Below are 112,495 nucleotides of genomic sequence, written 5' to 3'. Positions count from 1 at the left end.
ATGCGGGCGCCCGTCATCTGGTGCTGGCCGCCGGAAGCCGGGAGCGCCTCGCCGACCTCGACTACGACTTCGCCCGGCTCGAAGCGCTGATGCACCGGCTCGACCTGACCACGGTCCAGCTGGTGTGGCGCGAGTCGGCGACCGTCTTCCACGTCCGCGACCCGTTCCCGGTGGGCGGCGTGGTCGAGGACCCGGCGACGGGTGCGGCGGCGGCCGCCTTCGGCGCGTACCTGCGCGAGCTGGCGCTCGTCCCGGACGCCGCGGTCCTCACCCTCCACCAGGGCCAGGACATGGGCCGCCCCGGCACGCTCGCGGTCGAACTGCGCGCGGGCGACGCGCGGGTGCGGGTGAGCGGCACGGGAACACGTATCCCCGCGGCGGAGTGAGCAACCGGCCGAGGCCGGACTGCTGACGTCACCGAGGGGTGTGCCGGGCGTGGGCGGCGCCGAAGCCCCTCGCGGGGCGTCGGGAGCCCACTCCCTGTCGTGGGGGAGGTCGCTACGGCCTCCCCCACGGTGGGGAGGGGAGCAGCGAGCGGCGTCGTGCGGCTTCGATGGCAAGGCGGAGGAAGGAGTCGACGCGAAGGGGGCCCCTCCCATGCCCTTAAGGCCATGGGGGAGTCGGTGACTGACGACAACGCCGCAAGCGGAGTCGCAGGGCGTGGGGAGCCCACTCCCTGTCGTGGGGGAGGCCGTAAGATACTGGCAGTCCGGTTTCCCCTTTCAGTCAGACCCCTGTGGCGCCGACCACGCCATGACAGAGAGACTCGTAGCTGATGGCCCAGCAGGCGCGCGCGATCCAGACTCGACGGTCGATCCTGGTGGCGGCCGCCGCCGTGTTCGACGAGCGTGGCTACAGCAGCGCCACCATCAGCGAGATCCTCGCCCGGGCGGGGGTGACCAAGGGCGCACTGTACTTCCACTTCAACTCGAAGGAAGAGCTGGCGCTCGGCGTGATGGACGTCCAGCTGGACAGTTTCCCGCTGCCGCCGCGGCCGACGAAGCTTCAGGAGCTGGTGGACCAGGGGATGATTCTCGCCCACCGGCTCCGCCACGAACCCTTGGTGAGGGCAAGTGTCGGGCTGGCGATGGACCAGGCGGTCGAGGGTCTCGACCGGGGCACACCGTTCCGGGCCTGGATCGACCGGCTCGAACATCTGCTGAGCGCTGCCAGGAGCCAGGGCGAGCTGCTGCCGCACGTGCATCCGCGTGAGACCGCCGAGCTGCTGGCGGGCGCCTTCTCCGGAATCCAGGTGATGTCCCAGGTCCTGTGCCGACGTGAGGACTTGGGGCGCCGGATCTCCGTACTGCTGCATTACGTCCTGCCGAGCATCTCGACGCCCGCCGTGCTGGCCACGCTCGACATGGCCGAGGATCGCGGCGGGCGGCTGCTCTCACAGCTGGAATCCGTGCCGAGCCAGGCCGACGCCACCGGCTGAATGTCCGGAGCCGCACCGTCCGGCCCGGAATCGTACCGGGCGGTCTGCGAGACTCCCCCGGTTCTCCAGTGCCGGACGTCCGGTCCGGGAGCTGGAGCGCACACGAGGACAAGCACCGGTGTCCGGACCTGGCAGGCTACACCGTGTGAACGCCGACACGAACGGCCGCCCGGACGGTACGGACACCGACGATGCGGACCGGTCCCCCTGGGACACCATCGACCACCTCCGCAGCTGGCTGGACGCGGGAACCGGCATCCGCCCCGAGCAGGATCTCCTGCTGCGGATGCTGAAACTCTCGGAGGAGGTCGGCGAGGTCGCCCAGGCCGTCATCGGGACCATCGGCCAGAACCCGCGCAAGGGCCTCACCCATTCCTGGCAGGACGTGGAGGCGGAACTCTGCGACGTCATCGTGACGGCGATGGTCGCCCTCCGTACCCTCACCCCCGAGGCGCCCCAGGTCTTCGCGGGGCATCTGCGCCGGATCGCGGCACGGGTGCCCTCGCCGGAGCGGACCGGCGAGACGGACGGCGCCCCCGGTTCCTGACGGCCGCTCCGCTACCGGGCAGCGGCATCCGTCCCGTGGCGGGGCAGCGACCGAAAGCTGAACATCGAGCGACTACGATCGCGGGCACCGCAGCGAGCTCAGGAGTGCTGACCTTGTCCGAACCGCGCATCGGCGTATCCATCGTGACCATGGGCGACCGCCCGCAGCAGGTCGAGGCGTTGTTGGCCTCGGTGGCCATGCAGGACGTGCTGCCGGCCCGTCTCGTCGTCGTGGGCAACGGCTCACCGCTCCCGGACTTCACCGGCTTCCCCGGCCTGTCGGGCCTCGCCGGCGGCGTGACCACGATCGAGCTGGACGAGAACCTCGGCTGCCCCGGCGGCCGTAACGTCGCCATCGCGGCACTGGCTGAACTCGGGGACGTGGATGTCGTCGTCGAGCTGGACGACGACGGTCTGCTCGTCGACACCGGTGTGCTGCGCAAGGTCCAGGAGCTGTACGCCGCCGACCCGCGGCTCGGCATCATCGGGTTCCGTATCGCCGACGAACACGGCGAGACGCAGCGCCGCCACGTCCCGCGCCTGCGCGCCACGGACCCGATGCGGCGCGGCCCCGTCACGGCGTTCCTCGGCGGTGGCCACGCCCTCTCCATGAAGATGCTCGCGGAAACGGGCCCCTGGCCGGCGGAGTTCTTCTTCACTCACGAGGAGACTGACCTCTCCTGGCGGGCGCTTGACGCAGGCTGGAAGATCCTGTACGAGCCCGATCTGCTGCTCCAGCACCCCAAGACGTCCCCGGCCCGGCACTCGGTCTACTACCGGATGACGGCCCGCAACCGCGTCTGGCTGGCTCGTCGCAATCTTCCGCTCCCGCTGGTCCCCGCCTATCTGGGCACCTGGACCCTCCTCACCGTGGTCCGGACCCGCTCGGCCACAGGACTGCGCGCCTGGGCCGCCGGCTTCGCCGAGGGGGTCCGCACCCCGTGCGGGCGTCGGCAGCCGATGCGGTGGCGCACGGTGTGGCGAATGACGATGCTGGGGCGGCCACCGATCATCTGACCCGGACGTGCCGACCAGCGCCCGGTTCGCACGGCGCCCGCCGGCCGGCTCGCTCAGGCCAGTCGCAGATCGCTGTAGGGCACGCTGTCACCCGGCAGCACATAGCGGTCGACTTCGACGAATCCGTGCGTGTGCGCGAACCGCAGCCCGTCCGCGTTGGTCGCCAGGACAACCGTCTCGATGACGTCCGCGCCCAGCTTTCGCGCCTGTTCCAGCCCTCGTGCGTAGAGTTGCGCACCGATCCCCTGCCGCCGGTGGGCGGGGAGCACCCAGGCGATGACGGTGGCCACCGATGCGTCGCTCGTGGGCGGCCGCACCGTCGAACAGCCCACGAGAGCATCTCCGCGATAGGCCACCTCCAACCGGTGGCGCCGGACACGCTCACGCACCTCGTCGAGAGACAACACCGCCGTGGGAATGGTGGTGTTGTGAACGTGCTGCCAGTCCTGAAGGGTGGCTTCGGCGTCCACCTGTTCGAAGCGAAGATCACTCATCGCAGCAGGAAGCCGTGCGCGCGGTGGGACGTCAACCGTCGGTATCCCAGTCGCGGCCGCCGGGAGCTCTGTTGCGGTTTCCTACCAGGAGGACGTGGGGCTGGTGGTGACCTGCCACTGATCGAGGATGCCGTCCCAGTCATGCATCGGTGCGGAGTTCATGGTGGTGTGAGAAGCCTGCTGGTCCCACGTCGTCTCCTGGTGCGACGAGCGATGCTGGGTGGGGTAGTACCACTGCCGGGGCTGGGTCACGCTGGGCGCCTCGGCGCCGTCGACGCGGCGGTGGCGGCCGGAACGGTCCAGCGGTTGCGCGCCATGGGTGAGGCGGCCCTGCGCCTCCAGGTACCGGGTGCGGGCGACGAGGCGGGGGAGATCGAGACCGAGCTCGCCTGCCAGTACGGAGAGGTCGGCCCCGGTGCTCCACGCACCGACCAGAACCGCGTCCACGGCCGACGACGACACCATTCCTTGGACCGCCTCGTCGGCAGCGTCCGGGGCCTGAGGGGGGCATGCAGGTGGGGCCGGAGCCTCATGGGACACCGGCGTTTCCTCCAGTTCCGGGTACTCCTGGCACCTGTCCACGTCCTCGGGAGACAGCTCGTGCGCATCGGCGGCGTGGTGGTCCAGGAGTGCCTTGGCGATGGCCCGGGCATCGTCCTTTCCCACGGTGCGGCGAGCCATGCGCACTTCGCGTTCATGGAGCCCAAGGAGATCCGCGACGGTCCCGTCGCTCCCCAGCGTCACCGCGAACGCAGCCAGCGTCCGCATACGGTTCGCCTGTTGCTCGTCGAGGGTGCTCTGCGCATCGCGCACGTCCTCGTCATTCCTGAAATACGCCCGCGCCAGTACCGCGTGACGCTCCCACAGCTCCCTCGGTTCCATGTCGGGACCAACGTCCCTCCACAGGATTTGAAGCGACTTTCGACCGAAAGGCACCAAGAAAGGTGAAACTCCATCTAATCTTGCCGTGTCGGACGGTAGTTACCCAAATGGCGGCTGATCGTTACCACCGTCATGAACGCACCCACTTCCGCGACCGCCATCGGCAGGGGCTCGGCGGCATCCATTCCGCACCCCTCGCAGGCCCCACGCCCTTCTCATGCCCGGCCGCGTCCGAGGCCCCAGCTGGATGTGGCTCACGGAGCGCGCGCATCACGCGAGCAGCTCTCCCGGGCGTTCATGCCGGGTCAGTCTTATGCAGAGACGGCAAGTGACACACCGCTGTACGCCGAACTGGTGGCGAGCTGGTCGGCACGCGCCGCCACGGTGCCCGGCATCCCCGACTCCGAATGGCAGCGCCTGACCTCCTATCAGTCCTTCCTCTGTGAAGTCGAGTCGGTCCTCAGGGACCTCCGCCCCCACCGCGCCCCGGACACGCTGTGCAGCCCTGCCGGCCCATCGGCCTACCCCATGGTCCTGAAGCAGACCCATGACGCCGCCGACAGTCACCCACATACGAGCTGAAGCCGAGGGTCACACAGCCGCAGCCCAGGTGCGACCGTCAGACGCCCGCCGCTCGGGCCGCCCGATACACCTCGGCCGCCACGTCGGCCAGTTCGGCGGCGTCTCGCGTCGTTCCCTGGAGGTCCAGCAGGATCTCCGTCACGCCCACTGCCGCATGGGCCGCCAGGTCCTCCACGATCTGGGCCACGCTGCCGTGGAAGGGCTGCCGGTCCGCGCCCTCGAGCGGCTTGGCGCTGTATCTCGCATTGGCACGGGCACACACCTCGATCGGCCTCTGCCTGCCACGCTCGGCCGCCAGGTCCTGTACCCGCCGCCACTGTTCGGCCAGTTCCGAGGTACCCATGGCCACAGGCATCCAGCCGTCCGCCCGGTCCACCAGCCGGCGGGTGGCGCGTGGGCTGTTGGCCGGCAGATAGACCGGGATGGGGCGCACGGGCTTGGGGCCGACCTCGGCCGGTGCGATGGTGGTCAGCTCGCCCCGGTACGAGACCGGGTCCGGGCCCCAGACGGCCGCGCAGACGTCCAGCAGTTCGTCCAGGACCGTGCCGCGCTTCTCGAAGGGGGCGACCGAGGCGGCCGCGTACTCGTCGAGTGACCAGCCGGTTCCGAGGCCCGCGATCACCCGGCCGCCGCTCGCGACGTCGAGCGAGGCGAGCGATCGGGCCAGCTGGAACGGTACGTGGAGCGGTGCGACCAGGACGCTGGTGCCGAGCCGGGCCCGGTCGGTGGCCGCGGCGGCGAGTGTGAGGGTGACCAGCGGGTCGGCGACGCTGCGGTACTGGTCGGGCCACGGCAGCCCCGGTACCCCGTACAGCCCCTGGGTGGCCGGCTCCGGAAAGAGCACGCGCTCGAAGACCCACAGGCTCTCGTACCCGACGTCCTCCGCCGCGCGTGCCACCGTGGCCACGTCGCGACCGATGTCGTACTGCTTCATCTGAGGAAGACCGAGACCGAGCGAGACCGGCATGCGTGCACTCCTTCGCGAGGACGGCGAGACGACTACCGTATGTCATCCGTCGATTGGCCTGAGGTCAACAAGGCGGATGAGGGCGGGTGATTGTGCGCTGACGGGTGGTCGACGGATGGCTTCCAGGTCGTGCTGCAGGCCCTTCGGCCGGAGCACACAGCCGACGCCCGCGGCGTCGATGGTGTCGGCGTGCCGGACCCCGGTCGCCCTGCGGGAAGGCAGGCGGCGGTGTTCAGCCCCTGTTGTCGCCGGCTGCGGCGGAGAACCTGTTGTTCCAGGTGGCCTTGGCGCCCGAGTCACCGATGCGGTAGACCTGCACGACCGCGCCGACTGCCACGGCCAGACACAGCACCACCGATGTCGCCCGCAGGGGAATACTCACCCCTGCCGATGAACCCCTGCCGCCACCGAACGAGGTGGTAGCTGTGTACGCGCGCCAGTAGAACCACCACAGGGCTGCGCTCAGCACGAACAGGCCCACGGCCCACGGCAGGAGCCCGTCGCCCAGATCCGCGTGCCTTGCCGCCAAGGCGTTCTGCGCGATGCGCTTCTCCAGCCACTCGCCGGCGCTTGTTGTCAGAGGCACCGAGACCAGGGTGACGAGGGCCAGGAGGGGCAGGGCCAGGCCGAATCGGCGCATGATGGGGGGCCAGGCGGCGCAGACCACGAGAGCCAGTGCGGTGAGTGGCACGAAGACCACGACGAGGTGGACCAGCAGTGCGTGTGCGGGGATGCCGTTGATCAGGGCGGGTTCCACAGATCTGCTCCTTCGAGTGCGCTGCTGGGCGCACAGGACACGCGGTGTACATCCAGGGACACGTAGGGAAGTGCCTCACACCCCGCTCGGGACGTTCCGGAGCGGGGCGCGAGGCGAGCGGCCTAAGAGGCCGAGCAGCGTCTAAGCAGGGTTCCCCGGCCGTCAGGTTCGCCGGGCCGTCGGCCGTCTTCGCGTCATGCCCCCATACGTAGCGTTACTCAACGTGGTCAGATGGGTGACAGACCGCCATGTGCTCCAATCGCCGCCGCAACGGACCTCCTCTGGCGGTATGGACCTGGGGACTGTTCTCCCTGCCGCGTCTCCCCCGCTCATCTGCCCTGCCGCCGCACAGCAGCTCGGCCCTGCCGATGGCGGACCGTACGATGTCGGCCGTCTGTCCGGCCGACGATGTGTCCGGCGCCTCTCGGTCGAGGACGAGCTGGAGCGGGGGTGTCGGCCGGCGTCCCATCGAGGTGAAACCGCCGAGCCCTGGACAATGACCGCGTGCGTCGCCTCGTGCAGGTTGCCCCGAAGCGGTGTACGGGACGACTCTGGAGGAGGCATCGTCTGCGGCTCGGAGAACTCGCCGTCAGGCTGTGCATCCGGAGACTACGGAGAGGTGCCGGCCGTGGACGGTCGGGAACCTGTGGGGAAGCGGCCCGGCGCGCGTGGCCACCGGGCTGTGCCACACACCGCGGACATGCGGGTGGAGGCGTGGTCGCCGACGGCCGAGGGCTGCATCGGCGAGGCGGTGCGCGCGGTGGTGGAGGGTTTCGCCGACACGTCCGGGGCCGCAGTCGCCGGGGAACGCGAATACGCGGTCACGGGGGAGTCCGACGAGGACCTGCTGGTGGCCGTCCTGGAGGAGGTCGTCTACCGGATGGATGCCGACGGTGAGATCCCGCTCGATGTGGAGGTGGGGCCGATCCGGTCGGCGAAGGGCAGCCGGGAGCTGTCGGTCCTTTTCCGGATGGCAGACGTCGGCGCCGCCGTGCCGATCGGTGCCGTACCCAAGGCCGTTTCGCTGCACGACCTGCAACTGCGCGGCGGCCCCGGCGGCTGGACCTGCCGGGTGACCCTCGACGTCTGAGCTGAGTGCAGGGCGGGAAAGGGAACGGAATCATGGCGCTCACGGTGGCACTGGCCGGCGACACCATGCTCGGGCGCGGCGTCGCCGAGGGGCTGCGCCGCTCGCCGGTGCCGGAGACGCTCGTCTCCGCAGGGGTCAGGGAGGCGATCGCGGAAGCGGATCTGTTCGTGCTCAACCTGGAGTGCTGTGTCTCCGACCGCGGGCACCGCTGGCCCGACCCGCGGAAGGCCTTCTTCTTCCGTGCTCCCTCCGCCGCCGCGAAGGTGCTGGCCGAACTGAGGGTGAACTGTGTGACGCTCGCCAACAACCATGCTCTCGACTACGGGTTCGACGCCATGGCCGACACCGTCACCCTGCTGGCCCAGGCGGGCGTCCACGCGGTCGGTGCCGGGGCGAACGCAGGCGCGGCCCGGGAGTTCGCGGTGCTGGAGGCGGGCGGAGTGCGGCTGGCCGTGGTGGGCGCCACCGACCACCCGGAGGAGTTCGCGGCCGGGGAGGACAGTCCCGGTGTCGCCTGGGCCGATCTCCACGCGGGCGTACCCGGCTGGCTGACGGAGTCGGTGGCCCGGGCCGCTGCGGCAGCGGATGTCGTGCTGGTGACCCCGCACTGGGGTCCCAACATGACCTCCCGGCCGCCGCGCCATGTGTCGACCGCGGCCCCGGAGCTGCTGGCGGCGGGAGCGACGCTGGTCGCCGGGCACTCCGCCCATGTCTTCCACGGGATCGCCGACCGGATCCTCTACGACCTGGGTGACTTCGTCGACGACTACGCCGTCGACCCGGTCCTGCGCAACGACCTCGGGCTCCTCTTCCTGGTGACCCTGGACGGCCCGGATGCCGCACATCTGGTTCCCGCGCAGGTGGAGGCGGTACCGCTGGCCCTGGACTACTGCCACACCCGCTTGGCGCTCGGCGAGGACCGGGAGTGGATCCGCGAGCGGTTCACCACCGCCTGCGCCGAGTTCGGTACCGCCGTCGCCGATCGGGCCGGACGGCTGACGGTCGACTGGAGGTGAGGGACGTGGAGATCGCACTGGTGGAGAAGGACCAGTACCGCTTCCGGATCGAGCAGCGGGAGCCGATGCGCGTACCCGGGGTGGTGTTCGCCTCGCGGGCTCTGCTGCCGCAGGCGGCGGGGGACAAAGCGCTGGAGCAGGTGGCGAACGTGGCGACGCTGCCCGGCATCGTCCGCGCCTCCTTCGCCATGCCCGACGTCCACTGGGGCTACGGCTTCCCGATCGGCGGGGTGGCCGCCACCGACATCTCCCACGGCGGGGTCATCTCGCCCGGCGGCGTCGGGTTCGACATCTCCTGCGGCGTACGGCTGCTGGCCGCCGGCATCGACCGCGAGGCGCTCGGCCACGACCGGATGCGGCGGCTGATGGACATCCTCGACCGCACCATCCCGCGCGGCATGGGACGCGGCGGCCTGTGGAAGCTGTCGGGGGCCGGGGAGATGGACGAGCTGCTGGTCGGCGGCGCTCGCTACGCGGTCGAGCGCGGCCACGGTGTGCCACGCGACCTCGCGCGCTGCGAGGACTACGGCGTCCTGGACGGCGCGGCCCCGGGACAGGTGAGCAAGCGCGCCGTCGAGCGCGGCCTCCACCAGGTGGGAAGCCTCGGCTCGGGCAACCACTTCCTGGAGGTCCAGGCGGTCGACCAGGTCTACGACCGGGCCACCGCGGCGGCCTTCGGGCTGCGGGTGGGTCAGGTGTGCGTCATGATCCACTGCGGCTCGCGCGGCCTGGGACACCAGGTGTGCACCGACCACGTGCGCGTGATGGACCAGGAACTGCACCGGTCACACATCCAGGTACCGGATCGGCAGCTGGCCTGCACACCGGTCGACTCGCCGCGGGGCCGCGCCTACCTGGGGGCGATGGCGGCGGCCGCCAACTACGGCCGGGCCAACCGCCAGCTGCTGTCCGAAGCCGCCCGCCATGCCTTCGCCACGGCTGCGAACGTCGGTCTGGAGCTGGTCTACGACATCTCGCACAACACCGCCAAGCTCGAAACGCACGAAGTGGACGGTGTGGCACGTCCCCTGTGCGTCCACCGCAAGGGCGCCACGCGGGCGCTGCCGCCCGGCGACCCGAGCCTGCCCGAGGACCTCGTCGGGGCGGGCCAGCCGGTACTGGTCCCCGGGACGATGGGCACCGCCTCGTACGTGATGGTCGGCCTGCCGGGCAACGACGCCTTCCATTCCGCCTGCCACGGCGCCGGCCGGGTCTGGAGCCGCCACCACGCGCTGCGCATGGTCCGCGGGGAGCGGCTTCGCGACGAGCTGGAGGCCCGGGGCATCGCCGTGCGCCCCTCCTCGTGGCGTGGTCTCGCCGAGGAGGCGCCGGATGCGTACAAGGACGTCGACGCGGTCGCCGCCGTCACCGAGGGCGCGGGACTCGCCCGGCTGATCGCCCGCCTGGTGCCGCTGGGCGTCGTCAAGGGATGAGCCGACACGGAGCGGAAGGGAGGGGCGCGGTTTCAGAGCACGTCGGGAAGCCGGACGCTGCCTCTCACTCTCCGTAGTAGAGCCGGTCGGGATCCACCAGGACCACCTCGCCGCGCGCCTCGGCCTCGCGCAGGTGCGGGCTGAACCCGGCCGCGCTGTAGCAGGCCGGCCGAGCCCGGCTCACGTCCTCGCCGCGGTCGGCGAGTTCGGCCAGGATCTGGAACTGCTCGTGCAGGTGGTGCATGTCCATTGCCTCGTCCCAACACGCCCTGCCGACCGAGAGCAGGACCCCCGCACGGCCGTGGACCTCGCCGCGGACCACCACATCGACGTCGACCGGCCGGTGCCCCGGGGCCTCTGGAAGCGACCCGGAGGAGGCGGTGACGGGTCGGAGGCCGAAGGTGTCCCGGGATGCGAAACCGGTCACCCAGTCCCGGCACACCTGGGCGAAATGCGGCCGGACCACCGCGGATTCGAAGACGGACCGCGCCGACTTCCAGACCTCTGCGGGGCCCTGCTGCCCCAGCGCGATGCGGTTGGGGCGTATGACGGCGTGGTCGAAGGCGAGCAGCGGCTCGGTGATGCGGTAGCGGGTCACGCCCGGCCGGAAGGCATCGGGCACGCCCTCGACGAGGCCGCAGTCATGCAGTACGGAGAGGAGGTGGGGCACCTCGGTGGCGGGGCGGTCCAGCCAGTCGGCGATCGCGCCGGGCGTCGAGCAGCCCTCGGCGATGGCGGCCAGGGTGGAGTGGCACAGGCCGCGGTCCCAGCCGTCGGGCTCCTGCTCGATGATGTGTCCGGCCTTCCACAACAGCGGAAGACGGGGGTTGAGGACGGTCCGGCACACCCAAGCGTCGAAATCGTCGGGGCCGGCCGGGATGTCCTCGCCGGCCGGGTCGTACCGGAAGGCGGTGCTTGCGCCGACGACCGCGTGGACCTGGAGGGCGAGGCGCGGATCGTCGATGCTCCAGAGCCGCGCGCCCTGCCGGAAGTCCAGGGGCAGGAACTTCAGGTGAAAGTCTGCCGAGGCCGAGTCAGTGCCGAGCAGTCGGCGCATCATCGGCATGGCGCTGCCGCACAGCAGCAGCCGCACCCGGTTGGGCCGGCCCGCCTCGCGCAGTCGGCGGCAGACACTGCTGACGGCGGAGGGCAGTGCGGGGCTCTGCCGGACGAGTTCGGGGAAGCCGTCGATGACGACGGGCAGCGGATGCTCGCTCGCGAGGGTCGCGAAGGCGTCGAGCGCGTCCGCCCAGCAGCTCCAGCGGGTCGGGCAGGTGGCACCGGTGTGACGGGCGAACTGGTCGCCGAGCCGCCGGAGGGACTCCGCTTCCGCCACGTCCTGGGCTCCGAAGTAGAAGCCACCGGTCGCCGAGGCCAGTTGCTGGAGCAGGAAACTCTTGCCCTGCCGACGGGGCCCGGTGACGATGGCGACCGTGGGCCCGGGCCGGGGATCGCGGGCGAAGGCGACGAGCGCGTCCCATTCGGCCTCACGGTCGAAGAGCTCCTTCGGCCGGGCAGCGGTGGCGGTGACGGATCGCACGGGTTGTCCCCTCGTTCGGCGGCAGCCTTCAGAGCCAGTAGACCTCCGGGGTGGCCGCCACGCCTCTCAACGAGCGGGACCGGGCAGTGTATGTCAGTGGTGCGGTGTGCAGGCCGATGATGCCGCGCACACGGTGGTCCGGTGTCGACGTGGGTGTCCGAGGGCGCAGCGAAGGGGCCGGGTGGACAGCGACGACGCCGTCCACCGGGCGGCACGGGCCCGCGACGGTGGACGGTCCGGGACCGACGCGAACGGGATGTCGACGACCTGCCCCGTCCGACGGCCGGCACCCCACCGAGGTACCGGCCGCATCATCCGTTCATCCGAATTCATCGGGTGCGGAGGGATGCCTCCCTGGCGCGCCGGGGCGGCGGTCACGGTGGGCTCCGGTGGTGAAGCCGTTCGGCGCTCGCGCCTGCGCGGAACGCGAGTAGCGTGGGGCGTGAGGCAGGGCCGCCAAGAAGTCGGCTGCCCTCCACGAGCGTGCCGCGGGCGGAGCAGCGACGGCGGCCGACCGGCACTGCCGGAGCAGTCGATGGGATCGGCTGACATCAGACCCCTCCGCACCTCTCGTGGTCGGTGGCGAACCGAAGGGACCGGCTCGACGGACGCACGCGTCCCGGACGGGCCGCACCCCTCACCGGCGACGTGACTGCGACGGCCCGTAGGAGCCGCGAGCGTGCCGCGTCGCCGACGAGGAGCGACCGTGAGCGGCACGTTTCCCGCCCCGGGAATCCCGGGCGCAGGTGCCCGCGCGGGGAGTCGCGGCCGGGTTCTGCCGCATCGAGGAGGCTGGACCATGCACTTCGCTGACCGCCCTGACGCGGGGCGGCGACTGGCCGGACTGCTGACGCACCTCGCGGGCGAGGACATCGTCGTCCTCGGGCTTCCCCGTGGTGGCGTGCTGGTGGCGGCGAAGGTCGCCGAGGCCCTCGGAGCGCCGCTGGACATCATCGTGGTGCGCAAGCTCGGCGTGCCCTTCCAGCCGGAGCTGGGCATGGGAGCCATCGGTGAGGACGGCGTGCGCGTCGTCAACGAGGAGGTGATGCATGCGACGCGAACGACCGAGGAGGAACTGGCCGCTGTGGAGGAGCGGGAGCGTGCAGAGCTGGACAGGCGTGCCCTTCGCTACCGGGGCAGCCGACCGCGTACCGGGGTCAGGGGCCGGACGGTGGTCGTCGTCGACGACGGCGTCGCCACCGGGTCGACCGCCCGGGCCGCCTGCCTGATCGCGCGCGGCCAGGGAGCGGCCCGCGTGGTGCTCGCCGTCCCTGTGGCACCGGCGGGCTGGACCGCCAAGATGCAGGACGCCGCCGATGAGCTGGTGTGCCCGAGCACCCCGGTCGGCTTCCTCGGGATCGGGCAGTTCTACGAGGACTTCGCGCAGACCACCGACTCCGAGGTCATCGCCTGCCTCGAGCGGGCGGCAGAGCGGCCGTCAGGGCGCGGTCCGCTGGGCTCGGCCGCGCAGGATGCAGCACGATCCGCCGCTCCGCCCGTCGCGGATCCGGACGTCGTCGTGCACGCCGGACCGGTCCGGCTCGCCGGGCAGTTGGCCGTCCCCGAAGGGGCCACGGGCCTCGTGGTGTTCGCTCACGGCAGCGGCAGCAGCCGGCACAGCCCGCGCAACCGCTCCGTCTCGGACTCGCTGAACAAGGTCGGCCTGGCCACGCTGTTGTTCGACCTCCTCACGGCAGAGGAAGAACTGGACCGGGCCAACGTCTTCGACACCACCCTGCTGGGCCGCCGCCTGACCGACACCACCCGTTGGCTCCTCGAACAGCCCGAGGCCCAAGGCCTCGCGGTGGGCTACTTCGGCGCCAGTACCGGCGCGGCCGCCGCGTTGTGGTCGGCGGCGGAGCCGGGCTCCCCGGCCGTGGCGGTCGTCTCCCGCGGCGGCAGGCCCGATCTGGCCGGGCCCCGCCTGCCGGCGGTGACTGCGCCCACGCTGCTCATCGTCGGAGGCGAGGACGAGGTGGTGCTGGACCTCAACCGCCAGGCTCAGGCACAGCTGCGCTGCGAGAGCCAGCTCGCCGTGGTCCCCGGCGCCACTCACCTGTTCGAGGAGCCCGGTGCTCTCGCAGAGGTGGCGGACCTGGCAACAGAGTGGTTCACCGGCCACCTGGGTCGTCGCGCAGAACCGGGAGGTTGAGCGTCGGCGCGGCCGCCGCCGCGCTGCGGCGTAGCCGCGTACGCCCGCGGGTCCGTGTCGAAACGGGCGCGGCAGGGCGAATCCATCGGCCCGGACGGCACCTACGCGGTGGGCGTCACCCGGAGGTGGCCCGCCTGGACCTGGTCCTTCCGCTGGCCGTACGGCGGTCCATACGACGTCGCCTGACGGATGCCATGTACGTGACGACGGACACGGCGACGATGCCGACGGTGATGCCCAGCGTCAACTGATCGACGGTCGCTATCCGGGTCATCGCGTACGCGATGCCCGCGAGCACCGCGACCGCCCCCAAGCCCCTGAGCGTGTTCATCTCTCCCTGACCTGCTTCCTTGACCTGCTCCTGCGGCTTGCTGACACCCAGCACCGCCACGTGCGTTGCCGCACCCGCTCCCCGCGCGAGGACGCGGGTCTGCTTGCTCCCGGACGGAAATTCCGGCTCATTTCCACGCGGACACGCGGGTCACGTAGGACTTCACGATGGACGCGATGAGCCAGTACGCCCGTACGACCGTGTACACCAGCTCCGGAATCAGCAGCGCTTCGACGAGCATCGCCTTCCAGCCGAGGTTCCGGACGCGGAGCGCGGGATAGACGATCCAGAAGGCGAAGACCGCCCACAGGATGGGCTGATGGGAGAACCCGTGCACGGCGAGCAGGACAAGCTGCTTCGCACCCCAGCCCAGGATGTAGGTGAAGCCTATGAGACCCATGATCATGGTGGCGATGGAGTGCCAGGTGAACTTCGTCCAGCCACGGCGACGCAGGGTGTCCACGGTCCCGCGGCTCCACCGTTCACGCTGCTGAATCAGCTCGCGCAGCGTGGGCATGAGGTCGGTGTAGGCGATGCACATGTGGTTGGCGGTCACCTTCCAGCCGGACTCCTTGAGGGCCAGCGTGGTCTCGTAGTCCTCGACCAGGTTCCGGTGATCCTCCCAGAAGACCTCGCCCCGCCAGTCGATCAGCCCCTGCAGCGCCTCGGCCCGATAGAAGGAGCCAGCCCCGGACATGGTGTGCACATCCCGGCGGTATCGCGTGTTGGCGGCCCGGCCGTACTCGATGATCTGCATGCCCAGGAGATAACGCTGCCAGGGGTTGCGCCACAGGTCGGTGCGGCCGAAGCAGGCCGCGCTGACACCACCGAGTTCCGGGTCGGACGCGATGACGTTGGCGGCGCGCTCGATGAACCTCGGGTGCAGTTCGGTGTCGGCGTCCATGACGAGAACGTGCCGCACCCGGTTGTTCAGCCGCCCGCCGACGGCCTCCCTGAGCCAGCGGAGACCGAAGTTGAGGGCGCCCGCCTTCTTGTGGGGGTTGTTTTCGAAGGTCAGGACGACCGTCGGCGGTGTGTGCTCGTCGTCGGCGAACCGGCGCGCGAACTCCTCGGTGCGGTCGGTCGAGTTATTGACCACCACGATGATGAGCGCGGGCCGGCGGGTCTGCGCCGCCAGGGACTCCAGGGACATGAGGACCCCGACCTCCTCGTTCCGCGCCGGAACGAGGACGACGGTCTCGTAAACCGTCTCTGTGGGCACCTCGACATGCGAGACGCGACTTCTTCGATGTCTGCTGCGCGATGCGCTCCGCGTTTCGACGCGCGCGCTCGACGCCGTTGTACCGACCACTGCAAGCCCCCACCCGATTCTTCACACAACGCCCCTACGTTGTGTTCATGAGGTGAATCTCTGACCAGGCACAGCGCGCGCGTAATTGAACTGCAAACGAACACAGTGCACCCTCACTTACGCACTGGAGTGGAACGATTCGGATATTGGGACCGATAGCACACGACAGGCGACACCGCACGACGGTGGCGAAAACCTCACCACTGGCGTGAGGGTGACCGCACTGTCGAGCGCTGAGGGGCGGGTGTGCCTACGATGCGCGGGTGTTCAGCCATAGAGTCAGCCCTATATGCGCTGCGCGGCGTACCGTTCCGGCCGCCCGCCCCTGTCCGTCCGGGAAGCTCTCGTGAGCCGCCCACGCCGCAGTTCCGCCAGTCGAAAACGGAGCGCGCTCATCGTCATACTCTGCGCATGCGTCGTCGCCGCGGGCGGGGTCCTGCTCCATTCCCTGTGGAGGTCCTCGAACACCGAGCCTCCGGTGCTCACGGTCCGCTATCGGACCGACGCCCCGGCCACGGCCAGCGTGGCCACACCATGGCTGGAAGTCGTCAACACATCCGGGAAGACCGTGAACCTGGCAGACGTGACGCTGCGGTACTACTACACGGCGGACGGCGACTCTCCGTACGGCTCCAACTGCGTCCAGACCTCCATCGGTTGTTCCCACGTCACCCAGAAGACAGGCGTGGCCGAGGACCCCGCGGAGAACGCCGACCACTATCTCCAGATCGGCTTCACCCCTGCAACGGGCAGCCTGGCCCCCGGCAGGAGCAGCGAGGGCATCGGACTCCAGCTCTACCGTGTCGACCACAAGAAGCTGAACCAGGCGAACGACCGCTCGTTCAACGCCGGGGACGCCACGTACTCACCGTCGAAACTGGTGACCGCCTACGTCCGCGGCGCACTCGTCTGGGGCGAGGAGCCGAACGGCGACACGTCCGCGTCCGGGCAGGTCACGTCCTCCGCCGCGCCGGATCCGGCAGCGGCCGCACCGCCCAAGGCAGTCCTCTTCGACGACTTCGCCTACACGGGTCCCCACGACCCCGCGCTCTCCGCCAACGGCTGGACGGTCCGCAGCGGCGAGGGCGGCCCGGGGATCAAGGACACCTGGTCGACAGACGGCGTCAGCTTCCCCGCCGGGGAGGACGGCAAGGGGGGCCAGGCCCTCCAGCTGCGAGCCCGCACGGACGGGACCGAGCAGGGCACCCGGCAGTCGGAGTTCCACACCACTCGGCCGGCCTTCTTCACCGGCACCCTCGTCGCCCGGGTCCACTTCAGCGACGAGCCGACGAGCGGCACGGACGGCGACCACATAGCCGAGTCCCTCTTCACCATCTCCCCCGACCACGCGTCGTCGAAGTACAGCGAACTCGACTACGAGTACATGCCGGGCGGCGGCTGGGGCAGGCTGGGCCCCCGGCTCGACACCACCAGCTGGCGCAGCAGCGAACGGGGAGACCGCGTCACCAGCTCGCACACGACGAAGCTCAGCGGCTGGCACACCATGGTGATCACCGCGGTCGACGGGACCACCACCTACTCACTGGACGGCAAAGACCTGTTCACCAGCGGCAGCCGCTACTTCCCGCGCGAGCGCATGACCATCAACGTCAGCGCCTGGTTCATCGACCTGCCCTTCAAGGGCGCGTCACGGACCTGGGACATGCGGGTCGACTGGCTCTACTACGAGTCCGGCAAGGCCGTCTCCCCGAAGGCCGCCGAGAAGGCGGTGTCCGACTTCACCACTGCCGGAACCCACTACATCAACACCCTGCCCAAACCCTGACCAACACAGGGCGCCCACACCGGGCCTCGCATCTGGGCTGCCCGGGGCACGACCGCCGGGAGTGCCCCCGGGCCCGAAGAGTCTGTCCGTGAACAGCCGGATTTCGGTCGAGCCGTTCGGTGCGGAGCTGGTACGCCAGTTCCGCACCACGCTCGATGCCCGCGACGCCGATGCTGGAAGTGCCCGAACCCAGGGACCACATGGTCGAGATCACCGACGAACACCAGGGCCGCAGCGGGGACTTCATGGCCCGCTTCATGCAGGACTGGGTGAACGGCGCGTCCGTGCGGCCGCTGGCCGCCGACCACTTCAAGAAGGCGGACGCGTCCGACGACCTGAAGGCGATCACCAAGCGCTGCCGGCGGTTGTTCGGCGACATGGCGCCCACTCCCGCACGGGAAAACAGTCCCCCACGCAAGCCGTATGACCTGCCCAGACCCCCAGCCGGCAGACGAGTCGGGCTGTACGCCGGGTTCTGTCACCCGGTCGCCTCGCGGCGGCCGGGGAGACGGCCATCCATCTAGGACCGGCATTGCTGCCGGTCTCGTGCGGTCTACCCGCGAACTCGGGCGGGCAGCCCTCGGACGTTCGCGCAGGGCCGTCCTGAGACGGCCCCTCTTGACCTTGCTCCGGGTGGGGTTTACCTAGCCGCCTGAGTCGCCTCAGGCGCTGGTGGTCTCTTACACCACCGTTTCACCCTTACCGAGGACCGAAGTCCCCGGCGGTTTGTTTTCTGTGGCACTGTCCCGCGGGTCACCCCGGGTGGCCGTTAGCCACCACCCTGCCCTGTGGAGCCCGGACGTTCCTCGGGAGGATCCGAAAATCCCCACGCGGCCGTCCGCCCGGCTCGTCTGCCGTGTCGACCATGCTACCCGCCGGACGGGACGGCTCAGACGAATGCCTCGGTCTCCAGGTCGAAGGCGAAGGGCGCGGGGAGACTGAGTGTCTTGCCGAACGGGATCGTGCAATGCTGACGGTAGTCGTCCCCTTCCGGCTCGCTGAACAGCGTCACCGAGGACTCCTCGCGGTCGACCAGGAGGTAGAGCGGGATGGGGCCGCGGGCATAGCAGGGGCGCTTGTCCGTGCGGTCGGCCTGGCGGGGCTTGGTCGAGGTGACCTCGACGACGAGGGCCACTCCCTCGCACGGCATCCAGGGTTCGGCTCCCCGGTACAGCCGCAGCTCGGTGGGGGCGAAGGTGCCGTCGGGGATGACGTGGTTCCTGGGGCAGCGTCCGCCGCTATTCAGCTTCAGACCCTTGTTCCCGGAGAAGTCCATGTCGGTCCGGGCGAGCCTGATCACCTGCCTCAGAATCAGGCTGATGCAGTCCTCGTGGTCCCCGTCTGGCGGCGGCGTCACGACAATCTCCCCCTCGATCAGCTCGGCCCGGAATCCCTCCGGCGTATCCAGCGCCAGGAAGCCCTCCAGCAGGACGTCCGCCTGCGTGAGCGGTTCGTGCGGCATGGCAGTCACGTCACGCCCCTCTCTCGGTCGCTCGCCAGATTGGGGCATCGATGCATCCGCCGTCCGTGAGATGGGAGTGCTTCCCTCGATCGTGGCACAGGAGGAAGCGGAGCTGTCAGATGCGGACGGGTGGGGTGCGCGCTTGACCCTGCCGCAGGTTCCATGCGGATGATCCAGGTGCCGCCGTCGCCGCTCTCACGCGGGGGCGAACAGTACCTTCGCCGCCCCCGGGTCCGCCTGGGTGAGGCGGACCCGGAGCCGTTCGCCCAGGGGGAGCTTCGTCGTGCCGCCGTCGATGCGGGCCACGACCGCGGGGTGCTCGATGTGGACCGTGCCGATGGTGGGTTCCCGGTCCTGTACGTCGACCACATATGCGTCGAAGACCTCACCCACCCGGTCGCTGAGGAGTGCCGCCTCGACCAGGTCGACGCACTCGCGTTCCACCGTGTTGGCGCGGCGGGCTCCTTCGGCCATTTCCTTCGGGAGGCCGGGGAGCGCGGCCGTCACCCACTCGGGCGGCTCCTGGTCCGCGACTGCCGCGACGCACAGTTCGGCCGCGTACCGGTCGACGAGGCGGCGCAGCGGCGCGGTGCAGTGCGTGTAGAGGTCGGCCACGGCGGCGTGGACGGCGGGGGTGGGGAGTTCACCGTGGTCGAAGACCGTGTAGCCGGCGCCGCGCAGCAGGGTGGTGCACTCCTGCAGGAATGCGGCATGGCTCGCCCTTTTCGGGTCGAGCGACCGGACGACCTGGGCGTACGGCACGTGGTGCGGCCAGTCGATGTGCAGCGCCTCGGCCGAGCGGCGCAGCCGGGCGACGGCGCCGTCCGGGGCGACCGGGAGCGTACGCAGGATGCCGGTGCCCGCCTCGGTCATCAGATGGGCGGCGGTCATCCCGGTGAGGAGGGAGATCTGGGCGTTCCAGCCGTAGGCGGGCAGCGGGGCCCGGTACTCCAGGCCGTATGCGCCGTCACGCTGGACGATCTCCTGCTCGGGCACGTCGAGCGAAATCCCGCCTCGGTCGACCTCCTGCTCCTCGCGGAGCCGGCCGATGTCCTTCAGCAGGGCCAGGGATTCCTCGGCGGTGCCCGCGTCGATCTGCCGCTGGACGCCCGCGTAGTCCAGCTTGGCCCGGCTGCGGACCAGGGCCCGGCGTACGTCGGTGGCGCCCGCGCGGCCCTCCGCGTCGAGGTCGATCCGCCAGAGCAGGGCGGGGCGGGTCTGCCCGGGGAGGAGGCTTGCTGCGCCCTCGGAGAGCGGGGCGGGGTGCAGCGGCACCTTGCCGTCGGGGAAATAGAGGGTCGTCATCCGGCGGTGGGCCTCGGTGTCGAGTGCGCCGCCGGGGCGGACGAAGGCGGCGACGTCAGCGATGGCGTAGTGGACCCGGAAGCCGTGCGCGCGGCGTTCGAGGTGCATCGCCTGATCGAGGTCGGTGGAGGTGGGCGGGTCGATGGTGAAGAGGGGGAGGTCGGTCGCGTCCTGGTGTCCGGTCAGGACGAGAGACTTCGCCACCTGCGCCGCCTCCGCGAGGACCTCGCGCGAAAAATCGGCGGGCAGTCCGAGCGTGGTGCGCAGTTCGCGCAGGGCCGCCCGCAGCGGGGTGTCGGCTGCGCCGGTCATGTGGAGATGGCGGCGGGGCATGGACCGAGCGTATGGCGGAGCGGGGCGACCGGCATCCCGGGTGCGGGCAGCCCTGCGGTCCGGGGCGGGTGGTCGTGCGGTCCGGGACGAGTGGTCCTGCGGTCCGGGTGCCGGGCGCCTGCGGTCCGGGTGCCGGGACGGGCGGTCCGGGCGTCCCCTTACGCTGGCAGGCGGGCCTTGGGCAGTCGTGGGGCCGCTTCCCTGTTCGTACGAAGGAGAACCGCCGTGCTCGTGCTGTTGCCGCCCTCCGAAGGAAAGGCCGCCTCGGGTCGCGGAGCACCCCTGAAGCCGGAGTCGCTGTCGCTGCCGGGGCTCGCCGAGGCCCGGGCCGCGGTCCTCGACGAGCTGGTCGAGCTGTGCGTGGCGGACGAGGAGAAGGCCCGCGAGGTGCTCGGTCTCAGCGAGGGGCTGCGCGGCGAGATCGCGAAGAACGTCGAGCTGCGGACGGCGGGGACGCGGCCCGCCGGGGAGATCTACACCGGGGTGCTGTACGACGCTCTGGACCTGGCGTCCCTGAACACGGCGGCCCGGCGGCGGGCCGGGAAGTCGCTGCTGGTCTTCTCCGGGCTGTGGGGCGCGGTGCGGGTGGGCGACCGAATTCCGTCGTACCGCTGCTCGATGGGGGTGAAGCTGCCGGAGCTCGGCGCCTTGGGCGCGTACTGGCGGGCGCCGATGGCCGAGGTGATGCCGGAGGCGGCCGGGGACGGGCTCGTGCTGGATCTGCGGTCGTCGGCGTACACGGCGGCGTGGAAGCCGAAGGGTGCGGTGGCGGAGCGTACGGCGAGCGTGCGGGTGCTGCACTCCCAGATGGTGGACGGGGTGGAGAAGCGGTCGGTGGTCAGCCACTTCAACAAGGCGACGAAGGGGCGGATGGTCCGCGACCTGTTGCAGTCGGGGGACCGGCCGAAGGGGCCTGCGGAGCTGGTGGAAGCGTTGCGGGAGCTGGGGTACGTGGTGGAGGCGGAGGCTCCGGTGCGGGCGGGGCGGCCGTGGGCGCTCGATGTGGTCGTGACGGAGATCCACTGACACCGAACACGCATCGTTGCAGCATGTGCAACGCTCGTTGCCGATTGTGCGGTGCGCACAGAGGATGAGGCCATGCCCTCCTCCTCTGTGCTGGACCTTGCCCCCGTAGTTCCACCGGAGGTGCGACTTCCTACCGGAGGTGCGATGTGTCGTTCAGCAGTCGCAGTGACGCGTTGCCGTCCGTGTAATACGCCACGGCGGACAGCGACGCCGCCGAGAGTTCCATGCGGAACAGAGACTCCGGCGGGGCGCCCAGGGCCAGGCGGACCAGGGTCTTGATCGGGGTCACGTGCGTGACCAGGAGCACCGTGCGTCCCGCGTAGCGGGTGGTCAGGCGGTCGCGGGTGGACGAGACCCGGCGGGCCACCTCGGCAAAGCTCTCGCCACCGCCCGTGGGGGGCGTCCTCGTGGAGGCAAGCCAGGCGTCCAGGTCGGCGCCGTACCGTTCACGGACCTCGGCGAACGTCAGGCCTTCCCAGGCACCGAAGTCCGTCTCGCGCAGGCCTTCCTCGGTCTCGACGGTCAGGCCCAGGCGCGCGGCCACCGTCGCCGCCGTTTCGCGGCAGCGGCGCAGGGGCGAGCTGACGATCCCCTGGATGGTGCCGCGGGCCGCGAGGTACTCGGCCACGCGCTCCGCCTGGTGGCGGCCGGCCGCCGAGAGTTCGGGGTCGGTGCCACCACTGCCGGAGAACCGTTTCTCGGGGGTGAGGGCCGTCTCGCCGTGACGGAGCAGGACGAACGTCGCGGGCGCACCCAGGTCGGGGGCGGCACCCCAGCCGACCTGTGGAGTGGCCGCGGGTTCACGGCGGGTGGACAGCGCCGCCCGTGCCTTCGCGGCTCCTGCCGCCGCGTCCCCGGGAGGACCGGAGACCGGAGGCAGGTCGAGTGCGGCCGTCGACGCCGACGGCTCCCACTGCTTGCCTCGCCGGCCCGCGTCCATCGCCTCGTTGGCGAGCCGGTCCGCGTGCTTGTTCTTCTCGCGCGGGATCCACTCGTACGTGACGGCGGACGCCGGAAGGATCCGGGCCGCCTCCGCCGCGAGCGGCTTCATGTCGGGGTGCTTGATCTTCCAGCGGCCCGACATCTGTTCCACGACCAGCTTGGAGTCCATCCGGACGCGCACCAGCAGCGCACCGTCCGGCACCAGCGCCTTCGCGGCCTTCAGGCCCGCGATGAGGCCCTTGTACTCGGCCACGTTGTTCGTCGCGATGCCGATGTACTCGGCGGCCTCGGCGAGCGTCTCCCCCGTGACCGGGTCGATGACGACCGCGCCGTACCCGGCGGGCCCCGGGTTGCCCCGGGAGCCTCCGTCGGCCTCGATGACGAACTGACGCGGCTCCGTCATTACAGGCCCGATTCCGCCGTACGGACCAGGATGCGGCGGCAGTTCTCGCAGCGCAGCACCGTGTCCGGGGACGCCGCCTTCACCTCGTTGATCTCGGTGATGTTCAGCTCCAGCCGGCAGCCCTCGCAACGGCGCTGGTAGAGCCGGGCGGCGCCGACCCCGCCCGACTGGGCGCGGAGCTTGTCGTACAGCTTGAGGAGGTCGGCCGGTACGGAGGCGGCGACGAGCTCGCGCTCCTTCGTGACGGTCGCGGCCTCCTCGTCGAGCTCCCGCGTCGCGGCGTCCCGGCGGGCAGTCGCGTCGTCGACCTTGGCCTGGACGGCGGAGACCCGTGCGGTCAGCTCGGTGACGCGCTCCTGTGCGGACTCGCGGCGCTCCATGACCTCGAGGACGACGTCCTCCAGGTCACCCTGGCGCTTCGCCAGCGAGGTGATCTCGTGCTGCAGGCTCTCCAGGTCCTTCGGCGAGGTGACCGCGCCGGAGTCCAGGCGCTGCTGGTCGCGGACGGCGCGCTGGCGCACCAGGTCGACGTCCTGCTCCGCCTTGGTCTGCTCGCGGGCGGTGTCGCTCTCCTCGGTCTGTGAGGCGACCAGCAGGTCACGCAGCTGTGCGAGGTCGGCGGTGAGCGAGTCGATCTCGGCGTGCTCGGGCAGCGACTTGCGCTTGTGGGCAAGCTGCGACAGCCGTACGTCGAGGGCCTGGACGTCGAGAAGTCGGATCTGGTCGGCGGGCGCGGCGTTCAGTTGGGGGCTCCAGAAGAGTGGTGGGTGGTCCAGGGGTCGGTGACCTGCTTCGAGACATGGACCCGCAGGTCCCATCCGTGGCGGTCGGAAATCGCGTCGAGCTGCGCCGCGGCCTGCTCGCACCAAGGCCATTCGGTGGCCCAGTGTGCGGCGTCGATCAGGCCGATCGGAGACTGCTGAACGGCCTCGGACGCCGGGTGGTGGCGCAGATCGGCGGTGAGGAAGGCGTCGACGCCCGCGGCGCGCACGGCGTCGAAGAGGCCGTCGCCGGAGCCGCCGCTGACCGCGACGGTACGCACGAGTGCGTCCGGGTCGCCAGCCATGCGGATGCCCTGCGCGGTGGCGGGCAGCCGCGCGGCAGCGCGGGCCGCGAAGTCGCGGAGGGTCTCGGGGTGGTCGAGTTCGCAGATCCGGCCGAGGCCTCGATGGCCCTTGGAGTCGGTCGGATCGGGTACGAGGGGGCCGGTGACCCGCAGATCGAGGGCGCCGGCGAGGGCGTCGGAGACCCCTGGGTCGGCGGTGTCGGCGTTGGTGTGCGCGACGTGCAGGGCGATGTCGTGCTTGATGAGGGTGTGCACGACCCGGCCCTTGAAGGTGTCGGCCGCGACCGTCGTCGTACCCCGCAGGTAGAGGGGATGGTGGGTGACGATCAGCTGGGCTCCGAGTCCGACCGCCTCGTCGGCGACCTCCTGGACCGGGTCCACGGCGAAGAGCACGCGGTCGACTTCGGCGGCCGGGTTGTCCACGTCTCCGCAGACCGTTCCGACCGCGTCCCATCCTTCGGCCCGCTCGGGAGGCCAGAGGGCGTCGAGCGCGGTGAGGACTTCAGACAGACGGGGCACGCAGGAAAGGCTACCTTCCGTCCGTACCCCGTTGCCCATGGCTGAGGCGACCCGTGAAGGCCGGGCGACAGTCGGTTACGTATCGTGACGCGCAGTTCTGCCCGGCCGGCTACTTGACCAGGTCGGCGCGGAGGTCGTCGAGGACCAGGTTCGCCGCGGTGACGCCGAGGCCGAGGTACCAGGTCTCGTCCGGGACGTCCTTCGCCCGGCCCTCCTTGACCGCCTTCAGGTTCTTCCACAGCGGGTTGGACTGTGCGGTGTCGCGCTTGGTCGCCTTCGGGTCGCCGTAGACGCCGGTGAAGATCCAGTCGGCGTCCGCCTCGTCGATCTTCTCGGGGCTGATCTCGGTGGCGAGGTCGTTGATCTGCTGGTTCTTGGGCCGCGGCAGACCTGCGTCCTCAAGGATCGTGCCGATGAACGACGCCTTCGCGTAGAGGCGGATCCGGTCCGGCAGGTAGCGGACCATGGAGATGGTCGGCTTGTCGGGGCCGATGTCCTTGCCGAGCTCGGCGGCCTTCTTCTCGTACGCGTCGAGCTGGCTCTTCGCCTTGGCCGTCTTGTCCAGCGCCGCGGCGTTGAGAAGGTAGTTCTCCTTCCAGGTGAAGCCCGGACGGATGGAGAACACGGTCGGCGCGATCTTGGAGAGCTGGTCGTACTTGTCGGCGGCGCGCAGCTGGCTGCCGAGGATCAGGTCCGGCTTCAGGCCCGCGATCGCCTCGAGGTTGAGGTTGTTGATCGTGCCCACGTTCTTCGGGTTGCCCGCGTCCTTCTTCAGGTACGAGGGAATGGCCTCGTCACCCTCGGAGGGGGCGTAGCCGACGGGCTTCACACCCAGCGAGACGACGTTGTCGAACTCGCCGACGTCCAGCACGACGACCCGCTTCGGGGCGGACTCGAGCTCGGTCCTGCCCATGGCGTGGGTGAGGGTCCGGGGGAACTGGCCCGCCGCGGCGTCCGTCCCGTACCCGGCCGTTTTCTTCGCCGCGTCGGCGAAGTCCTTGCCGCCCGTCGCCACGGCTGCCTTCTTGTCGCCGCCGGCGGACTTGGCCGAGTCGCCCGCCTTTGCGCTGTCGTCGCTGCCGCAGGCGGAGAGAGCGAGGGCGGCGGCCACTGTCAGGCCGACCGCTGCGGTGCTGCGGCGTCGTATGGACATCACGTGGTCACTTGCTCCAGTTGAGGGAGTCACAGGATTACTTAGGGATGCCTAACCTTAGCCGCACGCTCCGTCAGAAGCACACCGCCCCCTCGCCCTCAGCCGAATCCGGGCATCACCATCCTTATGTGTGAAGTGGCGGGTCACGTGTTGTTCGGCAGGAAGTGCGAAAACTAGCTTCGGTTGCCGGAGGTGACGAGCCCATGACTGCCTGCGCCATCGAGGGTGAGACGGCCGGGGCCGCCGCGACGGCGGATCCCGCGCCCGGACAAGTGGAAGAACCCGGGGGCCGGGACGAGCCGGAGGAGCGGGGCGGGCTCATCGAGCCCGGCGAGCGGGGCGAGTCCGGTGCGCCTCATGTCCCCGACGGGCCCGGCGAGTCCGTCGGGCCGGGCCGAGCTGCCGCCGCCGGGACCGGCACGTTCACCATCACCGCCGACGGCTCGTACGCGGCGCGGCTCACGCTCGCCGGGCAGGCGCCGGACGCCGCCTGGTTCCCCGAGCGCTGGACGCTCGACGGGCACGAGCCGTACGCCGTACCGCTCCCCCTCAACCAGCCCGAGGAGCCGGACTCCGAGGTGCTGCCGCTCGCCGACGGGCGGGTGTTGATCCGGCGGCGGGTGGCGGACCGGCACGCCTTCTCCCTGCTCTACCCGACGGGCCCCGGCACCGGCGAACTGCCCCTCGGCACCATCGAGTGCGCCGACGACACGCCCCTGACCCTGTTGCCGCCGTCGCCGGACGGTGCGAGCGCGTACGCACTGTCCGTCGGTGAACGCTCCACCGCCGTCTGGCTCGTGGCGGGCGGGGCGTTCGGGCCGAGACGGGTGGCCGAGGTGCCTGGACGATGCTCCGGCGGCGTCTGGCTGAACCGGGCGGGGCGGATGCTGGCCCTGGACCGGGAGCCTGTGGGCGGCGGTCCGGTGAAGGCGGTCGCCGTGGATCTGGACCGGGGCGGCGAGGTGTCGCCGCTGCTGCAGATCACGCCGGACAGCAACGACCGTCTGCTGCTCGCCGATACGGACAGCGGGCTGCTGCTGATCCGTTCCGATGCGCCGGGCCAGGACCGGCTCGGCTGGGGGGTGCTCGGCAGCTGTCTGCCGGTGCGCTTCCCGGAGTGTCTGCATCCGGCAGATGTCGCGGTGACGCCGTTCGCCGTACAGCCCGGGCAGATGCTGATGCCGGAGAACTGTGCGGTGGCGCTGCGGATCGACGGGGCGGCCGGCAGCTGGGTCGGGGTATGGCGTCCGGCGGGGCGCAGGCTGCACCAACTGGCCGCACCGGAAGGGTGGTTGGCCGGGGCCGGGGTGTTGACCCAGGACGGCTTCCTCAAGCTCCCGTACGCCGGCCGGGACGTGCCGTGCGGGGTGGCCCTGCTGCAGGCACCGGAGGGCGGGGGACGCGGCGCCGGGCCTGCGTGGACGGCGGCCACGGAAAGCGGCATGCAACCGTCCGCGGCTGCCACGCCTCTTCCCGTGTGCAAGCCGGTTCCACTGGGCCAGGCGCCGCTCGTGGGGCGCACGGCACCTGGTTAAATTCTGGACCGGGGCCAGGGGGCACCCCTACTAGCCGATGGGCACGGTTGCCGACGGTGACCGTGTCGGCTGGTGGTGGCGCAATGGTCCCGGTGACACACACGCAAGCGATCACAACGGGGGACTTCCCACATGTCTGAAGCCCGAACCGACACGACCCAGACGCGCCCGCAGGGGGCGGACGCCGCACGGGCCGACGCCGACGGCTCCGGAAAGCACCGAGGGGGGGTGTCGATGGAGAGCACGGACGGACAGCCGCACGGTCGCCACCGGCGCCCCGCCGAGGGGGGCAGCCGAGCGGCCTGACCGCAGCAGAAATCAACGAGGGAACGAGTGGAGGAAGGGCCTCCGCAGCGCTGTTCGGCTGCGGAGGCCCTTCCTTGTGTGCTGCCGCCCGGAGGTCAGCCCCGCTTCAGTCCCAGTACCTCCGCCGCCGCGAACGTCTCGTGCGGCGGACGCTCCGCGTAGTACGGAGAGATCAGTTCGTCCAGCTCGCCGAAGGAGAACGTCTCCTTGGACGAGTCGAACTTCGCAGCCACCCGGGGGCGTTCGACGATCGCGACCATCCCGCCGTGCACCACGAGCAGCTGGCCGTTGACCTTGGCGGCCGCCGGCGAAGCCAGATAGCCGACCAGCGGGGAGACGTGTTCGGGGGCCAGCGCGTCGAGCCGGCCGTCCGTCGGCTCCTCGAATCCCGCGAAGACGTCCTCCGTCATCCGGGTGCGGGCCCGCGGGCAGATGGCGTTGGCGGTGACGCCGTACTTGGCCAGGGCCAGGGCCGTCGAGGTGGTGAGGCCGACGATGCCGCCCTTGGCCGCCGCATAGTTCGGCTGGCCCGCCGAGCCCGCCAGGAACGCTTCCGACGAGGTGTTGATGATCCGGCCGTAGACCGGGCCGCCGGACTCCTTGGAGAGCGCGCGCCAGTGGGCCGCGGCAAAGTGCGTGGTGTTGAAGTGGCCCTTGAGATGCACCCGGATGACGGAGTCCCACTCGTCCTCGGTCATAGAGAAGACCATCCGGTCGCGCAGAATGCCCGCGTTGTTGACCAGGATGTCGAGCGTGCCGTACGTGCTGACGGCCAGCTCCACCAGGGCGCGGGCCTGCTCGTGGTCGGAGACGTCGCCGAGGTGGGCGACGGCCCTGCCGCCCGCCGCACGGATCTCCTCGGCGACCTCCTCGGCGGGGGTCGCGGACGCCTCGCCGGAGCCGTCGCGGCCCGGCTGCCCGTAGTCGTTGACGACGACGGCCGCGCCGAGCCCCGCCAGCTCCAGCGCTTCGGCGCGCCCGAGGCCGCGGCCCGCGCCCGTGACGATCGCGGACAGCCCGTCCAGGGGAAGGGGTTGTGACATCGGAATCCCGGAGTCCTCTCGGAAGCGGCGGTGGTCAGAGTTCGATGCAGGTACGGAGCGCCTCGCCGGTCCTCATCTGGCCGAGGGCGTCGTTGATCTCGGCCAGCTGAACCCGGTGGGTGATCATCGATTCGAGGTCGATCCGGCCCGCCCGCCAGAGCGCGATGGCCCGTTCGTAGGAGCGGAGCACGTCCCCTCCCCCGTACATCGAGGGCAGGATCCGCTTCTCGTCGAAGAACAGCTCGAACATGTTGACCTGGAAGTGATCGTCCATCGCGCCCGCGCCGACGATGCAGAGCGTGCCGCCGCGCCGGGTGTTCTCGTACGCCGTGCGGGCCGTCGCCGACTTGCCGACGACCTCGAAGACGTAGTCGAAGCCCTCGCCGCCGGTGATCCGCTGCTTGGCGTCGGCGAACTCGTCGGGCGGGACCGCCTCGGTCGCGCCGAACCGGAGTGCCGCCTCGCGCCGGGACGCGACCGGGTCGACGGCGACGATCTGAGCGGCGCCCTGGACCCTGGCCCCCTGGATGGTGGAGATACCGACGCCGCCGCAGCCGATCACAGCGACCGACGAACCTGCCTGCACCTGCGCGGTGTTGATCGCGGCGCCGAGTCCGGTGGTCACCCCGCAGCCGATCAGTGCGGCGATCTCGAACGGCACGTCATCGGGGATCGGCACCGCGCAGCCCGCGTCGACGACGACCTCCTCGGTGAAGGTGCCGGTCCCTGCGAAGCCGAACACATCGCCGCCGGGGCGCTTGAAGTTGGGCGTGCCCGCGTTCATGAACCCGGCCAGGCAGAGCTGTGTCTGGCCGCGCCGGCAGGCGGGACACGCCCCACAGGCGGGCAGCCAGCAGACCAGCACCCGGTCCCCCGCGCTCAGTCCGGTCACGCCGTCGCCTGCGTCGAGGACCTCGCCGGCGCCCTCGTGGCCCGGGATGAAGGGGGCGGGCTGCGGCAGCACGCCGCTCATGGCCGAGACGTCGGAGTGGCACAGCCCGGTGGCCCGGATGCGGAGCTTGACCTTGCCGGGGCCGAAGCCCACCGCCTCGACGTCGTCGAGGACTTCCAGTTTGTCCTGACCTATCTCGTGCAGTACGGCTGCGCGCATGGTGCGGCTCCCCTCAGGTCGTTGCGTGATTCAGAAGTGTTCGACGAGCGTGTCGGCCAGGACCGGCGCGTCGTCCCGCTCGGCGGCGGTCACGGCCACCTGGACGCGGCCGTCCCCGGCCCACATCCGGATGCGGAGGGTCTCGCCCGGGAAGACCACCCCGGCGAAACGGGTGCTGTATGCGCCGATCCGGGCCACATCACCGTCGAGCAGCGTGTCGGCCACGGCCTTGAGCGTCATGCCGTAGGTGCACAGACCGTGCAGGATCGGCCGGTCGAAGCCGGCCAGCTCGGCGAACTCGGGGTCGGCGTGCAGCGGGTTCCAGTCCCCGGAGAGCCGGTAGAGCAGCGCCTGGTCCTTCCGGATGGTCCGCTCGACCACCCGGTCGGGTGCCCGGTCGGGGAGCGCGAGCCGCTCGGACGGGCCGCGCTCGCCGCCGAAGCCGCCCTCGCCGCGGACGAAGATCTGGGCGTCGTTGGTCCACAGCGGGCCGTCGTCGTCGGCGGCCTCGGTGCGCAGGACGAGGACGGCCGCCTTGCCCTTGTCGTACACGGCGGCGACCTTCGATGTCTGCACGGCCCTGCCCTTCACCGGGATCGGCCGGTGCACCCGTACGGTCTGTCCGCCGTGGAGCACGGCGGCGAGGTCGACGTCGATCCCGGGCGAGGACAATCCGCCGACGACACCCATGCCGGCGCCCGCGACGGTGGCGAAGCTGGGCAGGACATGGAGCCGGGACTCCAGGGTGTAGCGCAGCTCGTCCGGGTCCGTGGCGGGGATGCCCGCGCCGAGTCCGAGGTGGTAGAGCTGGATGTCCTTGTGGTCCCAGCCGATCTCTGCGGTCCGGGGGTCGGCGGCGATCGCCTTTTGGGCATCAATGGGCATGGGGGAGCTGCTCCTTGATGGTGGGAAGACCTCGGCACGGCCGTCCGCACCGTCGGCCGCACCGAGGTCGTGCGGGACCGGCCGCCACGCCTGTTCTAGAACGCGTTCTAGCCGGTTGGCCCTATGTATAACGCAGCTCCCAGCAGTTGTGAAGACTGCTGACGTCTCGTCAGAGACACTGGCTGGGAAGGCGATCAGGCGCACGCCGAGGCCGTTCAGGCGCCCACCCGGGCCATGACATTTGTCATCGCGGAGTCCGTACAAGCGCGTCTGCCGGAGTGCGGGCCCAGCTCCGTACCGTCAGTTCCATGGAAAAGACAACGGGGAGCGGGCCTGCGGTCGTCTTCACCGGGGCAGTCAAGACCTTCGGCCGGGCGGAGCGGACCGTACGGGCCGTCGACGGAATCGATCTGACCGTCGAGCGCGGCGAGACCGTCGCACTGCTCGGCCGCAACGGCGCGGGCAAGTCCACCGCCATCAGCCTGCTGCTCGGTCTGAACGAGCCGGACTCGGGCGCTGTGCAGCTGCTCGGCTCCACCCCCGAGCGGGCGATACGGGACGGCCGGGTCGGCGCCATGCTGCAGGACGGGCGGCCGATCCCCCGGGTCACCGTCCGCGAACTGATCAAGTTCGTCGCCTCCACCTACCCCAGCCCGATGCCGGTCCCCGAATCGCTGGCCCTGGCGGGTGTCTCCGCGTACGCCGACCGGCGCATCGACAAGCTCTCCGGCGGGCAGATCCAGCGCGTCCGGTTCGCCGTCGCACTCGCCGGCAACCCGGAGCTGATCGTCCTGGACGAGCCGACCGCCGCCCTGGACGTCGAGGCCCGGCGGGCGTTCTGGGACTCCATGCGCGCCTACGCCCGGCGCGGCAACACGGTCCTCTTCTCCACGCACTACCTGGAGGAGGCCGACGAGAACGCCGACCGGATCGTCGTCATCGACCGGGGCCGGATCGTCGCGGACGGGAGCGCCGACACGATCAGGGGATCGGCCGGCAGCAGTCTCGTCTCCTTCGACCTGGCGGGCCGGCCGACCGCGGGCCTGGAGCTGCTGCCCGGCGTCGTCACCGTGGAGGTGTCCGGGGACCGGGCGCTGCTACGCACCGACGATTCGGACGCCACCGTCATGGAGTTGGCCCGCCTCGGCGCGATCCGTGGACTCCAGGTCTCCCGGGCCACGCTGGAGGACGCGTTCCTCGCCCTCACCGCACCGACCGCAGCAGCACCCGCAACCGATTCCGAGAGGGAGACCCTGTGATGTTCCGATACGTCGTGCTCGAAGTGCGCAGGACCCTGCGTGACGGCTTCTTCCTGATCTTCGGGACCGGGATGCCGGTGGTGATGTATCTGCTCTTCACCAACATCGGCGGGGGTGAGGGCGTCGACGGCTGGAAGACGGCCTCGATGGTCGGCATGGCCGCGTACGGTGCGCTGGGCTCCGCCATGTCGATCGGTACGGGGGTCGCTTCCGACAAGGAGCTCGGCTGGCTTCAACAGCTGCGGGTCACCCCGCTCGCCCCTTCCCGGGCGGTCGTGGGCCGGGCGATCAGCGGTTCGGTGACCGTCCTGCCGACGATCGTGACGGTGCTGCTGGCCGGCGGACTGCTCAACGGCGTGCGGCTGGACGCCTGGCAGTGGATCGCACTGGCACTGCTGCTGTGGATCGGCGCGCTGCCGTTCACCCTGCTCGGCCTCGGCAACGGCTACCGGCTCACCCCGCAGGGCACCGGGGTCGTCAACGTGGCCTGTCTGATGGGCCTCGCGATCGTCGGCGGGCTGTGGTTCCCGCTGGACCTGCTTCCCGAATGGCTGCGTTCCATCGGCAGGTTCACGCCCGCCCACCGGTTCGCCGACCTGGGCTGGGCGACCACCGGCGGCCACGCACCCTCCCTGGGGACGATCACCGTGCTCGGCGGATGGCTCCTGCTGTTCGGTGCGTACGCCGTCGTCTCGTACCGTCGGTCCGCGAGGACCGTGTGACAGGAGCGATCATGTCCCGGAACAGATCAGGAACGTGGCGGGAACGCCGCAGGCGGCACCGCGAGGAGGGGCGCCCCGGCCCGCCCGGACCGTACTCGCTGCTGCCCTGGCTGCTGATGGGACTCGGCGGCTTCTCCAACCTCTTCCAGGGGCGGGCCTCGAACCCCTGGATCGGCGGTCTCGGGCTTCTTGTCTTCAACTCCCTTTACATCAACGTGGTGTTCCGGGGGTTCGACAAGAAGAGGCGCGAGAGCCCCGTGTCGTACGTGCTGCTCGCCGTGATGGCCCTCGTCACGTTCGGGCTGGCGATCGGCTACGGCGGCACCTGGCTGCTGTTCTTCCCCCTGCTCTCGCTGGCCTGCGGCGTCATCCTGCGCCACCGCCAGCTGATGCTCGGCCTGTTGGGCCTCGCAGCCGTTGCCAGTTTCGTCGCCGTCTGGCGCGGGGACAACGCCTCGGACCCGTGGACCATCGGATACGGCACCTTCATCTCGGGTGCGGTGACCGCCGCGCTCCTCACCCTGTCGGAGACCGTGATGGAACTGCGGGCCACCCGGCAGGAACTGGCCCGCACCGCCGTGGAGAAGGAACGGCTCCGCTTCTCCCGCGATCTGCATGATCTGCTGGGACACACGATCTCGGTGATCGTCGTCAAGTCGGAGGCCGCGCGCCGGCTCGCGCCACGCGACATGGACGCGGCGCTGGCCCAGGTCGCCGACATCGAGTCCGTCGGCCGGCAGGCCCTCACCGAGATCCGGGAAGCGGTCACCGGCTACCGCGAAGGGAGCCTGGCCACCGAACTCGACCGGGCCAGGTCCGCGTTGACCGCCGCCGGGATCGAATCGGTGGTCCGCCGCTCGGGACCGCCGCTCACCCCACAGGCGGAGGTGCTGCTGGGCTGGGTGGTGCGGGAGACGGTGACCAACGTCGTACGCCACAGCGCCGCGACCACCTGTTCGTTCCTCGTCGAGGGCACGGCCGAACGCGTCCGGCTGACCGTCACCGACGACGGCCGCGGACCGGCGGGCCCGCCGCCCGCGCCCGGCATCGGCGGCACCGGCCTGAAGGGCCTCACCGAACGAATCGCCGCGGCGGGAGGCTCGCTCACCGCGGGCCCCGGGCCGGGCGGCGGGTTCGTGGTCGGCGCGGAGCTGCCGGTGGACACAGTGGACGCCGCCGGAAGTCCCGCCTCACCCCCTACGCTGGGCCGGTGAACGAGATGCCCCGAGATCAGCGGCCGCACACGTCCGTCAGGGTTCTGCTCGCCGAGGACCAGGGCATGATGCGCGGCGCGCTCGCCCTGCTGCTCGGGCTCGAACCGGACATCGAGGTCGTGGCCCAGGTCGGCGCCGGGGACGAGATCGTGGACGCCGCGCTGCTGTCCCGACCCGATGTGGCACTCCTCGACATCGAACTCCCGGGCCGCAGCGGACTGGACGCCGCCGCCGACCTGCGCGAGGAGGTGCCGGACTGCCGGGTGCTGATCCTCACCACCTTCGGGCGGCCCGGCTATCTGCGCCGCGCGATGGAGGCGGGCGCGGCGGGGTTCCTGGTCAAGGACGGCCCGGTCGAGGAGCTCGCGGCGGCGATCCGCCGGGTGCTGACCGGCGAGACCGTCATCGACCCCGCCCTCGCCGCGGCCGCCCTGAGTGCGGGCCCCAACCCGCTCACGGCGCGGGAACGGGACGTGCTGAACGCGTCGGTGGACGGGGCGACGGTCTCCGACATCGCGGCGAAGCTGCATCTGTCCGAGTCGACGGTACGTAACTACCTGTCGTCGGCGATCGGGAAGACAGGGACGCGGAACCGCATGGAGGCGGTGCGGGCGGCGCGGCAGCAGGGCTGGCTGTAGGCGGTGCTCGCAGGAGGGGCACCGGGCGTGGCCGGCGCCCCGGCCGGTCTCAATCGCCGGACGGGCTCGACATGCCCGACGGGCTCGACGCGCGGGACGGAGTCGACGGGCTCGGCGTGGCCGACGGACCATGCATTGCGGAGCGCGACGAGCGGTGGCGCGGCAGCCACAGGGCCATCAGCAGCAGTCCGCCCAGCAGGACCGTGCCGGCTGTCCGGAACGCCAGCGCGAACCCCGCGGTCAGCTCCTCCGCCCCGGTGCCGCCCCCGGTCCGTGCCGCCGCGACCGTGGAGAGCACGGCGAGACCCAGAGCACCGCCCATCGTGCGCGAGGTGTTGACCAGCCCGGAGACCAGACCGGCGTCCCCGGGCGCCGCGCCCGAGGTGGCGAGGGAGGCGAGCGGGGTGGACGCGAACCCCGCACCGGCCATCATCAGGATGCCGGGCCCGCAGATCGACGTGAGATACGAGCCGTCCGCGCCCATCGTGGACTGCCAGCCGAAACCTGTGGCGGTGATCGCCAGACCGATCAGGACGAGGTTCTTCGCGCCGACCCGTGCCATGATCCGCGGCGCGAACGTCGAGCCGAGCACGACCGCCAACGAGGTGGGCAGCAGGGCCAATCCGGCCTGCATCGGCGTGTAGTCCAGCACCGACTGCGCGTACACGGTCATGAAGTACCACATCGAGAACGTCGCGGACCCCATCACGATCATCGCCACGTTCGCCGCCGCCACCGCCCGTGTGCCCAGCACCCGGAGCGGCATCAGCGGCACCGCCGTCCGCGCCTCCACCAGGACGAAGAGGGCCAGCAGCGCCACCCCGCCGAGCAGTGGCACCAGGGTGGCCGCGGCCGTCCAGCCCTCCTGCTCGGTCTGCACGATGCCGTACGAGACCATGGCCAGCCCCACCGTGACGAGCACCGCGCCCAGCAGGTCGATACGGTGCCGCCCGCCCGCCCGGCTCTCGGCGAGCCAGACCGTGGCGCCGATCAGGACGAGCACGCCGAACGGCACATTGATCAGCAGGACCCAGCGCCAGGAGAGGAGGTCGGTGAGCACCCCGCCGACCAGCCCGCCGGCCGCGCCGCCTCCGGCGCCGACGGCCATCCACGTACCGATCGCCCTGGTCCTGGCCGGGCCCTCGGGAACCGCCGCGGTGAGAAGCGTGAGGGTCGCGGGAGACAGCACGGCGGCACCGAGCCCCTGCGCGGCGCGGGCGGCGAGCAGCTGCCAGCCCTCCTGGGCGAACCCGCCGGCGAGCGAGGCGGCGGTGAACAGGCCGAGCCCGACCAGGAACATCCGCTTGCGGCCGTATATGTCGGCGGCGCGCCCGCCGAGGAGCATGAACCCGGCGAACGCGATCGCGTAGGCGTTGAGGACCCACTGCAACTGACTGGCACTCAGCCCCAGGTCGGACCGCATGGACGGCAGTGCCACATTGACGACGGACACATCGAGGATGACGAGGAACTGGCCGGTGCAGGCGGCGAGCACCACCGCCCAGGTGCGGGAATTCTGCCGGATCTGCAGGGGCGTGGGCGTCGTGACGTCAACCATGAGGGTCATACTCTCAGGCGCCCTGCGCCCCGTACATCGGTATATGGCCGGACACCCGGCTACTCCTGTCGGCGCAGGAGCGTGACGACCGCCGCGCCGCCGAGCCCGATGTTGTGGGCGAGTCCGACCCGGGCCCCGGGCACCTGCCGGAGGCCCGCCTCGCCACGCAGCTGCCAGGTGAGTTCGGCGGCCTGGGCGATGCCGGTGGCGCCGAGCGGGTGGCCCTTGGAGATCAGGCCACCGGACGGGTTGACCACCCAGCGGCCGCCGTAGGTGGTGGCCCCGGACTCGACGAGCTTGCCGGACTCGCCCTCCCCGCACAGGCCGAGCGCCTCGTAGGTGAGGAGTTCGTTGATGGAGAAGCAGTCGTGCAGCTCGATGACGTCGAGGTCCGCGGCCGAGAGCCCCGAGGTGTCGTACACCTGCCGGGCGGCGGCGCGGGACATGGGCAGTCCGACGGCGTCGATGCAGGTGCCGGTGGCGAACGACTCTCCGGTGTCGGTCGTCATGGCCTGGGCGGCGATCTCGACGGCCCGGTCCTCCAGCCCGTGGCTCCCGACGAATCGTTCCGACACGACGACGGCTGCGGCCGCCCCGTCGGAGGTGGGCGAGCACTGGAGCTTGGTCAGCGGACGGTGGATGGTCCTGGCGGCGAGGATCTCGTCGACCGTGTACGCGTCCTGGAACTGGGCGTACGGGTTGTTCACCGAGTGCCGGTGGTTCTTGGCGCCGACCGCCGCGAGCTGCGCCTCGGTCGTCCCGTACCGCTCCATGTGTTCGCGGGCCGCGTTGCCGAAGATCTGGGCGGTGGGCGGGGACATCTCGAAGCCGTGGGCGGCGGCCATGATCCCGTAGTGCCGGGCGACGGGCGAGGTCCTGAAGTCCGCTCCGCCGTCGGACCCGCTCCCCAGCGACCCGCGCGTCATCTTCTCGAAGCCGAGCGCGAGGACGCAGTCGCTGATGCCGCCCTCGACGAACTGCCGGGCCAGCATCAGCGCGGTGGAGCCGGTGGCGCAGTTGTTGTTGACGTTGTAGACGGGTACGCCGGTCAGTCCGAGCTCGTACGCGGCGCGCTGGCCGGCCGTGGAGGCCTGGAAGCAGTAGCCGACGGGAACCTGCTGCACCTCCTCGTAGGCGACCGAGGCGTCGGCGAGCGCGGCGTTCCCCGCCTCCTTCGCCATGTCCCAGTACTGCCAGTCGCGTGTCTCCGGCTTCTCGAACTTCGTCATCCCGACACCGACGATGTACGCCTTCATGGAGAGGTCACGTCCCTTCAGTCACGCGGGAGGCCGAGAATGCGCTCGGCGACGACATTGAGCTGAACCTGGGTGGTGCCGCCCGCGATGGTCAGGCAGCGGGACATCAGAAATCCGTGCAGAGCGCGCTCCCCGGGACCTTCCGCGGTCGCGCCCACCGGTCCGAGCAGTTCCAGGGCGAGTTCGGCGACCTTCTGCTGGTGGGTGGTCTGGACGAGCTTGCGTACCGAGGCTCCGGCGCCCGGCTCCAGTCCGGACACCTGCTGCAGAGTGGTCCGCAGTCCGATGCAGGCGAGCGCGTGCGCCTCGGCGGCGAGGGCGCCGATCCGCGCCCGGTAGGTGCCGTCGAGCTCGCCGGAGCGGGCGATGAGCGCTTCCAGTCCGGTGTCGAAGGTCATCTGGTCGGCCATGTGGACGCGTTCGTTGCCGAGGGTGTTGCGGGCGACCCGCCAGCCGTCGCCCACATCGCCGACGACGGCGTCGGCGGGCAGCAGGACGTCGTCGAAGTACACCTCGTTGAAGAGGGAGTCGCCGGTGATCTCCTTCAGCGGGCGGATGTCGATGCCTTCGGTGTTCTTCATGTCGACGAGGAAGTAGCTGAGCCCCTGGTGCTTGGGGGCGTCCGGGTCGGTCCTGGCGAGCAGGATGCCGTGATCGGCCCACTGGGCGGCGCTCGTCCAGACCTTCTGGCCGTTGATCCGCCAGCCCTCGGCGGTCCGCTCGGCCTTCGTGCGCAGCGAGGCGAGGTCGGAGCCGGCGCCGGGCTCGGAGAACAACTGGCACCAGAGGAGTTCGCCGCGCAGGGTGGGCATGAGGTAGCGATCCTGCTGGTCCGGTGTCCCGTACGCGAGGAGCGACGGCACCACCCAGGTGGCGATCCCCAGGTCGCTCACCCTCACTCCCTGCTCCTTCAACTCCTGCTGCACGGCGAGCTGGTGGAGGGGTCCGGCGTCCAGACCGTAGGGGGCGGGCAGATGCGGGGCGGCGTGGCCGGTCGGGGCGAGGACGCGGCGGGCGGCCTTCGGGTCGAGCCCCTGAGCGGCGGCGACGGCCTCGCGCGCCTCGGCGCGATGGCGGTCGGCCTCGGCCGGAAGTTCGAGGGCGAGTTCGCGGCGCGCTCCGCCCTCGGCCAGCCGAAGGGCCCGCAGCCGGTGGGCGTCCCCCGCCCCCAGCAACTGCCGGGCCACGAGCGCCCGGCGCAGATGGAGGTGGGCGTCGTGCTCCCAGGTGAAGCCGATGCCGCCGAGGACCTGGATGCAGTCCTTGGCGCAGCTGTACGCGGCGTCGAGCGCGGTGCCCGCGGCGAGGGCGGCGACCAGTCCCCGTACCTCCGGGGCTTCGTCCGCCGCGCGGGCGGCGTCCCACACCAGGGCGCGGGCCTGTTCGACGCGGACGAGCATGTCGGCGCAGAGATGCTTGATGCCCTGGAACTGCCCGATGGGACGACCGAACTGTTCGCGGACCCTGGCGTGCGCGGCGGCGGTGTCCAGCGCCCGGGAGGCGGTGCCGCACGCTTCGGCGGCGAGGAGGACGGCGGCGCGATCACGGACGGCCGCGGAATCGATCCGTACGGCACGGTTCGCGGGTACGACTACGCCGTCGGCCCGGACCTCGGCGGTGGGGCGGGTCGGGTCGGCGCCGCGGTGCGGGCGCACGGTGAGCCCCTCGGCGGCGGTGTCGACGGCGAACCAGCGGGTGCCGGCGGCCGATTCGGCGGGGAGCAGGAGCAGGTCGGCGTCGGCACCGGAGAGCACGGGTGGAGCCGTGCCGTCGAGAAGGTGACCGTCCTCGCCCTCCACGACGGTGAGGGTGCCGGGGCCGAGGGCGACGGCGCCGATGCGGGTACCGGCGGCGAGGGCGCCCAGCAGCTCGCTCCCGCCCGCGTCGCCCAGCACCGCCGAGGCGAGCGCGTTCGCCAGGTACGGGCCCGGGAGCGCGGCCCGCCCCGCCTCCTCAAGAACCACGGCGAGGTCGAGGAGTGTGCCGCCTGCTCCGCCGTGCTCCTCGGGCAGATGGATGCCGAGCAGCCCCTGCTCGCCGAGACCGTCCCAGTAGCCGGGGCGCACGCCGGGTGCGGAAGGGGCGCTCGCGTCGAGGAGCTTGCGGATCTCGTCCGGGGGCACGGCGCGCGCCAGCCACCCCCGTACGGCCTGCGCCAACTCCCTCTGTTCCTGGGTGATTCCGATGCCCATGTACGGATCCTCGCCGGTCGCGGCCACTGGAACGCCGACAGAGTAGAACACGTTTCAATCTGACGGAAGGTCAGATCCCTGTACGGTTCGCCGGACGTGGATACGCGGATGGTGTCCTGTCCACGTGAACCTGGCGAATTCCAAGTCAACATTGCGAGGGATGTGGCGAGTTCCACAGCAACCTTGCGAATCGGATGGCCGTTAGGTCGGCATGGTCCACGAGTTACACGTCGTGGACGGCGGGGTTGCCGGCCCTCCGCTCGATGGGTTCGCCCGTTCGGCGTCTTCGACGCCCACGCAGAAGCCGAAAGGTGGCTATGAGCCCGCGCCGCAGAACACGGCCCGCCACACCACAACAGGCCCCGTCCGACAGCCCGCTGACGACACGCGAGGGATGGCGCCGATTCATCGAGCACGCCCCGGCGCCACCGGTCCTGAAGACCGCAGCAGAACGGGCCGCACTCACCCCTCACGAACAGTTACTCGAAGACGAACTCCGGCGCGAATACCACGCCGACCTGCCGCTGGTGAACACTCCCACGATCCGCAAGGCGATCGCCACGTCCCGGCTGCTCGTCCAGCTCAACCGCAGGCAGGTCTCCGCCCGTCGCGGCGTCATCATCAGTGGCGCCTCCGGCACAGGAAAGACCACCGCCCTGTCACAACTCGGGCGCACGCACGAACTCGCCGTCCGCAAACGCTTCCCGAACGACCGCGGCCGACTGCCCGTCCTCTACGCCACGGTCCCACCGGCCGCCACACCGAAGATGCTCGCCATGGAATTCGCCCGCTTCTACGGCCTGGACTTCCCCAGCCGGGCCAACATCACCGACGTCGTCAACTCGGTCTGCACCACCGCCGCACACACGCACGTCGACCTCGTCCTGATCGACGAAATCCACAACCTCAGCCTCGCCACCCGCACCGGCGCCGAAGCTTCCGACCAGCTGAAGTACTTTGCCGAGCGGCTGCCCGCCACGTTCATTTACGCAGGCATCGACGTCGAAGACCGCGGGCTGTTCGCAGGCACCCGCGGACGCCAGATCGCCGGACGGTTCACCGTCATCTCCGCCACCCCGTTCTCTTACGCCCCCGGCGCAGACCGCGATGACTGGCAGGCCTTGGTCGAAACCCTGGAATCCACACTGCGGCTGCACCACCACCGCTCCGGAACACTTGCCGGTCTGAGCGCGTACCTCTACCACCGCACAGGCGGCACGATCGGCACCCTGTCTCAACTGATTCGCGGAGCCGCCGTCTTGGCCATGGAGGACGGCAGTGAGTGCATCACTCAGGACCTCCTCGAAACCGTTCCCATCGACCATGCCGCCGAGCTCTCGGAAAAGCTCACCGCCCCTGCACAGCCCGGCAAACGCAAGAGGCAAGCCGCCTGATGGCCGCTCTCCGTCTGCGCCCGACCGGCTAGCTGGAAGCCGCTGGAAGAACAGGACCTTCCCATGCACCGGTCCGCCACACCGACCGAGGTCACCGTGGGCCGCTGGGGCGAACTCAACATCTTCGCCTGCCCCGAAGAACCCAGCCACCCGCACCGCTGGAGCATCCAGTAGGCCACTCGGCCATGACCAGTGCACCTGCTCGAGGGCGTCCGCTCCCCCTGGGCTGCGGCGTTCGAGCGGCGCTGCGGCCAGCGGCCGAGTGCCGTCGTTTCTCGTGAACATCGAACACGGCGCAGTCCGGGTGCCTCCCAAACCACTGAGCAACCGCTCAAACCCGTGAGTGCCTGTTTCTGAACCTGATGAGGTCCCTGTCGGGAGATGACTCTTCTCAGACACATGAGGCAGGAGGGGAGGTTTTGGCTGGTACGCCACTGCTGTACCCCATGTTCCACATCTACGGTCTGGTGCACTCAAGTCCGCCCGACTATGGGCAGTTGGGTCGTACAGCGAAAGGGAGACTTTTTCGTGCGATTAAGATCCATTGGAAGTATGTTCGCCGTCTCCGTGGCGCTGGTCGCCGCCAGCACACAGACGGCGCTGGCGGCCCCACCACCGAATCCGGGACCGCCGGAGCTCACGGTGACCACGCAGGACAAATCCTCTGAGGCAGCGACGAGCTGCGAGTTCTACGCGTCGAAGCCCAACCACAGCGGCTCCCGGATGACGGGCACCGGAGGCATCAGGACGTGCTCAGGTGGACCCGTAGCCTGTACCAGCGAGGTGGACCTCGAGTACTACAGCAACACTTCGAGCCAGTGGTACACGACAGGGACCGCACGTCAGTCCCTGTGCGCGCCACCGCTGCGGTCGTCGACCGCAGCGGCAACCTGCGTGAACCACGCCGGTGACCCGAGCCGTGCCTTCCGTACCACTACGTACGGGACCCTCGTGAGCTCGAGCGGCTCCCACGCCAGCGGCACCGTATACAGCGACCTTCTGTACGTGCCCTGCACGTAGTGAGAAATTGGAGGGCCTGGTGGTCGTCGAATTGGTCCTCGGCCCCAGGCCTTCCACTCGCCGTCGAGAGGATCGACCGTGCCCCCCGACCACGACATGCTGTGGCGTCGTTGCGCTCATCTGGGGCGTGTCCTGCTGCCGTTGGTAGACCAGGAGCCATGGCGGCAGGCTCGTCGCCACGAGAACCTGCAGGCCTGGGGCATCGACACGACGGCTGGCGAGCGGCTGATCGAACTCTTCGCGGCTCTGGCGACCCATGCTGTCGCAGTCGACACTTCATTGTCCGCCGCAGAATTAGATGATCTGTCCCTCAAAGCCGTGGCCGACGCGGCGACCGGCAAGCGCGACTACGAACTGCTCGCCGGCCTTCCGAAAACCTTCGCCGACGACCGTGACGGACACGCCGTCAACGTCTTCCGTCTGCACATATACAGGGGTGGCCAGTCCAGCCATCGACTCACCCAGCTGAGCACGGAACTGCGGCATGCACTGCTCGTCCTCGCCGAACGCGCGCCGATACGGTTACCCACGTGTGGGGATATCTTCCGCCGGGCGGCCGAGGCCGGTCTGCCGCTCTGAGTGCCTGCTTTCGAAGGCGGGGTGGCAGCTGGGTGGCGGTGGTGACCGCCACCGCCGCAATGATCAGTCCCGTTGCGCTTCGCGGGATGCTGGTTGACCGCTCCTGCGGGAGCTTCGGCGGGTGATTCGCCTGGTCATGAGCGTGATCGCGGCCCAGGTGATCAATGATTCCGAGTGCTGGATGAGCCGTTCGTAGTCGCGTGGGTGTCGGCGGGCGTGCATGATCCAGGCGAGCGACCGTTCGACGACCCAGCGGCGGGGCAGGATGACGAAGCCGACGGCTCCCTTGGGCCGGCTGACTGTCTTGAGCGTGAGGCGGCGACCTGGTCGTCGCGGGTGAGTACCTCGACGGCCCGGACCTTGTCCTCCTGCCTGACTTGGGCGACCACCGTCGGACGACGCAGCAGGTCGCCGGTGACGGTGGCGGCGACCTCCTCGTCCCTTGCGAGGGTGTGGATCGCGCTGACCTTCTCCTGCGGGGTGATCGGGTTCTCGACCTGTCGGCCGACCCGGCGCCGGGCCTCGTCCGCGGTCCACCGCGGCTTGCCCTCTGGTGGGGTCAGGATCGCGGCGAACCGTTCCCGCTCGTCGCCGAGGCCCGCCAGGATCTTGTGGACGGTGAAGGACACGGCCTTCTGCCGGTGTTCCTTCGGCCAGCGCGAGGCCGTCCACCTGGCCTCCTTCACCGTCGAGTACGACAGTCCGATGTCCTCGGCCAAGGGAAACATCGACTCCTTGACCGTGAACAGCTCCTCGCCCCGCTCCTGCCCGCCGGCCTCGCGCATCGGCTCGATCTCCAGCGCGTAGTCGCCGATCGTGAACTGGCCCCGGGTCTGGTTCTCCACCACCGTGCGCAGTTCGGTCACGATCTGCTCGTAGCGGCTGGAGCTGACGCTGCCGACCATGTCGGCGTTCCTGATCTCTTCGGGCATGGCATTCACCACCCACCGCGGGCCGGGGCACAGCCCCTCGGCCGTGACAAGACGCGGCCCGCTTCATGACCCGAGAGTTGGACCGAAAATCCTAAGATCACAACGAACGACCGTGAATGATTCGCCGAACGTTTCCTTCCGGGCCCGCCAAGCCCTCACTACGCACCGCCGCAAGCAGTAGACGGCGTTCGACCGCCGATCCACCCCCGCTATCCAACGGGCCTCGCACTCGGGACACTCGGCCCGGCCGGCACCACTCAACTCCGCGGCCACCCGTTTGCGCAACCGGCGGCCTCGGCGCCACTGCCTGGCACGACACGCCGTCGAGCAGTACACGGCATCGGGCCGCGCTTCCGGCCCCAGCCGTTCACCGCAGCCCCCACACACCCGCTCTCCGGCCCGCCGGGCACTGTCGGACACCACGCCAGCCTAGGCCCCCGAGGCTACTCAGCACGGCAGTTCAGAAACAGGCACTGAACAAAGCCAGCAGGTCGGAGAATTCCGTCGGTTGCGCAACTCCCCGCCCGGGACCAGAACCCGGAACACAACTCATCGATAAGTCCCGCGATTTCGCCACCTAAACCTGGACGATCCGAGACTTCGACGTCCAGCCGAAACCTGCGAACCGCAGGTCAGCCGACACCCCACTCGCCAAGTGAAACCGGAGAGGACAATGGAACAGGCCGCCGCAAAACCGGTGATCGGCCGGCTCTTCCACGGCGTGGACGAGCGCGTCCCGCTGGAGGGGCTGCGGTTCGGGGTCCGCGTCATGACCCGACCCCGGCAGAGCTGCTGAGCCGATCCAGCAGCTCCGCCGGGGGCCGCCCCGACCCGGGCCCACCCCTCGTACGCCCCCGCCGGACCTGTTCCGGCGAGGGCGTACGGCATGGAGCGCAGCCCTGCGCGAGCCGTACCCGGACGTTCACGACCGCTTCACAGAACGGTCAGCCGGGGCGCCCCTCCCCCTCCCCGTGACCACCTAACGTCCTTGGTTCAGACCGGTTACCGACTCGTTATGGTGACCGCGCCAGAGACAAGGAACCCCCGTGAGAATCACCCCTCTTGTGATCGTTGCCGCGTCCGCAGCGCTCGCCGCACCGACCGCTGCCCACGCCGAGCCCGACACCTCTCACCCGCCCGCGGCACCCGGTGTGAGTGTGCCCGGTGGGCGGTACGAGCACGCGGTGACACTGAAGTTCAGCACCGAGCGCGGAACCACCGTCCGCTACACGCTGGACGGCTCGACCCCGACCCGCGAAAGCAGCGTCTACTCCCCCGGCCGCCCACTGCGGATCACCGAAGACACCAACGTCACGGCTGTCGCCTTCCACGGCAGTCAGGCGAGCCCGCCCGTCTCGTACGGCTACCTGATCAAGACGCAGGAGAAGCCGCTCGCCACGTTCGTCGTCATGTCGGACGTCCACGTCGGGGACCACGCGCACAACGACAAGAAGTACGAGAGCTTCTTCGACACCATCGGTTCGATCTTCCCGAACCCGGACGCGATCCTGTCCAACGGCGACATGATCAATGACAACGGCGACGGCAAGGGTCCGGACCACAGGATCGTCTCGGAGATCTTCCAGGCGAACCTCAAGCGCAAGGGCATGGACAGCACCCAGCTGCTGATCTCCAACGGCAACCACGACGCGAGCCTCGCCGCGATACGCGCCGGCTACCCGAAGGCGTGGTTCCCGGACTCCGGCGGCGGCTACTACGAGTCCGACGTCAAGGGTGTGCACCTCTTCACGGTGAACACGGAGACGTACAACAACGACACCGCGCAGCGCACCTGGCTGAAGACCCGCCTGGCCGAGCTCACCGCTGACCCGGCGAACGCCAACCGGCCGATCCTCGTCCAGGGCCACCGCCCCACCACCGGAACGGCGATGGACGGCCAGCAGGCGTCCAACCCGCGGCTGGCCGAGGACCTGAGCGCCTTCCCGCAGGCGATCTTCTTCAGCGGCCACTCGCACCTCAACATCAACGACGACCGGTCGATCCACCAGCGCGACTTCACGTCGGTCAACGACGGTTCGATGTCGTACGTCGAGATCGACCACGGCTACCAGATGGTCACCGAGACGGGCCTCGCCAACCGCTTCGAGTCACCGACCGCCCAGGCGCTCTTCGTCGAGGTCTACAAGGACCGTACGGAGATCGAACGCATCAACATGGCCGCGGACCAGCACGACATCTACACCGGAGGACAGTGGTCGGCGAGCTGGCAGCCGCCGTACGCCAGCGCGGGCACGCTGAGCGGTCCGGGCTGGACGGTACGTCTGAAGGGCTCGACGAACCAGCAGATCAAGGACAACTTCCGGTACACCGCCGCCGAACGGAACAAGGTGGCACCGGAGTTCACCACCGGCGAGCCACTGACGGCGGTACGCGGCCCCGAGGGCGCCACGGCCGTGCGGATCGCGCAGGCCCAGGACGACCAGATGGTCCACCACTACGACGTCGACATCACCGACACGACGACCGGCACCAAGGCCGTCTCGTCCAAGGTCCTCTCCGACTTCTTCATCATGCCGCGCCCGAACACCCTGGACATCCCGGTCCCGGGCGCGGTGGCGGGCCACGCGTACGAGGCGCGGGTCGTGGCGGTGGACGCGTACGGCAACGCCTCCCCGGCCACGACGCTGACGTTCACCCGCTGACGCGCCGGAAAACCCCCTGGAGCGGTGGGCCGGCGGCCCACCGCTCCTGCGGCCGCACCGGGTGTCGGCCCTGCCGGCACAAGCCACCCCGCCGACAGTGCCGACCGGCCCGTACGGCACGATGAGGCGCCGTTTCATTCCCGTACGACCAGGAGGAACCCCGTGGCCGCCGAGCCCGAGCCGGAGATTCTCGCTGCCTTCCAGGCGGCCAAGGGCTTCATGCCGGTGGTCGAGGGGCTCGCCCTCCACGCGGCCGCCACCGACGCCGCCGCGCTCGGTCTGCCGCTGCTGGAGGTCGGGACGTACTGCGGGCGGTCCACGATCCTGCTCGCCGACGTCGCCCGGGCGGCCGGTGTGACCGCGCTCACCGTCGACCATCACCGGGGCAGCGAGGAGCAGCAGCCGGGCTGGGAGTACCACGACCCGACCGTCGTGGACCCGGAGGTCGGCCGGATGGACACGCTGCCGACCTTCCGCCGCACGCTGCACGCGGCGGGCCTCGAAGACCACGTCGTGGCGCTCGTCGGGCGGTCCCCGCAGGTCGCGGCCGTCTGGGGCGGGCAGCTCGGCTTCGTCTTCATCGACGGCGGGCACACCGACGAGCATGCGAACGGTGACTACGAGGGCTGGGCGCCGCATGTCGCCGAGGGCGGGCTGCTCGTGATCCACGACGTGTTCTCCGATCCCGCGCACGGTGGTCAGGCACCGTACCGGGTGTATCTGCGGGCGCTGGAGTCCGGGGCGTTCACCGAGGTGTCGGCCACGGACTCGCTGCGCGTCCTGCGCCGAACCGGAACGGGGATCTGAGCCGCCGGATAGCATCGCCACGTGCCGTACGACACCAGCGTTCCTCCCACCCCTCACCCCGCGCGGCGCCGCCGGGCCCTGCTCGCCGCTGCCGCGCTGGGCTGCGTGTGCCTGATCACGGGCTGCGGCGGCGGCAGTGGTGGTGGGGCGGCAGCGCAGCCGCGCGAGGGCAGTGGTGGCGCGTCGTCCGCGCCGTCCCTGTCGTCCTCGCCCGCGAAGAGCAGTCCGGCGAGGAGGACGCCCTCGGTACCGCCCTCCCCGTCGAAGTCCACGAGCCGCACGGTGTCCGGGCCGCTGTCGGGGAAGACGGTCGTGATCGACCCCGGGCACAACCCACGCAACCACGAGCACACCCGCGAGATCGGCAGCCAGGTGGACATCGGCACCGCGCACAAGGAGTGCGACACCACCGGTACGTCCACCGACTCGGGCTACGCCGAGGCCGAGTTCACCCTCGACGTCTCGCACCGGCTGCGGACGCTCCTGCAGGCGCAGGGCGCCGAGGTGGTCCTTACGTACGACAACGACCGCCCCTACGGGCCGTGTGTCGACGAGCGGGCCCGGATCGGCAACAACGCCAAGGCCGATGCGGTCGTGTCGGTGCACGCGGACGGTTCCGCGGTCGGCAACCGCGGCTTCCATGTGATTCTTCCCGCACTCGTGCGCGGCGGGGCGGCGGACACCTCGAAAATCGTCGAACCGTCGCGCGATCTCGGCACCCGGATCGCCGGTCTCTTCGTCCGCGCTACCGGAAGTTCACCTTCCAATTACGTGGGCGGCAATACGGGGTTGGACACCCGCAAGGATCTGGGCGGACTCAATTTGTCCACGGTGCCCAAGGTGTTCATCGAGTGCGGCAATATGCGTGACCCGAAGGACGCCGCCCTGCTCACCAGCGCGGGCTGGCGCCAGAAGGCCGCACAGGGCATTGCGGACGGCATCAGTTCCTACCTGCGCGGGTAAGACCGACCGGCAATTGGGGGGTGGGTGAAGGAGCGGGGCTGGGGTGCGTGCGTCGCAAGGCGGAGGATTGAGCCATGGCGGATGGGGCCTCCCCTGCTCGAGCGAAGCCGAGAGCTTGGGGAACATGGTGATTGACGACAACGCCGCGAGGTGCGTGCCCCAGCCCCGTGACGCCGCCCCCCAATTGCCGGTCGGTCTAAGCACGTGTAGTTGTGCGGCGGTTGTGCGGTGGTTATGCAGGGTTATTCGGGGGGATGACCGTCCAAGGTCCGGGCCAGGACACAACCCGCCTGGGCAGACGATAGATTCATCCGTGCGATGCGGAGCCGCCCCCGGGCTTCGCTCCGTGCCCGCCGCACCGGCGGCAGCGACGACCGCCCGACGAGACGACCGACTAAGGACCTTCACGTGGATATCCGCTCGCTCACTAGAGGCGATGGCGTGGTGATCGGAGCAGCGGTCGTGCTGTTCATCGCCTCTTTCCTCGATTTCTTCTCCTACAACGGCCTCACCGTCGCCGCGCCGAACGCCTGGGATTCGCTGGGCAATGCGATCGGCGTCTACCTGGTCGGGGTGATCGGTGCGGCACTGATCGTGCTCTCCCATTCGCAGCCCCAGCCCCGCAAGATCGTCGGCCTGGAACTCGGCCAGTTCGGTGTCGCGGCCACGGTCTTCACCGCGTGGAACATCTTCTGGACGATCATCGACCTCGGTCAGGTCGACGCAGGTGCCGGTCTCGTCCTCGGTCTGATCGCCTCGCTCGTGCTGGCCGGCGGCGCGGTCGCCACCCCGCTGGTTCCCGCGCTGAAGGCACCCCTGATGGGCGCCCCGCGCCCGCAGCCCGTGCAGGCGCCGTACGGCGGCCAGCCGCAGCCCGGCCAGGGGTACGGCTACCCGGGTGCCCAGCAGCAGCCGTACGGGGCGCAGCCGGGTCAGCCCCAGCCGTACGGTGCCCAGCCGCAGCCCGGTCAGCCCGATCCCACCCAGGCGCAGCAGGCCCCGCAGGGCGGCGCCGCGCCGGCCGGCGACTTCACGCCGTTCTGGTTCGCCGTGCCGGTGGCCCGTCCGCTGTACGGCGAGGACGGTTCACCGAGCCCGATCGCCGAACTGGCGCCGGGCACCTGGTACCTCGCGGTCGAGCAGCGTGGTCCGGGCCTCATCGCCCAGACCCAGGACGGCCGTCGTGGCGTTCTGCAGGACACCACGGGTATCCAGCGCGGCTGACAACACTTCCGCTCTGCGGCCCCTCGCCCCTTCCGGGCGGGGGGCCGCTGCCGTACTCTCCGTCCGTACACCGTGATCTGACGTAGCGTCACTTCAAGACGGCTGGAGGGACCGGTATGCGGCTCGGACTCGCTCTCGGCTACTGGGGCCGCGGCCCGAACCCCGCGCACCTGGAGCTCGCCCGCGAGGCGGAACAGCTGGGCTACGACTCGGTGTGGACGGCGGAGGCCTGGGGCTCCGACGCCTTCACCCCGCTGACCTGGATCGCGGCGCACACCTCCCGCATCCGGCTGGGCACCGGCATCGCGCAGATGGCGGCGCGCACCCCGACCGCGACGGCCATGCACGCACTGACCCTCGACCACCTCTCCGGCGGCCGCATGATGCTCGGGCTCGGGCTGTCAGGGCCCCAGGTGGTGGAGGGCTGGTACGGGCGCCCGTTCCCGAAGAGCCCGCTGACCGCCACCCGCGAGTACGTCGAGGTCATCCGGCAAGTAATGAGGCGCGAGGCCCCTGTTGAGCTGGACGGGCGGTTCCACTCCCATCCGTACACCGGTCCGGACGCGACCGGGCTCGGCAAACCGCTGAAGCCGATCACCCATCCGCTGCGGGCCGGGATGCCCGTACTGCTGGGTGCCGAAGGCCCGAAGAACATCGCGCAGACGACCCGGATCGCGGACGGCTGGCTGCCGCTGTACTGGTCGCCGCTGCGGACCGATGTGTACGAGGCGTCGCTGACCGGGCTCCCCGACGGCTTCATGATCGCGCCGATGGCCCGCGCCCACGTCTGTGACGACGTCACGGAAGGCCTGCTGCCGGTGAAGGCGATGCTCGGCTTCTACATCGGCGGGATGGGACACGCCGCCCGTAACTTCCACGCCGACCTGATGGCACGGATGGGCTTCGCGGAGGAGGCGCGGCGGATTCAGCAGCTGTTCCTCCAAGGCCGCAAGGAGGAGGCGGTGCTGGCTGTTCCGGACGCGTTCGCCGATGAGATCTCGCTCGTCGGACCGCGTGAACGGATCGCGGAACGGCTGGAGTTGTGGCGCAAGGGCCCGGTGACCGATCTGCTGGTCACAGCACCGGACCCCCACACCCTGCGCGTACTGGCAGACCTCAACAGCGCCTGAGCGCCGGTCTCAGAGGCCGCGCACGTAGGTGGGGTGGAGGAAGGAGCGGGGCGAGGGGCAAGCCCGGCAAGGCGGAGGAGGGAGGCGACGCGGAGGGGCCCCTCCCATGCCTTTCGGGCTATGGGGGAGTCGTCGACCGACGACAACGCCGCCGGGCGCCGCCCATCGGCACGCGACGCCGCCCCACCCATGTGCGCGGCCTCTCAGCGGAACGTCGCACGCTCCAGCCAGAAGTCGAGCAACTCCCGGTCCCCGAGCACCTCGACCCGTCCGCTGTCCACGTCCAGTCGCCGGTTGACCAGCAGCATCAGGTCCGTCAGCGGCGCGCGCACCGCGACGGTCGCCTTCTCGTGCGCCCGCCGCCAGGTGAACCCGTCCTCGCCGAACTCGATCAGCCACTCCGCCCCGGGCACGTCCGTGGCATGGAAGTGGAGGGACCGGCCGGCCCCCCGGAGCTCCGCGGCCTCCGGGTCGCCCTGGGCCTGGGCGAAAGCGACGATCTCCAGCCACTCGTCCATCGTGTCGGCCGCCAGCTCGGGCGCCACCTCGTAGCCGGCCCGCACGGCGAGCACCGCGTCGGCGCGGTGGACGACCGTCTCGTGCGCCATGCGCCGCGCCCAGAACCCGGCGCTCGTGTCCCACGACCAGCTCCACGCCTGCTGGTCGCGACCTGCGTCGCGCAGGACGGCTGCCGTCTTCGCCGCCCCGTCGGCCAGCCAGGCGTCCAGCACGGCCGGGTCGTCGCCGTCCGGCGTGAACTCCGGCACCTCTTCGTCCGCGAGTTGCCCGGTCGCCCGGGTGCGGACGATCTCGCCGGCCCAGCGATGGGCGCCTCCGACATGCACGGCGAGATCGCGCAGCGTCCAGTCGGGGCAGGTCGGGACCGTCGCGGAGAGATCCGCGCCCTTGAGCGCCGCCCTCAACTCATCGGTCTGCCGGACGATTTCGTCGCAGTAGCGGTCATGTGCCAGAAGTGTCATAGCGGCACCCTCATAGGGCCGTCGCTCAGCCCACATCAGTTATCCGCCGAGCTGGGAGGTGGACGGCACCTTGTCCTTCACCTCGGCGCCCGCGCTCTTGCCTGCGTCCTTGATACCGCCGATGACGTTCTCGAAGGCCCCGATGTCCCCCGCGCCAGCCTCGCCCGTGCGGAGCTTGTTCCCGAGCCCCTTGAGCGACTCGATGCCCGCCGTCAGCGGCGCGACCGCCTTCGACAGCAGCGGGTCGCCCTTGGCGTTCTCCGCCGCCGCCTTGAGCCGGTTGTACGCGAACCCGCCCGCGAGCCCCGCCTTGACCAGTGCGAACTTTCGCCCGTCGGCGCCCTTCTTGAACGTGCCCGCACGGTACGGCTTCACGATCCACTGATACGTGGCACCCGCCGCGAGCCCCGCGTTGGCGACGAACCGCGTCTTCGCGAGCTTCTGCTTCTCCGCCGACGCCGTGCCGCTCGGGGACGGGGAGGAGCTCGCACTGCTGCCGGAACCCTTGCCGCACGCGGTGGCGCCCACCAGCACGGTGCAGGACAGCAGCACGGCCACGAACAGACGGCGGAGCGGTACGGAACTGGGCACAGCGGGCCTCCCTGGACGGGCACACGGCGAGTTCTGCGGTGAGTGACGCGGTTCGGCACTCCCGGCCAGGCTCGTCCCGGCCCGGGAGCCGCGCCACTCAGGAGGCACCGTCCGGGTTTCGGGCCGCGGAAAGCGGCATGCGGTGGCGGGCCGCATCCGCCGCTACCGACCTGCCGGTGAGGACGCGCTCAGTGGTCCACGCGGACCATCAGGTGCGCGAAGCCTCATCGCAGCAGTCCGGCTCCAGCCCCTTCGGCAGCCGTTCGCCGCTGAAGACCGCGGTCGTCGCCTCGTCGCCTCCCAGAGCGGCCACCGCGAGCAGCAGCGAGCCGGCGGTCCAGGTGGTGTGCTCCTCCGGCCAGAACGCCCGGTTGCCCTCGAAGACGTAGCCGGTCCAGTACATGCCGCCCTCGGCGCGCAGGTGCTGGATGGACTGGAGAATCTCCAGCGCCCGGTCGGACTCACCCATCACCCAGAGTGTCAGGGCGAGTTCGCAGCTCTCGCCGCCCGTCACCCAGGGGTTGGGCAGCACACAGCGCACCCCGAGACCGGGGACGACGAAGCGATCCCAGGCTTCCTCGATCCGTTCTTTGGCGGCCGTTCCGGTGAGCGCTCCGCCGAGGACCGGGTAGTACCAGTCCATCGAGTAGTGGCTCTTGTCGAGGAAGCGCTCGGGGTGGCTGCGGATCGCGTGTGCGAGCGCACCGGTGGCCAGCTCCCAGTCGGGCTGCGGCTCTTCGCGCTGGTCGGCGATGGCGAGTGCACAGCGCAGCGCCTGGTGGATGGAGGAGCAGCCGGTCAGCAGGGCGTCGTCGACCGGGGTGCCGTCGGGTTCGCGCTTCCAGCCGATCTGCCCGCCCGGCTGCTGGAGCCGCAGGACGAATTCGACGGCCGCGTAGACGGTAGGCCACATCCGGTCGATGAACGCGTCGTCGCCGGTAGCGAGGTAGTGGTGCCAGACGCCGACCGCCACGTACGCGCAGAAGTTGGACTCCAGGCTCCGGTCGGTCGGCCGGTCCGGGTCGCCGTCGTGGTAGGCGGCGTACCAGGAGCCGTCCTCGTTCTGGTGCCGGGCCAGCCAGTCGTAGGCGCGTTCCGCCGCGGCGTGCTCACCCGCGGCGTCGAGGGCCATGGCGGCCTCCGTGTGGTCCCACGGGTCGAGGTGGTGACCGCGGAACCAGGGCAGGGCGCCGTCCTCGCACTGCACGGCGAGCAGCGCGGCGACGGTCTCGGTGGCCTGCTCGGCGGTGAGCACTCCGGGCAGGACGAGGTGTTCGGTCTGCTCGGGAGTGGTCACGCCTCGGCCTTCGAAAGGTCGTCCGCGGCGGCGGCCCTGGGCAGGTGCGGCTTGGTGGCGTAGGCGACGAAGCTCTTGCCGACGACCGGGTTGAGCAGCTGCTCGGCGACCCGGGTGACGGCCGGCTTCTTCATGATGTCCCAGACCAGCAGCTTGTGGTAGGCGCGGACCGGGAGCGCCGCGTCCTCGCCGTCGCGGCCGACTCCGAACGCGCACTTCAGCCACCAGTACGGCGAGTGCAGGGCGTGGGCGTGGTGGGTGCCGTACGGCTTGAGACCGGCGCCGCGGATCTTGCCCAGGAGTTCATCGGCCTTGTAGATGCGGATGTGGCCGCCCTCGACCTCGTGGTACGCGTCGGAGAGCGTCCAGCAGATCTTCTCGGGGCCGTACCGCGGCACGGTGATGGCGATCCGCCCGCCGGGTTTGAGGACCCGGACCATCTCGGCGAGCACGCCCTTGTCGTCGGGGATGTGCTCCATCACCTCGGAGATGATGACGACGTCGAAGGACTCGTCGGGGAACGGCAGGTTGAGCGCGTCGCCCTCCATCGCGGTGGCGGTTGCGCCCTCGGGGGCCTCACCGGCCTCCTTCATCGCCGCGAACCACTTCGCGACCTCGCGGATCTCCTCGCCGTTCTGGTCGAGAGCCACCACCTGGGCGCCGCGCCGGTAGCACTCGAAGGCGTGGCGTCCGGCGCCGCAGCCCAGATCGAGCACTCGGTCGCCCGCGGCGAGCGGGAAGCGGGTGAAGTCCACGGTCAGCACGAATGCCTGCTTTCGCGGTCGGGGGTCGAGGAGGGGTCAGGGAGCCGGGACGGCGAGGACGGGCGTCGGGGTCACCGACGGCTGCCGGAGTGCGTGGTGGCGCGGGCGGCGATCGCCTGCCGGTAGAGCTCCGCGGTGCCGATGGCCGCCTGCTTCCAGGTGAACCGGGACAGCACCCGTTCGCGGCCCGCGGCGCCGAGCCGGGCCCGCAGTTCCGGGTCGCCCAGCAGCCGGGCGAGTGCGGCGGCCAGCGCCCCGGCGTCGGCGGGCGGCACGGCCAGGCAGGTCTCCCCGTCCGGGCCGGCCACCTCGGGGATCGCACCGCCGGTGGTGGCGACGAGCGGGGTGCCGGTGGCCATGGCCTCGGCGGCGGGCAGCGAGAACCCCTCGTACAACGAGGGGACACAGGCGATCTCGGCGCTCCGCACCAGGTCGACGAGTTCGGCGTCGCTGATGCCCTTGACGAACTCGACGGTGCCCTGGAGTCCGTACCGCTCGATGGCCTGCGCGACCGGTCCGTCCTCGGCCCGCTTGCCGACGACCACGAGGTGCGCCTGCGGGTTCTCGGTACGGAGATCGGCGAGCGCCTCGACGAGGTGGACGAGGCCCTTCAGCGGGACGTCGGCACTGGAGGTGGTGACGATCCGGCCCGGCACCTCGGCGATCTTCGGGTCGGGCGACCACAGGTCGGTGTCCGCACCGATGTGCACGACGTGGATCCGGTCCTGCCGCACTCCGAGGTGGTCGACGATCTCCTGCTTGGAGGAGCCGGAGACGGTGAGGACCGACGGCAGCCGGCGCGCGACCCGCTTCTGCATGCGGGTGAAGGCGTACCAGCGGCGCACGGAGGCGCGGCGGCGACGGCTGCCGGCGGCGCCCAGCTCCAACTGCCGGTCGACGGTGATGGGGTGGTGGATGGTGGTGACGAGCGGGGCGCCGAGGTCTGCCAACAGCCCGTATCCGAGTGTCTGGTTGTCGTGGATGACGTCGAACTCGCCGCGGCGGGCGGCGAGATGACGGCGGGCGCGGAGGCTGAAAGTGAGCGGTTCCGGAAAACCGCCGGTCCACATGGTGGCGACCTCGGCGACGTCGATCCAGTCCCGGTACTCGCCGCGAGCGGGGGTACGGAACGGGTCGGGCTGGCGGTAGAGGTCCAGGCTCGGCAACTCGGTGAGCGGCACGCCCTCGTCGAGTACGGGATAGGGCTGGGCGCCGATCACCTCGACGCTGTGACCGAGGCGGGCGAGCTCGCGGCCGAGGTGGCGTACGTACACACCCTGACCGCCGCAGAACGGGTTGCCCTTGTAGGTGAGAAGTGCGACGCGCAGGGGTCGCCCGTCGGCGCTGCCCGACGCGTGGCAGCCCGCGAGGGGGCCCGCTTCTATGGCCTCAGCGGTCACACTCGGCCCCCTTCTCACTGCGTGTTCGCCGGAGCGTAACCGCTCGCGCTAATCTAGAACAAGTTTCAGACTGGATCGTTCAATGAGCTACGAATCTACCGGCAGGTAGCGTCGACGCAACGGCCGGATCAGGTGATTCGCGCCACCACCGGACACCCTGGCATGCTGTGCGCCGCCGGGGCCCAGACGCCTCCCCGGTCGTGGACGGAAGCCATGGATGGGGACACATGACAGCGGAAGCCAAGCCGGCATCGCCGCCCCTGACGGAACGGCAGGAGGCCCGCCGTCGTCGCATTCTGCACGCCAGCGCCCAGCTCGCCAGCAAGGGCGGTTTCGAGGCGGTGCAGATGCGTGAGGTGGCGGAGGCCGCCGGGGTCGCCCTGGGCACGCTGTACCGGTACTTCCCCTCCAAGATCCACCTCCTGGTCGCCACCATGCAGGACCAGCTCCAGCACATGCACGGGACGCTGCGCAAGCGCCCCCCGGCCGGGGACGACGCGGCGGCGCGCGTCGCCGACACCCTGATGCGGGCGTTCCGCGCGATGCAGCGCGAACCGCATCTGGCGGATGCGATGGTGCGTGCGCTGACCTTCGCGGACCGCAGCGTCAGTCCCGAAGTGGACACCGTCTCGCGGATCACGACGGCCATCATCCTGGACTCGATGGGGCTCCAGCACCCGACGCCGGAGCAGCTGTCCGCGGTCCGGGTCATCGAGCACACCTGGCACTCGGCGCTGATCACCTGGCTGTCGGGACGGGCGTCGATCGCGCAGGTGAAGATAGACATCGAGACGGTCTGCCGGCTGATCGACGTGACGACGCCACGGGACGCCCCCTAAGGGCTGTCCCGTAATCCCCGGCGGGCGCACGACGACAGCTACGGCGCCTCGCCGCGTTGTCGGAACGTCCGAATACATCCAGTAGGCGGACGTCCCTCCGCCTTGCGATGCACCGCACCTGACGCCGCGCGCTGATCCACCAGGGATGACGGGACAGCCCTGAGCGAACGCACCCTGGGGCGTCACCGGTCCACCCCACACCCCTCACATCTCGGTGCCGGGTGCCCTCGAATCTCTCCTAGCATGTACCTGACCAGCACCGATGGAGAGGAAGACATGGCTGACGCGTCAGGTATAACAGGCGGCACGCCGGGCGGGCAGAACCCGGGTGTCCACCCCGGGACGGCGCCGGGGTACGGCGTCGGCGCCCAGGCCCCTTACGGCTACGGGTACCCCCCGGGCGCCCCGCTGCCCACCGGCAAGGCGACCGCATCGATGGTGCTCGGCATCGTCGGGCTGCTGCTCATTCCGATCGTGGCGCCCATCATCGCCCTGTGCCTGGGTATCTCGGCCCGCCGCATGGCGGACCGGGGCGAGGGCGGCGCCCGCGGTCAGGCGACCGCCGGAATGGTGATGGGGATCATCGGCTCCGCGTTCGCAGGCTTCGGGTTCGCCGTGGCCGCGCTCCAGGCGATCTGGTACTGACCGCCCACCGCCCAGGCGGTTTCCCCGGCGCCGACGGGGCGTTGACGGGGCGCGTCCTGCGGGCCGCGCCCCCCTGCCTCCGGCTCCGGCCCATGTGCGGCTCCCACATGTGCACCGCCTCAGGTGGGGGCCCCTGCACCATGTCGACGGCGGCGCGGGGTTCATACGGTTCGGCGACATCACAGGAACCCGCCGAGGAGCCGGTCACCATGCGTCGCAGAGCCACAGGCACCGTCCACCACCGCAGATCCCTCTCCGCACTCGCCACGCTGGCTGCCGCCGGCGTCCTGCTGACCGGCTGCACCGCCGCCGGCAAGGCGGGCGAGACGGACACCGCGTCCGGCAAGGGCGCGAAGAACCAGACCGTCGACGTGGGGCTGGTCTACTCCCGGACCGGGCTGCTCGCGGCCTACGGGAAGCAGTACCGCGACGGCTTCATGGCGGGTCTGGACTACGCGACGAAGGGCACCGGCAAGGTGGCCGGGCACCGCATCGAGGTCACCGAGCAGGACGACGCGGGCGACCCCGGCAAGGCGGTCGCCGCGGCGAAGAACCTGATCGGCAAGGGCTACAAGGTACTGGCCGGGACCACGGACTCCGGGGTCGCCCTGCAGATGGCGCCGCTCGCCGCGCAGAACAAAGTGCTGTACGTCAGCGGGCCCGCCGCCACCGACGCCGTGACCGGGATCAACGACTACACGTTCCGCTCCGGCCGGCAGTCCTACCAGGACATCCTCACCGCCGGGGCGATGCTCGGCGGGGCCGAGGGCAAGAAGGTCACCGTGCTGGCCCAGGACTCCACGTTCGGCCAGGCCAACGTCGCCGCGGTGAAGGCCGTGCTCGGCGGCCAGGGCGCGAAGGTGGGTTCCGTGCTGGCCCCGCCGAGCGCCACGGACCTGACCCCGTTCGCCCGGCAGGTGAAGGCCGCCGGTCCCGATCTGGTCTTCGTCGCCTGGGCCGGTTCCACCGCCCCCGCGCTGTGGACCGCCCTGGACCAGCAGGGGGTGCCGAGCGCCTCCAAGGTGGTCACCGGGCTGGCCGGGACCGCCTCGTACCCGGTCTTCGGCGCGGCGGGTTCCAAGGTCTCGTTCCTGGCGCACTACTTCCCCGGCGCGGGCGGCGGCAACGCCGTGGAGAAGGCCATGCTGGACGCGGTGACCAAGGCGGGCGGCACCCCTGATCTGTTCACCCCCGACGGCTTCACCGCGGCCCAGATGATCGTGCACGCCGTGGAGGAGGGCAGCGCCACCGATCCCGCCGCCATGGCGAAGGCCCTGGAGGGCTGGAGCTTCGACGGGGTGAAGGGCAAGGAGCAGATCCGGGCCGAGGACCACGCGCTGCTGCAGCCGATGTTCGTGGCGAAGCTGACCGGAAAGGGCACCACCGCGAAGCCGGAGCTGGTGAACACCGAGCCGATGGACAAGGTGGCGCCGCCCGCGAAGCCCTCGGCGGGCTGACCGATGGCAGCACCTGACACCACGACGGATCACGGGAGCGCGGCGCACTCCGCCGCCCCCGTGCTTCAACTGGCCGGCCTTGGCTGGGGCGTCGGTGGGGCGACCATCGTCGAGGACATCACTCTGGATGTCCGCGAGGGCGAGTTCCTTGCTTTCATCGGCCCCAACGGGGCCGGCAAGACCTCACTGTTCAATCTGATCAGCGGGCTGACGACAGCCACGTCGGGCACCCTCGCGCTGGACGGTGCGGACCTGACCGGCCGTCCCGCGCACGTCCGGGCCCGGCGCGGGATCGGCCGGACGTTCCAGACGTCCAGCCTCTGGCCGGGGATGAGCGTGGCCGACCACGTCCGGCTGGCCGCCCAGGCCGCCGGGGGCGGCTCGTACCGCGTGTGGCGGCGTGCTTCCCCGTACACCGACGAGGTACGCGGCGTACTGGAGCGCACCGGACTCGGCCACCGCGCACGGGCGCTGGCGTCCGAGCTGTCGCACGGCGAGAAGCGGAAACTGGAGCTGGCGGTGCTGCTCGTGGGCGAACCACGGCTGATGCTGCTCGACGAGCCGATGGCCGGGGTGAGCGCGGAGGAGGTCCCCGCACTCACCGAACTGATCCGCACCCTGCACCAGGACGAGGGCCGCACCGTGCTCATGGTCGAGCACCACATGGACGTCCTGCTGGGGCTGGCCGACCGGCTGGCCGTGATGCACCACGGCCGGCTGCTGGCGCTGGACACCCCCGAGGCCGTGACCGCCGACCCGACCGTGCAGCAGGCGTACCTCGGGGAGGGGCTGTGACCGCCGAAACCCTGCTCGCCGTACGGGACCTGCGGGTTCTCATCGGCGGACGGCACATCCTGCACGGCGTGGACCTCGATGTCGCCCGCCACGGGGTGACCGCGATCCTCGGCCGGAACGGTGCCGGGAAGACCACGACCGTACGCGGCGTCCTCGGCCTCGTCCCGCGCACCGGAAGCGTCCGGCTCGACGGTGAGGAGACCGTGGCGCTGCCCACCCACACGCTCGTGCGGCGGGGCATCGGTTACGCCCCCGAGGACCGCGGCGTCTTCGCCGGACTGACCGTGGCGGAGAACCTGCGGCTGGCCGAGCGGCGCGGGGCGGGTGCACCCGCGTACCCCCTCATCCACGAGCTGTTCCCCGAACTGAAGCGCCGAGAGCGCCAGTTGGCCGGGACACTGTCCGGCGGGCAGCAGCAGATGGTCGCCATCGGGCGCACCCTTCTCAACGGAAACCGGCTGATCATCGCGGATGAACCCACCAAGGGTCTGGCGCCCAAGGTGGTCACCGAGGTCGCCGAGGTGCTGGAGCGGGCCGCCGAGGCGGTGCCAGTGCTGCTCGTGGAGCAGAACCTCGCCGTCGTACGGCGCCTCGCCGCGCACTGCACGGTGCTCGCCGACGGCCGGACCGCCCATCAGGGACCGGCCGGTGAGCTGCTGGGCGACGCGGAGGCGGCGCGCCGGCTGCTGGGCGTGGGGCACGGCCCGGCCGCCCCCGTCCCTTCCCGGAACGCGGAGGAAGATTCCTGATGTCCACCCTTGTGCTGCTCACCATGACCGGACTCGGTCTGGGGGCGCTCTACTTCCTGATCGCGTCGGGGCTTTCGCTGATCTTCGGTCTGATGGACGTGCTCAACTTCGCGCACGGGGCGCTGCTCTCCATCGGCGCGTACGGCACCTGGTGGGCGGCGTCCGGCAACCTGCCGGGCGCGGGCCCCGGCGGTGCGGGCTTCGTCCTCGCGGTCCTGTTCGGTACGGCGGTGGGCACCGCCGCCGCGGTGCTGCTGGAACTCACCGTCGTCCGCCCGCTCTACACCCGGCCGCGCGAGCAGGTGCTCGCCACGGTCGGGGTGGGGCTCGCCGTCCCGGCGCTGCTGTCGGGCATCTGGGGCTCGGACGCCCGGACCTTCCCCGGGCCCGAGGCGCTGTCCGGCACGTTCTCCCTGCTGGGCGCGGAAGTCCCGGTCAACCGGCTGGTGCTGATCGCGGCGGCGGTCGTGGTCCTGATCGCGCTGCGGCTCTTCCTCGGGCGGACCCGGCACGGGCTGGTCGTGCGGGCGGGGGTCGAGGACCGGGCGATGGTGACCGCGCTCGGCATCGACGTCCGCAAGGCGTTCACTCTCGTCTTCGCCATCGGCGGCTGCGCCGCCGCGCTCGGCGGGGCGCTCGGCGGGCTGTACTTCGGCTCGGTCGACCCCCGGCAGGGCACCTCGCTGCTGATCTTCGCGTTCGTCGTGGTCGTCACCGGGGGCATGGGCTCGGTGACCGGCGCCGCCACGGCGTCCGTCGTGATCGGCCTGGTCCAGCAGTTCGCCAACTACTACACCGCAGCGGGCCTCGGCGACCTGGCCGTCGTCGTCCTGCTCGCCGCGCTGCTGCTCGTACGGCCGCGCGGACTGACCGGGAGGCTCGCGTGAGCACCATGACCGGGACACCCGACCGCACGAGCGGAACACCGGCGGCACCGTCCGACGCGCCGGTGCGTGCGAACGCGGCGCGGCTGCTGCGCTGGTGGCCGGCCGTGGTGCTGGTGCTGCTGATCGTCGCGCCGTACAGCGCGCTGCCGCTGCCGGGGTTGCTCGACGGCCCTCTGGGCAGTCCGGGCAGCCTTCAACTCCTCGCCACCTGCCTGCTGTTCGGCGCCCTGGCCACCGGCTACGACCTGCTGCTCGGCCGGACCGGGCTGCTCTCCTTCGGGCATGCCCTGTACTTCGCGGCGGGCAGCTACGCCACCAACACCATCATGCTGGAGGCCGGACTGCCGTTCGCCGTCTCCGCGCTGGTCGGCGTCTGCTTCGGGATCGCGCTCGCACTGGTGCTGGGATCGGTGAGCCTGCGGGTCACCGGCATCGGCTTCTCCATGGTGACGCTGGCCTTCGCCCAGGCGGGCTCGATCCTCGTCTCCCGCAATCCCGGCGGCTTCACCGGTGGTGAGGAGGGACGGGCCGCGCCCGCCGAACTGCTGCCGTCCGGGCTCGTGGGCATCGAGCACACGGCGAATCTGTACTGGGTCGCGCTCGGCTATCTCGTCCTCACCCTGGCCGTCGTCCACTGGGCGGTCCGCTCCCCGACAGGCCGGGTCTGGGAGGGCATCAAGGAGAACGAGCGCCGAGTGGAGGTGCTGGGGCTGAAGCCGTACGGGTTCAAGCTGACGGCGTTCGTCCTGGCCGGTGCACTGGCCGCGCTCGGCGGGCTCGTCCATCTGCTGCTCACCGGCGGCTCCACACCCCAGACGACGACCTCGGACTTCACCCTGTCGCTCCTGGTGATGGTGGTGCTGGGCGGCTCGGGCACCCGCTGGGGACCGATGGTCGGTGGCATCCTCTACACGTGGGCCGACCACCGACTCGGCGATCTCGCCGGATCGGGAGCGGTCGCCGACCTTCCCGCGGTGCTGCGGGTGCCGCTCTCCCAGCCGCTGTTCCTGCTCGGTGTGGTGTTCGTGGCCGTGGTCCATCTCCTGCCGGGCGGGCTGGCACGGCTACCGACCCGGATGCGTTCCGCATTCCGTGCGACCAGTGAGGGCGCACCCGCCCAGAAGGAGGACCGTCGCTCATGACCGCGTACGAGGAAATACGTGTCCCGGTGGCCGGGGGCGAGCTGGCCGCGCTGCGGTGGCCGGCCCGGGAGCCCGGTGCGCCGGTGGTCGTCGCCCTGCACGGCATCACGGCCAACGCGCTCTCCTGGGGCACGGTGGCGCGGCTGCTGGCCGGGCAGGTCACGCTGGTCGCCCCGGACCTGCGCGGCCGGGCCGCGAGTTCGGGGCTGCCCGGACCGTACGGGATCGCGACACACGCCGATGACGTCGCGGCCCTGACCGGGGCGCTCGGCCTGGACCGGGTGGTGCTGGCCGGTCACTCGATGGGCGCGTTCGTGGCGGCACTGGCTGCCGTACGGCATCCGGAGCGGTTCGGTCCGCTGCTGCTCGTCGACGGCGGGGTCGGCTTCCCCGCCCCCACCCATCTCTCCCCGGACGAACTGATGACGGCCGTGATCGGCCCGGCCATGGACCGGCTGTCGATGACGTTCCCCGACCGGGCCGCCTACCGGGAGTTCTGGCAGGCGCATCCCGCGTTCGCCGGGGACGCCTGGTCGCCGGAGGTGGACGCGTACATCCAGCGCGATCTGACCGGCGACGAACCGGCGATGCACTCGACGTGCCGGATCGAGGCGGTGCGCACCGACGGCATCGGTCTCTTCGACGACGACGTGCTGTCGGCGGTACGGAAGTTGCCGGTGCCGGCGACGCTGCTGTGGGCGGCGCGCGGTCTGATGGACGAGCCGCAGGGACTGTACGACGAGCAGCGGCTGGCGGCCGCCGGCCTCTCCGGCACCTCGCTGGAGCCGGTGGCGGTGCCGGACGTCAACCACTACACGGTGCTCACCGGGGACGCCGGTGGACGGGAGATCGCCACACGACTGGTGGCACTCTCGAACACACCCGGCCCGTACGACGGTTGAGGAGGAAGCGTAAGACCGACCGGCACATGGGGGGTGGCCGCCTCGCATGTGCCGGCCGGTCGGACGGCTAGGGCGTGTTTCGAAAGTGGCGTCGTCCGCCCGCGGGGCGGGCCGGGCGGCGTCTGGTGCGTGCGATCGCAAGGCGGAGGGTCGCCCCGATACTGGGCGTACCGGGGCGAGCCCGACAACGCAGCGAGCGTGCGTGCCAGGCGCCGCCCGGCAGGCGGGACTTTCGAAACACGCCCTAACGCTCCTGGCCGCCCGCCAACAGGTTCAGCCGGAGCGCCAGCTGAAGCTCCAGCGCCCGGTCCGGCTCGTTCCAGTCGCGGCCGAGCAGCACCTGGATCCGGTCCAGCCGTTGCACCACCGTGTTGACGTGGACGTGGAGTTCGTCCTTGGCGCGGATGAGGCTGCCGCCGGCGCCGAAGTAGGCGCTCAGCGTGCGTACGAGGTGGGTGCCGCGCTGGGCGTCGTACCGCAGCAGGGGGCCCAGCGTCGCGGTGACGAAGCCGTCGACGTCCTGCGTGTTGCCCAGCACCACGCCGAGGAAGCCGAGTTCGTCGACACAGGCGCCCTCTCCGGTACGGCCGAGGACACGCATGGCCCGCAGGCAGCGTGCCGCTTCGGCGTACGCGGAGGCGAGCTGCCGCGGCCCCTGGGCCGGACCGGTGGCGGCCACGGTGACGGGGGCCTGGACGAGCTGGCCGAGCTGGGCGGCCGCCGCCCGTGCCGCGTCCCCCGCATCGGGTGCGGGGTCCCCGTCTCCCCCGCAGCCGATCAACAGCACCACGGTGCCCGAGTGTTCGGCGCTGACACCGCGGATCTCCCCGCCGAACAGATAACGCAGGGCTGCGGCGCAGAGCTTCTCCCGGGCGCCCGCCTCGGCCACGAGCAGCAGATGCGGGCGGTCCAGGTCGATGCCGAGGCGGCGGCCGCGTTCGGCCAGTCCGGCGGGGTCGCGGTCCGCGTCGGTCAGCAGATCGCTGATCAGCTCGCCGCGTATCCGGTTCTCGGTCTCGGCGACCGTGCGTCGCAACAGCAGCAGGAGGCCGGTGACCACGGCGGCGCGTTCGAAGAGCCGCCGGTCCGAGTCGTCGAGCCGGCCGTGCTGGTGCAGAACCAGACTGGCCAGGAGTTCCTGCCCGGCCAGTACGGCGCAGATCCACCGGCCGTCGCGGTGCACGGCGCGCGCTCCGGTGCGGGACTCCTCGGCGGTCTCGACCAGCCATCCGGCGTCCATGGAGTCGGCCGCGAGACCCGCGCCGTCGGGCCGGACGGCCGCCAGCGGGCGCCCGCCCGGGTCGTGGATGGTCAGCGGGGAGTCCAGCAGCCCGGCGACGGCCGCCGCGACGTCCTTGACGTCACCGCCGCGCAGCACCAGGTCGGTCAGCCGGTCGTGCGCCTCCTCGGCCCGCTGCATGGCGGCCGAGTGCGCGCGCACCGCCGCGTTCGCCTCCGCCAGCTCGGCGTTCGCCTCAGCGAGTTCGGCGAGGGCGGACCGGGTGTCGGCGAGGGCGCGGGCGGTGTCGATCGCGATCGCGGCGTGCGCGGCGAGCGAGCAGAGCAGGGCGACCTCGTCGGGGCTGAAGACGCGGGGGGCGCGGTCGGCGGCGAAGAGGACGCCGATGACCTTCCCCGTACCGCCGCGGCTGGAGCCGAGGAGCAGCGGCACGCCCAGGATGGCGACGAGCCCCTCGTCGAGGACCCCGGCGTTGATGTTGCGGGTGTGGCGGAAGCGGTCGTCGGTGCGGTAGTCGGGGGTGGCGTACGGGCTCGCGGTCTGGGCGACCAGGCCGCCGAGACCTTCGCCCAGCTCGAGCCGCAGCCGCTGGAAGAGGACCGAGACCGAACCGTCGGTCACCCGCATATAGGTGTCCCCCGCCTCCTCGTCGGGGAGCGTGAGATACGCCGTGTCCGTGCCGAGCAGCATCCTGGCCCGCCGGACGATCGCCTTCAGCACGTCGTCCAGATCGCGGGAGGCCGCCAGATCGCCCGCGGTGTCGAAGAGCGCGGTGAGCTGGAGCTCGCGACGCCGGTGCTGGCGCAGGGCGCTCCTGATCCGCAGGGCGGTGGCGGTCGCCGCCTCCACCTCGGCGAGTTCGCCCGCGGGCACACCGGCCGCCCGCGCCTTTGAGGAGACGGCTCCCAGCGCCTCGGCGGGGGCGTCCTCGGCCAGCAGGTCGAGGAGGAGGCGCAGGTGGGGCGCGGCGGAGGGGGTGGGTGCAGACATGGGCGGCCATCGTTCGTCGGGAGGGGCGGGGAGCCGGGAGGGTCAGTTGGCGGTCCAGCCGCCGTCCATGGAGAGGGAGGTGCCGGTGATGTGGGAGGTACCCGGTCCGCACAGCCATAGCACCGCCCCGGCGACGTCCTCGGGTTCGATGAGGCGTTTGATGGCACTGCGTTCCAGCATCACCTTGCCCACCACCTCCTCCTCCGTGATGCCGTGGGTGCGGGCCTGTGCAGCGATCTGGTTCTCGACCAGGGGCGTGCGTACGTAGCCGGGGTTGACGCAGTTGCTGGTCACTCCGTGCGGTGCTGCTTCCAGGGCGACCACCTTGCTGAGTCCCTCAAGTGCGTGCTTGGCCGATACGTATGCCGATTTGTACGGGCTGGCGCGCAGCCCGTGGACGGACGAGATGTTGACGACGCGCCCCCAGCCGCGTTCGTACATGCCGGGCAGGGTGCGGCGCAAGATGCGGAACGGTGCTTCCACCATGACGCGGTGGATCAGGGCGAAGCGGTCCGGTGGGAATTCGTGTACGGGGGCGACATGCTGCAGCCCCGCGTTGTTGACCACCAGGTCCGCGTCGTCCGGCAGGGAGTCCACCGCCTCGGGCACGGACAGATCGACGACCCAGGCCGTTCCGCCGATCCGTTTCGCCAGTTCCTCCGCCGCTTCGGCTGCCTTGTCCACGACGTACACATGGGCGCCCGCGGCGGCGAGAGCCTGCGCGCAGGCCTGTCCGATGCCGCTCGCCGCCCCGGTCACCAGGGCGGTGCGCCCGGCGAGGAACCGGTCTGCGGGCGGGGGGACGGTGAGCGGGGCGGGCCCGGGTTCCGGGCGCTGGGGAGTCTCCATGGTCGTCACCGTAAGGAGGCGGAAGCCGACGTCACACGGGGTCGGTGCACACACCGCCGTGGGTCGGCATGGTGCCGGCGTACATGGTGCGGGGCGAGGGGCGGAGGCCGTCAGCGCCTGTCGTCGGGCCCGGGCCCGACGACGGGCACTCAGTGGGCCGCGTCCAGCGTCGCCCGCTGCTCCGCCGTCAGCTCCTCCCCTGCTCGAACGAAGCTGAGAGCTTGGGGAAGGAGCTACCAGGGCTTGTGGCCAACGCGGCAAGCGTGCGTGCCGGGCGGCGCGACGGGGCAGAGCTTGCCGGGAAGGGGACCAGGCGTGTTTCGAAAGCCCCGTCTGCCAGGCGGCGTCCGGCACGCCCTACGGGCGGACGACGCTCCTTTCGAAACACGCCCTAGTCCTCCGGCGGGAAGACCACCTCGCCCGAATCGGCCAGCGTCAGCGTGATCGCCTCGACGGGACATCCTTCCGCCGCTGCGAGCACCCGCTCATCGGCGTCGGTCTCCGGATCGCCCGGGTGGGACTGACGGGCGGAGTCCAGCCGGAATCCGTCCGGAGCGTGGCTCACACACATCCCGGAGCCGATGCAGACGCTCCGGTCGACCTCCACATGCCAGCGGTCCCCCATCACGCCTCCTGCGGGCCGGGCTGCGCGGGTTGGTACCCGGCGGGCAGATGGATCATCTTGTGCTCGAAGTACTCGCTGTACCCCTCGGGTCCGAACTCCCGCCCCAGGCCGGAGTTCTTGTAGCCGCCGAACGGCCCGAGCATGTCGAGACTGAAGGTGTTCACGCTGTACGTGCCCGTCCTCACCCGGCGGGCGATGTCGATGCCGCGCTCGGTGTCGGCGGTCCAGACGCTGCCACTGAGCCCGTACTCGGAGTCGTTGGCGATCTTCACCGCCTCCGCCTCGTCGCCGTACGGCAGCAGGCAGATGACCGGTCCGAAGATCTCCTCGCGGGCGATGCGCATGGAATTGTCGACGGATCCGAAGAGGGTCGGCTCGACGTACCAGCCGCGTTCCTGGGAGGCCGGACGGCCGCCGCCCGTAAGGACCTTGGCACCTTCCTCCTGACCGATCCGGATGTAGTCGAGGGAGCGCTGCTGCTGGCGCTGCGCGACCAGGGGGCCGAGTTCGGTGGCGGGGTCGAGCGGGTCACCGACCTTCAGCGCACCCGCCGCGGCGGCGAACGCCTCGGCGGTCTCGTCGTAGCGGGAGCGCGGGACGAGGATGCGGGTCTGGGCGACGCACGCCTGGCCGTTGATCATCCAGGCGAACGGGACGATGCCCGCGACGGCCGTGTCCAGATCGGCGTCGGGAAGGATGACAGCGGCGGATTTGCCGCCGAGCTCCAGGGTGACACGGGTGAGGTTCCGGGAGGCGACCTCCATGACCCGGCGGCCCGCCGCGACCGAGCCGGTGAACGACACCTTGTCGACGCCGGGATGCCCGACCAGGTACTCGCTGACCTCACGGTCGGCCGGAAGGATCGACAGCACCCCCTCCGGCAGCCCCGCCTCGGCGGCGATCTCAGCCAGGATGTAGGCGTCCAGCGGGGATTCGGGCGAAACCTTGAGCACGGCGGAGCAGCCGGCCAGCAGGGCGGGCGCGAGCTTGGCGGCGGCGGTGAACTGCGGGACGTTCCACGGCACGACGGCCGCGACCACCCCGACCGGCTCCCGGCGCACCAGCAGCGGCCCGAGAACGCCGTCGCGGCGCTCCTCGTACGGGAAGGTGCGGGCGACGGCGATCGCCGCGTCCCACACCATCATCGCGGCGAGCGCCTGCACCATCACGCTGGAGCTGTACGGAGTTCCGTTCTCGGAGCTGATGACGCGGGCGATCTCCTCGTACCGCACGGCGAACGCGTCCTTGATCCGCGTGACCACCTCGATCCGCTCGTCCAGGGACGCGCGCGGCCAGGGCCCTTCGTCGAAGGCCCGGCGGGCAGCGGTGACGGCCCGGTCCACATCCGCTTCGCAGGCGTGCGGCACCCGGCCGATGACCTGCTCGGTGTGGGGCGATATCACCTCGATGACGCCCTGGCCGAGCGGATCGACCAACTCCCCGCCGATGAACAGTTTTCCGTGTTCCACAAGCTCGGTCATGGCTGCTGCCTCCCGCGACCCGGCACGTACCGACTCCGCACCTGACTTCACACCTGACTCTGTGTCAGAACTGATATCAGTTCCAGTTCCAGGAGTCCACGCATCGGACATCCCCCACGAGACCGGCGTGATCCGAGAGGCGTCGGCGCTCCGCCCTGGCGATCGCTCCATGGCGGGGCTCACAGCATGCCCTCCCCTTCGATCCGCGGCAGCCGGGGGAACTGCGGTCCCTCGCAGACCCGTTGATCCGAAGCCGATAGTCGTCCTGGGCTACTAATGGAACGAGTTCTCGTTACAGTGGGCATGGCGCACCACAGCCGCGGGCCGGGACGGGAGAGGGGAAGCCCCATGACACAGGTGACCGAGCACGGCGGCGGCGTGTGGTCCATCAAGGTGCCGATCCCGGACAACCCGCTCGGCCACACCCTGGTGCATGCTCTCGACACCGACCGCGGGCCGGTCCTCGTCGACACCGGCTGGGACGACCCCGACGCCTGGGACACCCTGGTCGCCGGAGTCGCCGCCGTCGGCGTGGACATCGCCGGCATCCACGGCGTGATCATCACCCACCACCATCCCGACCACCATGGACTCTCCGGACAGGTCCGCGAGGCCTCGGGGGCGTGGATCGCGATGCACGCCGCGGACACCGCGATCGTGCGCCGCACCCGTGAGTCCGAACCCGGCACCTGGCTGACCTACCTCGCGCCGAAGCTCGCCGCGGCCGGCGCACCGGAGGAGCACCTCGCCACGCTGCGCGCCGCCCGCACGAGCGGCCGGACGCGCACGCTCCCCGGACTGCGCCCCGCCCTCCCGGACCGCGAGATCGTCCCCGGCGAACTGCTCGACCTCGCGGGCCGGCGGCTCCGGGCGATCTGGACGCCGGGCCACACCCCCGGCCATGTCTGCCTGCACTTGGAGGAGGACCATCCGGCCGATCTGCCCGGCCGCGGCCGGCTCTTCTCCGGCGACCATCTGCTGCCCGGGATCAGCCCCCACATCGGGCTGTACGAGGACCCGGACGACGCGACGGTCACCGACCCCCTGGGCGACTACCTGGACTCGCTGGAACGCATCGGCCGACTCGGGGTCGCCGAGGTGCTGCCCGCCCACCAGTACGCGTTCGCGGACGCGGCGGGGCGCGTACGGGAACTCCTCGACCATCACGAGGAGCGGCTGACCGGACTGCTCGCCCTGCTCGCCACCCCGTTGACGCCGTGGCAACTGGCCGAGCGGATGGAGTGGAACCGGCCCTGGGAACAGATCCCGTACGGCTCGCGGAACATCGCCGTCTCCGAGGCGGAGGCTCATGTGCGCCGGCTGGTGAAGCTGGGGCGCGCGGAGGCGGTGCCGGGCAGCGGGCCGGTGACGTACGTCGCTGTGTGAGGCAGCCCTCCGCCCGGGGTGAGCAGGCTACGTCCCGGTAGAGTGTGCGAGTCGTCATCATGCCCGTTCAGGGGGAAGCCGGTGCAAATCCGGCACTGACCACGCAACCGTGAGCCGCCGACACAGCGGTGAGTCGGGCTGCCCTGTCCGCGGTCGTGACCGGCTCGCGTCACCGGAACCCCGGTGACCGGCACCGTCGAGGAATACGGGGCCGGAGCCTGGTGCCTGAGTGTGCCTGTGCCCGGTTCCCCACAGGAGAGGCTCAGCCCGCCATGACCGTACGCCGCAGCGCAGCAGCGCTCGCCGCCACCGCCACCGTGCTCAGTGCGGCCGCTGCCCCGGCCGCGGTCGCGGCGCCGTCCCCCTCCCCCACCCCGTCCGTCGCGCTGCCCTCCGGGTTGTACGGCACCAAGGACCCGACGTACGACGGGGTCTGGCGGCAGTCGCTGGCATTCCTCGCCCAGCGCGTCGAGGGGGTCGTGCCCGCCACGAAGTCGGTGGACTGGCTGATCGCCCAGCAGTGTGCGAACGGCGCCTACGCCTCGTACCGCGCCGATGTCTCCAAGCCGTGCGACGCCAAGACCACGCTGGACACCAATGCGACCGCCGCCGCGGTGCAGGCGCTGGCGGAGGTCGGCGGGCACGGCGACATCGTCAACAACGGCGTCCGCTGGCTGAAGTCCATCCAGAACGAGGACGGCGGCTGGGGCTACAACCCGGGCTCCCCCAGCGACGCCAACTCCACCTCGATCGTGATCGGCGCGCTGGCCCGGCAGGGCCAGCGGATCGGCGACATCACGAATCCGGGCGGCAAAACCCCGTACGACGCGCTGCTCGCGCTCGCGATCCCGTGCGGCGGCCCGGACGGCGGCGCGTTCGCGTACCAGCCCGACAAGGCCGGGAAGCTCGCCGCGAACGCGGACGCCACCGCGGCCGCCGTGCTCGGCTCGATGGGCAAGGGGCTGGCCGCCGGAGACAACGCCGTGGTCGAAGGCAAGCCGCCGGCCTGCCGGAAGGGCGACGTCGTCAAGCCGGAGCAGGCCGCCCAGAACGGCGCCTTCTACCTCGCGGGCGCCCTCGCGAAGAACGGCAACCACCTGAACCTGCCGCCGATGCCGGGCGCCGACGACACCACCCCGCAGCCCGACTTCAGCAACACCGCGGACGCCGTCGTCGCCCTGGCCTCCGCCGGCCACAAGAACAAGGCGGCCGGTGCGCTCGGCTGGCTGCAGAAGAACTCCAGGAGCTGGGCCGAGGAGGGCGGCCCCGCCGCCTACGCCCAGCTGGTCCTGGCCGCGCACGCGACCGGCGCCGACGCCCACGACTTCGGCGGCGTCGACCTGGTCCAGGAGCTGAACGCGAGCGGTCCCGCGCCCGCTGCCGTCATCACGCCCAGTGCGACCCCGGACGACTTCTCGGCCGAGGACGGCACCAGCGACGACGCCGGTCTCGGGGTGTGGTGGCTGGTCGGTATCGGCCTCGCCGCCGGTGCGGGCATCGGCTTCCTGATCAGCAGCCGCCGGAAGCCCCAGCAGCCGTGAACCGAGCGGGGAATCGTGCGGGGAATGCGTTCGGCGGACGGGTGGCCGTCGCGCTGCTGCTGGTGCTCGGCGCCGCTCTGACCGTGCTCGGCGCGGGCACCGCTCATGCGGCCGGCTACCGCTACTGGTCGTTCTGGGAGGGCCAGGGGTCCGGCTGGGCCTATGCCACCCAGGGCCCCTCGCTCGTCCGGCCCGCCGACGGGGCGGTGCAGGGCTTCCGGTTCTCCGTGAGCGAGGACTCCCAGGACTCGGCGAAGCCGCGCCGCGCCCCCGACTTCGCGACGGTCTGCGCGGACACCCCCGCCAAGGACGGCACCAAGCGCGTCGCGCTCGTCATCGACCCCGGCACACCGGCGGACGCCCCGGCCGGGGAGACGCCGCCCGCGCTGCGCACCGCCTGCGCGCAGGTCGCCCCCGGGGCGAGCACCGCCGAGGCGCTCGCCTCGGTGGCCAAGCCGCTGCGCTACAGCAGCGACGCCCTGCTCTGCGCGATCACCGGCTACCCCGCCTCGGGCTGCGGCGAGCAGGTCTCCGGCAGCGGGCACACGGCGTCCGCCTCTCCCTCGTCCACCCACCCCGGGAACGGGCGCAGCGGTCCGTCCACCGGGGTGCTCGTCGGGCTCGGTGCCGTCCTGCTGCTCGGTATCGCCGCCGTCCTGCAGGCCCGCCGCCGACGCGGATGACCGCCTCCCCCGGCGCGGCCCGGCTCAGCCATGCACTGCGGGCGCCCACCGCGACCCGCAGCAATGCCCTGCCCGCCGGGGCCTGGTGGCTGTGGGCGCTCGGGCTGGCCACCGCCGCGTCCCGGACCAGCAATCCGCTGCTGCTCGGACTGCTGGTGGGCGTGGCCGGATATGTCGTGGCGGCGCGCCGTACGGACGCGCCCTGGGCGCGTTCGTACGGCGCGTTCATCAAGATCGGGCTGTTCGTCGTCGCCGTTCGGCTGCTGTTCTCCGTCTTCCTCGGCTCGCCGATCCCCGGCACGCACGTGGTGTTCACCCTCCCCGAAGTCCCGCTGCCGGACTGGGCGCAGGGCGTCAGGATCGGCGGCCGGGTCACCGCCGAGCAGCTGCTCTTCGCGCTGTACGACGGGGCAAAGCTGGCCACATTGCTGATCTGCATCGGCGCGGCGAACTCGCTCGCCAACCCGGCCCGGCTGCTGAAGTCGCTGCCGGGTGCGCTGTACGAGGCGGGAGTCGCCGTCGTCGTCGCGATGACGTTCGCGCCGAACATGGTCGCCGATGTGGCGCGCCTGCGCACCGCACGCCGACTGCGGGGCCGCCCGACCGGGGGCATCCGGGCCGTTCTGCAGATAGGACTGCCGGTGCTGGAGGGTGCGCTGGAGCGGTCGGTGGCGGTGGCGGCGTCGATGGACGCGCGCGGGTACGGGCGTACGGCGCAGGTCCCACCCGCCGTCCGGCGCACCACGAACGTCCTCACCCTCGGCGGTCTGCTGGGGGTCTGCGCCGGTACGTACGGCCTGCTGGCCTCGCAGGGTGCGGTCTACGGGCTGCCGCTGCTGCTCGCCGGGCTCGTCGCCGCTGCGGCCGGGCTGCGGCTCGGCGGCGCCCGCTCGGTCCGTACCCGCTACCGGCCCGACCGGTGGGGTGTGCGGGCCTGGCTGGTGGCGGGGTCGGGTGCGGTGGTCGCGGCGGCGATGATCCTGGCGGGCAGCGTCGACCCGGAGGCGCTGCACCCCGGGGTCGTCCCCCTGGTCGCGCCAGTGTTCCCGCTGTGGCCCGCGGCGGCGGTGCTGATCGGGTTGCTGCCCGCGGTGGTGGCGCCCGCGCCACCACCGGCGGGTGGTCCGGCCGACGCTCCCGTCGCGCACTCCGAGAAGGGACAGTGATGATCCGGTTCGAGCAGGTCTCGGTGCAGTTCGAGGGCACGGCGCACCCCACCCTGTCCGGCGTCGATCTGACGGTCCCAGAGGGCGAGTTGGTGCTGCTCGTCGGTCCGTCGGGGGTCGGCAAGTCGACGCTGCTGGGGACCGTCTCCGGTCTCGTGCCGCACTTCACGGGCGGCACGCTGCGCGGCCGGGTCACGGTCGACGGCCGCGACACCCGTATCCACAAACCGCGCGAACTCGCCGATCTGGTCGGCACGGTGGGCCAGGACCCGCTCTCCCATTTCGTCACCGACACCGTCGAGGACGAGCTGGCGTACGGCATGGAGTCGCTGGGGCTCGCCCCCGACGTCATGCGGCGGCGGGTCGAGGAGACCCTCGACCTGCTGGGCCTCGCGGGACTGCGCGACCGGCCGATCGCCACGCTCTCCGGCGGCCAGCAGCAGCGGGTCGCGATCGGCTCGGTGCTGACCCCGCACCCCAAGGTGCTGGTCCTGGACGAGCCGACGTCCGCCCTGGACCCGGCGGCGGCCGAGGAGGTCCTCGCGGTGCTCCAGCGGCTGGTGCACGACCTGGGCACGACGGTCCTGATGGCGGAGCACCGGCTGGAACGCGTCGTCCAGTACGCGGACCAGGTCGTCCTCCTGCCGTCGCCGGGCGCCGCACCCGTGACCGGTGCGCCCGCCGACGTCATGGCCGTGTCCCCGGTCCACCCGCCGGTGGTCGCGCTGGGACGGCTGGCGGACTGGGAACCGCTGCCGCTCTCCGTGCGTGATGCGCGACGCCGGGCGACTGGGCTGCGGGAACGGCTGGCGTCGGCCGAGCCGCCGTCGGCCGTCCCGGCGGCGACGCCCGCCGCCCCGGCACCGCTGCCCGCCGCCCCGGTACGGCGTGGGCTGTTCGGCCGCCGTCGCACACCCGATGCAGAGCCCGCTCCGGTTCCCGCAGGGGAAGCAACCGTCCGGGCCGAGGGTCTGGGGGTGCGGCGCGGTCGCGTCGAGGCGCTGCGCCGGGTGACGTTCTCCGTCACGCCCGGCGAGACCGTCGCCCTGATGGGCCGCAACGGCGCGGGCAAGTCCACACTGCTCGCCACCCTCGTCGGCACGGTCGAGCCCACGGCCGGCACCGTCCACGTGGGCGGCCGGGCCCCGCACCGTACGCCGCCGCGCGACATGGTGCGCCGGGTCGGACTCGTACCGCAGGAACCGCGCGATCTGCTCTACGCGGACACGGTCGCCGCCGAGTGCGCGACGGCTGACACGGACGCGGGCGCCGCGGCGGGCAGCTGCCGGGCCCTGGTCTCCGAGCTGCTGCCGGACGTGCCGGACGACACCCACCCGCGCGACCTCTCCGAGGGGCAGCGCCTCGCCCTGGCTCTGGCGATCGTGCTGACCGCGCGGCCCCCGCTGCTGCTGCTCGACGAACCGACGCGTGGCCTGGACTACGCGGCGAAGGCCCGCCTGATAGGCGTGCTGCGCGGTCTGGCGGCCGAGGGCCATGCGATCGTCCTGGCCACCCACGATGTGGAGCTCGCCGCCGAGCTGGCCCACCGGGTGGTGATCATTGCCGACGGGGAGATCGTCGCGGACGGGCCGACCCGGCAGGTCGTGGTCTCGTCCCCGGCGTTCGCACCACAGACCGCGAAGATCCTCGCCCCGCAGGAGTGGCTGACCGTGCCACAGGTACGCGCGGCACTGGGGGCGAAAGCATGACGCACCGGGAACGGGCCGTACGAGCGGCCGAAACACCGAGGGTCCGGCGCTCGGGCGACCGGCAGGCGCGGGCGGTGCGGCTCGGGCCGCGTGCGATCGCCGCGCTCCTCCTGATCAGCGCGATCGGTGTCGTCGCCATCGGCTGGCCGCTGCTGGCGGGCGCGGACTCCGGCCTCGCGCACTCCCAGGACGCGCCCTGGCTGTTCGCCGCGCTGCTTCCGCTGCTGGTCGGGGTGGTCGTCGCGACGATCGCGGATTCCGGCCTGGACGCGAAGGCGGTGGCGATGCTGGGTGTGCTCGCCGCGGTCGGCGCCGCGCTGCGCCCGCTCGGCGCGGGGACGGCGGGTCTGGAGCCGATGTTCTTCCTGATGGTGCTGAGCGGCCGGGTGCTCGGCCCGGGCTTCGGGTTCGTGCTCGGCTCGGTGACGATGTTCGCGTCCGCGCTGCTCACCGGCGGGGTGGGCCCGTGGCTGCCGTTCCAGATGCTGTCGATGGGCTGGTTCACCATGGGCGCCGGGCTGCTGCCGGGCCCGGACCGGCTGCGCGGGCGGGCCGAGCTGCTGATGCTAGCGGCCTACGGAGGTGTGGCGGCGTTCGCGTACGGCACGGTGATGAACCTGTACGGCTGGACGATCGTGCCAGGCCTCGGCTCGGGCATCTCCTTCCATCCCGGTGACCCGCTGCCCGAGAACCTGGTCCGCTTCCTCGCGTACTGCCTGGCCACTTCGCTGGGCTGGGACCTGGGACGGGCCGTGCTGACCATGGCGCTGACCCTAGTCGTCGGCGGGACGTTGCTGAAGGCACTGCGCCGGGCCACGCGGCGCGCGGCCTTCGAGGCCGAGGCCGCATTCGAGGTCCCCTGAGGGCTGTCCACCGGCCGCAGCGCGGGAACACCCCCACCGGGTTTCCGGTCGGGGTCTTCCCCGTGCCCGGGTCCGGTACGAGGTCTCGGTTCGCAGCGGCCGGCCGCGTCGGCCCTCCACCGGCTCCAGGTCCGGCCCGGCCCGATCAGCGGTGACGCGGCCCCGCTGCCCCGATCGTGTCGAACCAGCGGACGATCTGCGGGCCGGACTTCATGAAGGTCCCGTTGTGATCGGTCGACCCTTGGTCGATCACCGGCACCCGCGCACCGTGCGCGGCGAAGTCGGCTGCACAGTTGCGGGAGTTGGCGATGGCCACGTCCCGGTCCGCAGCTGACGAGTAGAGCCGCACGGGCACCTCGGGCTTCCAGTCGCACTGACCGTCCTGGGCCTTCAGCACATCGCGCAGCACTCCCGTCGGATGCTGCAGGTCCTGATAGGCCTTGTCGGTGAGGAGTTCCTTCAGCGTGCCGGGCAGCGCCGGGATGATGTCCTCCTCGAAGTGGTGAGTGTCGAAGAGGTTCTCGACGACGTCCGCGTACGGCTCACGGAAGAGCTCCGACGGGTCCTTGTAGAGCGGGTGCAGCCGGTTCTGCGCGGTGATGAAGTACGACATGTAGAAGACCGCGCTGATGTCGTTGATCCGGCCGTCGAACATGGCGGGCGTCTCCGCGCCCTGGAGGTCGTACGGCCCCGAGACCGGCGCCAGTGCCCGCAGCCTGAAGTGCCGGTCCGCGCCGCCGGCGAGGGCCTTGGCCAGAGCCGTCGCGACCTGACCGCCCTGGGAGAAGCCGCTGGCGTACACCTCGCCCGTGAGGGGTCGTCCCAGCTCCCGCGCCGCGGTGCGGGAGGCACGCAGCATGTCGAGGGAGGCGGTGACGGAGGACGCGGTGTCCATGTACGGGTGCGGGCCCGGCCCCTTGCCGAGGCCGAGATAGTCGGGCGCGGCGACGGCGCGACCGGCCGAGGCGTGCAGGTACGGGGCGAACCGGCCGAAGTCCTCGCCGACGGAGGGCGCGTAGTCGCGGTGGACCATCGTGCCGTGGGTGTCGGAGACCAGATCGAGGCGGTCGGCGCCCCCTCTGGGGAGGACGAACAGACCGGTGGCGGTGGTGGGTTCGCCCTGCGGGGTGAGGGTGCGGTACGTGAGGCGGTAGGCGCGTACGCCGTAGCGGACGGTGCCCGTGTCGATGCCTCCCGAGGCGAGGAAGGCACTGACGTCGGTGCGGTCGAGGGCGGCGACGGGCGTGATGGCGAGGAGCGTTCCCCGTCCGGTGGCGCGGGTGATGTGGGAGCCCCCGTCCGCCGGTCCGGCCTGCTGGGCCACGGCGGACGGGGCGCCGAGGGCGGCGATGGCCACGACCGTGGCGACCGCCAGTCCCCGCCGGGCACCAGACCAACCCTTCCTGGGAGAAGGGGTGTTGCCGCACGTCTTGCTGTTCTTGTTTTCCATGGCCGTGACGCTATGCAACCGCGAGCGGCGCCGACAGCGGCATGGCCCCCCGACCGGGGTGCACCTAACACCACCACCCCGGCCGGGGGAAATCCTCACAGCCGCTGGATGATCGTGCCGGTGGCCAGTGCCCCGCCCGCACACATGGTGATGAGCGCGAACTCCTTGTCGCGGCGTTCCAGTTCATGCAGTGCCGTGGTGATGAGCCGGGCCCCGGTGGCGCCCACCGGGTGGCCGAGCGCGATCGCGCCGCCGTTGACGTTGACCTTCGCGAGCCCGTCGAGGTCCCCCTCGAAGACCTGGGCCCAGCTCAGCACCACCGACGCGAACGCCTCGTTGATCTCGACGAGGTCGATGTCCTTGAGCGACATCCCGGCCTTGCCCAGCACCGCGCGGGTCGCGTCGATCGGCCCGTCGAGGTGGAAGTGCGGGTCGGAACCGACGAGCGCCTGGGCGACGATCCGGGCGCGCGGCTTGAGCTTAAGGGCCCGCGCCATCCGCTTGGACGCCCACATGATCGCGCAGGCGCCGTCGGATATCTGCGAGGCGTTGCCCGCGGTGTGGATCGCGGTGGGCATGACCGGCTTGAGCCGGGCGAGCCCCTCCATCGTGGTGTCCCGCAGCCCCTCGTCCCGGTCGACGAGGCGCCACATGCCCTGACCGGCCGCCTGCTCCTCCTCGGTGGTCGGCACCTGGACCGCGTACGTCTCCCGTTTGAACCGCTCCTCGGCCCGGGCCACGGCCGCCCGTTCCTGCGAGATCAACCCGAGCGAGTCGACGTTCTCCCGCGTGAGGCCCCTCTTGCGGGCGATGCGCTCGGCAGCCTCGAACTGGTTGGGCAGGTCGACGTTCCACTCGTCCGGCCAGGGCTTCCCCGGGCCGTGCTTGGATCCGCTGCCCAGCGGCACGCGCGACATCGCCTCGACACCACAGCTGATGCCGATGTCGATGACTCCGGCCGCGACCATGTTGGCGACCATGTGGGAGGCCTGCTGCGAGGAGCCGCACTGGCAGTCCACGGTGGTGGCGGCGGTCTCGTACGGAAGTCCCACGGTGAGCCAGGCGGTGCGCGCCGGGTTCATGGACTGTTCGCCGGCGTGGGTGACCGTACCGCCGACGATCTGTTCCACGCAGTCCGCAGGGATGCCGGTGCGTCCGAGAAGTTCTCGGTAGGTCTCGCCCAGCAGATAGGCGGGATGCAGATTGGCGAGCGCGCCTCCGCGCTTGCCGATGGGGGTGCGTACGGCTTCGACGATGACGGGTTCCGCGGCCATGAGCTCGTCCTCTCCTCGCGCTTCCGCAGGGGGCGTCCCGGCGCCCGCGGAAGGAACTAGTACGCGTTCTAGTTCTGCAAGCAGTCTTATGAGGCTTACCCCCGGTACGCAAGAGCCGTGCACGCACAATGGGCGCATTTCGAAGCCCGCACGCGCCCCCCTCACGCAACAGATCAGGCCGCAGCTCTTGCCAGTTGTAGAACTCGTTACTACGTTGCGGGCAACTTCTGATGGGTCGTCAGACAATGTTCGGGCGCCCCTCGGACCGACCTGGAGTTGCCGATGCCCTGCCCCCATCTGCCCGAAGGGTTCGACTTCACCGATCCCGACCTGCTCCAAGCCCGCATCCCGCACCCGGAGTTCGCCCGGATGAGGGAGACCGCCCCGGTCTGGTGGTGCACCCAGCCGGCCGGTGTCTCCGGTTTCGACGACGAGGGCTACTGGGTGGTTACCCGGCATGCGGACGTCAAGTACGTCTCCACACACCCTGAACTGTTCTCTTCCCACACCAACACCGCGGTCATCCGCTTCAACGAGACGATCAGCCGCGATCAGATCGACGTCCAGAAGCTGATCATGCTGAACATGGACCCGCCCGAGCACACCCGGGTCCGCCAGATCGTCCAGCGCGGCTTCACCCCCCGCGCCATCCGTTCCCTGGAACAGGCGCTGCGCAGCCGCGCCCGGTCGATCGTCGAGTCGGCCCTCGCCTCCGCCGACGACGACGGTTCGTTCGACTTCGTCACCCATATCGCCGTCGAACTGCCGCTCCAAGCCATCGCCGAGCTCATCGGCGTACCGCAGGAGGACCGGTCCAAGATCTTCGACTGGTCCAACAAGATGGCGGCGTACGACGATCCCGAGTACGCGATCACCGAAGAGGTCGGCGCCGAGGCGGCCATGGAGATCGTCTCGTACGCGATGAACCTGGCAGCGGCACGCAAGGAGTGCCCCGCCAAGGACATCGTCTCCCAGCTGGTCGCCGCGGAGGGCGAAGGCAACCTCTCCTCGGACGAGTTCGGTTTCTTCGTGATCCTCCTCGCCGTCGCCGGCAACGAGACCACCCGGAACGCCATCAGCCACGGCATGCACGCCTTCCTCACCCACCCCGAGGAGTGGGACCGCTACAAGCGCGAGCGCCCGGAGACCACCGCCGAGGAGATCGTGCGCTGGGCCACCCCCGTGGTCTCCTTCCAGCGGACCGCCACCCAGGACCTCGAACTGGGCGGGCAGCAGATCAAGAAGGGCGAACGGGTCGGGCTGTTCTACTCCTCCGCCAACAACGACCCCGAGGTCTTCGAGAGCCCGGAACGCTTCGACATCTCCCGGAACCCCAACCCCCATCTCGGATTCGGTGGCGGCGGACCGCATTTCTGTCTCGGCAAGTCCCTCGCCGTCATGGAGATCGACCTGATCTTCAACGCGATCGCGGACGTACTGCCCGATTTGCGGCTGGTCGAGGACCCGCGGCGGCTGCGCTCCGCCTGGCTGAACGGAATCAAGCAACTCCAGGTCAGTACCGCCGCCGGCTGACCGGCTCGCGGATTCCCGGACGGCGGGGGCCGCCCCTTCCACGCCCCGGCCCCTGCCGCCCGTCCGCGCCCTGTCCCCTCCTGCCCGCCGCGCCCCGGTACAGGCAGTGGACAGTTGTCCGAGGATCATGGCGTCCATGCATGCCCTGCTCTCCGCCTTCGCTCCGATCTGGATGCTCACCGCGACCGGCTACGCGGTCGGCCGCAGTGGCCTGCTCGGCGAGCAGGCGGAAGCCGTACTCGGCCGGTTCGTCTTCCATGTGGCCATGCCCGCGGCGCTGTTCACGATGGTCTCCGGTGCGCGACTGGACGCCTTCGCCAACTCCTCGATGGTGGCGTTCGGGGCGGGCACAGCGCTCGTGTCCGCCCTCGGCTTCGTCCTCGCCCGGCGCTTCTTCGGCCGCAAGACGGCCGACCAGGCGATCAGCAGCATGGCGTCCGGCTACGTCAACTCCGCCAATCTGGGTATCCCGGTGGCGGTCCAGGTGCTCGGTGACGCGTCGTTCGTCGCCCAGATCATCCTCTTCCAGGTGCTGCTGGTCTCCCCCGTGATCCTGACGCTGCTGGACACGGGTACAGGGGCGGGCTCCGGAAAGGGCGCCGCGCTGCGCCGGATGGTGACCATGCCCGTACGCAATCCGATCATCATGGCCTCGATGCTCGGCGTCGTCGTCTCCGCGCTCGGGGTGCGGCTGCCGCACGCACTCGAACACTCCTGTGATCTGCTCGGCGCGGCCGCCGTGCCCACCGCCCTGATCACCCTCGGCCTGTCCCTGCACGGCCGCCCGGATCCGGCAACGACCGCGACGACGGTGCCCGCAGGGCGTACGGAAGTGGGCCTGGCGGTCGTGCTGAAGACGCTGGTCCAGCCCCTGATCGCCTTCCTGGTCGGCGGCCCGCTGCTACACCTGCCGGACCACCAGTTGCTCGCCGTGGTCCTCTGTTCCGCGCTCCCGACCGCCCAGAACGCCTTCATCTACGCCCGCCAGTACGGCCTCGACACCAGCCTCGCCCGCAACTCCGTGGTGGCGTCCACGGTCGTGTCCATGGCCACGCTGTCGCTGGCCGCCTGGGCGCTGGTACCGCCCGGCCCCTGAGACCGGCCGGTCTGAGCCGTTCGAGTGGCGGGCCGCCCCGGACAGGCGGATGCTGGAAGACGCGGCGATCCACGCCGAAGGGGTGCCGGGACGATGCGGTTCGTCCCGGCACCCTTCGGCCCTCAGGGGCGGTACGGGCTCCGGTTACCCGGGGAGCCTCCCCTGCTGTTCAGCGGCTGTTCCACAGGTCCGGATCAGCAGACGCGCGCTGTCCGTGGCGCCGCCCTCGGCGTGCAGGCACAGCGCCGACTTGACGTTGCGCAGAGCGCCGTCGGGCAGCGGGGTCGCGGCCGTGGCGGTGCTGCTGGGCGGCCGGGCGCACCGGCGGCGCCCTGCGCTGCCCCCGCCGCCGGTCACGATCCCGCCGCCGGCGTGAGCGCGCGGCTGTGCGTGCTGCCGGTCACGGCACTGGAAACCGTTGGGCTCCCCGGTCATGCCCAGGTCACAATGGCGCCCATGACGTGGACCGTGACCCCCGAACGCTTCGACTCTCCCGACGCGAGCGCCCTGCGCCGTGACTACTACGACGAGGTCGCCAGCCGCTACTGGCAGCGGCCCGCGACCGCGGAGGAGATCGACGAGGGACTCTCCGGCGACGGCGCCGACCTGCTCACACGGCCGACCGGCGCGTTCGTCGTCGGCAGATTCGACGGAAAGCCCGCGTCCTGCGCCGGGCTGCTCCTGGTGGACGCGGACACCGCGGAGCTCACCCGCGTGTTCGTGCGCCCCGAGTTCCGTGGCACGGGCGGCGGCGGGTTGCTGCTGGCGGCCGTCGAGAGCGCGGCGCGTGCCTTCGGCGTACGGCAGATCCGGCTGGACACCCGCAACGATCTGGTGGAGGCGCGCGGGTTGTATGCCAAGCACGGCTACCGGGAGGTGCCCGCGTTCCACCGGCGGCAGTACGCGGAGCACTGGTTCGCCAAGGAGCTGTGACCCGGGCGCTGTGACCGGGAGCTGTCGTCCGGCCGGGGTCCGGCCGGGGAATCCCCGGGCCCGGGTCAGAGTGCGTGGTCCCGCCTCGGCTCCGGACAGCGCGGCTGTTCCCTGCTCGATCCGGTCGTCTCGGCGGTCAGCTCCGCGACGAGTCCGACCAGGTCGGTCGGCCGCTCCGGCCCCCACCAGTCGCCCAACAGCTCGGCCAGCAACTCCTCACGCGCTTCCGCGAGCTTCTCCACGGCCTCCGAACCGCGGTCGGTGAGCACCAGCTGCACCCCTTCGCGCCGGGCCAGACCGCGCTCCTCAAGCTGTCGCGCCGCATCGCTGATCACGCGCACCGGTACGGGGGTCGCGTCGGCGAGCAGCGCGGGTTCGACGGCGCCGTGCCGCTTGATGCGCAGCAGCATCCAGCCGGCCGCGGGCAGCAGGTCGTACCCCGCACGCTCGGTGATCCTCACATAGACGTCGCGGCGCCCCTCGCGGGTGGCGAGCACCGACAGGGCCCGTGCGCATTCGTCGTACGAGGAACGCTCGACCGGGTTCGAGGCCAGGGTCTCGGTGCTGTCGGGGGCCGTCACCGAGCCGCGCAGCCTGTCCTCCTTGAGGAACCAGGCGATGACGAAGGCGACCAGGACGACGGGCGCCGCGTACACGAAGACGTCGGTGATCGAGGTCGAGTACGCGTGGATCACCGGGGCCCTCAGCGCTGGCGGCAGTTGGGAGATGGCGCGCGGGTCGGCGGCCAGTCGCCCGGCGTCGATGCCCGGTGGCAGCGTGACGCCCGAGAGGGCCGCGCCGAGTTTGCCGGTGAGCCGGTTGGTGAAGATCGTGCCGAAGACGGCGACACCGAACGAGGCACCGATGGAGCGGAAGAACGTGGCCCCGGAGGTCGCGACGCCGAGGTCCTCGTAGGTGACGGCGTTCTGCGCGACCAGCACGAGGACCTGCATCACCAGACCGAGCCCGGCACCGAAGACGAAGAAGTAGGCGCTCATCTGCCAGGTGCTGCTGTACTCCGTGAGCCGGTGCAGGAGCTGCAGGCCGATCGCGGTGATGCCGGTACCGAGGATCGGGAAGACCTTCCACCGGCCCGTACGGCTGACGATCTGACCGGACAGGGTCGAGGTGAGGAGCAGACCGAGCACCATCGGCAGCATGTGCACACCGGACAGGGTCGGCGAGATGTTGTGCACGACCTGCAGGAACGTCGGCAGATACGTCATCGCTCCGAACATCGCGAATCCGATGACGAAACTGATCACGGCGACGAGGCTGAAGGTCCGGATCCGGAACAGCCTCAGCGGCAGTACGGGTTCGGCGGCGCGCCGCTCGACGTACCCGAAGGCGATCAGCAGCACCACGCTGACGACGGCGAGTCCGATGATCTGCGCCGAGCCCCAGGCCCAGGTCGATCCGCCCAGCGAGGCGACGAGAACCAGGCAGGTGGCGACGGAGGCGATGAGGAAGGTGCCCAGGTAGTCGATGGTGTGCTTGGCCTGACGGACCGGGATGTGCAGAACGGCGGCGATGACGAGCAGGGCGACGACGCCGATCGGCAGGTTGATGTAGAACACCCAGCGCCAGCTGAGGTGTTCGGTGAAGAGGCCGCCGAGCAGCGGTCCGAGAATGCTCGTCATACCGAAGACCGCGCCGAACAGCCCCTGGTACTTGCCGCGTTCGCGCGGGGCGACGAGGTCACCGACGATCGCCATCGAGAGCACCATCAGGCCGCCGCCGCCGAGGCCCTGGAGACCACGGAAGGCGATCAGTTGCGGCATGTTCTGGGCCATGCCGCAGAGCGCGGAGCCGATGAGAAAGATGACGATGGCGATCTGGAAGAGCTTCTTGCGGCCGTACTGGTCGCCGAGCTTGCCCCAGAGCGGGGTCGCGGCGGTCGATGCGAGCAGATAGGCGGTGACCACCCAGGACAGATGCTCCAGGCCGCCGAGTTCGCTGACGATGGTCGGCAGGGCGGTGGAGACGATGGTCTGGTCGAGTGCGGCGAGCAGCATGCCGAGGAGCAGGGCGCCGATGGCGACCAGGACCGTCCGCTGGGAACGGCCTTCGCCAGGGGCCAGGGCCGGGGGGTTCAGCTGGTGGGCCATGAACATCTCCTCGGTTCCGCTACATCCCATCCTGGCCGTTGTGGAGGGTTATGGCCTGTTGGGGCATCACCGCGGCAGACTGCATAATCGCAGGCAGTTCAAGGGGAGGGACCCACAATGACCGGACATGTCTGCCCGGAATGCGGCACGGACGACAGAGCGACGGATGCATGGAACGGGGGACCGCACGACAGACCCGCCGCCGGGCCCCCGTGCGGGTGCGCGGAGCGCGCGGCACGGCGCGCGGCCGAGCGGGCGGAGACCGCGGCGGCGGAGGACTTCGATCCCCTGCGGATCCGGCCGTACGTGACGCTGGGGGACGACGAGGCGCCCGCGGACGCCGCCCCGGCGGACGCCGCCATGACGATGCCGCTCTTCCTCGACCCGGCGGCGCCGGTGGATCCGCCGCCTCTGTCGCCTCTGCCACCTCTGCCACCTCTGTCACCTCTGTCGCAGGAGAGTGCCGGGGCGGATGATCCGCGTACGGACACCATGGCCGTGGACCTGGTGGGCCCGGTGGACCCGGTGCGGCCACGCCGCCGACGGCCCTTCGCGGCGCTCGCGGTCGGCGCGGCCGTGATCGGCGTGGTGGGCACCGCGGCGTTCGCCGGCGGTCTGTTCGGCGGGGACGTGAACAGGGACTCCGAGCGCGACCGGGCGCTCCCGAGCGCCCGGGTGTCGAGCGTCCCCGATGCGCCCCTTTCACCGGACGCATCGCCGTCGGCGTCCGCGTCCGCCTCCGCATCCTCCTCGCCGTCGGCTTCGGCATCGCCGTCCGCATCCGTCTCCGCGTCGGGGAGCCCCTCGCTCTCCCCCTCCGCATCCGCTGCCTCTACGCGCCCGCCCGCCCCCTCGGCATCGACGATGGTCTCGCAGTCCACCGGGACCTCGACGGCCCCGTCGCCCGGGAAACCGCAGGGCCGCACGCTGCAGCGCGGCGACCACGGCCCCGAGGTGGCCGAGCTGCAGCGGCGGCTGCGGGAGGTGCGGCTCTACCACGGACCCGACAACGGCAACTACACGGACCGGGTCGAGAGCGCCGTACGCGTCTACCAGTCGTACAAGTCCATCGAGGGCGACCCGCCGGGTGTCTACGGCCCGAGCACCCGGAGCGCACTGGAGGCGGAGACGACGGGTCGCGGTCAGGACTGAGGAGGCGGCCGGCCCCGGGGAGCCGGCCCTCCCCTCCCGTGTTCGGGAAGGGATTCGCTTTCGCGGGCAGGATTTTGTATCGTGATGGAACAAAGTGGTCCTCGCCCGCACCCCTGACCGGCGGGCGGGACCGCTTGTTCTCTTCACCCCACGCCGCCCCCCTCCCCCGCGCCCTGGAGCCCGCCGATGCCGGCCACCGTCCTCACCGCACGTGCCCTCCTGCTCGACATGGACGGCACACTCGTGAACTCCGACGCGGTGGTGGAGCGCTGCTGGCGGCGCTGGGCGCTGCGGGAGGGGCTGGACCCCGAGGCCGCACTCAAGGTGGTCCACGGGCGGCAGGGGTACGCCACCATGGCGGTACTCCTGCCCGACCGGCCGATGGAGCAGAACTACGCCGACAACCGGGTCATGCTCGCCGAGGAGACCGCCGACACCGACGGCGTGGTCCCGATCGGCGGCGCCCCGGCCTTCATGGACGCGATCGCCACGCTCCCGCACGCCCTGGTGACCTCCGCCGACGAGGCGCTCGCCCAGGCCCGGATGACGGCGGCCGGACTGCGGATGCCGAGCACCCGCGTCACGGCGGAATGCGTCGGCGCCAGCAAGCCCGACCCCGAGGGCTTCCTCAAGGGCGCGGCCGAACTGGGCTTCACCCCGGCCGACTGCATCGTCTTCGAGGACTCGGAGGCGGGTGTCGCGGCAGGCCGGGCGGCCGGGATGCGCGTCGTGGGCGTGGGCCCGCGCGCCGCGGCACTGGCGCCGGATGCACACGTCGGGGACCTGACGCAGATCCGGGTGGAGGCGCCGGCCGACGACTCGATCCGTCTGCACATCCGGGCCCTCTGACCCGGGAAGACCTCCCCGGGGTTCAGTCGCGGCTCAGCCGCCCCCGCGCCACCAGTTCCAGCACCGTGGCAACGGCCACCGCCTGTACGGCCATCAGCGCCACCAGTACGAACAGTTGCACGGCCCCCGCCTGAACCGGTGAGGCGCCGCCCAGCAGCATGCCCACGAACGCCCCGGGCAGCGTGACGAGCCCCACCGTCCGCGTCTGGTCCAGCCCCGGCAGCAGCGCGTCCGACGCCGCGGGCCGGGCGATCTCCAGCCGGGCATCGCGGTCGAGCAGCCCGAGCGCCATTCCCGCCTCCACCTCCCCGCGCCGCGTGGTCAGTTCGTCCAGCGCCCGCCGTCCGCCGAGTACGGTCGCGGTGAGCGCACCCCCGATGAGAATGCCCGCCACCGGGATCAGCGCGATGCCCCGGACCGGCAGAAGCCCGGTGAGCAGCAGCAGGGCGACCACCGGCGCGACCCCCGCGGCGATCGGCACAGCCGCCCACCACCAGGTGCGGTTCCCGGTGATCCGGCGTCCGGCGGTCCGTACCGCCACGGCGTACATCAGCGCCACGAAGCAGAGCAGCGGCGGCAGGGAGCGGACCACCCAGCCGATGAGCACGGAGACGGCGGCGAGTTGGACCGCGGCGCGCAGCCCTGCGAGGACGATCTCGCGCGACCGGCCGAGCGAGGCCCAGGCGGCGACGGCGGCGGCCGCCACGAGCAGCACGGCGAGGACGACGCCGAGCGTGATGTTGACCGGTAGCAGCACGCGGCAACCATAAGACCGGCCGGCCCGCCCCGGCATTCACGACCTGTCGACACGTCAGCCCCTGCTTCCCCCCTGGGTCGAGAACATCCGCGCAGGCCCGCGCATGTCGTTCCGTACGGCCTCGCACCGCAGACCGGTCCGCCCCAGCCCTTGATGTGACGTGCTCATGTCGCCACCCTGTTACCTGGCGCCCACCCCACAGAAACCTGGCGCCGCCACGATGGCCGGGCTCCACAGGTCGCCCGTCCAGGATCCCCCCACATCAAGGGAGTTCGCATGTCAGGTGTCTACGCGCGTCGCATAGGTGTGGTCGTCGCATCCGCCGCACTTGCCGCAACCACAGGGCTGCTCACCGCACCCACCGCCCAGGCAGCCATGCCCACCCCGGTCAGCGCCTCCACCGCCCGCACCTACTTGAGCCAGCTGACGGTGTCGGCGGAAGGCTCGTCGACCGGCTACAGCCGGGACAAGTTCCCGCACTGGATCACCCAGTCGGGCACCTGCAACACCCGCGAGGTCGTCCTGAAGCGCGACGGCACGAACGTGGTCCAGGACTCCAGCTGCGCCGCCGTCAGCGGCAGTTGGTACTCGCAGTACGACGGAGCCACCTGGACCGCCGCCTCCGACCTGGACATCGACCACATGGTCCCGCTCGCCGAGGCCTGGCGCTCCGGCGCGAGCAGCTGGACCACCGCCCAACGCCAGGCGTACGCCAACGATCTGACGCGCCCGCAGCTCATCGCGGTCACGGACAACGTCAACCAGTCCAAGGGCGACAAGGACCCGGCCCAGTGGCTGCCGTCGCGTACCGCGTACCGGTGCACCTACGTGCGTGCCTGGGTGCACGTGAAGCACTACTACAACCTGACCGTCGACTCCGCGGAGAAGAGTGCGCTCCAGTCGGTCCTGAACGGCTGCTGACCCCGGAACCGCCCGACCCCTCTCCGTCGTTCCGTACGGTACGGAGCCGCCCGTACCGTACGGGCCCGTGAGCTCCGTCCGTGCGGGACGACGCGAGGAGGGCACCTCATGGCCGGGCTGCGCCTGGGACCGCTGCTGCGATACGTCGACTGGGAGACGGGCTCCACCGCGACCGTCTGGGTGGAGGCCGACCGGCCCACCACGGCCGAAGTCCGATGCGCGGACGGCGCGTCCGGCTCGTCCCGGACGTTCGCGATCGCCGGTCACCACTACGCGCTGGTGGTGGTGACCGGTCTGACCCCGGACTCGACCACCGCGTACGAGGTGCTGCTCGACGGCCGCCGGGTCTGGCCGCTCAAGGACTCCGGCTTCCCCGCGAGCACGATCACCACGCCGCCGGCATCGGCCGATGACGCCCGGGATCGGCCCGTCCGGATCTCCTTCGGATCCTGCCGCTGGGCGGCTCCCCCCTCCGGCGAGCCCGACACCACCGGCCCCGACGCCCTGGACGCCCTCGCCGCCCGGCTCGCCGCCGACCCCGGTGCCGTACGCCCCGACGTACTGCTCCTGCTCGGGGACCAGGTGTACGCCGACGAGACGTCGAAGGCGACCCGCCGCCGCCTCGCCGCACGCCGGGACCTGAACGAACCGCCGGGCGCCGAGGTCGCGGACTACGAGGAGTACACCTACCTCTACGACGAGTCCTGGCGCGACCCCGAGGTGCGCTGGCTGCTCTCGACCGTCCCCAGCTGCATGATCTTCGACGATCCGAAGGCAACGGACTTACAGTTCTAGCACAAAGCCCCTGGTCAGCGCACTGTTTAAGCACCGGGAAGAGCCCCCGGACCCGCAAAAGAGGCACCCCAGCGGAAGCCCCTGCCCCCGTAACCTGATCAGGTCACAAAAGCGCCCCGGCAGGAAGGGTGAGAACTTCCGTACCGGGGCTTACCGACTGATTGGGAGTCGGCATGACTGAGCCTATTGCTGAGCGCCAGCGCTTTACGGACCGCGCGGAAGCCCACGTCATCAACACAGCGCGCAGTGATGCCGCTTACGCGCTGACCATGTCCCAGCGTCCAGAAGTCTCACGGGATGAACTCTGCTGCCTGGTGGCGAAGTTGGCAGGTGCGGTGCGAGGCGTCGCCAGCGTGGCGGACATGCGCGGAGAACGGCTCAACTCCCCTGCCGCGAGGGCACTGGAAGACGCATTGCGTGCGGTCCTGACTCAGCGCTGAGCACCAGGCAGCCGCCGAAACGCACAACGACCCTGATTCCAGGGCTAGTTGCCGCGCTCTTCGGGGGTCAGGACGTACGTCCCCATGCCCTTCTCGGAGCGTGTCAGCCCCTCAGCCCGCACGGCTTCCATGGCCCGTTGTGCGGTGCTGTTGACCACGTCGAATTCAGCGGCAAGGGCCACGATGCTTGGCACCTTGCTACCCGGCGGATACGTGCCGTTGGTAATGCGCTCAATGATCACTGCGGCAATCTGAGGCCACATGGCGCGGGTCCGGTCAATCTCCATGCAGTACACCTCAGTACACTTCGCTGATTCCGGCATCCTGAGCACACTGAGGTGCACCGAAGTACACTGAGGCCGAAACTGAAAGACCCCGGCAGGTGCGGTGAACACCTCCGGGGCGTGGACCCGACTAGCTAAGGAGTCGAGCCGTGGAAGAGCCTACTAACCCCCGATACGTCGGCGCGGACCCGGTGACGGGGAAGAACGTGTTCGTGATCAGCCCCCGGGGCGGCATGCTGAGCGCCGTTGCGGACATCGCCGGATTGGAAGCGGCAACCGCATTGCTTGCTGTGGTTACCAGCATCCTTGAGGCAGGCGAAGAGATCAGCGATGCGGAGCGGGCTGCCTTCATTGAACCCATGGCGGCTTCGCTGGCCGAAGTGATCGGCATTGCGGCGCACCGCATCCCAGAGAACGCCGCTTCGCATGCTGCGGCGGAACACTTGATCAGGGGCACGCTGCGTAAGGCGTAGCCGCTCCCCAGAAGTGGCAGAACGCCCCTCTAGTGGCCCAGGAGCTTCCCGGGCTTTTAGGGGGGCGTTGTCGTGGCGCCAGTCGCTCTCAGGGCCGTGCACGGCCCCCATGGGGCAGGTCATCAACACCACCTCTGACGCTGCGTCAGAACAGACAGCGGAGCGGGTGCGCGAGATACTCCGCCGGTTGCAAGGCTTTGCCGACGTGCCGGAAGTTGCGGCCATACTCGCTGAGCATCCGGCGGCTTAGCTGAGTTCGTAGAATCCACCTGCCCATGTGCCGGTTGCCGGGTACCATGCCGTTATGGCGAAATGTGTTGAGTGCGGGACAGCGTTCGAGATCGAAGACGCGCGGGACGAATACAATTCCGAGTTTCATGGTGACCCTGACTTCGATTACTACTACGGCGAAGGGGGGCACTGCGGAAGTTGCGCCGTATCGGATACAGAATCCAATATCGCGCGGGGTCGTGCAATCTTCATGGTGAATGGTGACGAGGATTATGACGATGACTTCGTTACGAATAACTTGTGAGTGAGGGTACCCCTGAAACGAAAGTAGCCCCGTACCGGCCATCAGTCAGGCAGCGGGTACGGGGCAAACGGTCATACAGTCATTGCGAGATACCGGCGGCCGGTCCGTTCGGACACGCCGAAGTGGTCAGCCATCATGCGGCCGGTCACAGGGCGGCCATGCCGAGAAGCCAGAACGGCTACAGCCGCGCGGATGTCCTCAGCGGAAGGCGGAGTGACCGGGGCTTCGCTTTCCGCGTCCGGGGCGCTGTCCTGGAAATCGGCCCACAGGTCATCGGTCGGCCAGTCGTCGGCAAGGCTCCCAGTGCCCTTGTGCGGGGCCGTAGTTGACTTGCTGGTCTCAGGGCTCCGCCGCAGTGCCCGGCAGGCTCTCAGGTGGCCGCTCAGGCTCGCTGCGATGCATTCGCCAGACAGTCAATGGGAAGACGGCATGCAGCCCGGCGGACACCCAGGTACCAACAGCGGACAGCGATTCTGTTGTGAGGACACCAGCGACATTCGCGGCCACGGCAACGGACACACTGAGGGCAACGTCACGGCCAGTCCGGACAGCCCAGATCATGAATAGGTCAATGGCCACAGGGACGGCCGGAGCAACGGTCTCGGGCACTCCGTGCGACAGCGCTAGGTCACGCTCAACGGCAAAGCTGATGACCATGGCCGCAGCAAGGGCCGCGTACCGGACAACGTCAGTAATTGATATGCGCTTCACTCAGTCTCAGTCCAATCCGTCACGCGCTGGTGTGCCTCAGGCATCTGGAAATCGTCATCAGGGGAGCGCCGGGAACGTGCGGCTAGGAAGGGCTTTCGGTCCTGCCAAGGCACTTCCCACAGGGGGCGGCTTAGTTCTTCGTCGGGCAGTGTCAGAAAGTGCGCTAGGCGCGCCTTGTAATCGGTGGTCATGGTCACTCTCAGGGCATAGGAAAGCCCCGGCCAGTGAGTGACCAGGGCTTCAAATATGGGGGATTCTCTCCGCGCAAACTGCCTAACTCGCGGCGCTAGCTTTTTGCCTCCCTGCCGCGCTCCCTCAAGGGGGGAAGGGGGTCACCCCCCAGGGGGCAGGCTCAGAACGGCGGAACGTCGTCAGCCCAGCGCCGGTATTCGCGGTCAGTCGCTTCCTGTTGTGAGCGCTGTTCGGCGTAGAAGCCGCCTGGCTCGCGCTTAGGTCGTTCCTTGGCATCGCATGGCTTGCACAGTGGTCGAAGGTGCCTAAAGGCGTCAGGGTTCGGATCACCCTTGGCCACCAGAACGGTTCGGCTCACAGGGAAATGGTCAGCAACCGTCGCCTGTCTCCCACACAGCGCACACCACGGATTGCGGTAGATGAACTGAGGTTGCACTACTCGATTCCAGCGCGATCCGTAGGAACTACCACCACGGTTCTCACGCTGGCTTGCTCGCTGTCTCGTGTGCTCTTCACACGTGCTGTCCTTGCCACGCACCAGCTCAGGGCAGCCAGGCTGAGCACAGGGGCGCGGGGGCTTACTGGGCATGGGGTATCACCTACGGATTTTCGGAGGTGGGGTATCGGTAATGGCGCTGAATAGCTGGGCGTCGCTGAGCCCCCGGATTGCGCCCACAGCGTCTATCTCCTGCTGTACGTCATCCAGTTCGTACAGGTCATCCAGCGTGGCAAGCATCATGTTCCGAATTGCTTGGACTAGGCGTGCTGCCTTATCGGCATCAGGCTTCCCCTCAGCGAGCATGAGCCGCAACTCTTCGGCGTAGCCGTGCGCATAGCTCAGGGATTGGGCCAGAGACTCGGCGCGCGAAGGTGCGCAGTCATCAGAGAGCATGGGACTCCTTCACACCAGCACACGGGCCAGCGAAGTTGCGGCGCAGCAAAGGCGCAGGTCAGAAAAGGTGGAGGTTTCAGCCGGCTGAGGGTGCATGGTTGCGTCAGCACACCAGGGGAGGGACCCCCTTGCCCTTGCAGGGAAGCGCGGCAGGGAGGGGAAAAGCTGGCATGGCTAATCGGAGAGTTTCTGCGGGCCGTTCGGCTGTCCGGTGCACCCTTGACCCGCTGTCCCGCCCGACCCGAACATGACGCCATGGATGCAGGATTGGCCGCAGTGCTCGGCGCGTTGGCAGGTTCGGTTGCAACTATTGGTGCGGCGCTGGCTACCGGGTGGTCAGCACGCGCACAGGCGAAGATGGTGGCACGGGCGGAGCACCTTCGGCAGCGACGTGACGCACGGCAGGCTGTCTACGAAGAGTTCATTGCCGCAGCAGAGGCGCATTCAGACCTAGCCAAAATCCTACTAGCTCCGACCCCAGAAGATCTTAATGACCTTGAGCGTCTGCATATCCTTCCACAGGGAATGAATTTCTTCGGCGTCATCGAAGAATCTAAGTCACTCCATGAGAACGTTGCGAAGATATCGACCCGAGTCCAACTCGCTGGCCCTAAAGAGGTAAGCGCGGCAGCATTCATTGTTGACGAAAAGTCTCGGGAAGTTAGAGCTTCATTCGGAACAATGCACATGTCTGCTGACGCCCTAGGTGGGCGAAGCCTATCCGAGAGGTGGAGCGACGGATGTATGCGCTTCGTAAGATTCAGCGGCGCCGTATCTGACTTCACTGAAAAGGCGCGGCTAGCGCTGGACGACGACGGGACAAAGAATTAGATGCCCTGTGCTGGTGGGGCACAGGGCGCTTCCCACTACTGAGGCGGAGTGACCGGAGGGGAGATCATGGCAACCCCGCTGGAAAGCGGATAAGCCTTGTTTCCTTCGATCCGGAGCAGCTCACCCGTAACTCCACGGGCGTACTTCGCGGAAGGCGTCAGCGGCTCACCTGTCTCAGCATCGCGCGGCCAGTTGGGATAGTTCCACTTCGGACCCGGCTGCAACAGGGTCTCGTCAATGGGATGCATACTGTCGAAGTTCATTCCTTGTGGCCTTTCCATGCCCGGTAGCAACCCAGGCACATTGACTTTCGATAGCCGGGGGAATCCGGCCGGTGAACACCCCGGCCAATTAGCTGAGCACGGGTCAGCGGATAGAACGTAACCACATCAGCGGGTGTCTCTGGCGCGTTAGCTGTCCGGGGGCACAGCTCACAGAACGGACTGTCAGCCATAGTGGTCGGCCCACATCTGCCGCAGCACATCTAGCGGAATGGTCGGGGGTGTCAGCGGCTTTCCCTCAGCGCCGTAGTGCGTGAGGTCAACCAGCACGCTTTCCCGGTAGCCGATTCGCTGACGATACGTGCCACGCCTTACCGGAGCGCTGCCCAGAGGAAAGACCACGTCCGAGGGACTGTGTGTGTCGGCAAAGCACGGGGCTCCATTCGCGTCCCGGGGCCAAACCAGGTAGGCAGGCTGGCCGTTGTAGTCCGGCCCCGGGTCGAGTAGGTCATGCGCCATTACTCAGCCGTCCACTCAGCCTTTAGCTTCTCGGCAAGGTCAGCGCCGTGCCGTCGGGAAGCCTTGACGATTGCCTCTTCTAGGCGGTCGGCAATACGCATTTCTCGCTCCGGAAGTCCAGGGGCGAACTGGTCGTCAGGGTGCTCCCCATGTAGCCGGTGATAGGCGCTACGCGCATGGGTACGAACGGCATTGCGCTTCGCGCGCTCCACCCAGAAGTGAGTTACAGCGGCAATCGGGTCCGAACCCTCATACACAGCATCAGCGGCAGACTTCGAGCCGACTTCCTGTAGCTCAGCGTCAAGCGCCTCCCACTGAGTAAGAAACTCAGCGTCCTTCTTTCGCTGTGCCTCAACGCGCTCAGTGGCCTTCTCAGCCTGCCGGGTAGCCTCAGCGGCCTCAGCCTCAGCCAACTTCGCGGCAGCCGCCTCGGCGGCCTTACGCACCTTCTCAAGGTCCGTTGTAGTCATGGGTGTTGTCCTTCCGGGGATCAGTTGGCGTCTAGCTGAGTGGCAGCCTTGCGGGCATTCGTGACGTAGCCCATAGCCATTCGCTGACTGGGGCTCAGCTCAACTCCCTTGGCCTCAGCGGCTCGAAGGTACGCAACTTCCGCGTCAGCCTCTTCGCTGGCTAGCTCAGCCAGAGACTCAAGGTGCGCGCGGTTTCGCTCCGGGCTGCCCATGTCAACGGACGTGGCATCAGTGGTGTTCAAGTACCAGGGGGTGTCAGTCATTGGAATGTTCCTCTCAGGAGGGGGTCACATACGGATTTTCGGAGGTGGTTAGTCCCAGTGCCAGGACAGGTGATGCAAAGCCGGGTCCTTGGGGCGCAAGCCCGCGAATCGCCGCCCACATTTGCGGGAAGTGCGCTGGTAGCCAGTTGCGATCAGTAGACGGTCGAAGGTGCCCAGCGGTATGAATCTTCCGCCCGCGTAGTCAGTGCATGCACCGTAGAGAACCGTCAGCGCTGAGTCAGCGTTCGGACACTCTTCAAGGGCGTCGCCGACAATGGCCGCGAACTCAGGGACGTACGCCCGGTCAGCGTCAGTCAGAGTCGCCATGAGGCACCCCACCTTCATCATTGCCCAACGCCAGTAGGCGGAGCACAGCGAAGGCACTGAACAGGTCAGCGCGCGGACCTTCATCAGCGGGCACGATTGCGTGTTCTTCGAGAATGGCTATGGCCTGTGGTGCACCGATAGCGTCCATTGGAATTACTCCGAAGTTCGTAAGTAAGGGCGTCGGCCGGCTCGGATCTAGTGGATTTTCCGAGCACGACTCAAAGAATGGGGAAGGGAGGAGGCTGCCATATATTCATGTCGGCCCCCTGCCTCGGTCTCAGGTAATGCCTGCCATCTGGTAGATGAGTGAAACGAGAATGGCAATGATCAGCGATTCGGGAAGGAACGCAACGATAGTCATGAGCGGGCGCCTGTCAGAGCGGCGGATTCCTCAGCGCTGATGTTGCCTAGCCCCGTTTCCCGTACGCGCCACCTGTCGAAGGTCATAGCTTTCACGGCCTGTCGGTGCTCTTCGTCGTAACGGGCTTGTCCGGCTTCCGTCAGAGCATCAGAAACAGCGGGCAGGACCGCCTTGCCGTGCTGCCTGAACGCTCGGTCATAGGCCCGGTGGTCGCGCTTGCAGAGCGGCATGTAATAGGCCGTGCTCTCTGACCACAGGTAGCCGTCCCGGTAGATCTCAGCCGGGTCAAGGTGGTTGTACGACCACTCAGCGGCAACGGTTCCGCAGAACTCACAGGGCTTGTGGTTGGCCGGTCCCTTAGCGTCGACCACTCGCCTGTGCGCTGCCTTGTACTCAGATAGTGCGGAAGTCATGGCGTGATGCCTTTCGGTGTGATGCCAAACAAAAAAGGCCCTAGGTCCGGGACTCTCCACAGCGGGGCATCACTACCGCTGAGGGAATCGACCAGACCTAGGGCCGTTGATGTGTGCGTTATGCGCTGAGCGCTCCGACGCACTGCGGGGCATGAAGGCGAACCAGTAGTGATGCCGTTCGCGGTAGGCGGCTTATCGCGCCCTACAAGATGTATCTAGTGAGTGGAGTGACCGCAAAGCATTCCAATTAGGACATGCGGGGCAGGGGGATTCATGTGACGTGCGCCACGCGTGGACTAGGGCGGAATTCGCTAGCCCTGACGTCTGGAAATCGCGTGCAATGCAGTTCTCCGGAGCGGTCAGCGAAGGGAGATGCGCGGACACATTCTCTGACCTGCAAGAATGCAGAAGTGTAGGAGCGGGGGCCGGTCTCGGTATTGCTTCTATATCCCGTGAGAAGTATTGGAAGTGGGGGTCAAAACTACATAACTACATTGGGGAGATGTTTATGCAGGTCAGGGAGGGGTTAGCTGATGAGGCGTCAGGTGGGGGTGTGTAGCAGCGCTCTGCTCGCTGTCCGGCGAGAGCCCTGAGCGCCCGCCTAAGCCGTTCCGGCGCGCTCCCTGGCCCCCTTTTGGTCAGCGGCTACGCCAAAGGGGCTTACGCAGGCGTGCAGGCATGAGAAAGCCCCGCCGGTCGCTGTGACCAACGGGGCTGACTCTCAGCGGAGGAGGAACGTTCCCGACCACCGGCCGCGTAGCCGTTTGAGCGCCTTGCTCCGGGCAGCGGAAACGTTCGCCTTCGGGATGCCCAGCGCTCCGGCTATCTCGCTGTCGGGCATCCGCCCGTACTCCCCAATGCCGTAGGTCATTTCCAGCACTGCCCGCTGTTGCGTCCCCAGCGTTATCAGCATCCATGCCACGATGCTGCTAGAACGCTCTGTGTCGCTCTCTGAGCCTGCCGCCGGTAGTTGTGCGCCCAAGTCATCCGGCAGCGCCTCAGTGGGGCTCACGGCGGCTCTCACGGCTTTGGCGGTAGCCAGGCTCATGCGCCATGCCAACTCCCCGGAGCACATGAGCCGTTCGGCTTCGTCGGCGTTCCCGTTCGCGTGCTTGTAGGCGGAGCGCCATAGCTTCGCTTCGTCCAAGCTGATCCCCGGGTAGCGCATTGTGCAGTGCGCGTCTTGCATGGCGCCGGTCACCGTCCGGTCAGCGAAGGGGACGAATTGCCTGGCGGAGCCACCGGCAAAGCGGCTCAGGCTCAGCCACAGGGCTTCACGGCCCGCCTGTGCAAGGTCTTCCGCGCTGTCCCGGTCAATGCACCGGGCGCGTGCCCTGATCAGCCTTTCAAGTGCCCTGAGAAGTCCGGTGATTGCCTCAGCGTCGCCGTTCAGCGCTGCCCTGAGCTGAGTCTCATCAATGCACTGGCTCATGCCGTCAACTCCTCAGCCGCCATGGCCGTGATTGCGCTCGCTGCGTCAGCGAAGAACGGGTGTGTCACGTCGAAGTCAACGCGCCGCTCATCCAACGTGCGCCAACCTCCGGGGGTTCCTGCCTTAATTGACAGGTGCGCCCCCGCCCCAGTCAGCATCTTCCGCCTTCCGGCCGTTTCTACCTTGACCCACTTTTCCGCGTACGTCCTGCCAGTCCGGATTTCCTCGGTACGGGGCTCGACCTTTTCCCGGCTTTCCAACTCAGCGAGTCGAGCGTCAAGCGCGTCCATGTGCTTTTGCCAGGATGCTTGTGCTGCCTTCGACTGCTGCTGTCCCCGTTCAGCGCGGTGCGCTTCGTACTCGGCGAGGGTGGCATCAATCTCAGGCTGAGGGTCGTACCCGGGAATGGTGCGCGTGTGCGTGATTTCCAAAGCCCCCAGGATGCGCAGGAATTCGCGGGTCGCGTACTCATCAACCCAATCGGCGCGGATGTTCATGGGGTGTTCGCAGATGTCACCACGCGACGAAGCACCACAACGGTACGTAGGGCGCTGACCGGGCTTCGATTCTTGTGCATTGAGGTACATGCGACCCCCGCACGAAGAGCAGTGCACGATTCCGAACAGGAGTGCATTGGTGTCCCGCCGGATCGGGCTGTTGATGCTGCGTTTGTCCAACAGGGCTTGAATGGCGTCGAACTCAGCGCGGGTCAGGATCGGTTCACGCGTCGCCAGCACGGGCCGTCCCTCACTGTCACGGACGGGCTTCCCGTTGCTGAGCTTCCACCCAATCAGGGTTTCCGAACGCAGAATGCGCGTGATCGTAACGGCATTCCATTTCGTGGGCTTCTTGACTTCCCGCCCCTTGCACTTCGCCCAGTGATCAGCAGGCGAAGGGATGTTGTCGGCGTTCAATGCAAACACGATGCTGTTTGCGGTCTCACCCTGCATTACCGCCTTGATGATGCGCTCAATGACCTTGACGGCTTCCGGGTCCTGCACCAGGGTCCAGCCGCCGCCTTCCAGCGGGGCAGGCATGTAGCCGTATGGCGCACGGGACCCACGCCAGCGAAGGGGCATGAGGCGCATTGCTGCCTGAGCGCCGGTTACGCGTTCCCGGATGGCCTGAGCTTCCATCTGCGCTGCGAATGCGAAGAGCGTGACCATGAGCTGTGCCATGGGGTCCAGCGGGTTACGGAAGTCCAGCACCAGCCGTCCGCCGGGACCTTCGGCAAACACAATCATTTTCTTGTGTTCGCGTGCCCACTTCGCCAATTCGTGCATGTCATCCATGGACCGGACCGCACGGTCAAAGCGCCAAAACAGCAGCGCGTCAAAGTCATCAGGGCGCCGAAGCCATGCACCCAACTCCGGGCGCTCAAAGGGCGTTGTCTTGCTGGCGCTTACGCCGAGATCAACGGCTTCCCGGTCGGCAAGGTCGATAGCAAGGGCATCGGCAGCGCCGTGATTCGCCGTGCGCTGACGCTCCGGGCTGGTGGTCTCGTCGGTCAGTACGGACAGGCGGAGGCAAGACACGCCCCGAAGCTGAGTGGTCATGAAGTTGGGTGAGCGTGTCGAACGCTTCGTGCCCCTGACCTGCACAGATGCCGTCATGTTGGGTGACTCCCAGAACCGCTAGTCGGGAGCCTTCGGAGATCACGACGTCGTGGACGACTGGAACACCAGCGCCGCCTGGCTCGCCGGTGTGCGGGCGACCCCCTGGTGGCACGAGCGGATCGTCAGCGGGCTCGCCTCGTACTGGGTCTACCAGCACCTCGGCAATCTCTCCCCCACCGCCCTGGCCGCGGACCCGCTCTACGCCGAGGTGCGGGCCGTTCCGGACGGCACGGAGCCACTGCGCCGCTTCGCCGCCGAGGCGGACGCCGAACCCGCCGGTACCCGGTGGAGCTACCGGCGTGTTTTCGGCCGGGTACGGCTGCTGATGGTGGACACCCGCGCGGCTCGCGTTCTCGACGAGGAGCAGCGGTCGATGCTCGACGCCGAGGAGGCACGCTGGCTGCGCGAGGAGGCGCTCGCCGACCCCGGCTCGTACGACCACCTCTTGATCGGTACGTCGTTGCCGTGGCTGCTTCCGCCGCTCGTCCATGACGCGGAGGAGTGGGACGCCGCGCTGTGCCGCGGCGAGCGGGGTGGGCCCGGCGGGCGCTGGGCGCGGTTCGGCGAGAATCTGCGCCGCCGCTCCGACCTGGAACATTGGGCGGCGTTCCCCGCCTCGTTCCGCCGGCTGACCGAGCTGATCCGGGAGGCGGGGAGCGGCCCTGACGCTCCGGCGACGGTGTGCGTGCTGTCGGGCGATGTGCACCATGCGTACATCGCGGAGCCCTCGTGGCCGGCCGACGCGCCGGGAGGTGCGCCCGGGGCGCACATCCTGCAGCTGACCTGCTCTCCCGTGCACAACTCGATACCCGGTGCGCTCAAGGCCGGATTCCGCTTCGGCTGGAGCCGGGCGGGACGACGGCTGGGGCGAGCACTGGCGCGGCACGGACGGACCGGTCCGTCACCGATCCAGTGGCAGAAGACCGGCGGACCATGGTTCGGCAATCAGTTGATGACCCTCACCCTGCGGGGCCGGAAAGCTGCACTCACATTGGTTCAGGCCAAAGAGAACGGCGCAGGCGCGCAGCTGGAGACGGTACTGGACCAGGAACTGACCGCCGACGCGTAGGCAAGGGCCGGGCGCCACTCCCCACGGTGCAGATGTGACGCGTGAGGTACACAACATCCTCCGGACTTCGATGATGTTCAGGTAAACGGCAGGCGTACGCTGTACAGCTGGCCCTGCCGCTCCTGCCGCTCCCCTGCGACGTCGCGGCGTTGAAACGAATCGGGGAGTAGAAGGTGCTCGAGAGTGTGGGTGCGCTGACCGGCAGCCCATGGATCTATGCCGTGGTCGCCCTCTCGGTGCTCCTGGACGTCTTCCTGCCCGTCCTCCCCAGCGGGGTCCTGGTGATCACCGCCGCGACAGCCGCCGCCGCCGGCTCGACCACGGTCGTGGGCACGGCAGGCAACCCCGGCGAGGTCCCCCAGGTGCCGTCGCTCCTCGCCCTGATCCTGAGCGCGGCCGCCGCCTCGGTGCTCGGCGACCTCGTCGCGTACCGGCTGGCCTGGCGCGGCGGCGACCGCCTGGACCGGGCGATTGCCCGCTCCCGCCGCCTCACCACCGCGCAGGAACGCCTCGGCGCGGCTCTGAGCCGCGGCGGCGGCATCCTTGTCGTCATCGCCCGCTTCGCCCCGGCCGGCCGCTCGGTCGTCTCCCTGGGCGCGGGCGCCGCGCACCGCAGGGTGAAGGAATTCCTGCCCTGGTCGGCGCTGGCCGGTGTGGCCTGGGCTGGCTACAGCGTGGGCCTCGGCTACTTCGGCGGCCAGTGGCTGGGCACGACATGGCTGGGTACGGCGGTCTCGGTCCTGGCCCTGTTCATGGCAGGCGCCCTCGCCGCGTACCTCATGCGCCGCCCTGGAGCGGCGGCCGCGACGGCTTCCGCTCCAGCACCCGCTTCGGCTTCTACGGCGTCCTGACGACCGCCCCCCGCACCTCAAGACCGTCCATCAGTCTGGCGGTCGCTGCGGCGATCTCGTCCACGGCCCGGTCGAACACCTCCTGGTTGTGCGCGGCCGGCGCCCGGAAGCCGGACACCTTGCGCACGAACTGCAGGGCGGCCGCCCGGATGTCCTCCTCGGTGGCCTCCTCGGGGATGGCGGGCGGGCGAAGGGTCTTGATGCTGCGGCACATGACTCCAGTGTGGACCGCCCCACTGACAACGGGCCGGGACACAGGACACCCGGGTCAGCTCAGTTCGATGGCGGGAAGCTCATAGCTGCCGTCGATGATCGCGCGCCCCGGCATGCGGAACCTGAGCACGGGCCGGAACTCCCCGTCGGGCGCGGGCAGCCAGTTCGCCACTGCGGCAGGGTCCGTGGGCGGCTCCTTGCTGATGTGGACCGTCAGCGACCCGTCGGCCCCGCGCATCAGCCCGGGGGTGCGGTCCCCGAGGGAGTGCCGGCCCGCCGGGTGTGCGACGGGGTGGTGGTCCGGCGCGTCGTACAGGGTCACGGACCAGAACGCTTCCACCGGCGGCGGCTGCTCGAAGCGCATCACATAGGAGTGCGCACCGCTCAGCGGATGGCCGTCGGCGTCGTGGGAGGTGTGGGCGCACACCGCTTCGTACCCGTGGCTCCCCCACAGAACCACGTGCGCCGCCACTGCTCTGACCAGGTAGGACGCCTCCCGATCGGCGATCTTCCACTCCGGGGAGTCGATCGTCCCCACCCCGAAGTGGTCGAGGTTGTAGTCGAAGAGATGCGGATCCATCTCCCATCCCCCGCCCGTCACCGTGCTCGGCCGGGTAGCCGCCTCGACCCGCTCCCTGCCCTGCGCCATCCCCGCGGTGAGTGCGCGTACGAGGGCGGAATCGGCGCAGACGTACGGGGAGGGCCCCTCCTCCAGCAGCCCCAGGGGCTGGAACCGGTCCTGGTACGCACAGTCGTCGGCGGCCGGTGGAAAGTCGGCCATCCACACCCTGAGCTGCTCGAAGAACCGCAGCTCCGCCGGTACGTCGGGGTCGGGCGCCGGCAGCCCCGTCCGGTGCGTGCCGGGTTCGAGATACGTGAGCGTGTACTGCTCCTGGAGCGCCCGCACCCGCGTCATGTCGTCCGGACCGCCGAGGACGTTGCGCCCGACGACAGAGACGACGGAGGTCGGCGCATCGATCACCCCTCGCAGCCCGCTGGGCTCCCTGCCCGACCAGCCCGGCGGCACGATGAGCCAGTCACCCGCGCCCGTACCGGTGGCCCGGCGCCCCACGTAGGCGAAGTTGTTGGTCCAGGCGTCCACGAACTGCAGCACGTAGTAAGCCCCGCCGGTGTCCGGGACATGCAGCCGGATCGGCCCTCCGGACAGGTCCAGCTGGGCGAGCGAATGAGCGGTGTCGTCGTCGACGGAGACGGCATGCACATCGGGGCCGGCCCATGGCCCCGCGTGCGCGAAGTGGTTGAACGGGGTCGGCGCCAGCGGGCCGAAGCCCTCCTGCATCGATCTCTCGACCGTCGACAGGTCGACGACCAGCGGATATCCGTACACGTACGCCTCGGCGGCAAGAGCGACCAGGTCTTCCCCCTGCCCGTTCGGTTCGCCCATCACCTGCACGCCTTCCCTGCCACGGCCACTCACGGTGAGCACCGCAGCAGCGAACAGCCCCGGATCACGGCCTCCGCCGCCTTCGCCGCACGCGCCGCCACCGCCGTCCCGGCCCTCACTGGATGACCGCCTTCGAAGGGGCGGTGCACAGCGCCCAGATCACGAACCCGTCGATCGCGAGGGAGATGATCGCCCAGATCGGCTGGTAGGGCAGCCACATGAAGTTGGCGATCATGTTGAGCGCAGCCAGCACGACACCCGTCGCCCTGGCCCAGCCGGCACCCTTGAGAATGCTCCAGCCGACGAGCGCGAGAATCACACCGAGCACGAGGTGGATCCAGCCCCAGCCCGTCACATCGAACGTGAAGGTGTATTTGCTGATGCGCCTGTAGACCTCGTCGGACGCGATACCGGAGATCCCCTTGATGACCCCCATGACGCCATCGACCATCAGCAGAACACCGCCGAACATGACTCCCCCGGCCGCCCAGGGATTCTCATCCAAGGGGCCGGAGGTGCGGCGGTAGCCGGGGGCGGGAGCAGACTGTGCCATGGGAGTCTCCTTGGCCGGAGCGGAACAACTGAACGAATCCGACCCTGCGCGGCACCCGCCCGCGCGACCACCAGGACGCGCCCGTACGAGTGACGGCGTCGACGTGGCATCAGTCATGAAAACGGCCCCCGGATCGGTCACGACCGGGAGGCCGGAACAGCCCCTCACCTGACTCAGCAAAACTGTCGCGGCTCCGCCGACACAACGGGGTGACCCGCGTCCTCACCCGCCCGACGGGTACCGCGTCACCTTTGTCACCTTGCACCTCGTACCCACGGGAGTCTTGCCGAGCCCCTGCGCCTTCTGAGGATGCCCGGGCGTGAGGGGAAACAGTACGACCCGCCCGGAAGACGCGACCCCGGCCTGCGAAGAGAATGCCAACGCGTCAGAGGCCGATGATGCGGACATGGTCGCCGCAGAGTTTGATCATGTCGTCGGTGTCGGACGTCAGTAGCGCGACCGGCCTTGGCTGGCGCAGTGCCACTTCGGCCACGGTGGCGTCGATGGCGTACTTGTGGCCGTGCAGTCCGGCCTCCTTGAGGAGCTCTGCAGCGGCCTTCGCCGCTTGCTCCGTGACCGGTTCCACCTTGACTCGCGACAATGCCCAGCTGAGGCGAGGAAGGTTCGTACGCGCGTGGCTGACCTCCACGATGGTGTTTGCCCCGACGACAAGATCAGCTCCGGCGTCGTGGAACACCTTCAACATCGCGAGAAACGTGCGGTCCTGCATGATCCAGGCCGAGAGCCCTTCCGAGTCCAGGACGACGCTCTCGAAGCGCTGACTCATGCCGCGTCCGTGCGCTGAGTGGTGCCGGCGGTGCCAAAGATCTTCGCTCGGGCTTCTGCCAGTTCCTCCTCGGTGAATCCGCCGTGCTCCTCTTCATGGCGTCGCAGGTCGTCGCCCAGGAGTTGGTGTCTGATCTGGCGGGCCACCGCCTCGGCCACGTAACCAGAAACGTTGTCGGTGAGCTTGCGGAGTTCCGCCACTTGGTCGCTGGGCAGCGTGACAGTGATACGAGTCGTGGAGGCCATACCGTCAGCATACCGAAGTATGCGCCACGGCGCCCATGCCTCCCGCCCCCGTGGGTGGGTGATCGCCGCCGCTGCCTGGCACGACCACCGCACGGCCGCTTAAACCAGATCCGCCGCTCCGGCCACCTGAACGAGCCGATCTTGGCCGTTTCTTATGGATCATCTGGCTGACCATACGAAGATGGCGGCGAGGTGGCGTCCGGCTAGGTAGATGGTCGCGGCCCTGTCCCGGCGGATGGCCAGGCCGCGCCACTCCTTGAGCTCATTGATGCAGCGCTTCCTTAGAATTTCCCGAAGCATGCAGACCAACAGATGGGGTGGGAAATGGCAGGTCGGGTCACAGCGGTGAGCAGCAACGGGGCGTACTCGTTCAGCAAGCCCAATCGCGAGTCCGTCACGCTGCTTACCGGCCTTGGCGTCGAAGGGGACGTCCACGCGGGGGAGACGATCCGCCATCAGTTCCGCATGACCTACGAGCCGGACCTGCCCAACCTGCGTCAGGTACACCTGATGCACGAGGAACTCTTCGACGAGCTCGCCCTCAAGGGCTTTGCCGTCTCTGCGGGCCAGCTCGGCGAAAACATCACCACCCGAGGTGTTGACCTGCTCGGCCTTCCTACCGGCACCCTGCTACACCTTGGCGAGCAGGCGGTGGTGGAGGTGACGGGGCTACGCAACCCGTGCGCGAAGATCAACGACTTCCGGCAGGGCCTGCTCGGAGAGGTCTTCGTCCTCGATCCCGTCTCGGGGGACTTCACTTTCAAGTCCGGCATCATGGCCGTGGTCCGCCACGGCGGCCCCGTCCGCCCGTACGACCGCATCGAGGTCGAGCTCCCGCCGGCCCCGCACCGTCCCCTGGAGCGTGTTTAAGGGGGACTTTCTGCACTCGGTGGGGCAAACGTGGCTGAGTTGCTGGAACTATGCGTCAGCGGGGACCTGGACGAAGCTGGTGGCGCCTATGTTCTCGGCGGCTTGCGCGGCTTGCGCGGCCTGTCCCAGCTGCCGTGTGGCCGGTTTCGATCCTGGGTCAGTGCCGCCGCGTCGAACTGGGCCTTGCTGGTCACTGGTCGTGGTTCAGGTGCGAGCGTGGTCGCAGTCGATCGCCACGGGACAGCCGAGGCCCAGCCGACCAGGGGCATTGTCTCGTCGTAGTGTGACGCGAACTGCGCGACGGTAATGGTGGGCATCTGATAGTTCAGGCTGCGGACATGTTCGATGAACGCGTCTGGCAGCGAAACATGGTGCGTTTCCACGTAGTGCGGGAAGTCCTGGCGCCATAGCCAGGTGCCGTCTGTCACCAGTGACGAGCACCCCGGAGAGTGCCGGTGAGCGCTCCTGGTAATGACGTCGTGTCCGCCTTCCATGACGTCGACGAGGACGTGGCCGGCGTCCAGGTAGGCCACCAGGTCCGCCTCGTCCGGCTCGCCGACGGGCCGGACGGCATCGCGTATCGATCCGTTCGGCTGGCGGGAGCGGTTGTCCAGTTCGTCGTAGAAGCCCAGCAATCCCAGCACTGCGTCTCCTTCGACGAGCGTTCCATCCTGCTGGCACTCGTAGATGCGGCCACCGTTGATCATCGGCGTGTGAAGACAAACGATCACGGGGTGGCCGCAGGGCACAGCGTAGAGGCTGCCCACTGGCAGGAAGCGTTCGAGGGCCTGATGGACCGCATCGCGGGCAGGTTCGCCCAGGTCGAACCCCGTCGCCGAATACGGCACCTGGTGCTTGGACTGCTCGCGGACCTGCCGCGGAAGAACTGCTGGACCATCGCCGATTGGGCCGGGGAGACGACTCCCGACGCCATGTGAGGCGGCCTCCGAGCTGCCGAGTGTCTCTTTGCAGCTCAGCGCGGCTGTCATGCAAAGCGCCTCTCGCAAGTTCCGACCAACGTGATCAACCGCCTGTGATCGCTCGTACAGCTCGTTCGGGTGCGCACCTCGTGCAGGCTTCAGTCATGATGTCCAGGATTATCCCCACGATGTGTTTCCTCGTGGAGGTGGAAGAAGATGGCGACGTATGTCACGTTGCTGAACTGGACCGATCAAGGGGTCCGAAACTACAAGGACACTGCGAAACGCGCCGAGGCCTTCGCCGCAGCGGCACAGAAGCTCGGGGCGAAGCTTTTGAGTATCTACTGGACCGTCGGTCCATACGACCTCGTGGCCGTCGTCGAGGCGCCCGACGACGAAACCGCCACCGCGACACTCCTGCAGCTCGGCGGAGTGGGCAACGTCCGTACCACGACTCTGCGGGCTTTCGGTCAAGAGGAGATGGATCGCATCATCGCCAAGGCTGGCTGAAGACCTCCACACGCTGCAAGCGATGGCGTCCCGAGGTGTTGTTTCCCGGGTCAACGCAGCCCGTGTACGGCACCCGGCGTGGGAGGCGCGCATAGAGGCTCTGCGCAAGGCTGACGTAGAGCTCGCCTACGGTCCCGACGTCTGGCCATTGCATCCAGGCTGACGTGCCCCTGCAGTACTAGTTAGCCGTGCATCGCGGTGCTGTAGACGTACAGGGCGATCACACCGGCGACGCAGGCGAGGATCACCCATGAACCGAAACTGGTGTGTTTCCCACTGCCTTTGGGCCGCGCGGCCTTCCCGGACTGATTGGACCGCTTGGACCGCCCGGGCGCTGCCCGTCCCGGCGCGACCGGCGCCACATCAGCCGCCGCTTCGGCGAGCAGGCGACGGCAGGTCGCGGCGAGCACTCCTGTACCGGCGGAGAGGGGCACCACGGCCTCCGAACGCGCCGGAGCGGTGGTGCCGCCGTCCAGGATGCGCCCAGCGCGTACGAGGACCTCGTCCCGGCCGCCCGCCGGAGCGAGGCTGATCCACCGCCGTACATGCTCACCCCGGATGACCACACCGCCGGACCGCTCCCGGTACACAGTGTGTTCCCGCCACACTATCTCCGCCAACTCCCCGGCGGTATCTCTCAGTTGTGCGCTCACAACGCCTCCCCCTCCACCCCGCGGCGAATCGAACAAGCATCGCACTCTAGCGACAGGCGCAGAGCGGGGGGCCAGCAGCCCCCAGCGGCAGTGCCCGCCCTCGGGCATGGAGGGCCGGCGCCGAGTGGGACGCGAAAGCGGGAACCCAGTGCATCCAAAACCGTTCGGGATGCGCCCAGTACGCAGCAGTGGGTCCAGGACTCACTTACGCACACTGATTAGGAACGGTTTAGTGACCAACAGCGGTTGCTGAGAGTCGCTGTGGTTGCGGTACTTCTCTGCTGTACTGCTGGCCGAGGGGACGGACCGATGCGGGGTGGTGGAAACGTGAGTGCAGGCAGCCGCGGAGTGCTGGGGGTCGTGGGCACGGCAGCCGATGGAGTCGAGCAACTACGCACCGGCCTGGCCGAGCCAGCGATCGCCCTCGGCTGGCAAGTAGCCGTGACCCTGACCCCGAATGCAGGCCAATGGCTGAGGGCGAACGGCGAGCTCGAACGCCTGGAAGCTGTGACCGGCCTGCCCGTACGGGATGCACCTCGCCTGCCGACTGAGCCTCGCCCACACCCGGTTGCCGACTGCTACGTCGTCGCCCCGGCGAGCGCGAACTACCTCGCCAAACTCGCAATGGGCGTCGCGGACAACCAGGCACTGACACAGGTAAACGAAGCGCTCGGCACGATCGGCGTCCCCGTCGTGGTGTTCCCGCGGGTCAACGCAGCACACGTACGGCACCCAGCGTGGGACGGGCATGTCGCCGCCCTAAGGAAGGCGGACGTCGAGCTCATCCACGGTCCTGACGTCTGGCCGCTCCATGAACCCCGCGAAGGCCCAGCAGTTCGACAGCTCCCCTGGACCGCAATCACGGAGTCCATCCGGCGCGCGACGGCCCGGGCTGCTCGACACCCGCTTTAGGAGTTCGATCCACGGGCGGGCTCTGCCATGCCGGGGCAACTCGAGCCGGTGAGGGAATGGCCGTCGTCGTACGCCCTGATCCGTTGCAATTCGCCCTCGTTGATGGCACCAGTGGATGTCAGCTCGCAATGAGCTCTGGGTACGGGCATGGGTTTCAGTCCGTCACAGCCGTTCAGGAGTCAGGCCAGGCGCCCTCGTTGTCGAGCGCCCGGTTCGAGGCTTCCGTGAACTCGCGGAAGGCGGTTTGGAAGCCGGATTCGATCGACGCGTAGTCCGAGGCCCCGAGCGATTGCCGTGAGATGCCAGCGATCCGCAAGCGCATCTCCATCCAGATGTGGACGCGGTCACCGATGGCTTCAGCCGCCGTGGTGACGTAATCGGGGCCTTCAATCGATATGACCGAGCGCGCGCGCAGTAGCTGGCCATGTACGACGGTTGCCTCACCCTGAATGAGAGCGAGCGCCCCTCGTGTGTCACCCGACTCCGCGGTCTCATGGGTTCGCTTGACGATCTCCATGAAGGTGTAGAAACACTCGGCGAACGCCGCGTACGCGCCTCTGCGGGCGTCGCGGCGGACCCGCACGTAGTCTGCGAGTCCTTGTCGTTCGAACTGCACCCGCTCTTGCTGTAGTTGAGCCAACGCGCCGCGTGTGCTCAAACGCACCGTGATGAGGGCTGCCGCAGTCGCCCCCACCGCTCCGATGATCGCGCCGATCAGTGCGGCAACCCCCTGATCCATGGGGCCAGTGTGACCCACATGGCACACCCCGGTCAGCCACTCATGACGCCTCTCCTCGATTGTCTCTTTTAGTAGAGCTGAGGGGATTTGAACCCCTGCCCCCCCTCGATGCGAACTACAGGCAGGATGGCCGCTGGGGGTCACCGGGCCGGTCGGAGGGCGGCTGCCGGGTGAGGGCGGTCGACTGCGGTCGGGCTGGTTGCTGCACTCCGCTGCTGCACAGCGCAGGCCACCGCTTCAGGAGCGTGGTGGGGCGACTTGGGCCCTGACCTGCGGCTTCGCAGTCCTCTTTAGTTGCCAGTTCCGCGCCCGTCGAACTCCCTGATTCCCCGTGACTTCCCGCCCGTTGTGGCGCGCATGTGGCACGGCGTCCTGTGGGGCTAACCAACCTCGGTGGTTCGCCAAGCTTCCGTGACGCAGCCCTCTTCCATGTGCCACCACTCCTGATCAATTCCGTGGCGGAGGAGTCTCTTGATCTTGGCGAGGTTCGCTTCCGGGGGGATGTCCAGCGACACCATCCCGAATCGCTCGATGCCTTCACCGCCGGCACCCAGCTCGTGGAAAGCGTTAATCACACTCTGTCGAGCCGCGGCCGAGCCGCCATCGCGGAGCACGATCAAACGGATCGTGCAGTTCTGCGATGGCTGGACCACCTTGCCTGCCCATCTGGTCCCCTCCCTGTCCACGGAGGTCTCGACAACGTCTCCGATGGCGACACCGCGTACGAAGAAGGGTGTGTTCGCCAACTCGGCCATTCCAGCGCCGCAATCGATACCCCAAAGGCTCTCCACACTGGCAGGAGGCCAGTCGTCCTCCACTTCAAGGCGGAAGTGGACCTTCACGTACTGGGGGTCTGGCTCGCTCATGTCCGACAGCATGCACGGTCACGGTGTTCTTCGGGATGTGTAGCTAGTTCGGAAGACGCCGTAGGCGGGGGGCCGCTGACCTGGCGACTCCCTGACCTGGGCGGTTTGATCCCGGAGGCCGAACGGCCTCGTTGTCCAACCCCAGCGCAATGATGGCAGCGCGGGGCACAGGTCTTTCGATGGTCACAGAGCGTCGCAACTCCGCGATCACAGCACCTGCGCCTGTCCTGTCTGCCCACCGGCCCCAGCAGCCGCCTATCCGCGCAACCTCTAACCCGCAGGGCCCGGGCGGCTCCGAGGGTTCGCCCGCCTTTGCCGGTGACGGGGTGCAACGTCTTCATTTGTGGTCGCGCAGGAAGGTAGGGATCTCGTCGCGGGTCGGAGAGTTCGGCAGGGGTGCTGGCTTGTCCTGAAGGAACGCAGTGATGACGGCGACGGCCCGGCCGTCGTTGTCGTCGAGGCCATTCCACATGTGGTGTCCGACTCCGGGCATGTACTGCGTGCGTTGGATGGCGGGGTCATTGGCAAGGATGGCGGTCGCCCATTGACGGACCTGGGAGGAGCATTCGGCGATCATCAGCATCGTGGGGGTCCGGGAGCGCCCCAGTTCCGAGGCGATGGAGGGGGAATCCTTGACCGTCTGCTGGATGCGACGGCTGGCGGCGGGGCTGAAGGAGAAGTTCTCTGCGGTGTCCTCGGCCGGGATGCGGTGCGCGTCGCGAGCACAGTAGGCGGATGCGGTGTCGCTGCCGAGGTCGGCGGCGGTGAAGGCGTTGTCGCCTTCGGCCTGTCCGATCAGTCCGGTGTCTGGGGTGAGGAGGCCGAGTCGCATGAGGCCGAATGCCACGGCGTACCGGGGGACGAGCGTCGATCGCGGTCCGGACATGGCCGGCGCGAGGTCGCGCGCGGATTTCCGGCCCTTGTGCCCGGTGATGTGTGCGGTGGGGCCGTCCATGGGGCCGGGCTCGGCGATGATCGCCCGGTGCAAGCGTGCGGCGACGCGCGGGTCGGCCAGGGCTCGGGTGAGCACGGCACCGCCTGAGGAGAATCCGAGGATGTCGACCTTTCCCTTTTCCAGGCGGTCGACGATGGCGGCGAGGTCGCGGACCGACCTGGAGATCGTGTACTGGCTCATGGGGAGCAGGTCGCTTCGTCCGCCACCGGCCTGTTCGTAGGCGTAGACGTCGTAGCCCTGGCGCGCCAGGAGTTGCAGGAACCGGTGGTCGAGCACCGAGATGCCACGGACCGGTCCGCCGTTGAGGTACACGAGTGGGATGGGATGCCGGGTGCTGGGGCTCGCGGGCGGGTAGTGGTACACCGCTACCCGGCTGCCTGTGGCCAGGCTCCAGTGCTGCGTGGCCACGAAGGGTAGGGCGGGCGGGTACTGCCGGGCTGTCGGCACGGTCGGGATGCAGACCGTCGCTGTCAACGCTGCCGCGACGACCACCGGCAGGAACGGCGCGAGCCGCGCCGGCCAGGTGCGCTGCCGGCCCCGCCACAGCGCAAGGACAGTCCCTGCCCCGAGGGTCGTCAACCACGCGGCGAGCCCCGAACCTGCCCCGTCCATGAGGGCGATCAGTGCGAGAAAGCCGACGCCCAGCGTCGCGACGGCAGCCAGGGCCAGCAGTAAGCGTCCGGTGAAGCGGACGGGGCGTATGGCGGACGTGGGCACGGCGGACCTCCGACAGTTTCAGAACACTGTTTCAAAACGACGTTATCAGAGGGGGTAGGCTGCTGGTCGTGGGTAGGCCGAGAACAAACGACGAGGTCGTCAAAGAGCGGCTTGTGGAGTGCGCGACCGAGATGCTCGCCACCCGTCCGCGAGAGTCGGTCACGGTCCGCGCCGTGGCCGCTGCTGCCGAGGCGTCGACGACGGCGGTGTACTCCTTGTTCGGCGGTAAGGACGGGCTGATCGGTGCGGTGCGCGACAGAGCCGTCGCCGGCCTGTTCCAGGATCTGTCGGCGGTGCAGACCTCCGCGGATCCTCTCGCCGACCTCTACGCGCTGGCCGTCGCCTACCGTCGTTGGGGACGCGGGCACAGCCACCTGTACACGGTGCTGTTCGGTGGTGTGCAGTCCTTCGACCCGTCGGGGGAGGTCGGCGCCAGTGACCCGATCCGACCGCTCCTCGCGGCGATCGAACGCGCCTTGACGGCGTCCGTCCTCGTCGGCGACGCAACGTCGATCTCCCTGTCGATCTGGGGAACCCTGCATGGGCTCGTGACTCTCGAACTGGCCGGGGCCCTCGACGCCACCACGGCCGAGGCCGCATTCCGCTCGACGATTCACGCCACGCTGCGCGGATGGACGACCCCGGAGTTGTTCCGCAGTCTTCGCCAAGGCGAACTCGCTCGGCGACAGGATCAGGGGCGGCATCTGGGCTCTCCCGATCCCGGCTGAAGCAGTGGTGCGTGGTCGGTGAAGACCGGCATTCCAAGGTCAACCAACTGCGGCCGACCATCGGTCGGAGCCCGTTTGATGCTGTAAGCGGGGGATGCGCACGACGCCCGCCACGGATGCGCGACCCTGCTGACCGCCGCCGGGGTCGCTCCCCGCGTCGTGATGGAGATCCTCGGGCACAGTCAGATCGCGGTCACGATGAACATCTACGCCCACGTCGTCCAGGACACGCAGCGCGAGGCCGTGAGTCACCTCGACCGCATGCTGAAGCGGCAGCGTCCAGTAACTGCCCCGGTTGATGTCAAAAGTAGATGTCGAAGGCCCCCAACCATGATCGGTTGGGGGCCTTCGCACTGGTGGGCGCGGACGGTTTCGAACCGCCGACATCTGCTTTGTAAGCCGGGCGCTGACCGTAGGAGAGTTCTGGCTGGTCAGTGGTCGTGCGCCAGCGCCACACCTGCCAGCCTGCGACTGAACCGTCTCGTACCTCAAGTGACCGTGACTGACCATTCGATCTGGCACGGATCTGGCACGGCCAGCGCCGTCAAGCACGGACTCACGGTGCGGATGACCGGGCGTCGAGCGGCGATGTCGGTCACTGCGCTGGAGCAGGTGCTTAGAAGGCGCTGGGTGCTTCGACGGGTGATCGGCCTCCGACCTGGGCAAGGAGGGAGGCTCAGGGAGGTGTGGCTGGGAACGTCGACACGCATTCGACAAGCGCTCTGTTACCTGCGTTGCAACGCTCTGGGCGTCACCATTCGCCTCGGAAATGTCGGTACTCGTCGTTCATCAAGTCCCAGAAGGACTGGTAGCGGAGTGCGCCGGGCAGCCACGGACGACGGACCAGGCTTCCCACTCGCCTTCTGGCGTAACCACGCAGGGGTTGAGGAGGTAGACCTCGGTCCACGGACCCCGTCGCCCGCTGCACCAGGTGCGGACGCATCTGGACCGAGCAGAGCGCCGCCGCGTAGCTCCGTCAGCAGAGACACCCGACGTCAATCACTTCGATCACGTTGTCCCGGGCCATGTACTCGACCCAGCACTGATTGCCGAACGCTGCTGCTTTCGCCCCTGGCGGCGGGAACGGAGCCTCGGCCGCGGCGCTAATGAGCATGACGATCTCCTTGCGCGCGTCGGCGGGGACGTCCAGCAGCACGTCGGCGGCGCGTTTGATCAATTCCACTCGCATTGCGCACCCCGTGGCAGGAGCAGCGTTGCACGGCACAGCCCCCCGCCCGGATGGGCCTGCCTAACCAGGGTCTCTCGGCTCGTCCGGGCATGTACAGGGGCACAGCGAAGCCCCCGCACACGCTCGTGCGGGGACTCACGTATACCCAACCGCACAACCTCAGCCGCGCGCCTCTGGAGCCCAGTAGGACGGTCCCCCGCCGCGCCATTCGAGCAGCTCCGGGTCGTCGATCTTGTATCAGCCTCGGGCAGGCCTGCGAGGCGTAGGAACTCCACCACGTCGAGCAGGTGGTACGCCGTGCCGACGTACTCGTCGCGGATCGTCACCCGCCGTCCACCGTCCGGCTGCGGCGGGTGAACGATCACGGGCGCTTGTCCGGACATACTCCCAGTGTGCTCCGGCCATCCCCTTCCTGACAGTCTCGGCTGAGGCACCCGGCACCTCGGGTTAGCCTGGATGGGCGAGACAGGAGCAACCCCGGCATGGCCAGTACCACCGACC

General features: G+C 69.7%; 102 protein-coding genes, 1 other RNA gene, 6 pseudogenes and 1 riboswitch (1 of these 110 cut by a window edge). Of the genes and pseudogenes, 56 read left to right on the top strand and 53 right to left on the bottom strand.

Annotated elements, in window-relative coordinates; genetic code table 11:
* The 4 genes from AB0N06_RS10240 to AB0N06_RS10225 form a co-directional block, all read left to right on the top strand.
* Positions 1 to 386, top strand: partial view of a PhzF family phenazine biosynthesis isomerase gene (locus tag AB0N06_RS10240; RefSeq protein ID WP_366134250.1) — the 3' portion only. It extends 493 nt beyond the left edge of the window; 386 of the gene's 879 nt are visible here — the last part of the coding sequence; its start codon lies beyond the left edge, outside the window; its stop codon occupies positions 384 to 386.
* A 389-nt stretch (positions 387 to 775) separates the two neighbouring features.
* The gene (locus AB0N06_RS10235) at positions 776 to 1,438 is read left to right on the top strand and encodes a ScbR family autoregulator-binding transcription factor (protein WP_366134249.1); all 663 of its coding nucleotides are present in this window, start codon (positions 776 to 778) and stop codon (positions 1,436 to 1,438) included.
* Between the two features lie 217 nt (positions 1,439 to 1,655).
* Positions 1,656 to 1,985 (top strand): MazG-like family protein, encoded by a 330-nt coding sequence (locus AB0N06_RS10230; protein ID WP_366134258.1) that lies wholly within the window; start codon positions 1,656 to 1,658, stop codon positions 1,983 to 1,985.
* 113 nt (positions 1,986 to 2,098) lie between these two features.
* Positions 2,099 to 3,001 carry a glycosyltransferase gene (locus AB0N06_RS10225; protein WP_366134248.1) on the top strand — a complete coding sequence of 301 codons (903 nt, stop codon included), beginning with the start codon at positions 2,099 to 2,101 and terminating at the stop codon, positions 2,999 to 3,001.
* A 53-nt stretch (positions 3,002 to 3,054) separates the two neighbouring features.
* Here the strand turns inward: AB0N06_RS10225 and AB0N06_RS10220 are convergent, their stop codons facing one another.
* Positions 3,055 to 3,495: a GNAT family N-acetyltransferase gene (locus AB0N06_RS10220; RefSeq protein ID WP_366134247.1), complete on the bottom strand. Its 441-nt coding sequence runs from the start codon at positions 3,493 to 3,495 to the stop codon at positions 3,055 to 3,057.
* An 81-nt stretch (positions 3,496 to 3,576) separates the two neighbouring features.
* Complete coding sequence (locus AB0N06_RS10215; protein WP_366134246.1) at positions 3,577 to 4,377, bottom strand: hypothetical protein; 801 nt, start codon at positions 4,375 to 4,377, stop codon at positions 3,577 to 3,579.
* Positions 4,378 to 4,674: 297 nt separating this feature from the next.
* On the opposite strand from AB0N06_RS10215, the gene AB0N06_RS10210 reads away from it, so the two are divergent.
* Entirely contained in the window at positions 4,675 to 4,959 is a 285-nt protein-coding gene (locus tag AB0N06_RS10210; protein ID WP_366134245.1) for a hypothetical protein, read from the top strand.
* Between the two features lie 37 nt (positions 4,960 to 4,996).
* Here the strand turns inward: AB0N06_RS10210 and AB0N06_RS10205 are convergent, their stop codons facing one another.
* Positions 4,997 to 5,926: an LLM class F420-dependent oxidoreductase gene (locus AB0N06_RS10205; protein ID WP_366134244.1), complete on the bottom strand. Its 930-nt coding sequence runs from the start codon at positions 5,924 to 5,926 to the stop codon at positions 4,997 to 4,999.
* A gap of 232 nt (positions 5,927 to 6,158) precedes the next feature.
* Positions 6,159 to 6,683 (bottom strand): DUF2231 domain-containing protein, encoded by a 525-nt coding sequence (locus AB0N06_RS10200; protein ID WP_366134243.1) that lies wholly within the window; start codon positions 6,681 to 6,683, stop codon positions 6,159 to 6,161.
* A gap of 700 nt (positions 6,684 to 7,383) precedes the next feature.
* Between AB0N06_RS10200 and AB0N06_RS10195 the strand changes: the two genes are divergently transcribed.
* Genes AB0N06_RS10195 through AB0N06_RS10185 form a run of 3 tightly spaced genes read left to right on the top strand, consistent with a single transcriptional unit; the run spans position 7,384 to position 10,222 of the window.
* A complete protein-coding gene (locus tag AB0N06_RS10195) occupies positions 7,384 to 7,773 on the top strand; it encodes an archease (protein ID WP_366134242.1) in 390 nt (129 codons plus the stop codon).
* Positions 7,774 to 7,805: 32 nt separating this feature from the next.
* The gene (locus AB0N06_RS10190; protein WP_366134241.1) at positions 7,806 to 8,789 is read left to right on the top strand and encodes a CapA family protein; all 984 of its coding nucleotides are present in this window, start codon (positions 7,806 to 7,808) and stop codon (positions 8,787 to 8,789) included.
* A gap of 5 nt (positions 8,790 to 8,794) precedes the next feature.
* Entirely contained in the window at positions 8,795 to 10,222 is a 1,428-nt protein-coding gene (locus AB0N06_RS10185; RefSeq protein ID WP_366134240.1) for an RtcB family protein, read from the top strand.
* A 64-nt stretch (positions 10,223 to 10,286) separates the two neighbouring features.
* Here the strand turns inward: AB0N06_RS10185 and AB0N06_RS10180 are convergent, their stop codons facing one another.
* On the bottom strand, positions 10,287 to 11,762 hold the full coding sequence (locus AB0N06_RS10180) for an ArsR family transcriptional regulator (RefSeq protein ID WP_366134239.1): 1,476 nt from the start codon (positions 11,760 to 11,762) through the stop codon (positions 10,287 to 10,289).
* 799 nt (positions 11,763 to 12,561) lie between these two features.
* Here AB0N06_RS10180 and AB0N06_RS10175 point away from each other — a divergent pair.
* The gene (locus AB0N06_RS10175; RefSeq protein ID WP_366134238.1) at positions 12,562 to 13,914 is read left to right on the top strand and encodes a phosphoribosyltransferase family protein; all 1,353 of its coding nucleotides are present in this window, start codon (positions 12,562 to 12,564) and stop codon (positions 13,912 to 13,914) included.
* A gap of 115 nt (positions 13,915 to 14,029) precedes the next feature.
* Here the strand turns inward: AB0N06_RS10175 and AB0N06_RS10170 are convergent, their stop codons facing one another.
* Both AB0N06_RS10170 and AB0N06_RS10165 read right to left on the bottom strand, forming a co-directional pair.
* Positions 14,030 to 14,299, bottom strand: a complete 270-nt coding sequence (locus AB0N06_RS10170) for a hypothetical protein (RefSeq protein ID WP_366134237.1) — start codon at positions 14,297 to 14,299, stop codon at positions 14,030 to 14,032.
* A 73-nt stretch (positions 14,300 to 14,372) separates the two neighbouring features.
* Positions 14,373 to 15,467: a glycosyltransferase family 2 protein gene (locus AB0N06_RS10165; RefSeq protein ID WP_366134236.1), complete on the bottom strand. Its 1,095-nt coding sequence runs from the start codon at positions 15,465 to 15,467 to the stop codon at positions 14,373 to 14,375.
* 568 nt (positions 15,468 to 16,035) lie between these two features.
* Here AB0N06_RS10165 and AB0N06_RS10160 point away from each other — a divergent pair.
* Positions 16,036 to 17,343 (top strand): cellulose binding domain-containing protein, encoded by a 1,308-nt coding sequence (locus AB0N06_RS10160; protein ID WP_366134235.1) that lies wholly within the window; start codon positions 16,036 to 16,038, stop codon positions 17,341 to 17,343.
* Between the two features lie 448 nt (positions 17,344 to 17,791).
* Here AB0N06_RS10160 and rnpB read toward each other — a convergent pair.
* The 3 genes from rnpB to AB0N06_RS10145 form a co-directional block, all read right to left on the bottom strand.
* Positions 17,792 to 18,193: RNase P RNA component class A (gene rnpB, locus AB0N06_RS10155), an RNA gene on the bottom strand.
* A gap of 39 nt (positions 18,194 to 18,232) precedes the next feature.
* Positions 18,233 to 18,805, bottom strand: a complete 573-nt coding sequence (locus AB0N06_RS10150; protein ID WP_366134257.1) for a Uma2 family endonuclease — start codon at positions 18,803 to 18,805, stop codon at positions 18,233 to 18,235.
* 195 nt (positions 18,806 to 19,000) lie between these two features.
* Positions 19,001 to 20,443 carry an RNB domain-containing ribonuclease gene (locus tag AB0N06_RS10145; RefSeq protein WP_366134234.1) on the bottom strand — a complete coding sequence of 481 codons (1,443 nt, stop codon included), beginning with the start codon at positions 20,441 to 20,443 and terminating at the stop codon, positions 19,001 to 19,003.
* A gap of 225 nt (positions 20,444 to 20,668) precedes the next feature.
* Between AB0N06_RS10145 and yaaA the strand changes: the two genes are divergently transcribed.
* Positions 20,669 to 21,469: a peroxide stress protein YaaA gene (gene yaaA, locus AB0N06_RS10140; protein ID WP_366134233.1), complete on the top strand. Its 801-nt coding sequence runs from the start codon at positions 20,669 to 20,671 to the stop codon at positions 21,467 to 21,469.
* A 130-nt stretch (positions 21,470 to 21,599) separates the two neighbouring features.
* Here yaaA and AB0N06_RS10135 read toward each other — a convergent pair whose 3' ends face one another.
* The 4 genes from AB0N06_RS10135 to AB0N06_RS10120 all read right to left on the bottom strand — a co-directional run bounded on the left by AB0N06_RS10135 (position 21,600) and on the right by AB0N06_RS10120 (position 25,552).
* Positions 21,600 to 22,814: a bifunctional RNase H/acid phosphatase gene (locus AB0N06_RS10135; RefSeq protein ID WP_366134232.1), complete on the bottom strand. Its 1,215-nt coding sequence runs from the start codon at positions 22,812 to 22,814 to the stop codon at positions 21,600 to 21,602.
* Positions 22,814 to 23,557, bottom strand: a complete 744-nt coding sequence (locus tag AB0N06_RS10130; RefSeq protein WP_366134256.1) for a C4-type zinc ribbon domain-containing protein — start codon at positions 23,555 to 23,557, stop codon at positions 22,814 to 22,816. Before AB0N06_RS10130 ends, AB0N06_RS10135 begins: the two co-directional genes overlap by 1 nt.
* Entirely contained in the window at positions 23,554 to 24,399 is an 846-nt protein-coding gene (locus AB0N06_RS10125) for a Nif3-like dinuclear metal center hexameric protein (RefSeq protein ID WP_366134231.1), read from the bottom strand. The genes AB0N06_RS10130 and AB0N06_RS10125 overlap by 4 nt, the downstream gene beginning before the upstream one ends.
* A gap of 109 nt (positions 24,400 to 24,508) precedes the next feature.
* A complete protein-coding gene (locus AB0N06_RS10120; protein ID WP_366134230.1) occupies positions 24,509 to 25,552 on the bottom strand; it encodes an iron-siderophore ABC transporter substrate-binding protein in 1,044 nt (347 codons plus the stop codon).
* Between the two features lie 203 nt (positions 25,553 to 25,755).
* Here AB0N06_RS10120 and AB0N06_RS10115 point away from each other — a divergent pair, with 203 nt between their 5' ends.
* Positions 25,756 to 27,087 carry a hypothetical protein gene (locus AB0N06_RS10115; protein WP_366134229.1) on the top strand — a complete coding sequence of 444 codons (1,332 nt, stop codon included), beginning with the start codon at positions 25,756 to 25,758 and terminating at the stop codon, positions 27,085 to 27,087.
* Between the two features lie 401 nt (positions 27,088 to 27,488).
* Here the strand turns inward: AB0N06_RS10115 and AB0N06_RS10110 are convergent, their stop codons facing one another.
* From AB0N06_RS10110 to AB0N06_RS10100, 3 genes are read right to left on the bottom strand one after another with little or no spacing between them, the layout of a single operon-like run.
* The gene (locus AB0N06_RS10110; RefSeq protein ID WP_366134228.1) at positions 27,489 to 28,436 is read right to left on the bottom strand and encodes a 3-oxoacyl-ACP reductase; all 948 of its coding nucleotides are present in this window, start codon (positions 28,434 to 28,436) and stop codon (positions 27,489 to 27,491) included.
* Between the two features lie 34 nt (positions 28,437 to 28,470).
* A complete protein-coding gene (locus tag AB0N06_RS10105; protein ID WP_366134227.1) occupies positions 28,471 to 29,547 on the bottom strand; it encodes a Zn-dependent alcohol dehydrogenase in 1,077 nt (358 codons plus the stop codon).
* A 30-nt stretch (positions 29,548 to 29,577) separates the two neighbouring features.
* Positions 29,578 to 30,432, bottom strand: coding sequence for a MaoC/PaaZ C-terminal domain-containing protein (locus AB0N06_RS10100; protein ID WP_366134226.1), 855 nt, complete (start codon positions 30,430 to 30,432; stop codon positions 29,578 to 29,580).
* A 308-nt stretch (positions 30,433 to 30,740) separates the two neighbouring features.
* Between AB0N06_RS10100 and AB0N06_RS10095 the strand changes: the two genes are divergently transcribed.
* Genes AB0N06_RS10095 through AB0N06_RS10080 form a run of 4 tightly spaced genes read left to right on the top strand, consistent with a single transcriptional unit; the run spans position 30,741 to position 34,265 of the window.
* Entirely contained in the window at positions 30,741 to 31,691 is a 951-nt protein-coding gene (locus AB0N06_RS10095) for an ABC transporter ATP-binding protein (protein WP_366134225.1), read from the top strand.
* A complete protein-coding gene (locus tag AB0N06_RS10090; RefSeq protein WP_366134224.1) occupies positions 31,691 to 32,413 on the top strand; it encodes an ABC transporter permease in 723 nt (240 codons plus the stop codon). Before AB0N06_RS10095 ends, AB0N06_RS10090 begins: the two co-directional genes overlap by 1 nt.
* An 11-nt stretch (positions 32,414 to 32,424) precedes the next feature.
* Positions 32,425 to 33,627 carry a histidine kinase gene (locus AB0N06_RS10085; RefSeq protein ID WP_366134223.1) on the top strand — a complete coding sequence of 401 codons (1,203 nt, stop codon included), beginning with the start codon at positions 32,425 to 32,427 and terminating at the stop codon, positions 33,625 to 33,627.
* A gap of 5 nt (positions 33,628 to 33,632) precedes the next feature.
* Entirely contained in the window at positions 33,633 to 34,265 is a 633-nt protein-coding gene (locus AB0N06_RS10080) for a response regulator transcription factor (protein WP_366134255.1), read from the top strand.
* 49 nt (positions 34,266 to 34,314) lie between these two features.
* Here the strand turns inward: AB0N06_RS10080 and AB0N06_RS10075 are convergent, their stop codons facing one another.
* From AB0N06_RS10075 to AB0N06_RS10065, 3 genes are read right to left on the bottom strand one after another with little or no spacing between them, the layout of a single operon-like run.
* Positions 34,315 to 35,823, bottom strand: a complete 1,509-nt coding sequence (locus tag AB0N06_RS10075) for an MFS transporter (protein ID WP_366134222.1) — start codon at positions 35,821 to 35,823, stop codon at positions 34,315 to 34,317.
* 59 nt (positions 35,824 to 35,882) lie between these two features.
* The gene (locus AB0N06_RS10070) at positions 35,883 to 37,079 is read right to left on the bottom strand and encodes a lipid-transfer protein (RefSeq protein ID WP_366134221.1); all 1,197 of its coding nucleotides are present in this window, start codon (positions 37,077 to 37,079) and stop codon (positions 35,883 to 35,885) included.
* A 17-nt stretch (positions 37,080 to 37,096) separates the two neighbouring features.
* Complete coding sequence (locus AB0N06_RS10065; protein WP_366134220.1) at positions 37,097 to 39,271, bottom strand: acyl-CoA dehydrogenase; 2,175 nt, start codon at positions 39,269 to 39,271, stop codon at positions 37,097 to 37,099.
* Between the two features lie 317 nt (positions 39,272 to 39,588).
* Here AB0N06_RS10065 and AB0N06_RS10060 point away from each other — a divergent pair, with 317 nt between their 5' ends.
* Positions 39,589 to 40,665, top strand: a complete 1,077-nt coding sequence (locus AB0N06_RS10060; protein ID WP_366134219.1) for an ATP-binding protein — start codon at positions 39,589 to 39,591, stop codon at positions 40,663 to 40,665.
* Positions 40,666 to 41,763: 1,098 nt separating this feature from the next.
* A complete protein-coding gene (locus tag AB0N06_RS10055) occupies positions 41,764 to 42,264 on the top strand; it encodes a hypothetical protein (protein ID WP_366134218.1) in 501 nt (166 codons plus the stop codon).
* A 63-nt stretch (positions 42,265 to 42,327) separates the two neighbouring features.
* Here AB0N06_RS10055 and AB0N06_RS10050 read toward each other — a convergent pair.
* Together AB0N06_RS10050 and AB0N06_RS10045 are read right to left on the bottom strand one after the other, a co-directional pair.
* A pseudogene (locus tag AB0N06_RS10050) lies at positions 42,328 to 42,540 on the bottom strand (hypothetical protein); the annotation flags it as partial.
* Positions 42,541 to 42,569: 29 nt separating this feature from the next.
* A pseudogene (locus AB0N06_RS10045) lies at positions 42,570 to 43,196 on the bottom strand (DUF6192 family protein); the annotation flags it as partial.
* Between the two features lie 673 nt (positions 43,197 to 43,869).
* Here AB0N06_RS10045 and AB0N06_RS10040 point away from each other — a divergent pair.
* The 6 genes from AB0N06_RS10040 (at position 43,870) to AB0N06_RS10015 (ending at position 49,983) form a co-directional block, all read left to right on the top strand.
* Positions 43,870 to 43,992, top strand: coding sequence for a hypothetical protein (locus AB0N06_RS10040; protein ID WP_366134260.1), 123 nt, complete (start codon positions 43,870 to 43,872; stop codon positions 43,990 to 43,992).
* Between the two features lie 250 nt (positions 43,993 to 44,242).
* Complete coding sequence (locus tag AB0N06_RS10035; protein WP_366134217.1) at positions 44,243 to 45,859, top strand: chitobiase/beta-hexosaminidase C-terminal domain-containing protein; 1,617 nt, start codon at positions 44,243 to 44,245, stop codon at positions 45,857 to 45,859.
* 162 nt (positions 45,860 to 46,021) lie between these two features.
* On the top strand, positions 46,022 to 46,666 hold the full coding sequence (locus AB0N06_RS10030) for a class I SAM-dependent methyltransferase (RefSeq protein ID WP_366134216.1): 645 nt from the start codon (positions 46,022 to 46,024) through the stop codon (positions 46,664 to 46,666).
* Between the two features lie 21 nt (positions 46,667 to 46,687).
* Positions 46,688 to 47,629: an N-acetylmuramoyl-L-alanine amidase gene (locus AB0N06_RS10025; protein ID WP_366134215.1), complete on the top strand. Its 942-nt coding sequence runs from the start codon at positions 46,688 to 46,690 to the stop codon at positions 47,627 to 47,629.
* Positions 47,630 to 48,070: 441 nt separating this feature from the next.
* Positions 48,071 to 48,853, top strand: a complete 783-nt coding sequence (locus AB0N06_RS10020) for a hypothetical protein (RefSeq protein ID WP_366134214.1) — start codon at positions 48,071 to 48,073, stop codon at positions 48,851 to 48,853.
* A 116-nt stretch (positions 48,854 to 48,969) separates the two neighbouring features.
* Positions 48,970 to 49,983, top strand: a complete 1,014-nt coding sequence (locus tag AB0N06_RS10015; protein ID WP_366134213.1) for an LLM class F420-dependent oxidoreductase — start codon at positions 48,970 to 48,972, stop codon at positions 49,981 to 49,983.
* A gap of 203 nt (positions 49,984 to 50,186) precedes the next feature.
* Here the strand turns inward: AB0N06_RS10015 and AB0N06_RS10010 are convergent, their stop codons facing one another.
* The 5 genes from AB0N06_RS10010 to AB0N06_RS09990 form a co-directional block, all read right to left on the bottom strand.
* Positions 50,187 to 50,963, bottom strand: a complete 777-nt coding sequence (locus tag AB0N06_RS10010) for a maleylpyruvate isomerase family mycothiol-dependent enzyme (protein WP_366134212.1) — start codon at positions 50,961 to 50,963, stop codon at positions 50,187 to 50,189.
* Positions 50,964 to 51,002: 39 nt separating this feature from the next.
* Complete coding sequence (locus tag AB0N06_RS10005) at positions 51,003 to 51,554, bottom strand: hypothetical protein (RefSeq protein ID WP_366134211.1); 552 nt, start codon at positions 51,552 to 51,554, stop codon at positions 51,003 to 51,005.
* A gap of 208 nt (positions 51,555 to 51,762) precedes the next feature.
* Complete coding sequence (locus tag AB0N06_RS10000) at positions 51,763 to 52,851, bottom strand: prenyltransferase (protein ID WP_366134210.1); 1,089 nt, start codon at positions 52,849 to 52,851, stop codon at positions 51,763 to 51,765.
* Positions 52,848 to 53,615, bottom strand: coding sequence for a class I SAM-dependent methyltransferase (locus tag AB0N06_RS09995; protein WP_366134209.1), 768 nt, complete (start codon positions 53,613 to 53,615; stop codon positions 52,848 to 52,850). The genes AB0N06_RS10000 and AB0N06_RS09995 overlap by 4 nt, the downstream gene beginning before the upstream one ends.
* 71 nt (positions 53,616 to 53,686) lie before the next feature.
* Positions 53,687 to 55,015 carry a glycosyltransferase family 4 protein gene (locus AB0N06_RS09990; RefSeq protein WP_366134208.1) on the bottom strand — a complete coding sequence of 443 codons (1,329 nt, stop codon included), beginning with the start codon at positions 55,013 to 55,015 and terminating at the stop codon, positions 53,687 to 53,689.
* A 227-nt stretch (positions 55,016 to 55,242) separates the two neighbouring features.
* On the opposite strand from AB0N06_RS09990, the gene AB0N06_RS09985 reads away from it, so the two are divergent.
* The 8 genes from AB0N06_RS09985 (at position 55,243) to AB0N06_RS09950 (ending at position 62,431) form a co-directional block, all read left to right on the top strand.
* Positions 55,243 to 55,854, top strand: a complete 612-nt coding sequence (locus AB0N06_RS09985) for a TetR family transcriptional regulator (RefSeq protein WP_366134207.1) — start codon at positions 55,243 to 55,245, stop codon at positions 55,852 to 55,854.
* A 276-nt stretch (positions 55,855 to 56,130) separates the two neighbouring features.
* Positions 56,131 to 56,499 (top strand): DUF4190 domain-containing protein, encoded by a 369-nt coding sequence (locus AB0N06_RS09980; protein WP_366134206.1) that lies wholly within the window; start codon positions 56,131 to 56,133, stop codon positions 56,497 to 56,499.
* A gap of 209 nt (positions 56,500 to 56,708) precedes the next feature.
* Positions 56,709 to 57,956 carry a substrate-binding domain-containing protein gene (locus AB0N06_RS09975; RefSeq protein ID WP_366134205.1) on the top strand — a complete coding sequence of 416 codons (1,248 nt, stop codon included), beginning with the start codon at positions 56,709 to 56,711 and terminating at the stop codon, positions 57,954 to 57,956.
* A gap of 3 nt (positions 57,957 to 57,959) precedes the next feature.
* On the top strand, positions 57,960 to 58,751 hold the full coding sequence (locus AB0N06_RS09970) for an ABC transporter ATP-binding protein (protein ID WP_366134204.1): 792 nt from the start codon (positions 57,960 to 57,962) through the stop codon (positions 58,749 to 58,751).
* Positions 58,748 to 59,500, top strand: a complete 753-nt coding sequence (locus AB0N06_RS09965; RefSeq protein WP_366134203.1) for an ABC transporter ATP-binding protein — start codon at positions 58,748 to 58,750, stop codon at positions 59,498 to 59,500. The genes AB0N06_RS09970 and AB0N06_RS09965 overlap by 4 nt, the downstream gene beginning before the upstream one ends.
* Positions 59,500 to 60,387: a branched-chain amino acid ABC transporter permease gene (locus AB0N06_RS09960; protein WP_366134202.1), complete on the top strand. Its 888-nt coding sequence runs from the start codon at positions 59,500 to 59,502 to the stop codon at positions 60,385 to 60,387. Before AB0N06_RS09965 ends, AB0N06_RS09960 begins: the two co-directional genes overlap by 1 nt.
* Positions 60,384 to 61,529: a branched-chain amino acid ABC transporter permease gene (locus tag AB0N06_RS09955; protein WP_366134201.1), complete on the top strand. Its 1,146-nt coding sequence runs from the start codon at positions 60,384 to 60,386 to the stop codon at positions 61,527 to 61,529. Before AB0N06_RS09960 ends, AB0N06_RS09955 begins: the two co-directional genes overlap by 4 nt.
* Complete coding sequence (locus tag AB0N06_RS09950; RefSeq protein ID WP_366134200.1) at positions 61,526 to 62,431, top strand: alpha/beta hydrolase; 906 nt, start codon at positions 61,526 to 61,528, stop codon at positions 62,429 to 62,431. The genes AB0N06_RS09955 and AB0N06_RS09950 overlap by 4 nt, the downstream gene beginning before the upstream one ends.
* Before the next feature lie 244 nt (positions 62,432 to 62,675).
* On the opposite strand, the gene AB0N06_RS09945 is transcribed toward AB0N06_RS09950, so the two are convergent.
* The 4 genes from AB0N06_RS09945 to AB0N06_RS09930 form a co-directional block, all read right to left on the bottom strand.
* Positions 62,676 to 64,661 (bottom strand): GAF domain-containing protein, encoded by a 1,986-nt coding sequence (locus AB0N06_RS09945; RefSeq protein WP_366134199.1) that lies wholly within the window; start codon positions 64,659 to 64,661, stop codon positions 62,676 to 62,678.
* A gap of 42 nt (positions 64,662 to 64,703) precedes the next feature.
* Entirely contained in the window at positions 64,704 to 65,510 is an 807-nt protein-coding gene (locus tag AB0N06_RS09940) for a 3-hydroxybutyrate dehydrogenase (RefSeq protein WP_366134198.1), read from the bottom strand.
* A gap of 391 nt (positions 65,511 to 65,901) precedes the next feature.
* Entirely contained in the window at positions 65,902 to 66,135 is a 234-nt protein-coding gene (locus tag AB0N06_RS09935) for a ferredoxin (RefSeq protein ID WP_366134197.1), read from the bottom strand.
* Positions 66,135 to 67,616, bottom strand: a complete 1,482-nt coding sequence (locus tag AB0N06_RS09930) for an aldehyde dehydrogenase (RefSeq protein ID WP_366134196.1) — start codon at positions 67,614 to 67,616, stop codon at positions 66,135 to 66,137. Before AB0N06_RS09930 ends, AB0N06_RS09935 begins: the two co-directional genes overlap by 1 nt.
* 348 nt (positions 67,617 to 67,964) lie before the next feature.
* Here AB0N06_RS09930 and AB0N06_RS09925 point away from each other — a divergent pair, with 348 nt between their 5' ends.
* The 6 genes from AB0N06_RS09925 to AB0N06_RS09900 all read left to right on the top strand — a co-directional run bounded on the left by AB0N06_RS09925 (position 67,965) and on the right by AB0N06_RS09900 (position 74,964).
* Positions 67,965 to 69,002, top strand: coding sequence for an MBL fold metallo-hydrolase (locus AB0N06_RS09925; RefSeq protein ID WP_366134195.1), 1,038 nt, complete (start codon positions 67,965 to 67,967; stop codon positions 69,000 to 69,002).
* Positions 69,003 to 69,033: 31 nt separating this feature from the next.
* Positions 69,034 to 69,168, top strand: a riboswitch (cobalamin riboswitch).
* 106 nt (positions 69,169 to 69,274) lie between these two features.
* Positions 69,275 to 70,543 carry a prenyltransferase/squalene oxidase repeat-containing protein gene (locus tag AB0N06_RS09920; RefSeq protein WP_366134194.1) on the top strand — a complete coding sequence of 423 codons (1,269 nt, stop codon included), beginning with the start codon at positions 69,275 to 69,277 and terminating at the stop codon, positions 70,541 to 70,543.
* A gap of 41 nt (positions 70,544 to 70,584) precedes the next feature.
* The gene (locus tag AB0N06_RS09915) at positions 70,585 to 71,226 is read left to right on the top strand and encodes an SCO2322 family protein (protein ID WP_366134193.1); all 642 of its coding nucleotides are present in this window, start codon (positions 70,585 to 70,587) and stop codon (positions 71,224 to 71,226) included.
* A complete protein-coding gene (locus AB0N06_RS09910; RefSeq protein ID WP_366134192.1) occupies positions 71,223 to 72,392 on the top strand; it encodes an energy-coupling factor transporter transmembrane protein EcfT in 1,170 nt (389 codons plus the stop codon). Before AB0N06_RS09915 ends, AB0N06_RS09910 begins: the two co-directional genes overlap by 4 nt.
* Positions 72,392 to 74,101 (top strand): ATP-binding cassette domain-containing protein, encoded by a 1,710-nt coding sequence (locus AB0N06_RS09905; protein WP_366134191.1) that lies wholly within the window; start codon positions 72,392 to 72,394, stop codon positions 74,099 to 74,101. Before AB0N06_RS09910 ends, AB0N06_RS09905 begins: the two co-directional genes overlap by 1 nt.
* Positions 74,098 to 74,964, top strand: coding sequence for an ECF transporter S component (locus AB0N06_RS09900; protein WP_366134190.1), 867 nt, complete (start codon positions 74,098 to 74,100; stop codon positions 74,962 to 74,964). Before AB0N06_RS09905 ends, AB0N06_RS09900 begins: the two co-directional genes overlap by 4 nt.
* 145 nt (positions 74,965 to 75,109) lie before the next feature.
* On the opposite strand, the gene AB0N06_RS09895 is transcribed toward AB0N06_RS09900, so the two are convergent.
* Both AB0N06_RS09895 and AB0N06_RS09890 read right to left on the bottom strand, forming a co-directional pair.
* The gene (locus AB0N06_RS09895) at positions 75,110 to 76,414 is read right to left on the bottom strand and encodes an alpha/beta hydrolase (protein ID WP_366134189.1); all 1,305 of its coding nucleotides are present in this window, start codon (positions 76,412 to 76,414) and stop codon (positions 75,110 to 75,112) included.
* Between the two features lie 95 nt (positions 76,415 to 76,509).
* Positions 76,510 to 77,688 (bottom strand): steroid 3-ketoacyl-CoA thiolase, encoded by a 1,179-nt coding sequence (locus tag AB0N06_RS09890; protein WP_366134188.1) that lies wholly within the window; start codon positions 77,686 to 77,688, stop codon positions 76,510 to 76,512.
* 282 nt (positions 77,689 to 77,970) lie between these two features.
* Here AB0N06_RS09890 and AB0N06_RS09885 point away from each other — a divergent pair, with 282 nt between their 5' ends.
* Positions 77,971 to 79,221, top strand: coding sequence for a cytochrome P450 (locus AB0N06_RS09885; RefSeq protein WP_366134187.1), 1,251 nt, complete (start codon positions 77,971 to 77,973; stop codon positions 79,219 to 79,221).
* Positions 79,222 to 79,348: 127 nt separating this feature from the next.
* On the top strand, positions 79,349 to 80,317 hold the full coding sequence (locus tag AB0N06_RS09880) for an AEC family transporter (protein ID WP_366134186.1): 969 nt from the start codon (positions 79,349 to 79,351) through the stop codon (positions 80,315 to 80,317).
* 144 nt (positions 80,318 to 80,461) lie between these two features.
* Here the strand turns inward: AB0N06_RS09880 and AB0N06_RS09875 are convergent, their stop codons facing one another.
* Positions 80,462 to 80,752: a hypothetical protein gene (locus AB0N06_RS09875; protein ID WP_366134185.1), complete on the bottom strand. Its 291-nt coding sequence runs from the start codon at positions 80,750 to 80,752 to the stop codon at positions 80,462 to 80,464.
* Between the two features lie 21 nt (positions 80,753 to 80,773).
* Here AB0N06_RS09875 and AB0N06_RS09870 point away from each other — a divergent pair, with 21 nt between their 5' ends.
* Positions 80,774 to 81,250: a GNAT family N-acetyltransferase gene (locus tag AB0N06_RS09870; RefSeq protein WP_366134184.1), complete on the top strand. Its 477-nt coding sequence runs from the start codon at positions 80,774 to 80,776 to the stop codon at positions 81,248 to 81,250.
* A gap of 65 nt (positions 81,251 to 81,315) precedes the next feature.
* Here the strand turns inward: AB0N06_RS09870 and AB0N06_RS09865 are convergent, their stop codons facing one another.
* A complete protein-coding gene (locus AB0N06_RS09865) occupies positions 81,316 to 83,358 on the bottom strand; it encodes an MDR family MFS transporter (RefSeq protein WP_366134183.1) in 2,043 nt (680 codons plus the stop codon).
* Positions 83,359 to 83,475: 117 nt separating this feature from the next.
* On the opposite strand from AB0N06_RS09865, the gene AB0N06_RS09860 reads away from it, so the two are divergent.
* Complete coding sequence (locus tag AB0N06_RS09860) at positions 83,476 to 84,510, top strand: peptidoglycan-binding domain-containing protein (protein ID WP_366134182.1); 1,035 nt, start codon at positions 83,476 to 83,478, stop codon at positions 84,508 to 84,510.
* A gap of 186 nt (positions 84,511 to 84,696) precedes the next feature.
* Positions 84,697 to 85,359, top strand: coding sequence for an HAD-IA family hydrolase (locus tag AB0N06_RS09855; protein WP_366134181.1), 663 nt, complete (start codon positions 84,697 to 84,699; stop codon positions 85,357 to 85,359).
* Positions 85,360 to 85,381: 22 nt separating this feature from the next.
* Here AB0N06_RS09855 and AB0N06_RS09850 read toward each other — a convergent pair whose 3' ends face one another.
* Positions 85,382 to 86,116: an ABC transporter permease gene (locus AB0N06_RS09850; protein WP_366134180.1), complete on the bottom strand. Its 735-nt coding sequence runs from the start codon at positions 86,114 to 86,116 to the stop codon at positions 85,382 to 85,384.
* A gap of 276 nt (positions 86,117 to 86,392) precedes the next feature.
* Here AB0N06_RS09850 and AB0N06_RS09845 point away from each other — a divergent pair, with 276 nt between their 5' ends.
* From AB0N06_RS09845 to AB0N06_RS09835, 3 genes and pseudogenes are all read left to right on the top strand, one after another.
* Complete coding sequence (locus AB0N06_RS09845; RefSeq protein WP_366134179.1) at positions 86,393 to 87,037, top strand: HNH endonuclease family protein; 645 nt, start codon at positions 86,393 to 86,395, stop codon at positions 87,035 to 87,037.
* 108 nt (positions 87,038 to 87,145) lie between these two features.
* Positions 87,146 to 87,805 (top strand): annotated as a pseudogene (locus AB0N06_RS09840) (alkaline phosphatase family protein); the annotation flags it as partial.
* A 200-nt stretch (positions 87,806 to 88,005) separates the two neighbouring features.
* Entirely contained in the window at positions 88,006 to 88,272 is a 267-nt protein-coding gene (locus tag AB0N06_RS09835) for a hypothetical protein (protein ID WP_366134178.1), read from the top strand.
* A 44-nt stretch (positions 88,273 to 88,316) separates the two neighbouring features.
* Here AB0N06_RS09835 and AB0N06_RS09830 read toward each other — a convergent pair whose 3' ends face one another.
* Positions 88,317 to 88,559: a winged helix-turn-helix domain-containing protein gene (locus tag AB0N06_RS09830; protein ID WP_366134177.1), complete on the bottom strand. Its 243-nt coding sequence runs from the start codon at positions 88,557 to 88,559 to the stop codon at positions 88,317 to 88,319.
* 146 nt (positions 88,560 to 88,705) lie between these two features.
* On the opposite strand from AB0N06_RS09830, the gene AB0N06_RS09825 reads away from it, so the two are divergent.
* Positions 88,706 to 89,029, top strand: coding sequence for a hypothetical protein (locus AB0N06_RS09825; protein ID WP_366134176.1), 324 nt, complete (start codon positions 88,706 to 88,708; stop codon positions 89,027 to 89,029).
* Positions 89,030 to 91,062: 2,033 nt separating this feature from the next.
* Here AB0N06_RS09825 and AB0N06_RS09820 read toward each other — a convergent pair.
* Positions 91,063 to 91,359, bottom strand: coding sequence for a hypothetical protein (locus tag AB0N06_RS09820; RefSeq protein ID WP_366134175.1), 297 nt, complete (start codon positions 91,357 to 91,359; stop codon positions 91,063 to 91,065).
* A gap of 255 nt (positions 91,360 to 91,614) precedes the next feature.
* Between AB0N06_RS09820 and AB0N06_RS09815 the strand changes: the two genes are divergently transcribed.
* The gene (locus AB0N06_RS09815; protein WP_366134174.1) at positions 91,615 to 92,190 is read left to right on the top strand and encodes a hypothetical protein; all 576 of its coding nucleotides are present in this window, start codon (positions 91,615 to 91,617) and stop codon (positions 92,188 to 92,190) included.
* Positions 92,191 to 92,929: 739 nt separating this feature from the next.
* On the opposite strand, the gene AB0N06_RS09810 is transcribed toward AB0N06_RS09815, so the two are convergent.
* The 4 genes from AB0N06_RS09810 to AB0N06_RS09795 form a co-directional block, all read right to left on the bottom strand.
* The gene (locus AB0N06_RS09810) at positions 92,930 to 93,400 is read right to left on the bottom strand and encodes a hypothetical protein (RefSeq protein WP_366134173.1); all 471 of its coding nucleotides are present in this window, start codon (positions 93,398 to 93,400) and stop codon (positions 92,930 to 92,932) included.
* 947 nt (positions 93,401 to 94,347) lie between these two features.
* Positions 94,348 to 94,764, bottom strand: coding sequence for a hypothetical protein (locus tag AB0N06_RS09805; protein ID WP_366134172.1), 417 nt, complete (start codon positions 94,762 to 94,764; stop codon positions 94,348 to 94,350).
* A 721-nt stretch (positions 94,765 to 95,485) separates the two neighbouring features.
* Positions 95,486 to 96,196, bottom strand: a complete 711-nt coding sequence (locus AB0N06_RS09800) for a sigma-70 family RNA polymerase sigma factor (protein ID WP_366134171.1) — start codon at positions 96,194 to 96,196, stop codon at positions 95,486 to 95,488.
* Positions 96,193 to 97,752: a recombinase family protein gene (locus AB0N06_RS09795; protein WP_366134170.1), complete on the bottom strand. Its 1,560-nt coding sequence runs from the start codon at positions 97,750 to 97,752 to the stop codon at positions 96,193 to 96,195. The genes AB0N06_RS09800 and AB0N06_RS09795 overlap by 4 nt, the downstream gene beginning before the upstream one ends.
* A 91-nt stretch (positions 97,753 to 97,843) precedes the next feature.
* Between AB0N06_RS09795 and AB0N06_RS09790 the strand changes: the two are divergent.
* A pseudogene (locus AB0N06_RS09790) lies at positions 97,844 to 98,881 on the top strand (alkaline phosphatase family protein); the annotation flags it as partial.
* 173 nt (positions 98,882 to 99,054) lie between these two features.
* Complete coding sequence (locus AB0N06_RS09785; RefSeq protein ID WP_366134169.1) at positions 99,055 to 99,732, top strand: VTT domain-containing protein; 678 nt, start codon at positions 99,055 to 99,057, stop codon at positions 99,730 to 99,732.
* Here the strand turns inward: AB0N06_RS09785 and AB0N06_RS09780 are convergent.
* From AB0N06_RS09780 to AB0N06_RS09760, 5 genes are all read right to left on the bottom strand, one after another.
* Positions 99,719 to 99,946 carry a DUF2277 domain-containing protein gene (locus AB0N06_RS09780; protein ID WP_358862430.1) on the bottom strand — a complete coding sequence of 76 codons (228 nt, stop codon included), beginning with the start codon at positions 99,944 to 99,946 and terminating at the stop codon, positions 99,719 to 99,721. The two genes, AB0N06_RS09785 and AB0N06_RS09780, sit on opposite strands and share 14 nt — an antisense overlap.
* Before the next feature lie 54 nt (positions 99,947 to 100,000).
* Positions 100,001 to 101,350: a DUF1254 domain-containing protein gene (locus AB0N06_RS09775; protein ID WP_366134168.1), complete on the bottom strand. Its 1,350-nt coding sequence runs from the start codon at positions 101,348 to 101,350 to the stop codon at positions 100,001 to 100,003.
* A 115-nt stretch (positions 101,351 to 101,465) separates the two neighbouring features.
* Entirely contained in the window at positions 101,466 to 101,903 is a 438-nt protein-coding gene (locus AB0N06_RS09770) for a hypothetical protein (protein ID WP_366134167.1), read from the bottom strand.
* A gap of 385 nt (positions 101,904 to 102,288) precedes the next feature.
* The gene (locus AB0N06_RS09765) at positions 102,289 to 102,690 is read right to left on the bottom strand and encodes a PIN domain-containing protein (RefSeq protein WP_366134166.1); all 402 of its coding nucleotides are present in this window, start codon (positions 102,688 to 102,690) and stop codon (positions 102,289 to 102,291) included.
* Positions 102,687 to 102,935, bottom strand: a complete 249-nt coding sequence (locus AB0N06_RS09760; protein ID WP_366134165.1) for a type II toxin-antitoxin system CcdA family antitoxin — start codon at positions 102,933 to 102,935, stop codon at positions 102,687 to 102,689. Before AB0N06_RS09760 ends, AB0N06_RS09765 begins: the two co-directional genes overlap by 4 nt.
* A 324-nt stretch (positions 102,936 to 103,259) precedes the next feature.
* Here AB0N06_RS09760 and AB0N06_RS09755 point away from each other — a divergent pair, with 324 nt between their 5' ends.
* The gene (locus tag AB0N06_RS09755; RefSeq protein ID WP_366134164.1) at positions 103,260 to 103,805 is read left to right on the top strand and encodes an MOSC domain-containing protein; all 546 of its coding nucleotides are present in this window, start codon (positions 103,260 to 103,262) and stop codon (positions 103,803 to 103,805) included.
* Positions 103,806 to 103,891: 86 nt separating this feature from the next.
* Here AB0N06_RS09755 and AB0N06_RS09750 read toward each other — a convergent pair whose 3' ends face one another.
* The gene (locus AB0N06_RS09750; RefSeq protein WP_366134163.1) at positions 103,892 to 104,512 is read right to left on the bottom strand and encodes a hypothetical protein; all 621 of its coding nucleotides are present in this window, start codon (positions 104,510 to 104,512) and stop codon (positions 103,892 to 103,894) included.
* Positions 104,513 to 104,539: 27 nt separating this feature from the next.
* Here AB0N06_RS09750 and AB0N06_RS09745 point away from each other — a divergent pair.
* A pseudogene (locus AB0N06_RS09745) lies at positions 104,540 to 104,740 on the top strand (IS701 family transposase); the annotation flags it as partial.
* Between the two features lie 201 nt (positions 104,741 to 104,941).
* Positions 104,942 to 105,235 (top strand): GYD domain-containing protein, encoded by a 294-nt coding sequence (locus tag AB0N06_RS09740; RefSeq protein ID WP_366134162.1) that lies wholly within the window; start codon positions 104,942 to 104,944, stop codon positions 105,233 to 105,235.
* 182 nt (positions 105,236 to 105,417) lie between these two features.
* Here AB0N06_RS09740 and AB0N06_RS09735 read toward each other — a convergent pair whose 3' ends face one another.
* Entirely contained in the window at positions 105,418 to 105,888 is a 471-nt protein-coding gene (locus AB0N06_RS09735) for a hypothetical protein (protein WP_366134161.1), read from the bottom strand.
* A 327-nt stretch (positions 105,889 to 106,215) separates the two neighbouring features.
* Between AB0N06_RS09735 and AB0N06_RS09730 the strand changes: the two genes are divergently transcribed.
* Entirely contained in the window at positions 106,216 to 106,800 is a 585-nt protein-coding gene (locus AB0N06_RS09730) for a flavoprotein (RefSeq protein WP_366134160.1), read from the top strand.
* Between the two features lie 172 nt (positions 106,801 to 106,972).
* On the opposite strand, the gene AB0N06_RS09725 is transcribed toward AB0N06_RS09730, so the two are convergent.
* From AB0N06_RS09725 to AB0N06_RS09715, 3 genes are all read right to left on the bottom strand, one after another.
* Positions 106,973 to 107,539, bottom strand: coding sequence for a hypothetical protein (locus AB0N06_RS09725; protein ID WP_366134159.1), 567 nt, complete (start codon positions 107,537 to 107,539; stop codon positions 106,973 to 106,975).
* A gap of 380 nt (positions 107,540 to 107,919) precedes the next feature.
* Positions 107,920 to 108,405, bottom strand: a complete 486-nt coding sequence (locus AB0N06_RS09720; protein WP_366134158.1) for a DUF4265 domain-containing protein — start codon at positions 108,403 to 108,405, stop codon at positions 107,920 to 107,922.
* Positions 108,406 to 108,742: 337 nt separating this feature from the next.
* Positions 108,743 to 110,077, bottom strand: coding sequence for an alpha/beta hydrolase (locus tag AB0N06_RS09715; RefSeq protein ID WP_366134157.1), 1,335 nt, complete (start codon positions 110,075 to 110,077; stop codon positions 108,743 to 108,745).
* A 68-nt stretch (positions 110,078 to 110,145) separates the two neighbouring features.
* Here AB0N06_RS09715 and AB0N06_RS09710 point away from each other — a divergent pair, with 68 nt between their 5' ends.
* Complete coding sequence (locus tag AB0N06_RS09710) at positions 110,146 to 110,805, top strand: TetR-like C-terminal domain-containing protein (protein ID WP_366134156.1); 660 nt, start codon at positions 110,146 to 110,148, stop codon at positions 110,803 to 110,805.
* Between the two features lie 99 nt (positions 110,806 to 110,904).
* Positions 110,905 to 111,087, top strand: a pseudogene (locus tag AB0N06_RS09705) (tyrosine-type recombinase/integrase); the annotation flags it as partial.
* A 694-nt stretch (positions 111,088 to 111,781) separates the two neighbouring features.
* On the opposite strand, the gene AB0N06_RS09700 reads toward AB0N06_RS09705, so the two are convergent.
* Positions 111,782 to 111,994, bottom strand: coding sequence for a hypothetical protein (locus AB0N06_RS09700; RefSeq protein ID WP_366134155.1), 213 nt, complete (start codon positions 111,992 to 111,994; stop codon positions 111,782 to 111,784).
* Positions 111,995 to 112,495 lie beyond the last annotated feature (501 nt).

The organism is Streptomyces sp. NPDC051020 (genome assembly GCF_040683105.1).
Classification (GTDB): domain Bacteria; phylum Actinomycetota; class Actinomycetes; order Streptomycetales; family Streptomycetaceae; genus Streptomyces.
The sequence above is the reverse complement of the archived record's forward strand: the minus strand, read 5'-3'. Positions and strand labels throughout refer to the sequence as shown.

Excerpts from the sequence above, each read along its gene's own strand:
- AB0N06_RS10235 (WP_366134249.1), top strand. The coding sequence starts at position 776 with ATGGCCCAGCAGGCGCGCGCGATCCAGACTCGACGGTCGATCCTGGTG.
- AB0N06_RS10220 (WP_366134247.1), bottom strand. The coding sequence starts at position 3,495 with ATGAGTGATCTTCGCTTCGAACAGGTGGACGCCGAAGCCACCCTTCAG.
- AB0N06_RS10215 (WP_366134246.1), bottom strand. The coding sequence starts at position 4,377 with ATGGAACCGAGGGAGCTGTGGGAGCGTCACGCGGTACTGGCGCGGGCG.
- AB0N06_RS10210 (WP_366134245.1), top strand. The coding sequence starts at position 4,675 with ATGCCGGGTCAGTCTTATGCAGAGACGGCAAGTGACACACCGCTGTAC.
- AB0N06_RS10205 (WP_366134244.1), bottom strand. The coding sequence starts at position 5,926 with ATGCCGGTCTCGCTCGGTCTCGGTCTTCCTCAGATGAAGCAGTACGAC.
- AB0N06_RS10195 (WP_366134242.1), top strand. The coding sequence starts at position 7,384 with ATGCGGGTGGAGGCGTGGTCGCCGACGGCCGAGGGCTGCATCGGCGAG.
- AB0N06_RS10190 (WP_366134241.1), top strand. The coding sequence starts at position 7,806 with ATGGCGCTCACGGTGGCACTGGCCGGCGACACCATGCTCGGGCGCGGC.
- AB0N06_RS10175 (WP_366134238.1), top strand. The coding sequence starts at position 12,562 with ATGCACTTCGCTGACCGCCCTGACGCGGGGCGGCGACTGGCCGGACTG.
- AB0N06_RS10150 (WP_366134257.1), bottom strand. The coding sequence starts at position 18,805 with ATGCCGCACGAACCGCTCACGCAGGCGGACGTCCTGCTGGAGGGCTTC.
- AB0N06_RS10145 (WP_366134234.1), bottom strand. The coding sequence starts at position 20,443 with ATGCCCCGCCGCCATCTCCACATGACCGGCGCAGCCGACACCCCGCTG.
- AB0N06_RS10135 (WP_366134232.1), bottom strand. The coding sequence starts at position 22,814 with ATGACGGAGCCGCGTCAGTTCGTCATCGAGGCCGACGGAGGCTCCCGG.
- AB0N06_RS10120 (WP_366134230.1), bottom strand. The coding sequence starts at position 25,552 with ATGTCCATACGACGCCGCAGCACCGCAGCGGTCGGCCTGACAGTGGCC.
- AB0N06_RS10115 (WP_366134229.1), top strand. The coding sequence starts at position 25,756 with ATGACTGCCTGCGCCATCGAGGGTGAGACGGCCGGGGCCGCCGCGACG.
- AB0N06_RS10110 (WP_366134228.1), bottom strand. The coding sequence starts at position 28,436 with ATGTCACAACCCCTTCCCCTGGACGGGCTGTCCGCGATCGTCACGGGC.
- AB0N06_RS10105 (WP_366134227.1), bottom strand. The coding sequence starts at position 29,547 with ATGCGCGCAGCCGTACTGCACGAGATAGGTCAGGACAAACTGGAAGTC.
- AB0N06_RS10100 (WP_366134226.1), bottom strand. The coding sequence starts at position 30,432 with ATGCCCATTGATGCCCAAAAGGCGATCGCCGCCGACCCCCGGACCGCA.
- AB0N06_RS10095 (WP_366134225.1), top strand. The coding sequence starts at position 30,741 with ATGGAAAAGACAACGGGGAGCGGGCCTGCGGTCGTCTTCACCGGGGCA.
- AB0N06_RS10090 (WP_366134224.1), top strand. The coding sequence starts at position 31,691 with ATGTTCCGATACGTCGTGCTCGAAGTGCGCAGGACCCTGCGTGACGGC.
- AB0N06_RS10085 (WP_366134223.1), top strand. The coding sequence starts at position 32,425 with ATGTCCCGGAACAGATCAGGAACGTGGCGGGAACGCCGCAGGCGGCAC.
- AB0N06_RS10080 (WP_366134255.1), top strand. The coding sequence starts at position 33,633 with ATGCCCCGAGATCAGCGGCCGCACACGTCCGTCAGGGTTCTGCTCGCC.
- AB0N06_RS10075 (WP_366134222.1), bottom strand. The coding sequence starts at position 35,823 with ATGGTTGACGTCACGACGCCCACGCCCCTGCAGATCCGGCAGAATTCC.
- AB0N06_RS10070 (WP_366134221.1), bottom strand. The coding sequence starts at position 37,079 with ATGAAGGCGTACATCGTCGGTGTCGGGATGACGAAGTTCGAGAAGCCG.
- AB0N06_RS10065 (WP_366134220.1), bottom strand. The coding sequence starts at position 39,271 with ATGGGCATCGGAATCACCCAGGAACAGAGGGAGTTGGCGCAGGCCGTA.
- AB0N06_RS10060 (WP_366134219.1), top strand. The coding sequence starts at position 39,589 with ATGAGCCCGCGCCGCAGAACACGGCCCGCCACACCACAACAGGCCCCG.
- AB0N06_RS10040 (WP_366134260.1), top strand. The coding sequence starts at position 43,870 with ATGGAACAGGCCGCCGCAAAACCGGTGATCGGCCGGCTCTTCCACGGC.
- AB0N06_RS10015 (WP_366134213.1), top strand. The coding sequence starts at position 48,970 with ATGCGGCTCGGACTCGCTCTCGGCTACTGGGGCCGCGGCCCGAACCCC.
- AB0N06_RS10010 (WP_366134212.1), bottom strand. The coding sequence starts at position 50,963 with ATGACACTTCTGGCACATGACCGCTACTGCGACGAAATCGTCCGGCAG.
- AB0N06_RS09985 (WP_366134207.1), top strand. The coding sequence starts at position 55,243 with ATGACAGCGGAAGCCAAGCCGGCATCGCCGCCCCTGACGGAACGGCAG.
- AB0N06_RS09980 (WP_366134206.1), top strand. The coding sequence starts at position 56,131 with ATGGCTGACGCGTCAGGTATAACAGGCGGCACGCCGGGCGGGCAGAAC.
- AB0N06_RS09975 (WP_366134205.1), top strand. The coding sequence starts at position 56,709 with ATGCGTCGCAGAGCCACAGGCACCGTCCACCACCGCAGATCCCTCTCC.
- AB0N06_RS09970 (WP_366134204.1), top strand. The coding sequence starts at position 57,960 with ATGGCAGCACCTGACACCACGACGGATCACGGGAGCGCGGCGCACTCC.
- AB0N06_RS09960 (WP_366134202.1), top strand. The coding sequence starts at position 59,500 with ATGTCCACCCTTGTGCTGCTCACCATGACCGGACTCGGTCTGGGGGCG.
- AB0N06_RS09950 (WP_366134200.1), top strand. The coding sequence starts at position 61,526 with ATGACCGCGTACGAGGAAATACGTGTCCCGGTGGCCGGGGGCGAGCTG.
- AB0N06_RS09945 (WP_366134199.1), bottom strand. The coding sequence starts at position 64,661 with ATGTCTGCACCCACCCCCTCCGCCGCGCCCCACCTGCGCCTCCTCCTC.
- AB0N06_RS09940 (WP_366134198.1), bottom strand. The coding sequence starts at position 65,510 with ATGGAGACTCCCCAGCGCCCGGAACCCGGGCCCGCCCCGCTCACCGTC.
- AB0N06_RS09935 (WP_366134197.1), bottom strand. The coding sequence starts at position 66,135 with ATGGGGGACCGCTGGCATGTGGAGGTCGACCGGAGCGTCTGCATCGGC.
- AB0N06_RS09930 (WP_366134196.1), bottom strand. The coding sequence starts at position 67,616 with ATGACCGAGCTTGTGGAACACGGAAAACTGTTCATCGGCGGGGAGTTG.
- AB0N06_RS09925 (WP_366134195.1), top strand. The coding sequence starts at position 67,965 with ATGACACAGGTGACCGAGCACGGCGGCGGCGTGTGGTCCATCAAGGTG.
- AB0N06_RS09920 (WP_366134194.1), top strand. The coding sequence starts at position 69,275 with ATGACCGTACGCCGCAGCGCAGCAGCGCTCGCCGCCACCGCCACCGTG.
- AB0N06_RS09910 (WP_366134192.1), top strand. The coding sequence starts at position 71,223 with ATGACCGCCTCCCCCGGCGCGGCCCGGCTCAGCCATGCACTGCGGGCG.
- AB0N06_RS09905 (WP_366134191.1), top strand. The coding sequence starts at position 72,392 with ATGATCCGGTTCGAGCAGGTCTCGGTGCAGTTCGAGGGCACGGCGCAC.
- AB0N06_RS09900 (WP_366134190.1), top strand. The coding sequence starts at position 74,098 with ATGACGCACCGGGAACGGGCCGTACGAGCGGCCGAAACACCGAGGGTC.
- AB0N06_RS09895 (WP_366134189.1), bottom strand. The coding sequence starts at position 76,414 with ATGGAAAACAAGAACAGCAAGACGTGCGGCAACACCCCTTCTCCCAGG.
- AB0N06_RS09890 (WP_366134188.1), bottom strand. The coding sequence starts at position 77,688 with ATGGCCGCGGAACCCGTCATCGTCGAAGCCGTACGCACCCCCATCGGC.
- AB0N06_RS09885 (WP_366134187.1), top strand. The coding sequence starts at position 77,971 with ATGCCCTGCCCCCATCTGCCCGAAGGGTTCGACTTCACCGATCCCGAC.
- AB0N06_RS09880 (WP_366134186.1), top strand. The coding sequence starts at position 79,349 with ATGGCGTCCATGCATGCCCTGCTCTCCGCCTTCGCTCCGATCTGGATG.
- AB0N06_RS09875 (WP_366134185.1), bottom strand. The coding sequence starts at position 80,752 with ATGACCGGGGAGCCCAACGGTTTCCAGTGCCGTGACCGGCAGCACGCA.
- AB0N06_RS09870 (WP_366134184.1), top strand. The coding sequence starts at position 80,774 with ATGACGTGGACCGTGACCCCCGAACGCTTCGACTCTCCCGACGCGAGC.
- AB0N06_RS09865 (WP_366134183.1), bottom strand. The coding sequence starts at position 83,358 with ATGGCCCACCAGCTGAACCCCCCGGCCCTGGCCCCTGGCGAAGGCCGT.
- AB0N06_RS09860 (WP_366134182.1), top strand. The coding sequence starts at position 83,476 with ATGACCGGACATGTCTGCCCGGAATGCGGCACGGACGACAGAGCGACG.
- AB0N06_RS09855 (WP_366134181.1), top strand. The coding sequence starts at position 84,697 with ATGCCGGCCACCGTCCTCACCGCACGTGCCCTCCTGCTCGACATGGAC.
- AB0N06_RS09845 (WP_366134179.1), top strand. The coding sequence starts at position 86,393 with ATGTCAGGTGTCTACGCGCGTCGCATAGGTGTGGTCGTCGCATCCGCC.
- AB0N06_RS09835 (WP_366134178.1), top strand. The coding sequence starts at position 88,006 with ATGACTGAGCCTATTGCTGAGCGCCAGCGCTTTACGGACCGCGCGGAA.
- AB0N06_RS09830 (WP_366134177.1), bottom strand. The coding sequence starts at position 88,559 with ATGGAGATTGACCGGACCCGCGCCATGTGGCCTCAGATTGCCGCAGTG.
- AB0N06_RS09820 (WP_366134175.1), bottom strand. The coding sequence starts at position 91,359 with ATGCTCTCTGATGACTGCGCACCTTCGCGCGCCGAGTCTCTGGCCCAA.
- AB0N06_RS09815 (WP_366134174.1), top strand. The coding sequence starts at position 91,615 with ATGGATGCAGGATTGGCCGCAGTGCTCGGCGCGTTGGCAGGTTCGGTT.
- AB0N06_RS09810 (WP_366134173.1), bottom strand. The coding sequence starts at position 93,400 with ATGACTACAACGGACCTTGAGAAGGTGCGTAAGGCCGCCGAGGCGGCT.
- AB0N06_RS09805 (WP_366134172.1), bottom strand. The coding sequence starts at position 94,764 with ATGACTTCCGCACTATCTGAGTACAAGGCAGCGCACAGGCGAGTGGTC.
- AB0N06_RS09800 (WP_366134171.1), bottom strand. The coding sequence starts at position 96,196 with ATGAGCCAGTGCATTGATGAGACTCAGCTCAGGGCAGCGCTGAACGGC.
- AB0N06_RS09795 (WP_366134170.1), bottom strand. The coding sequence starts at position 97,752 with ATGACCACTCAGCTTCGGGGCGTGTCTTGCCTCCGCCTGTCCGTACTG.
- AB0N06_RS09780 (WP_358862430.1), bottom strand. The coding sequence starts at position 99,946 with ATGTGCCGCAGCATCAAGACCCTTCGCCCGCCCGCCATCCCCGAGGAG.
- AB0N06_RS09775 (WP_366134168.1), bottom strand. The coding sequence starts at position 101,350 with ATGGGCGAACCGAACGGGCAGGGGGAAGACCTGGTCGCTCTTGCCGCC.
- AB0N06_RS09770 (WP_366134167.1), bottom strand. The coding sequence starts at position 101,903 with ATGGCACAGTCTGCTCCCGCCCCCGGCTACCGCCGCACCTCCGGCCCC.
- AB0N06_RS09765 (WP_366134166.1), bottom strand. The coding sequence starts at position 102,690 with ATGAGTCAGCGCTTCGAGAGCGTCGTCCTGGACTCGGAAGGGCTCTCG.
- AB0N06_RS09760 (WP_366134165.1), bottom strand. The coding sequence starts at position 102,935 with ATGGCCTCCACGACTCGTATCACTGTCACGCTGCCCAGCGACCAAGTG.
- AB0N06_RS09755 (WP_366134164.1), top strand. The coding sequence starts at position 103,260 with ATGGCAGGTCGGGTCACAGCGGTGAGCAGCAACGGGGCGTACTCGTTC.
- AB0N06_RS09750 (WP_366134163.1), bottom strand. The coding sequence starts at position 104,512 with ATGATCAACGGTGGCCGCATCTACGAGTGCCAGCAGGATGGAACGCTC.
- AB0N06_RS09740 (WP_366134162.1), top strand. The coding sequence starts at position 104,942 with ATGGCGACGTATGTCACGTTGCTGAACTGGACCGATCAAGGGGTCCGA.
- AB0N06_RS09725 (WP_366134159.1), bottom strand. The coding sequence starts at position 107,539 with ATGGATCAGGGGGTTGCCGCACTGATCGGCGCGATCATCGGAGCGGTG.
- AB0N06_RS09720 (WP_366134158.1), bottom strand. The coding sequence starts at position 108,405 with ATGAGCGAGCCAGACCCCCAGTACGTGAAGGTCCACTTCCGCCTTGAA.
- AB0N06_RS09700 (WP_366134155.1), bottom strand. The coding sequence starts at position 111,994 with ATGCGAGTGGAATTGATCAAACGCGCCGCCGACGTGCTGCTGGACGTC.